At 67.5% G+C, this 112921-nt stretch carries 109 protein-coding genes, 5 tRNA genes and 2 pseudogenes (2 of these 116 cut by a window edge); 62 read left to right on the top strand and 54 right to left on the bottom strand.

Annotation, left to right across the window (positions count from 1 at the left end; all coding sequences use genetic code 11):
- Both AC1MEY_RS18610 and AC1MEY_RS18605 read right to left on the bottom strand, forming a co-directional pair.
- Nucleotides 1-1352: the 5' portion of an FGGY family carbohydrate kinase gene (locus AC1MEY_RS18610; protein WP_480226907.1), read on the bottom strand. Its footprint begins 70 nt before the window's first position; 1352 of the gene's 1422 nt are visible here — the first part of the coding sequence; the start codon lies at nucleotides 1350-1352; its stop codon lies off the left edge, out of view.
- On the bottom strand, nucleotides 1349-2167 hold the full coding sequence (locus tag AC1MEY_RS18605) for a DeoR/GlpR family DNA-binding transcription regulator (RefSeq protein ID WP_480226906.1): 819 nt from the start codon (nucleotides 2165-2167) through the stop codon (nucleotides 1349-1351). Before AC1MEY_RS18605 ends, AC1MEY_RS18610 begins: the two co-directional genes overlap by 4 nt.
- A gap of 123 nt (nucleotides 2168-2290) precedes the next feature.
- Here AC1MEY_RS18605 and AC1MEY_RS18600 point away from each other — a divergent pair, with 123 nt between their 5' ends.
- From AC1MEY_RS18600 to AC1MEY_RS18590, 3 genes are all read left to right on the top strand, one after another.
- Nucleotides 2291-2773, top strand: a complete 483-nt coding sequence (locus tag AC1MEY_RS18600) for an LppP/LprE family lipoprotein (protein WP_480226905.1) — start codon at nucleotides 2291-2293, stop codon at nucleotides 2771-2773.
- A gap of 39 nt (nucleotides 2774-2812) precedes the next feature.
- Nucleotides 2813-2971 (top strand): hypothetical protein, encoded by a 159-nt coding sequence (locus AC1MEY_RS18595; protein WP_480226904.1) that lies wholly within the window; start codon nucleotides 2813-2815, stop codon nucleotides 2969-2971.
- Nucleotides 2972-3046: 75 nt separating this feature from the next.
- A tRNA-Thr gene (locus AC1MEY_RS18590) sits at nucleotides 3047-3118 on the top strand.
- Nucleotides 3119-3147: 29 nt separating this feature from the next.
- Here the strand turns inward: AC1MEY_RS18590 and AC1MEY_RS18585 are convergent.
- On the bottom strand, nucleotides 3148-3969 hold the full coding sequence (locus AC1MEY_RS18585) for a hypothetical protein (protein ID WP_480226903.1): 822 nt from the start codon (nucleotides 3967-3969) through the stop codon (nucleotides 3148-3150).
- Nucleotides 3970-4107: 138 nt separating this feature from the next.
- On the opposite strand from AC1MEY_RS18585, the gene AC1MEY_RS18580 reads away from it, so the two are divergent.
- Complete coding sequence (locus tag AC1MEY_RS18580) at nucleotides 4108-4830, top strand: response regulator transcription factor (protein WP_480226902.1); 723 nt, start codon at nucleotides 4108-4110, stop codon at nucleotides 4828-4830.
- A 101-nt stretch (nucleotides 4831-4931) separates the two neighbouring features.
- The gene (locus tag AC1MEY_RS18575; protein ID WP_480226901.1) at nucleotides 4932-6365 is read left to right on the top strand and encodes a sensor histidine kinase; all 1434 of its coding nucleotides are present in this window, start codon (nucleotides 4932-4934) and stop codon (nucleotides 6363-6365) included.
- Nucleotides 6366-6376: 11 nt separating this feature from the next.
- On the opposite strand, the gene AC1MEY_RS18570 is transcribed toward AC1MEY_RS18575, so the two are convergent.
- The 10 genes from AC1MEY_RS18570 to AC1MEY_RS18525 all read right to left on the bottom strand — a co-directional run bounded on the left by AC1MEY_RS18570 (nucleotide 6377) and on the right by AC1MEY_RS18525 (nucleotide 14189).
- Entirely contained in the window at nucleotides 6377-6781 is a 405-nt protein-coding gene (locus tag AC1MEY_RS18570; RefSeq protein WP_480226900.1) for an HIT family protein, read from the bottom strand.
- A 27-nt stretch (nucleotides 6782-6808) separates the two neighbouring features.
- A complete protein-coding gene (locus tag AC1MEY_RS18565) occupies nucleotides 6809-7618 on the bottom strand; it encodes an SDR family NAD(P)-dependent oxidoreductase (RefSeq protein ID WP_480226899.1) in 810 nt (269 codons plus the stop codon).
- Between the two features lie 32 nt (nucleotides 7619-7650).
- The gene (locus AC1MEY_RS18560) at nucleotides 7651-8106 is read right to left on the bottom strand and encodes a nuclear transport factor 2 family protein (RefSeq protein WP_480226898.1); all 456 of its coding nucleotides are present in this window, start codon (nucleotides 8104-8106) and stop codon (nucleotides 7651-7653) included.
- A 4-nt stretch (nucleotides 8107-8110) separates the two neighbouring features.
- On the bottom strand, nucleotides 8111-9238 hold the full coding sequence (locus tag AC1MEY_RS18555) for an NDMA-dependent alcohol dehydrogenase (protein WP_480226897.1): 1128 nt from the start codon (nucleotides 9236-9238) through the stop codon (nucleotides 8111-8113).
- Nucleotides 9239-9330: 92 nt separating this feature from the next.
- Entirely contained in the window at nucleotides 9331-9870 is a 540-nt protein-coding gene (locus tag AC1MEY_RS18550) for a nuclear transport factor 2-like protein (protein ID WP_480226896.1), read from the bottom strand.
- Nucleotides 9871-9876: 6 nt separating this feature from the next.
- Nucleotides 9877-10083, bottom strand: coding sequence for a ferredoxin (locus tag AC1MEY_RS18545; RefSeq protein ID WP_480226895.1), 207 nt, complete (start codon nucleotides 10081-10083; stop codon nucleotides 9877-9879).
- Between the two features lie 5 nt (nucleotides 10084-10088).
- Nucleotides 10089-11447 carry a cytochrome P450 gene (locus tag AC1MEY_RS18540; protein WP_480226894.1) on the bottom strand — a complete coding sequence of 453 codons (1359 nt, stop codon included), beginning with the start codon at nucleotides 11445-11447 and terminating at the stop codon, nucleotides 10089-10091.
- Complete coding sequence (locus AC1MEY_RS18535; RefSeq protein ID WP_480226893.1) at nucleotides 11444-12271, bottom strand: SDR family oxidoreductase; 828 nt, start codon at nucleotides 12269-12271, stop codon at nucleotides 11444-11446. The genes AC1MEY_RS18540 and AC1MEY_RS18535 overlap by 4 nt, the downstream gene beginning before the upstream one ends.
- Nucleotides 12272-13543 (bottom strand): cytochrome P450, encoded by a 1272-nt coding sequence (locus AC1MEY_RS18530; protein WP_480226892.1) that lies wholly within the window; start codon nucleotides 13541-13543, stop codon nucleotides 12272-12274. It abuts the gene before it with no gap.
- A gap of 37 nt (nucleotides 13544-13580) precedes the next feature.
- Entirely contained in the window at nucleotides 13581-14189 is a 609-nt protein-coding gene (locus tag AC1MEY_RS18525; RefSeq protein ID WP_480226891.1) for a TetR/AcrR family transcriptional regulator, read from the bottom strand.
- Between the two features lie 185 nt (nucleotides 14190-14374).
- Between AC1MEY_RS18525 and AC1MEY_RS18520 the strand changes: the two genes are divergently transcribed.
- The 5 genes from AC1MEY_RS18520 to AC1MEY_RS18500 all read left to right on the top strand — a co-directional run bounded on the left by AC1MEY_RS18520 (nucleotide 14375) and on the right by AC1MEY_RS18500 (nucleotide 19190).
- Complete coding sequence (locus tag AC1MEY_RS18520) at nucleotides 14375-15844, top strand: aldehyde dehydrogenase (RefSeq protein ID WP_480226890.1); 1470 nt, start codon at nucleotides 14375-14377, stop codon at nucleotides 15842-15844.
- A gap of 82 nt (nucleotides 15845-15926) precedes the next feature.
- Nucleotides 15927-16682 carry an SDR family oxidoreductase gene (locus AC1MEY_RS18515; protein WP_480226889.1) on the top strand — a complete coding sequence of 252 codons (756 nt, stop codon included), beginning with the start codon at nucleotides 15927-15929 and terminating at the stop codon, nucleotides 16680-16682.
- Nucleotides 16679-17527, top strand: a complete 849-nt coding sequence (locus AC1MEY_RS18510) for an NAD(P)-dependent oxidoreductase (RefSeq protein ID WP_480226888.1) — start codon at nucleotides 16679-16681, stop codon at nucleotides 17525-17527. The genes AC1MEY_RS18515 and AC1MEY_RS18510 overlap by 4 nt, the downstream gene beginning before the upstream one ends.
- A 3-nt stretch (nucleotides 17528-17530) precedes the next feature.
- Nucleotides 17531-17974, top strand: a complete 444-nt coding sequence (locus AC1MEY_RS18505) for a carboxymuconolactone decarboxylase family protein (RefSeq protein ID WP_480226887.1) — start codon at nucleotides 17531-17533, stop codon at nucleotides 17972-17974.
- A complete protein-coding gene (locus AC1MEY_RS18500) occupies nucleotides 17964-19190 on the top strand; it encodes a hypothetical protein (RefSeq protein ID WP_480226886.1) in 1227 nt (408 codons plus the stop codon). The genes AC1MEY_RS18505 and AC1MEY_RS18500 overlap by 11 nt, the downstream gene beginning before the upstream one ends.
- A gap of 71 nt (nucleotides 19191-19261) precedes the next feature.
- Here the strand turns inward: AC1MEY_RS18500 and AC1MEY_RS18495 are convergent, their stop codons facing one another.
- A complete protein-coding gene (locus AC1MEY_RS18495; RefSeq protein ID WP_480226885.1) occupies nucleotides 19262-20998 on the bottom strand; it encodes an HNH endonuclease signature motif containing protein in 1737 nt (578 codons plus the stop codon).
- 693 nt (nucleotides 20999-21691) lie between these two features.
- On the opposite strand from AC1MEY_RS18495, the gene AC1MEY_RS18490 reads away from it, so the two are divergent.
- Nucleotides 21692-21952: a hypothetical protein gene (locus tag AC1MEY_RS18490; protein ID WP_480226884.1), complete on the top strand. Its 261-nt coding sequence runs from the start codon at nucleotides 21692-21694 to the stop codon at nucleotides 21950-21952.
- A gap of 3 nt (nucleotides 21953-21955) precedes the next feature.
- Here AC1MEY_RS18490 and AC1MEY_RS18485 read toward each other — a convergent pair whose 3' ends face one another.
- From AC1MEY_RS18485 to AC1MEY_RS18475, 3 genes are read right to left on the bottom strand one after another with little or no spacing between them, the layout of a single operon-like run.
- Nucleotides 21956-22891 (bottom strand): EspA/EspE family type VII secretion system effector, encoded by a 936-nt coding sequence (locus AC1MEY_RS18485; RefSeq protein ID WP_480226883.1) that lies wholly within the window; start codon nucleotides 22889-22891, stop codon nucleotides 21956-21958.
- 32 nt (nucleotides 22892-22923) lie between these two features.
- Entirely contained in the window at nucleotides 22924-23541 is a 618-nt protein-coding gene (locus tag AC1MEY_RS18480) for a TetR/AcrR family transcriptional regulator (protein ID WP_480226882.1), read from the bottom strand.
- Between the two features lie 39 nt (nucleotides 23542-23580).
- Nucleotides 23581-24810: a cytochrome P450 gene (locus AC1MEY_RS18475; RefSeq protein WP_480226881.1), complete on the bottom strand. Its 1230-nt coding sequence runs from the start codon at nucleotides 24808-24810 to the stop codon at nucleotides 23581-23583.
- A gap of 98 nt (nucleotides 24811-24908) precedes the next feature.
- Between AC1MEY_RS18475 and purD the strand changes: the two genes are divergently transcribed.
- Complete coding sequence (gene purD, locus AC1MEY_RS18470) at nucleotides 24909-26183, top strand: phosphoribosylamine--glycine ligase (RefSeq protein ID WP_480226880.1); 1275 nt, start codon at nucleotides 24909-24911, stop codon at nucleotides 26181-26183.
- Here purD and AC1MEY_RS18465 read toward each other — a convergent pair.
- Nucleotides 26180-27091 carry an alpha/beta hydrolase gene (locus tag AC1MEY_RS18465; protein WP_480231555.1) on the bottom strand — a complete coding sequence of 304 codons (912 nt, stop codon included), beginning with the start codon at nucleotides 27089-27091 and terminating at the stop codon, nucleotides 26180-26182. The two genes, purD and AC1MEY_RS18465, sit on opposite strands and share 4 nt — an antisense overlap.
- Before the next feature lie 129 nt (nucleotides 27092-27220).
- Between AC1MEY_RS18465 and AC1MEY_RS18460 the strand changes: the two genes are divergently transcribed.
- Nucleotides 27221-27844, top strand: coding sequence for a TetR/AcrR family transcriptional regulator (locus tag AC1MEY_RS18460; RefSeq protein WP_480226879.1), 624 nt, complete (start codon nucleotides 27221-27223; stop codon nucleotides 27842-27844).
- Between the two features lie 103 nt (nucleotides 27845-27947).
- The gene (locus AC1MEY_RS18455) at nucleotides 27948-29372 is read left to right on the top strand and encodes an APC family permease (protein WP_480226878.1); all 1425 of its coding nucleotides are present in this window, start codon (nucleotides 27948-27950) and stop codon (nucleotides 29370-29372) included.
- On the opposite strand, the gene relZ is transcribed toward AC1MEY_RS18455, so the two are convergent.
- Nucleotides 29338-31080, bottom strand: a complete 1743-nt coding sequence (gene relZ / locus AC1MEY_RS18450) for a bifunctional ribonuclease/(p)ppGpp synthase (protein WP_480226877.1) — start codon at nucleotides 31078-31080, stop codon at nucleotides 29338-29340. The two genes, AC1MEY_RS18455 and relZ, sit on opposite strands and share 35 nt — an antisense overlap.
- Before the next feature lie 58 nt (nucleotides 31081-31138).
- On the opposite strand from relZ, the gene purB reads away from it, so the two are divergent.
- Together purB and AC1MEY_RS18440 are read left to right on the top strand one after the other, a co-directional pair.
- Nucleotides 31139-32557: an adenylosuccinate lyase gene (gene purB, locus AC1MEY_RS18445; protein ID WP_480226876.1), complete on the top strand. Its 1419-nt coding sequence runs from the start codon at nucleotides 31139-31141 to the stop codon at nucleotides 32555-32557.
- A 2-nt stretch (nucleotides 32558-32559) separates the two neighbouring features.
- Nucleotides 32560-33741, top strand: a complete 1182-nt coding sequence (locus AC1MEY_RS18440) for a cytochrome P450 (RefSeq protein ID WP_480226875.1) — start codon at nucleotides 32560-32562, stop codon at nucleotides 33739-33741.
- Nucleotides 33742-33785: 44 nt separating this feature from the next.
- Here the strand turns inward: AC1MEY_RS18440 and AC1MEY_RS18435 are convergent, their stop codons facing one another.
- Both AC1MEY_RS18435 and AC1MEY_RS18430 read right to left on the bottom strand, forming a co-directional pair.
- Nucleotides 33786-34658, bottom strand: coding sequence for a DUF559 domain-containing protein (locus tag AC1MEY_RS18435; RefSeq protein WP_480226874.1), 873 nt, complete (start codon nucleotides 34656-34658; stop codon nucleotides 33786-33788).
- 95 nt (nucleotides 34659-34753) lie between these two features.
- Nucleotides 34754-35371, bottom strand: coding sequence for a hypothetical protein (locus AC1MEY_RS18430; RefSeq protein ID WP_480226873.1), 618 nt, complete (start codon nucleotides 35369-35371; stop codon nucleotides 34754-34756).
- 29 nt (nucleotides 35372-35400) lie between these two features.
- Here AC1MEY_RS18430 and AC1MEY_RS18425 point away from each other — a divergent pair, with 29 nt between their 5' ends.
- From AC1MEY_RS18425 to AC1MEY_RS18410, 4 genes are all read left to right on the top strand, one after another.
- A complete protein-coding gene (locus AC1MEY_RS18425; protein WP_480226872.1) occupies nucleotides 35401-36291 on the top strand; it encodes a phosphoribosylaminoimidazolesuccinocarboxamide synthase in 891 nt (296 codons plus the stop codon).
- Nucleotides 36288-38420 carry a S9 family peptidase gene (locus tag AC1MEY_RS18420; protein WP_480226871.1) on the top strand — a complete coding sequence of 711 codons (2133 nt, stop codon included), beginning with the start codon at nucleotides 36288-36290 and terminating at the stop codon, nucleotides 38418-38420. The genes AC1MEY_RS18425 and AC1MEY_RS18420 overlap by 4 nt, the downstream gene beginning before the upstream one ends.
- On the top strand, nucleotides 38417-38905 hold the full coding sequence (locus AC1MEY_RS18415; protein ID WP_480226870.1) for a glutathione peroxidase: 489 nt from the start codon (nucleotides 38417-38419) through the stop codon (nucleotides 38903-38905). Before AC1MEY_RS18420 ends, AC1MEY_RS18415 begins: the two co-directional genes overlap by 4 nt.
- 70 nt (nucleotides 38906-38975) lie before the next feature.
- Nucleotides 38976-39680: a DUF2334 domain-containing protein gene (locus AC1MEY_RS18410; RefSeq protein ID WP_480226869.1), complete on the top strand. Its 705-nt coding sequence runs from the start codon at nucleotides 38976-38978 to the stop codon at nucleotides 39678-39680.
- A 1-nt stretch (nucleotide 39681) separates the two neighbouring features.
- On the opposite strand, the gene AC1MEY_RS18405 is transcribed toward AC1MEY_RS18410, so the two are convergent.
- The gene (locus tag AC1MEY_RS18405) at nucleotides 39682-40287 is read right to left on the bottom strand and encodes a hypothetical protein (protein WP_480226868.1); all 606 of its coding nucleotides are present in this window, start codon (nucleotides 40285-40287) and stop codon (nucleotides 39682-39684) included.
- Nucleotides 40287-40937, bottom strand: coding sequence for an MBL fold metallo-hydrolase (locus AC1MEY_RS18400; RefSeq protein ID WP_480226867.1), 651 nt, complete (start codon nucleotides 40935-40937; stop codon nucleotides 40287-40289). Before AC1MEY_RS18400 ends, AC1MEY_RS18405 begins: the two co-directional genes overlap by 1 nt.
- A 60-nt stretch (nucleotides 40938-40997) precedes the next feature.
- On the opposite strand from AC1MEY_RS18400, the gene purS reads away from it, so the two are divergent.
- Together purS and purQ are read left to right on the top strand one after the other, a co-directional pair.
- On the top strand, nucleotides 40998-41237 hold the full coding sequence (gene purS / locus AC1MEY_RS18395) for a phosphoribosylformylglycinamidine synthase subunit PurS (protein ID WP_163795118.1): 240 nt from the start codon (nucleotides 40998-41000) through the stop codon (nucleotides 41235-41237).
- Entirely contained in the window at nucleotides 41234-41908 is a 675-nt protein-coding gene (purQ, locus tag AC1MEY_RS18390) for a phosphoribosylformylglycinamidine synthase subunit PurQ (RefSeq protein ID WP_480226866.1), read from the top strand. The genes purS and purQ overlap by 4 nt, the downstream gene beginning before the upstream one ends.
- Nucleotides 41909-41911: 3 nt before the next feature.
- Here purQ and AC1MEY_RS18385 read toward each other — a convergent pair whose 3' ends face one another.
- Entirely contained in the window at nucleotides 41912-42709 is a 798-nt protein-coding gene (locus tag AC1MEY_RS18385; RefSeq protein WP_480226865.1) for a family 1 encapsulin nanocompartment shell protein, read from the bottom strand.
- On the bottom strand, nucleotides 42709-43722 hold the full coding sequence (locus AC1MEY_RS18380; RefSeq protein WP_480226864.1) for a Dyp-type peroxidase: 1014 nt from the start codon (nucleotides 43720-43722) through the stop codon (nucleotides 42709-42711). Before AC1MEY_RS18380 ends, AC1MEY_RS18385 begins: the two co-directional genes overlap by 1 nt.
- Nucleotides 43723-43901: 179 nt before the next feature.
- Between AC1MEY_RS18380 and AC1MEY_RS18375 the strand changes: the two genes are divergently transcribed.
- From AC1MEY_RS18375 to AC1MEY_RS18365, 3 genes are all read left to right on the top strand, one after another.
- Nucleotides 43902-44762 carry a hypothetical protein gene (locus AC1MEY_RS18375; RefSeq protein WP_480226863.1) on the top strand — a complete coding sequence of 287 codons (861 nt, stop codon included), beginning with the start codon at nucleotides 43902-43904 and terminating at the stop codon, nucleotides 44760-44762.
- Nucleotides 44665-45399 (top strand): hypothetical protein, encoded by a 735-nt coding sequence (locus AC1MEY_RS18370; RefSeq protein ID WP_480226862.1) that lies wholly within the window; start codon nucleotides 44665-44667, stop codon nucleotides 45397-45399. Before AC1MEY_RS18375 ends, AC1MEY_RS18370 begins: the two co-directional genes overlap by 98 nt.
- Before the next feature lie 113 nt (nucleotides 45400-45512).
- Nucleotides 45513-46769 carry a M18 family aminopeptidase gene (locus AC1MEY_RS18365; RefSeq protein ID WP_480226861.1) on the top strand — a complete coding sequence of 419 codons (1257 nt, stop codon included), beginning with the start codon at nucleotides 45513-45515 and terminating at the stop codon, nucleotides 46767-46769.
- On the opposite strand, the gene AC1MEY_RS18360 is transcribed toward AC1MEY_RS18365, so the two are convergent.
- The gene (locus tag AC1MEY_RS18360; RefSeq protein WP_480226860.1) at nucleotides 46743-47696 is read right to left on the bottom strand and encodes a ribokinase; all 954 of its coding nucleotides are present in this window, start codon (nucleotides 47694-47696) and stop codon (nucleotides 46743-46745) included. The genes AC1MEY_RS18365 and AC1MEY_RS18360 overlap by 27 nt on opposite strands.
- A gap of 20 nt (nucleotides 47697-47716) precedes the next feature.
- Between AC1MEY_RS18360 and AC1MEY_RS18355 the strand changes: the two genes are divergently transcribed.
- The 4 genes from AC1MEY_RS18355 (at nucleotide 47717) to AC1MEY_RS18340 (ending at nucleotide 52794) form a co-directional block, all read left to right on the top strand.
- On the top strand, nucleotides 47717-48064 hold the full coding sequence (locus tag AC1MEY_RS18355; RefSeq protein WP_480226859.1) for a VOC family protein: 348 nt from the start codon (nucleotides 47717-47719) through the stop codon (nucleotides 48062-48064).
- A 91-nt stretch (nucleotides 48065-48155) separates the two neighbouring features.
- The gene (gene purL, locus AC1MEY_RS18350; protein ID WP_480226858.1) at nucleotides 48156-50462 is read left to right on the top strand and encodes a phosphoribosylformylglycinamidine synthase subunit PurL; all 2307 of its coding nucleotides are present in this window, start codon (nucleotides 48156-48158) and stop codon (nucleotides 50460-50462) included.
- Nucleotides 50459-52183 (top strand): alpha/beta hydrolase, encoded by a 1725-nt coding sequence (locus tag AC1MEY_RS18345; protein WP_480226857.1) that lies wholly within the window; start codon nucleotides 50459-50461, stop codon nucleotides 52181-52183. Before purL ends, AC1MEY_RS18345 begins: the two co-directional genes overlap by 4 nt.
- Nucleotides 52183-52794 carry an Rv0804 family intramembrane glutamic endopeptidase gene (locus AC1MEY_RS18340; protein ID WP_480226856.1) on the top strand — a complete coding sequence of 204 codons (612 nt, stop codon included), beginning with the start codon at nucleotides 52183-52185 and terminating at the stop codon, nucleotides 52792-52794. Before AC1MEY_RS18345 ends, AC1MEY_RS18340 begins: the two co-directional genes overlap by 1 nt.
- On the opposite strand, the gene AC1MEY_RS18335 is transcribed toward AC1MEY_RS18340, so the two are convergent.
- On the bottom strand, nucleotides 52791-53216 hold the full coding sequence (locus tag AC1MEY_RS18335) for a PPOX class F420-dependent oxidoreductase (protein WP_480226855.1): 426 nt from the start codon (nucleotides 53214-53216) through the stop codon (nucleotides 52791-52793). The two genes, AC1MEY_RS18340 and AC1MEY_RS18335, sit on opposite strands and share 4 nt — an antisense overlap.
- A 74-nt stretch (nucleotides 53217-53290) precedes the next feature.
- On the opposite strand from AC1MEY_RS18335, the gene AC1MEY_RS18330 reads away from it, so the two are divergent.
- Both AC1MEY_RS18330 and purF read left to right on the top strand, forming a co-directional pair.
- On the top strand, nucleotides 53291-53686 hold the full coding sequence (locus AC1MEY_RS18330; RefSeq protein ID WP_480226854.1) for a sterol carrier family protein: 396 nt from the start codon (nucleotides 53291-53293) through the stop codon (nucleotides 53684-53686).
- A 143-nt stretch (nucleotides 53687-53829) separates the two neighbouring features.
- Nucleotides 53830-55371 (top strand): amidophosphoribosyltransferase, encoded by a 1542-nt coding sequence (gene purF / locus AC1MEY_RS18325; RefSeq protein WP_480226853.1) that lies wholly within the window; start codon nucleotides 53830-53832, stop codon nucleotides 55369-55371.
- A gap of 12 nt (nucleotides 55372-55383) precedes the next feature.
- Here purF and AC1MEY_RS18320 read toward each other — a convergent pair whose 3' ends face one another.
- Together AC1MEY_RS18320 and AC1MEY_RS18315 are read right to left on the bottom strand one after the other, a co-directional pair.
- Complete coding sequence (locus AC1MEY_RS18320) at nucleotides 55384-56367, bottom strand: NAD(P)H-binding protein (protein WP_480226852.1); 984 nt, start codon at nucleotides 56365-56367, stop codon at nucleotides 55384-55386.
- A 55-nt stretch (nucleotides 56368-56422) separates the two neighbouring features.
- A complete protein-coding gene (locus AC1MEY_RS18315; RefSeq protein WP_480226851.1) occupies nucleotides 56423-56851 on the bottom strand; it encodes a cupin domain-containing protein in 429 nt (142 codons plus the stop codon).
- A 69-nt stretch (nucleotides 56852-56920) separates the two neighbouring features.
- Between AC1MEY_RS18315 and purM the strand changes: the two genes are divergently transcribed.
- Nucleotides 56921-58003, top strand: a complete 1083-nt coding sequence (gene purM, locus AC1MEY_RS18310; RefSeq protein ID WP_480226850.1) for a phosphoribosylformylglycinamidine cyclo-ligase — start codon at nucleotides 56921-56923, stop codon at nucleotides 58001-58003.
- Between the two features lie 46 nt (nucleotides 58004-58049).
- Here purM and AC1MEY_RS18305 read toward each other — a convergent pair whose 3' ends face one another.
- Nucleotides 58050-58238: a DUF3073 domain-containing protein gene (locus tag AC1MEY_RS18305; protein ID WP_480226849.1), complete on the bottom strand. Its 189-nt coding sequence runs from the start codon at nucleotides 58236-58238 to the stop codon at nucleotides 58050-58052.
- A 145-nt stretch (nucleotides 58239-58383) separates the two neighbouring features.
- On the bottom strand, nucleotides 58384-59460 hold the full coding sequence (gene ygfZ, locus AC1MEY_RS18300) for a CAF17-like 4Fe-4S cluster assembly/insertion protein YgfZ (RefSeq protein WP_480226848.1): 1077 nt from the start codon (nucleotides 59458-59460) through the stop codon (nucleotides 58384-58386).
- A gap of 40 nt (nucleotides 59461-59500) precedes the next feature.
- Here ygfZ and AC1MEY_RS18295 point away from each other — a divergent pair, with 40 nt between their 5' ends.
- Entirely contained in the window at nucleotides 59501-60346 is an 846-nt protein-coding gene (locus AC1MEY_RS18295; RefSeq protein WP_480226847.1) for an aminodeoxychorismate lyase, read from the top strand.
- Nucleotides 60347-60634: 288 nt separating this feature from the next.
- Entirely contained in the window at nucleotides 60635-61813 is a 1179-nt protein-coding gene (locus AC1MEY_RS18290; RefSeq protein ID WP_480226846.1) for an alpha/beta hydrolase family protein, read from the top strand.
- Nucleotides 61814-61817: 4 nt separating this feature from the next.
- Here AC1MEY_RS18290 and AC1MEY_RS18285 read toward each other — a convergent pair whose 3' ends face one another.
- The 8 genes from AC1MEY_RS18285 to lmeA form a co-directional block, all read right to left on the bottom strand.
- Nucleotides 61818-62069, bottom strand: coding sequence for a hypothetical protein (locus tag AC1MEY_RS18285; RefSeq protein ID WP_480226845.1), 252 nt, complete (start codon nucleotides 62067-62069; stop codon nucleotides 61818-61820).
- Entirely contained in the window at nucleotides 62069-62704 is a 636-nt protein-coding gene (locus tag AC1MEY_RS18280; protein WP_480231554.1) for a heme-binding beta-barrel domain-containing protein, read from the bottom strand. The genes AC1MEY_RS18285 and AC1MEY_RS18280 overlap by 1 nt, the downstream gene beginning before the upstream one ends.
- A gap of 250 nt (nucleotides 62705-62954) precedes the next feature.
- Entirely contained in the window at nucleotides 62955-63257 is a 303-nt protein-coding gene (locus tag AC1MEY_RS18275; RefSeq protein WP_070355064.1) for a DUF1416 domain-containing protein, read from the bottom strand.
- 1 nt (nucleotide 63258) lies between these two features.
- Nucleotides 63259-64092 carry a sulfurtransferase gene (locus AC1MEY_RS18270; RefSeq protein WP_480226844.1) on the bottom strand — a complete coding sequence of 278 codons (834 nt, stop codon included), beginning with the start codon at nucleotides 64090-64092 and terminating at the stop codon, nucleotides 63259-63261.
- Nucleotides 64093-64117: 25 nt separating this feature from the next.
- A complete protein-coding gene (locus AC1MEY_RS18265) occupies nucleotides 64118-64597 on the bottom strand; it encodes a DUF4395 domain-containing protein (protein ID WP_480226843.1) in 480 nt (159 codons plus the stop codon).
- Nucleotides 64598-64689: 92 nt separating this feature from the next.
- The gene (locus AC1MEY_RS18260; protein WP_480231553.1) at nucleotides 64690-64761 is read right to left on the bottom strand and encodes a putative leader peptide; all 72 of its coding nucleotides are present in this window, start codon (nucleotides 64759-64761) and stop codon (nucleotides 64690-64692) included.
- A 50-nt stretch (nucleotides 64762-64811) separates the two neighbouring features.
- Nucleotides 64812-65234: a thioredoxin family protein gene (locus AC1MEY_RS18255; RefSeq protein WP_480226842.1), complete on the bottom strand. Its 423-nt coding sequence runs from the start codon at nucleotides 65232-65234 to the stop codon at nucleotides 64812-64814.
- The gene (gene lmeA / locus AC1MEY_RS18250) at nucleotides 65231-66043 is read right to left on the bottom strand and encodes a mannan chain length control protein LmeA (RefSeq protein ID WP_480226841.1); all 813 of its coding nucleotides are present in this window, start codon (nucleotides 66041-66043) and stop codon (nucleotides 65231-65233) included. Before lmeA ends, AC1MEY_RS18255 begins: the two co-directional genes overlap by 4 nt.
- Nucleotides 66044-66212: 169 nt before the next feature.
- Here lmeA and AC1MEY_RS18245 point away from each other — a divergent pair, with 169 nt between their 5' ends.
- The 6 genes from AC1MEY_RS18245 to pstB all read left to right on the top strand — a co-directional run bounded on the left by AC1MEY_RS18245 (nucleotide 66213) and on the right by pstB (nucleotide 71916).
- On the top strand, nucleotides 66213-66995 hold the full coding sequence (locus AC1MEY_RS18245) for a winged helix-turn-helix transcriptional regulator (RefSeq protein ID WP_480231552.1): 783 nt from the start codon (nucleotides 66213-66215) through the stop codon (nucleotides 66993-66995).
- Complete coding sequence (mshD, locus tag AC1MEY_RS18240; RefSeq protein WP_480226840.1) at nucleotides 66992-67870, top strand: mycothiol synthase; 879 nt, start codon at nucleotides 66992-66994, stop codon at nucleotides 67868-67870. The genes AC1MEY_RS18245 and mshD overlap by 4 nt, the downstream gene beginning before the upstream one ends.
- A gap of 120 nt (nucleotides 67871-67990) precedes the next feature.
- A complete protein-coding gene (gene pstS / locus AC1MEY_RS18235) occupies nucleotides 67991-69115 on the top strand; it encodes a phosphate ABC transporter substrate-binding protein PstS (protein WP_480226839.1) in 1125 nt (374 codons plus the stop codon).
- A gap of 52 nt (nucleotides 69116-69167) precedes the next feature.
- Entirely contained in the window at nucleotides 69168-70223 is a 1056-nt protein-coding gene (pstC, locus tag AC1MEY_RS18230) for a phosphate ABC transporter permease subunit PstC (RefSeq protein ID WP_480226838.1), read from the top strand.
- On the top strand, nucleotides 70220-71134 hold the full coding sequence (pstA, locus tag AC1MEY_RS18225) for a phosphate ABC transporter permease PstA (protein WP_480226837.1): 915 nt from the start codon (nucleotides 70220-70222) through the stop codon (nucleotides 71132-71134). The genes pstC and pstA overlap by 4 nt, the downstream gene beginning before the upstream one ends.
- Before the next feature lie 8 nt (nucleotides 71135-71142).
- A complete protein-coding gene (gene pstB, locus AC1MEY_RS18220) occupies nucleotides 71143-71916 on the top strand; it encodes a phosphate ABC transporter ATP-binding protein PstB (RefSeq protein WP_480226836.1) in 774 nt (257 codons plus the stop codon).
- 89 nt (nucleotides 71917-72005) lie between these two features.
- Here pstB and AC1MEY_RS18215 read toward each other — a convergent pair whose 3' ends face one another.
- Complete coding sequence (locus AC1MEY_RS18215; protein WP_480226835.1) at nucleotides 72006-72980, bottom strand: quinone oxidoreductase family protein; 975 nt, start codon at nucleotides 72978-72980, stop codon at nucleotides 72006-72008.
- 81 nt (nucleotides 72981-73061) lie between these two features.
- On the opposite strand from AC1MEY_RS18215, the gene AC1MEY_RS18210 reads away from it, so the two are divergent.
- The gene (locus tag AC1MEY_RS18210) at nucleotides 73062-73619 is read left to right on the top strand and encodes a MarR family winged helix-turn-helix transcriptional regulator (RefSeq protein WP_480226834.1); all 558 of its coding nucleotides are present in this window, start codon (nucleotides 73062-73064) and stop codon (nucleotides 73617-73619) included.
- On the opposite strand, the gene phoU is transcribed toward AC1MEY_RS18210, so the two are convergent.
- The 4 genes from phoU to AC1MEY_RS18190 all read right to left on the bottom strand — a co-directional run bounded on the left by phoU (nucleotide 73573) and on the right by AC1MEY_RS18190 (nucleotide 78788).
- Nucleotides 73573-74241: a phosphate signaling complex protein PhoU gene (gene phoU / locus AC1MEY_RS18205; RefSeq protein WP_480226833.1), complete on the bottom strand. Its 669-nt coding sequence runs from the start codon at nucleotides 74239-74241 to the stop codon at nucleotides 73573-73575. The two genes, AC1MEY_RS18210 and phoU, sit on opposite strands and share 47 nt — an antisense overlap.
- A 76-nt stretch (nucleotides 74242-74317) precedes the next feature.
- Nucleotides 74318-76414, bottom strand: coding sequence for an LCP family protein (locus AC1MEY_RS18200; RefSeq protein WP_480226832.1), 2097 nt, complete (start codon nucleotides 76412-76414; stop codon nucleotides 74318-74320).
- Between the two features lie 206 nt (nucleotides 76415-76620).
- Nucleotides 76621-77706 carry a tRNA dihydrouridine synthase DusB gene (gene dusB, locus AC1MEY_RS18195; protein ID WP_480231551.1) on the bottom strand — a complete coding sequence of 362 codons (1086 nt, stop codon included), beginning with the start codon at nucleotides 77704-77706 and terminating at the stop codon, nucleotides 76621-76623.
- A gap of 80 nt (nucleotides 77707-77786) precedes the next feature.
- Complete coding sequence (locus tag AC1MEY_RS18190; RefSeq protein WP_480226831.1) at nucleotides 77787-78788, bottom strand: acyl-ACP desaturase; 1002 nt, start codon at nucleotides 78786-78788, stop codon at nucleotides 77787-77789.
- Between the two features lie 227 nt (nucleotides 78789-79015).
- Between AC1MEY_RS18190 and AC1MEY_RS18185 the strand changes: the two genes are divergently transcribed.
- Nucleotides 79016-79480: a hypothetical protein gene (locus AC1MEY_RS18185; protein ID WP_480226830.1), complete on the top strand. Its 465-nt coding sequence runs from the start codon at nucleotides 79016-79018 to the stop codon at nucleotides 79478-79480.
- 121 nt (nucleotides 79481-79601) lie between these two features.
- Nucleotides 79602-80021: a hypothetical protein gene (locus AC1MEY_RS18180; RefSeq protein WP_480226829.1), complete on the top strand. Its 420-nt coding sequence runs from the start codon at nucleotides 79602-79604 to the stop codon at nucleotides 80019-80021.
- A 9-nt stretch (nucleotides 80022-80030) separates the two neighbouring features.
- Here the strand turns inward: AC1MEY_RS18180 and AC1MEY_RS18175 are convergent, their stop codons facing one another.
- On the bottom strand, nucleotides 80031-80615 hold the full coding sequence (locus tag AC1MEY_RS18175) for a TetR/AcrR family transcriptional regulator (RefSeq protein ID WP_480226828.1): 585 nt from the start codon (nucleotides 80613-80615) through the stop codon (nucleotides 80031-80033).
- 71 nt (nucleotides 80616-80686) lie between these two features.
- Here AC1MEY_RS18175 and AC1MEY_RS18170 point away from each other — a divergent pair, with 71 nt between their 5' ends.
- From AC1MEY_RS18170 to AC1MEY_RS18160, 3 genes are read left to right on the top strand one after another with little or no spacing between them, the layout of a single operon-like run.
- A complete protein-coding gene (locus AC1MEY_RS18170) occupies nucleotides 80687-81685 on the top strand; it encodes an oxygenase MpaB family protein (RefSeq protein ID WP_480226827.1) in 999 nt (332 codons plus the stop codon).
- 32 nt (nucleotides 81686-81717) lie between these two features.
- Nucleotides 81718-82866, top strand: a complete 1149-nt coding sequence (locus tag AC1MEY_RS18165; RefSeq protein WP_480226826.1) for a serine/threonine-protein kinase — start codon at nucleotides 81718-81720, stop codon at nucleotides 82864-82866.
- Between the two features lie 42 nt (nucleotides 82867-82908).
- Complete coding sequence (locus AC1MEY_RS18160) at nucleotides 82909-83394, top strand: DUF2243 domain-containing protein (RefSeq protein ID WP_480226825.1); 486 nt, start codon at nucleotides 82909-82911, stop codon at nucleotides 83392-83394.
- Nucleotides 83395-83402: 8 nt separating this feature from the next.
- Here AC1MEY_RS18160 and AC1MEY_RS18155 read toward each other — a convergent pair.
- Nucleotides 83403-83478 (bottom strand) — tRNA-Lys (locus AC1MEY_RS18155).
- A 116-nt stretch (nucleotides 83479-83594) separates the two neighbouring features.
- On the opposite strand from AC1MEY_RS18155, the gene AC1MEY_RS18150 reads away from it, so the two are divergent.
- The 3 genes from AC1MEY_RS18150 (at nucleotide 83595) to AC1MEY_RS18140 (ending at nucleotide 83904) form a co-directional block, all read left to right on the top strand.
- Nucleotides 83595-83667: transfer RNA gene (locus AC1MEY_RS18150), tRNA-Glu, on the top strand.
- A gap of 47 nt (nucleotides 83668-83714) precedes the next feature.
- A tRNA-Asp gene (locus tag AC1MEY_RS18145) sits at nucleotides 83715-83791 on the top strand.
- Between the two features lie 39 nt (nucleotides 83792-83830).
- Nucleotides 83831-83904: transfer RNA gene (locus AC1MEY_RS18140), tRNA-Phe, on the top strand.
- 44 nt (nucleotides 83905-83948) lie between these two features.
- On the opposite strand, the pseudogene AC1MEY_RS18135 reads toward AC1MEY_RS18140, so the two are convergent.
- A pseudogene (locus AC1MEY_RS18135) lies at nucleotides 83949-84233 on the bottom strand (tyrosine-type recombinase/integrase); the annotation flags it as partial.
- A gap of 7 nt (nucleotides 84234-84240) precedes the next feature.
- Here AC1MEY_RS18135 and AC1MEY_RS18130 point away from each other — a divergent pair.
- Entirely contained in the window at nucleotides 84241-85074 is an 834-nt protein-coding gene (locus AC1MEY_RS18130; protein ID WP_480226824.1) for a phage/plasmid primase, P4 family, read from the top strand.
- A 697-nt stretch (nucleotides 85075-85771) separates the two neighbouring features.
- Here AC1MEY_RS18130 and AC1MEY_RS18125 read toward each other — a convergent pair.
- Complete coding sequence (locus AC1MEY_RS18125) at nucleotides 85772-86134, bottom strand: hypothetical protein (protein WP_480231741.1); 363 nt, start codon at nucleotides 86132-86134, stop codon at nucleotides 85772-85774.
- On the bottom strand, nucleotides 86088-86699 hold the full coding sequence (locus AC1MEY_RS18120; RefSeq protein ID WP_480226823.1) for a DUF6602 domain-containing protein: 612 nt from the start codon (nucleotides 86697-86699) through the stop codon (nucleotides 86088-86090). Before AC1MEY_RS18120 ends, AC1MEY_RS18125 begins: the two co-directional genes overlap by 47 nt.
- Nucleotides 86700-86950: 251 nt before the next feature.
- Between AC1MEY_RS18120 and drmD the strand changes: the two genes are divergently transcribed.
- The 9 genes and pseudogenes from drmD (at nucleotide 86951) to AC1MEY_RS18075 (ending at nucleotide 105839) form a co-directional block, all read left to right on the top strand.
- Complete coding sequence (drmD, locus tag AC1MEY_RS18115) at nucleotides 86951-90076, top strand: DISARM system SNF2-like helicase DrmD (RefSeq protein WP_480226822.1); 3126 nt, start codon at nucleotides 86951-86953, stop codon at nucleotides 90074-90076.
- Nucleotides 90077-90111: 35 nt separating this feature from the next.
- Complete coding sequence (locus tag AC1MEY_RS18110) at nucleotides 90112-94140, top strand: Eco57I restriction-modification methylase domain-containing protein (RefSeq protein ID WP_480226821.1); 4029 nt, start codon at nucleotides 90112-90114, stop codon at nucleotides 94138-94140.
- Nucleotides 94137-97853 carry a DISARM system helicase DrmA gene (drmA, locus tag AC1MEY_RS18105; protein ID WP_480226820.1) on the top strand — a complete coding sequence of 1239 codons (3717 nt, stop codon included), beginning with the start codon at nucleotides 94137-94139 and terminating at the stop codon, nucleotides 97851-97853. Before AC1MEY_RS18110 ends, drmA begins: the two co-directional genes overlap by 4 nt.
- A 26-nt stretch (nucleotides 97854-97879) precedes the next feature.
- Nucleotides 97880-99898 carry a DrmB family protein gene (gene drmB, locus AC1MEY_RS18100; RefSeq protein WP_480226819.1) on the top strand — a complete coding sequence of 673 codons (2019 nt, stop codon included), beginning with the start codon at nucleotides 97880-97882 and terminating at the stop codon, nucleotides 99896-99898.
- Complete coding sequence (drmC, locus tag AC1MEY_RS18095; protein ID WP_480226818.1) at nucleotides 99895-100593, top strand: DISARM system phospholipase D-like protein DrmC; 699 nt, start codon at nucleotides 99895-99897, stop codon at nucleotides 100591-100593. Before drmB ends, drmC begins: the two co-directional genes overlap by 4 nt.
- A 443-nt stretch (nucleotides 100594-101036) precedes the next feature.
- Nucleotides 101037-102395, top strand: coding sequence for an esterase/lipase family protein (locus AC1MEY_RS18090; RefSeq protein WP_480226817.1), 1359 nt, complete (start codon nucleotides 101037-101039; stop codon nucleotides 102393-102395).
- 1 nt (nucleotide 102396) lies between these two features.
- Entirely contained in the window at nucleotides 102397-104700 is a 2304-nt protein-coding gene (locus AC1MEY_RS18085) for a HEAT repeat domain-containing protein (RefSeq protein ID WP_480226816.1), read from the top strand.
- A 146-nt stretch (nucleotides 104701-104846) separates the two neighbouring features.
- Nucleotides 104847-105032: pseudogene (locus tag AC1MEY_RS18080) on the top strand (HNH endonuclease); the annotation flags it as partial.
- A gap of 93 nt (nucleotides 105033-105125) precedes the next feature.
- Entirely contained in the window at nucleotides 105126-105839 is a 714-nt protein-coding gene (locus AC1MEY_RS18075; protein ID WP_480231740.1) for a hypothetical protein, read from the top strand.
- Nucleotides 105840-106052: 213 nt separating this feature from the next.
- Here AC1MEY_RS18075 and AC1MEY_RS18070 read toward each other — a convergent pair whose 3' ends face one another.
- Both AC1MEY_RS18070 and AC1MEY_RS18065 read right to left on the bottom strand, forming a co-directional pair.
- Complete coding sequence (locus tag AC1MEY_RS18070) at nucleotides 106053-107408, bottom strand: hypothetical protein (protein ID WP_480226815.1); 1356 nt, start codon at nucleotides 107406-107408, stop codon at nucleotides 106053-106055.
- Between the two features lie 477 nt (nucleotides 107409-107885).
- Entirely contained in the window at nucleotides 107886-108059 is a 174-nt protein-coding gene (locus tag AC1MEY_RS18065; RefSeq protein WP_480226814.1) for a hypothetical protein, read from the bottom strand.
- A gap of 67 nt (nucleotides 108060-108126) precedes the next feature.
- On the opposite strand from AC1MEY_RS18065, the gene AC1MEY_RS18060 reads away from it, so the two are divergent.
- The 3 genes from AC1MEY_RS18060 to AC1MEY_RS18050 are packed head-to-tail and all read left to right on the top strand — an operon-like array spanning nucleotide 108127 to nucleotide 110937.
- A complete protein-coding gene (locus AC1MEY_RS18060; RefSeq protein WP_480226813.1) occupies nucleotides 108127-108699 on the top strand; it encodes a TetR/AcrR family transcriptional regulator in 573 nt (190 codons plus the stop codon).
- Nucleotides 108700-108717: 18 nt separating this feature from the next.
- Nucleotides 108718-109326 (top strand): TetR/AcrR family transcriptional regulator, encoded by a 609-nt coding sequence (locus AC1MEY_RS18055; RefSeq protein WP_480226812.1) that lies wholly within the window; start codon nucleotides 108718-108720, stop codon nucleotides 109324-109326.
- 48 nt (nucleotides 109327-109374) lie between these two features.
- The gene (locus AC1MEY_RS18050) at nucleotides 109375-110937 is read left to right on the top strand and encodes a phytoene desaturase family protein (RefSeq protein ID WP_480226811.1); all 1563 of its coding nucleotides are present in this window, start codon (nucleotides 109375-109377) and stop codon (nucleotides 110935-110937) included.
- A 3-nt stretch (nucleotides 110938-110940) separates the two neighbouring features.
- Here AC1MEY_RS18050 and AC1MEY_RS18045 read toward each other — a convergent pair whose 3' ends face one another.
- The 3 genes in view from AC1MEY_RS18045 to zwf are tightly spaced (at most 46 nt apart) and all read right to left on the bottom strand, a layout consistent with a single transcriptional unit that may run on beyond the window.
- The gene (locus AC1MEY_RS18045; protein WP_480226810.1) at nucleotides 110941-111882 is read right to left on the bottom strand and encodes a cation diffusion facilitator family transporter; all 942 of its coding nucleotides are present in this window, start codon (nucleotides 111880-111882) and stop codon (nucleotides 110941-110943) included.
- Between the two features lie 4 nt (nucleotides 111883-111886).
- On the bottom strand, nucleotides 111887-112240 hold the full coding sequence (locus AC1MEY_RS18040; RefSeq protein ID WP_480226809.1) for a UBP-type zinc finger domain-containing protein: 354 nt from the start codon (nucleotides 112238-112240) through the stop codon (nucleotides 111887-111889).
- 46 nt (nucleotides 112241-112286) lie between these two features.
- Nucleotides 112287-112921 carry the 3' end of a glucose-6-phosphate dehydrogenase gene (zwf, locus tag AC1MEY_RS18035; protein WP_480226808.1) on the bottom strand. It continues 919 nt past the right edge of the window, so the window shows 635 of its 1554 coding nt (coding positions 920-1554); its start codon lies off the right edge, out of view; the stop codon is at nucleotides 112287-112289.

The following is a 112921-nucleotide window of genomic DNA, read 5'->3' as shown; positions in this document are numbered from 1 at the left end:
GCATCCCAGACCGGCTCGTACGACGACGACGGCGACCAGGTCGCGACCACGTCGCGCAGTGCCGTGCCGGGGCGCAGGCTCAGGTCGGCGAGTGCTGCTGCGCCGAGCGCGGTGGCGTGCGGCGACGGGTAGACGTCGACGGGTATCTGCACGACGTCGGCGACGGCCTGCATCAGCGCGGTCGACCGGGTGAGACCGCCGTCGGCGCGCAACCGGGTCAGCGGTTCGGCGCCGTCTCCGACCGCCGTCACCAACTCGCCGATCTGTGCGGCGATGCCCTGCAGCAGGGCAAGCACCAGATGGCCGCGATCGCTGGACAGCGTCATGCCCGAGAACGCCGCGGTCGCACCGGCTTCCCACCACGGTGCGGCGAGTCCCGCGAGGGCGGGCACGCACAGCACGCCACCGCTGTCACCCGCTGCGACGGCGTCGAGGTCCTCCGCGCCGGAGATGACGCCGAGCGAGGCGAGCCAGCGGACCGCCGACGCCGCCGTGTACACCTGGCCGTCGACGCAGTACGTGTTCTCCCCGCCGACCCGCCAGGCGACCGACGTCGTCAGCCCCGAGTCCGACAGCATCGGGACGCCGCCGGTGTTGGCGAGCAGGAAGGCACCGGTGCCGAACGTGCACTTGGCCATCCCCGGCTCGATGCAGGACTCGGCGAGCAGGGCCGCCTGCTGGTCGACGACGATGCCGCCGACGGGTACCTCGGCGCCGAATGCCGACGTCGCGCCCACGACGGCGTCGTTGGCGGCGACGCGGGGGAGGGTCTCGCAGTCGAGTCCGAAGATGGCGAGAAGGTCTCGGCTCCAGTCGTTCTCGCCGAGGCCGAACACCAGCGACCGGCTGGCCGTCGTCACGTCGGTGACGAACTCGCCGGTCAGTCGATGCAGCAGCCAGGTATCCGACGTGGTCACCACGCCGTCGCGTTCCACGTTGCGACGCAGCCACGCCATCTTCGGCGCCGAGAAGTACGGATCGAGGACCAGGCCGGTCCGCGACGCCAGCTCCTCGGCGTGCTCGGACACTGCGGCACAGAGGGATTCGGCGCGCCGGTCCTGCCACACGATCGCCGGGGTGAGGGGCCGTCCGGTGTCCGGATCCCAGACCAGGACGGTCTCACCCTGGTTGGCCAGCGACATTACGTCGACGGGTCGGCCGGCCTGCGCGATGGCGGCGCGACCCGCCTCGAGTACGGAGTCGAGCAGTTCCTGGGGATCCTGCTCGACCCCGCCGCCGTCGAGGTACCGGGGGTGCACCGGCACCTCGGCCACGCCGCAGACCCCGCGCTCGGGGTCGACGACGATGGCCTTGGTGCCGGAGGTGCCCTGGTCGATGGCGAGCACCGTCATGTGTCGAGCCTTCCGAGCGGAGGGGTTTCGGCGGTTCGCGGGTCCGTAGCCGCCGACAGGACGACACCGCCTGACTCGCGGATGGCCGCCGCAACGGCTGGCGACGTGCACTCTTCGGTGATGAAACCGCTGACCGAGCCCAGGTCGCACACGCGGTGCGGCCCGATCCGTCCGAGCTTCGAGGAGTCGGCCAGGATGTAGCTCGCCGCGCTGTTGGCGATGATGGTGCGCCGGACGTCGACCTCGTCGAGGTGATAGTCCGTGAGGCCCGCGACGGCGTCGACGCCACCGGACCCGATGAACGCGACGTCCGGGTAGACGTCCGCGAAGAGCGAGCGCGCGTGGGCGTTGGAGCACGCCAGGTCGCCGCCGCGCACCCGGCCACCCGACACCAGCACGTCCACGTCGCGCCGGCCGGCGAGTTCGACGGCCACCAGGAGCGACGGGGTGATCACCGTGCCGCGGAACGACGCTGGGATGGCGCGGGCCACCTCAACGGCGGTGGTGCCGATGTCGATCGCCACGGTCTGGCCGGGTTCGAGCAGTGCAACGGCCACGCGTGCCAGCTGGGTCTTCGCCTGCTGGCGGATGACGGTGCGTTCGACGAAGGACGGCTCCTCGACGCTGCCGCGCCGCAGGATGCTGGCCGCACCCCCGTGCACCCGACGCAGAGCGCCGCGCTCCTCGAGCAGGGCGAGGTCGCGGCGCACCGTCTCGGCCGACACCCCGAGTCGGTTGACCAGTTCGTCGGTGCTGACGGTGTGTGCGCCGTTGACCAGACCGACGATGGCGTCGTGTCGGGCGACGGGGAGCATCAGGACACCTTCTGTGGATTGATGACCGTGGATGACTGCAATTGTGTGATGGTGACCGGCCGCCGTCAACCCGACCCGGTGCAGGGCGCGTAACGGTCGACGGCGGGCGACGACTATCAGGGCATGGGGATCAGAACCGGGTTGATGGTCGTTGCGCTGGCGTGCGGCGTGATCGTGCAGGTGCCACCGTCGGCCACGGCCGCGCCGGGGTGCGGGGTCGACCTCGCGGCACCCGAGATCGCCCGGGCCGTCCGCACGCTGCCTCCGTATCCGGGAACGGACTGGAGGTGGAGCGCCGAGTCCGTGCTCGGCAACTACGACCGCTGCGCGACGCTGTCCACGGCGCTCGTCTCGGTGGCGGGAGGAACGGGCAGCTCGCCTATCACGGCGCTGATGTTCCACGACGGCGAGTACCTCGGTACGGCGACCTACCAGGCGTACGGCTTCACGTCGCTCGATGCGGCCCGCACCACCGACGACACCGTCGTCCTGAACTACAAGACGCCGGGGGCGTGCAACGCGTGTGCGCCGGCGGCCGTCACCAGCGTGCGCTACCGGTGGCAGGACGACCACGTCGAGATGCTCGATCCGGCGCCGCCGTCCTGAGAGCGTTTAGCGAGGTGGGAAACCGGCGATCCGTGCCGCATGGATCAGCAGAGCACGCCGCCCGCCACGCCCAAGGACGCCACCGAGGCGACCGCGGAGCAGCGCGAACTGCAGGACGAACTGGATCATCAGAAGGGCGAGGATCCCGACGGACCGGGCCTGCAGCAGAGCAGGCATCAGGTCGCCGACGAGACCTAGGTTCCGGTCTTCGGGCCCCGAGGTCGACGCGCGGTGAGAAACGCCCGCGCTGCTACCCTTTTCACCGCGTCACCTGCCTCCCTAGCTCAGTGGTAGAGCAACGCTCTTGTAAAGCGTAGGTCGTCGGTTCAATCCCGACGGGGGGCTCCCGTCACGGCCGGGCGACCGGCCGGAACCTAGTCGTCGTGCTCGATGACGCGCTGCGAGGTCACCGGCCGCGGCATCGATCGGCGCCCCGACCGCCGGCCCGGCAGCGGGATGCGGTCGGCGATGGTGCTCAGCGGGTTGACCACCTGGCTGAGCGTGATGACGGCTTCGTGCAGGGCATCGATCGTCGGTGCGAGTGCTTCGAGGCCGGGCGCCAGCCGGTTGAGGGTGTCGGCGACGGTGGCCAGCTTGAGCAGCGGCCCGTCTTCGGCGGTGATCGTGTCGAGCAGCCCGCCCTCCGCGAGCAGCTTGTCGGCCACGCCGTCCTCGCGCAGCACCCGCTCGATGAGCCCGTCGTTGGCCAGCAGCTGGTCGGCGAGTCCGCCCGGGGCGATCACCCGGGACAGCGCCCCGTCGTCGGTGGTCATCCGATCCAGCAGGCCGCCCTCGGCGGTCACCTGGTCGACGAGGCCACCGGGTGCGAGCGCCCGGGACACGGCACCGGTGTCGGCGGTCAGCCGGTCCAGCAGGCCACCCTCGGCGGTCAGCTGGTCGACGATCCCGCCGGGTCGCAGCAACCGGTTGAGCGGGCCGTCCGGTGCGAGCGCCCGGCCCAGTGGTGCGTCGTCGTCCATCAGGCGGGCCAGGCGGTTGGCGCGGTCGACGGCCTCGTCGAGGCCCAGCATCTTTGCCATGGACGTCGTGCCGCCGATCGGGGCGGACGCCTCGGCCAGTCCCTGCTGCACGGACCTGATGGTGGCCCCGGCGATGCCGAGTCCTGCGTCGGCGACGGCCAGGCCCAGGCGGGCCGGGGCGGTGGCCAGGTCGAACACGGTTTTGCCGAAGCTCATGACACGAGTCTATGACCGTGGTCACAGACTCGTCACCGGGCCTTGGTCGCCGGACGGCAGCGTCAGCTGAGAAGATTCACAGGAAGCTCACAGTGCCTGTGCAGTCACCTTTACAGCAACACAGAGGACATTGAACCCATGGCAATGCCAGCACTCACACCCGAGTCCATCCCCGAAGCCAGGGTCCTCGTCGTCGACGACGAGACGAACATCGTCGAGTTGCTCTCGGTGAGCCTGAAGTTCCAGGGCTTCGAGGTGCACACGGCATCGAGCGGTCCTGCGGCGCTCGACAAGGCCCGCGAGATCAAGCCCGACGCGGTGATCCTCGACGTGATGATGCCCGGCATGGACGGCTTCGGCGTGCTGCGTCGCCTCCGCGCCGACGGCATCGACGCTCCGGCGCTGTTCCTCACCGCGCGAGACACGTTGCAGGACAAGATCACCGGGCTTACGCTGGGCGGTGACGACTACGTCACCAAGCCGTTCAGCCTCGAAGAGGTGGTGGCCCGGTTGCGCGTGATCCTCCGTCGCACGGGACGCGGCGTCGAGGAGGTGCGCACCGCCAGGCTGTCGTTCGCCGACATCGAACTCGACGAGGACACCCACGAGGTGTGGAAGGCCGGCGAGCCCGTGTCGCTGTCGCCGACCGAGTTCACGCTGCTGCGGTACTTCATCATCAACGCGGGAACCGTGCTGTCGAAGCCGAAGATCCTCGACCACGTGTGGCGCTACGACTTCGGCGGCGACGTCAACGTGGTGGAGTCGTACGTCTCCTACCTGCGGCGCAAGATCGACACCGGCGACAAGCGGCTGCTGCACACGTTGCGCGGGGTGGGTTACGTCCTCCGCGAGCCGCGGTGATGAGCGCTTGCGCGAAGAACGCGGGCACGGTGAGCGCCTGCGCGAAGAACGTGGAGCCATGATCGGTCCCGCGCTGGTCGCTCGGCGCTCACACTAGGGCCGTGGCGATTCAACACGGGCGGGGCGTTCCCCTGCGGGTCGGGTTGGTGGCGGCGACCCTCGTCCTGGTGACCTTCGGCCTGCTCGCGTCCGGCATCGCCGTGACGTCGATAATGCGGCACAGCTTGGTCAACCGGGTCGACCAGACGCTGCTCGACGCGTCCCGCGGCTGGGCGCAGGCTCCCCGCCGCATGCCGACCAACCCGCTCGAGGGACCGAACCCGGGCCGTCCGCCGACCGACTTCTACGTCCGCGGCATCGATCCCGACGGCCGGGTGTGGATGGCCGTCAACGACCGCGACGCCGAACCGTCCCTGCCCGACGACAACGACGTGGGTCCCGAGCCGGTGACCGTCGGGTCGATGAACGACTCGGGCGTCGAGTGGCGGGCGATGACCGTCCGCGGTCCGAGCGGCGAGCGGACGACGGTGGCGATCGACCTGTCCGAGGTGCAGTCGACGATGCGGGCGCTGGCCTGGTCGCAGGTCGGCATCGGCGCCGCGGTGCTGCTGGTGCTCGGGATCGCCGGCTACGCGGTGGTGCACCGGAGTCTGCGCCCGCTGGTGGAGGTGGAGCAGACCGCGGCGGCGATCGCGGCGGGCCAACTGGATCGGCGCGTTCCGCAGCGGGATCCGCGCACCGAGGTGGGCCGACTGTCGTTGGCGCTCAACGGGATGTTGGCGCAGATCCAACGCGCGGTTGCGTCGTCGGAGGCGTCGGCCGAACGCGCCCGCACCTCCGAGGACCGCATGCGCCGCTTCATCACCGACGCCAGCCACGAGCTGCGGACGCCGTTGACCACGATTCGCGGGTTCGCCGAGTTGTACCGCCAGGGCGCCGCGCGGGACATGGAGATGCTGATGAACCGCATCGAGAGCGAAGCGCGGCGGATGGGGCTCCTGGTGGAGGATCTGCTACTGCTGGCCCGGCTCGACGCGCAGCGCCCGCTCGAGCACAACCGCGTCGACCTGCTCGCACTCGCCAGCGACGCCGTCCACGACGCGCAATCCGTGGCGCCGAAGCGGTCGATCACGATGGAGGTCTTCGACGGACCCGGCACGCCCGAGGTGCTCGGTGACGAGGCGCGGCTGCGGCAGGTGCTCGGCAACCTGGTGGCCAACGCGCTGCAGCACACGCCGGATTCTGCGCAGATCTCGGTACGAGTGGGCACCGACGGCGACAACGCCGTGCTCGAGGTCTGCGACGAGGGACCGGGGATGAGCCGCGAGGACGCCCAGCGGGTGTTCGAGCGCTTCTATCGGACCGACTCGTCGCGCACCCGGACCAGCGGCGGTACGGGTCTGGGCCTGTCCATCGTCGACTCGCTCGTGTACGCGCACGGCGGGACCGTCAGCGTCACCACCGCGCCGGGGCAGGGGTGCCGTTTCCGGGTGTGCCTGCCGCGCATCGCGGAGGTGCCGGTTCCCGTCGCCTGAGGCGGCGGGGCTCAGTCGAGTTCGGCGAGCGCGGCCGTGATCTTAGCCTGCGCCTCGTCGAGCGACTCCGGCGACGGGTTGCGGTCGACCGAGGCGAATCCGAAGTCCGCGAGGTCGCGCGCGGGGAACACGTGGACGTGCAGGTGCGGCACCTCGAGGCCGGCGATGATGAGCCCGGACCTCTCGGTGTCGAACGCCTTCGACACTGCCTTGCCGATGCGCTGCGCCACCGCCATCACGCGGGCGAACGCCTCGGGTTCGACGTCCTGCCAGTTGTCGATCTCGGCGCGGGGCACCACCAGGGTGTGGCCGGGGGTCATCGGTTCGATCGTCAGGAATCCCACGACCGCGTCGTCCTCGTAGACGAAGCGGCCGGGGATCTCCCGGTTGATGATCTTGGTGAAGATGGACGCCATGGCCCGAGCCTAGCGGCGCGCGGGACGTCACGATCCGCGGATGAACCCGTCCAGCTCGTCGATGGTCCACGGTGGCTCGTCCACGTGTCCGCGGTAGGCGAGGAAGGCGGGCGTCGGCCGGTCGAACCGTCCGACGAAATTACCTGCGGCAATGAGGATCTGGCCCGTGACGTCGCGGGCGCGGTCGCTGACCAGGTAGGCGTAGGTGGGCGCGACGTATTCCGGGGGCGCGGCGTCCAGTGCGCCCTGTCTGCTGACGTCGTCGAGCAGGCCGCGGCGGTGCAGCGCCTCGATGTGCTGCTCGTAGTCGGAGCCGGTGGACAGCCGCGTCCTCGCGCCGGGGCACACCACGTTGGCCCGCACGCCGTGCTCGCGCAGCTCGGCGGCGATGGCGAGCGTCAAACCGTTCACCCCGCCCTTGCCTGCCGGGTAACCGGTGCCGCCGTAGTCCCCGAGGAAGGCGAACGAACTGGTGTTGACGATCGCGCCGCCGCCCTGGGCGACCATCCGCGGTGCGGCGGCTCGGCACGTCTCGAACGCCGTCAGCAGGTGGGCGTCGAGGAGGTCGCGGAACTGTGCGGACGTCACGTCCAGGATCGACGAGCCCGCGGGTTCCGCCGTGCCCGCGCAGTTCACCAGTGCGTCGATGGTGCCGAACTCCGCGACGCAGGTCTCGACGAGTGCGTCGGCGACCCCTGCGTCGGCGGGGGAGCCAGCGACCCCGACTGCGCCACCGCGGATCCGGGTGACCGCCTCGGCCACGGCGTCGCCGTCGCGGCCGTTGACCACGACGCCGTAGCCGAGTGTGCCGAGGAGTTCGGCGACGGCGAGTCCCACACCGCGGGACCCGCCGACGACGACTGCGCCGGTCAGCCGGCGTCCTGCTGGCCGAACGTCATCGCGTCCATGTTCCAGTAGCCGCGCAGGTTGGTGATCAAGCCCGCGCCGTTCACCCGGTAGGTGAACACCCCGCGGACGGTCGCGGTGAACCCGTTCGGAAACACGGTGTGCAGCACCAGGATGTAGGCGATCTCGGTCGGTGAACTCGACGGGAACGTCTCCTGGCACGTCACGGTGAGCGTGTTGGGGCCGATGTTGGCGTCGTAGAACGCCGCCAACGCCTCCTTGCCGCGCACCCCCGTGCCGTCCGGGTTGGTGACCGCCTCGCCGATCGGATCCTCGACCACGACGTCGTCGGCCATCAGGGCCAACCAGCCGTCGCGGTCACCCGATTGCACGCAGCGCCACGATGCCCGTGACGCTGCGACGACGGGGGAGTCGACGTCGGTGTCGGCCTGGGACTCGGTGTCGGTGGAGCCGGTCACGCGACTACCGGTCGGCGTCGGTGTAGCGGATGACACCGCGGATGTTGCGGCCCTCCAGCATGTCCGAGTAGCCGTCGTTGATCTGCTCGAGGGAGTACTCGCGCGTGATCATGTCGTCGAGGTTGAGCCTGCCCGCCTTGTACATCGACAGCAGCTGCGGGATGTCGAAGTGCGGGTTGCCGCCACCGAAGATGGTGCCCTGGATGCGCTTCTGCATCAGGGTCAGCATCGCCAGGTTCAGCGACACGTTGGTGTCGAGCAGGCTGCCGATGGCCGTGAGGACCGTCGTGCCGCCCTTCGCGGTGAGGTTGACGTACGTGTCGACGTCGCTGCCCTTCAGCTCACCGACGGTGACGATGACCTGCTTGGCCATCAGACCGTGGGTGGCCTCGGCGATGCCGGCGAACGCGGAGTCCGTGTCCGGATAGGCATGCGTGGCACCGAACTTCAGAGCCGCGTCGCGCTTCCACTCGACCGGCTCGATGACGAACAGGTGGCGGGCGCCGGCGTTGACCGCGCCCTGCACCGCCGACATGCCGACGCCGCCGACGCCGATCACCAGGACGTCGTCACCCGGGCGGATGTCGCCGGCCTTGACGGCCGAGCCGTAGCCCGTCGTCACGCCGCAGCCGACCAGGCAGGCCACCTCGAACGGGATCGACGGATCGATCTTCACGACCGAACTCTTGTGGACCACCATGTACGGGCTGAACGTGCCGAGCAGCGTCATCGGGAAGACCGGTTCGCCGTTGGCGGTGATGCGGTGGGTGCCGTCGGAGACCGCCTGGCCGCCGAGCAGGCCGGCGCCCAGGTCGCAGAGGTTGCGCAGACCGGCCTGACAGGACGGGCACTCGCCGCACGACGGGATGAACGACAGCACGACGTGATCGCCGACCGCGACGTTCTCCACGCCGGGTCCGATCTCGGTGACGATGCCCGCGCCCTCGTGGCCGCCGAGAACGGGGAAGCCGGCCATCGGGATGTCTCCGGTCACCAGGTGGTGGTCGGAATGGCACATGCCCGACGCTTCCATCTGGATCTTGACCTCGTCCTTGACGGGGTCGCCGATCTCGATCTCCTCGATCGACCACGGCTTGTTGAACTCCCAGATGAGAGCACCCTTTGTCTTCATTGGTACGTGCCTTCCGCTAGAGCCATCAAGGCCAGACTAGAACCTCTAGTTAAGTACGTCACAGCCACCCCAAGCAACTGCTTGGTGGATATTCACCAGATGGGAACCGGGCTGGTTCCGATCTTGTAGTAGCCCGGTAGCTGCTCGCCCGCCATGCTGCGTTCGATGCGCTTCTGCATGCCCTGGCTGAGGTCGCCGGACTCGATGAGGTTCATGAACATCTTCGAGACGTGACCGAAGTCGAAGAAGTCGCGCTGCCACTCGATCAACAGGTCGTCGTTCAACCGGAACCAGCTGCCGCCGATGCCGTAGATCTCGTCCTGGGTCCCGTCGCCCTTCTTAACGATCTGCTTCCAGAATCCGACGATCTCATTCTGCTTCTCGTCGACCAGCACCTTCTGGTACTCGTAGACCCAGTTGTCCAGGCCCTCCATCTCGAGGCCGAGCGCGACGTCGCGGATCTCGTCCTTGCCGACGCACATCACGTCTTCCTTGGGCCCGATGTTCCAGCCGTAGGTCGCGTCCTCGGTGTAGAACTCGGCGAGGTTCTTCCAGTCGCCGGCCGCCTCCGAGTCCCTGTTGGCCTGCAGCCAACGCTCGACCCAGTCGTCCAGTTGTTCGCGTGACGCCATTGTCGGTCAGTCCTTCTCTTCGATGGAAATCGCTTGGGTGGGGCACATCTCGATCGCCCGCTCGACGTCCTCGCGGACATCGTCGGGTGGCTCCGCGTCGAGGATCTCGACGACGCCGCGCTTGGGCACGGCGAACACGTCTGGGGCCTCCAGTTCGCACATCGCGTGGCCCTGGCACAGATCCTCGTCGAGGACGACGCGGTAGCAGCCCATGGAGGTCAGGCCCGTACGCGCTTGCGGTAGCGCACCTTGGCGGGCTGGGCGAGCTGCACGACCATCTTGGAGTGGTCGTTCCGATAGCTGTCGGCGGGCTGTGACATCTCGAACTCGTACTCGCGCAGCAACACCGAGAAGATCGCCTTGATCTGCATCTGGGCGAACGCGGCCCCGACGCAGCGGTGCTTGCCCGCGCCGAAGGGGATCCACGTCCAGCGATTGGCGAGATCCTCCTGCCGCGGCTTTTGATAGCGGTCCGGATCGAAGGCGTCGGGGTTCGGGAAGTCCTCGGCGATGCGATTGGAGATCGCCGGCGACGCGGCCACGAACTGCCCCTTGTGGATGGGATGTCCCGCGACCTCGAACTCGTCCTGCGCGACCCGCATCAGGATGATCAGCGGCGGATGCAGCCGCAACGTCTCCTTCAGCGAGTTGTCGAGCTTCGGGATCTGGCGCAGCGCATGGAAACTGACCTCCTGGCCGTCGGAGTACAGCTCGTCGAGTTCCTGCTGAACCTGGGCGTACACCTCGGGGTTGCGCAGCAGTTCGATCAGCGTCCACGACGAGGTGCCCGAGCTGGTGTGGTGGCCCGCGAACATCAGCGAGATGAACATGCCGGTGACCTCGTTGGCCGTGAAGCGCGACGTGCCCTCGTCGTCCTTGATCGAGACGAGCACGTCGAGCAGGTCGCGATCCTCCTTGCCCCTGGGCGGGTTCGCGATCCGCCCGTCCATGATCTCCTGCACGAGGTTGACGAGCTTCACGCGCGACTCGTCGCGGATGCGGAAGCTCTCGATGTCGAGATACGGGTCGACGTAGCAGAGCGGATCGGTCCCGCGCTCGAGCTGGTGGTAGTAGTGCGCGAACCGGCTGTCGAGCTGCTCGCGGAATTTGAGGCCGATGAGGCACGCCGTCGAGGTGTAGATGGTCAGTTCCGAGAAGAAGTCGAGCAGCTCGATCTCGCCCTCGTCGCCCCACCCGGCGATGATCTTCTTGACCTCGTTCTCGATGGTGGCGGCGTGGCCCTTCATCTGTTCACCGCGAAGTGCGGTGTTGTGCAACATCTCCGCGCGGCGCTCGGGGTCGGCGTCGAACACCACGCCCTCGCCGAAGATCGGCGTCATGAACGGGTAGGCCTCGGCCTGGTTCAGCTCGGCGTCGCTGGAGCGGAAGAAGAACTCGTTGGCCTCGGACCCGGACAGCATGACGACCTGCTTGTCGACCAACTGGAACCAACCGACGTCGCCGCACTCCTGCCGGATCCGGTTCATCAGGCCGATGGGGTCGGTACGGAACTCCTCGAGGTGTCCGTACTCCTCTTCGCCGCCCGAGACGCGCTGGACCTCTTTGGTCACGGTCATGACGACAAGTTCCCCTCATTCAGGACGAGCTTCTGCCGGTCCGCGGGATCGCTCGCCAACGGCGCCTCGGGCTGCAGTTCCATGTTCGCGATGAAGCCGCCGCGCGGCGTCTCGGCGACGAACGTGATCGCACGCGCGAGGTCGGCCGCGCGCAGGAAGTAGTCGTGCCGTGCCTGGCCCCACTTGGCCCAGTCCTCGAGCGCGGGTCCGATCAGCTCGGCCGGCAGGCTCCAGCCCATCGACGTCTTCGTCGGACCCGGATGCACGATGGACGCGCGGACGCCGGTGCCCTCGAGTTCCATCTGCAGGTTGTTGACCATGGCGACCAGCGCGGCCTTCGCCGCACCGTAGGCGCCCATGTGGGGGCGTTGCCGAAGCGCCACTTCGGATCCCACGAAGATGAGGTCGCCGCGCTGGCGTTCGAGCATGCCGGGCAGCACGGCGGTGGCGAGCCGGTTGGCGCCGACGAGGTGGATCTGCAGCTGGGAGTCGAACTCGTCGGTGCTGATCTCGGCGAGCTTGCCGAAGTAGGTGTCGCCGGCGCCGGCGACCATCACCTCGATCTCGCCGAGGGCGTCCTCGGCGCTTGCGATGAACGACTTGACCGAGTTGGGATCGGTGACGTCGAGGTGGAAGCCGACGGCCTCGCCGCCGTCGGCGTTGATCTTGCCGACGATGTCCTCGAGCTTCTCGACGCGGCGCGCTCCGAGTGCGACGGGGAAGCCGCGCGCGGCGAGTTCGATCGCGGTGGCCTCGCCGATGCCGGCGGATGCGCCGGCGACGATGGCGGGTCTGCGGTCGGGGAGTGGGGCGAAACGTGGCATCTATCGGGCCTTCACGGTCATGGGGAGGTGGGCGAAGCCGCGGACGTTGCTCGAGTGGACGCGTACCGAGTTGGCCTCGTCGACCTCGTAACCGCGGATGCGCTTGAAGAGTTCGGCCAGGGCCACGCGTGCCTCCATGCGCGCCAGGTGCGCGCCGAGGCAGAAGTGTGCTCCGCTGCCGAAACTCAGCAGCTTCGAACCGATCTCGCGACCGATGACGAAGTCGTCGGGCCGGTCGAACACCCGCTCGTCACGGTGCGCGGAACCCGGCAGCAGCAGGACGACGTCGCCGTCGGGGATCGTGGTGTCGTGCAGCGTCAGATCGCCGGCGACGGTGCGGGCGAGGATCTGGCTCGAGGTGTCGTAGCGCAGCGTCTCCTCGACCCACAGGGGGATGCGCTCGAGGTCGTCGTAGACCGGGGCGAGCTGGTCGGGGTTCTGATGACCCCAGAACGCCGCGTTGGCAAGCAGTTTGGTGGTGGTCTCGTTGCCGGCGATGACCATCAGGAACATGAAGCCGAGCACCTCGTCGTCGGTGAGACGGTCACCGTCGATCTCGGCCTCGAGCAGCGCGGTGGTGAGGTCGTCGGAGGGCTTCTTCCGCCGTTCGGCCACCATCTCCTGGTAGTAGACGATCAGGTTGAGCGACGCCTCGATCGCGGCGGGCGGCACGTCGGTGACGCCCTCGTCGCGGTGCATCACGCCATCGGCCCAGGCGCGGACCTGGTCCCGGTCGGGCACCGGCACACCCATCAGCTCGGAGATGACGTCCATCGGCAGCTTGCCCGCGAACTCCTCGACGTAGTCGACCGTGCCGTCGGCGGCCTTCTCCATCAGCGTGTCGAGGTGCTGCGTGGCGATCTGGGTGACGCGGGGCTCCAGTTCGCGGATGCGCCGCGGGGTGAACCCCTTCGACACCAGGGTGCGCAACCGCAGGTGCGACGGATCGTCCATGGCGAGGAACGACATGGTCTTGGCTGCGTGCGGGCCGCGCGACGCGGGATCCAGTGACACCCCGAACTTGTTCGACAGCGTCGTGCTGTTGCGGAATCCCTGGTGGACGTCGGCATGGCGGGACAGTGCCCAGAATCCGAGTTCGTCGTTGCGGTACAGCGGCGCGTCGTCGCGCAGCCGCCGGTAGTACGGGTACGGGTCTTCGTGGAAGTCGTAGTCGTAGGGGTCCAGCAGGACGTCGGGTGGACTTGTCGGGGTGGGAGATGTCGACGGTGAGCCCGGCGGCGCGGGCGATGTCGAGGACGTGCCGGTGGTCATGGGCGTTCTCCCGAACTCTGGATTTCGACTCGCCGGCTCACTGGTCGTCTCCGACGATGAGTGCGACCACGTAGCTGAGGCGGTCGGCGATCTGGTGGTAGGTGAAGGCGCCGCTGCCCGCGTTGACCAGCGCGCCGAAGAACGTCATCTCCAGCGCCGAGATCACCCGGGGATCGGCGTCCGGGCCGACGGCGGACCGGATGCGGCGGTGGATCTCGGCCCCGATGCGGTCGCGCACCTTGCGAACGGTGGGATCGGTACCGGTGAGCAGTGCGGTGGTGCAGGCGGCGGCCACCTCGGGCTCGTCGGCGACGGTGAGTGCCATGGCGCGCAGCGCCTGCTCGACCCGCGACGGCATGGGCTCGTTGACGTCGGTGAAGTACGGCACCTGCTTCATCAGGTCCAGGTAGACCTCGGCGATCAGGTGGTTCTTCGAGGAGAAGTAGGTGTACGCGGTGGCGGGAGCGACCTTGGCCCTCGCGGCGACGGCGCGCACGGTGAGGTCGGCGTAGGACGACTCCCGCAGCATCTCGATGCCCGCGGTGAGGACCTTGCGAAAGGTCTCCTCCTGGCGGCGGTTGCGCGGCGTCTCACCGGGTTCGGTGGTCGCCGCACCCGTCACTGCCACCACCGCATCGCTGGACACATGTCCAAGTTATCGGACGCGATCGGGGAATGGCAAGCCTCGACCCTGAACACGCACGTGGACAGTGGTTTACCTCTGGTTTGGCTGGTGTTCCAGGTGCCGGACCCTTGCCTCTTCGGTGGGCCTGCGGTTATGGTTCGACCGGGAACAGCCGGACAGCTGTCCAGAATCGGAGGCGAAGTCTGATGGCGTTACTGGGCGATCGCGAGAGTTGGCTGCTCATCGACGGGAAGCTGGTGGCCGCCGGCGGCGGCACGTTCGCCACCATCAATCCCGCCACCGAGGAGACGCTGGGCGTCGCGGCCGACGCCACGCCCGACGACATGGACGCCGCGATCGGCGCCGCCCGCCGCGCGTTCGACGACACGGAGTGGTCGACCGACGTCGCGCTGCGGGTGCGGTCGATCCGCCAGCTGCAGCAGGCGATGCGCGACCACACCGAGGAACTGCGCGCGCTGACCATCGCCGAGGTGGGCGCGCCACGGATGCTGACGTCGGCCGCGCAACTCGAGGGCCCGGTCGAGGACCTGAGCTTCTGCGCCGACACCGCCGAGTCCTACCAGTGGACCACCGATCTGGGCGTCGCCTCGCCGATGGGGATGAAGACCCACCGCACGATCGCCCGTGAGGCCATCGGCGTCGTCGGCGCCATCACGCCGTGGAACTTCCCGCATCAGATCAACCTGGCGAAGCTCGGGCCGGCGTTGGCGGCGGGCAACACCATCGTCCTCAAGCCGGCACCCGATACGCCCTGGGCAGCAGCCGTTCTCGGCGAATTGATCGCCGAGCACACCGACATCCCCGCCGGCGTAGTCAACATCGTCACCTCGAGCGACCATGGCGTCGGCGCGCTGCTGTCGACGGATCCCCGCGTCGACATGGTGTCGTTCACCGGATCGACCAACACCGGGCGCGCCGTGATGTCCGACGGGTCGGCGACGTTGAAGAAGGTGTTCCTCGAACTCGGCGGCAAGTCCGCCTTCCTGGTGCTCGACGACGCCGACCTCGGCGGCGCATGCGCAATGGCGGCGTTCACCGCGTCGATGCACGCCGGTCAGGGTTGCGCGATCACCACCAGGCTGGTGGTCCCGCGGGCGCGCTACGACGAGGCCGTCGAGGCGGCGGCCGGCACGATGGCGGGTCTCAAGCCCGGCGACCCGAACGACTCGGGCACGATCTGCGGCCCGGTGATCTCGGCGCGGCAGCGCGACCGCATCCAGGGATACCTCGACTCGGCGATCGCCGAGGGCGGGCGATTCGCCTGCGGCGGTGGCAGTCCCGCGGATCGCGACACCGGTTTCTTCATCGAGCCGACGGTGATCGCCGGACTCGACAACGACGCGAAGGTGGCCCGCGAGGAGATCTTCGGGCCGGTGCTGACGGTCATCGCGCACGACGGCGACGACGACGCGGTGCGGATCGCCAACGACTCACCGTTCGGCCTGTCCGGCACGGTGTTCTCCGGCGACGACGACCGTGCCCAGGCAGTCGCGAGGCGCCTGCGGGTCGGCACGGTCAACGTCAACGGCGGTGTCTGGTACTCCGCCGACATGCCCTTCGGTGGATACAAGCAGTCCGGCATCGGCCGGGAGATGGGCCTCGCCGGTTTCGAGGAGTACCTCGAGATCAAGGCGATCGCCACACTCGCGCGGTAGTTCGTCGGCGCCGAGTGTGCACTTACGTCACGCCAAACGCCGAGAAGCGTGTCTCGACAGGACACTCGGCGGAAAGGAAAACATGTACGGAGAGCAGTTCAAGGACAAGGTCGCGATCGTCACCGGTGCCGGCGGCGGCATCGGGCAGGCGTACGCGGAGGCGCTGGCCCGGGAGGGTGCCGCGGTCGTGGTCGCGGACATCAACGTCGAGGGCGCGCAGAAGGTGGCCGACGGCATCACCGGCGAGGGCGGCCGCGCGCTCGCGGTGCGGGTGGACGTCTCGGATCCCGACTCGGCGAAGGAGATGGCGGCCCAGGCGCTCGCGGAGTTCGAGGGCATCGACTACCTGGTCAACAACGCGGCGATCTTCGGCGGCATGAAGCTCGACTTCCTGATCACGGTGGACTGGGACTACTACAAGAAGTTCATGAGCGTGAACATGGACGGCGCGCTGGTGTGCACCAGGGCGGTGTACCGCAAGATGGCGAAGCGGGGCGGCGGAGCGATCGTCAACCAGTCGTCGACCGCGGCATGGCTGTACTCGAACTTCTACGGTCTGGCCAAGGTCGGCATCAACGGCCTGACGCAGCAGTTGGCGACCGAACTCGGCGGGCAGAACATTCGCGTCAACGCGATCGCACCCGGGCCGATCGACACCGAGGCCAACCGCACCACCACGCCGCAGGAGATGGTCGCCGACATCGTGAAGGGAATCCCCCTGTCGCGCATGGGTGAAGTGGACGACCTGACCGGTATGTGCCTCTTCCTGCTGTCGGATCAGGCCAAGTGGGTGACCGGGCAGATCTTCAACGTCGACGGCGGACAGATCATTAGATGACCGAGTTGAAGCTGGGGTACGTCGGGCTGGGCAACCAGGGCGCGCCGATGGCGAAACGCCTAGTCGAGTGGCCCGGTGGCCTCGTGGTGTTCGACGTCCGTGCGGAATCGATGGCACCGCTGGTGGAACTCGGCGCCACGGCGGCCGCCGGCCTCGCCGACGTCGCCGCCGCTGACGTCATCAGCGTCACCGTCCTCACCGACGCGCAGGTGCGCGACGTCGTCGCCGAGCTGGCCGACCACGCCTCGCCCGGTACCGTCATCGCGATCCACTCCACCATCGAGCCGGACACCGCAGCGGAACTCGCGGAGGCGTTGCGGCCGCGCGGGATCCACGTCGTCGACGCACCGGTCAGCGGCGGTGCGGGCGCGGCAGAGAAGGGTGAGCTGGCCGTCATGGTCGGCGCCGACGACGAGGCCTACGACCGGGTGAAGCCCGTCTTCAAGCAGTGGGCATCGATGGTCGTCCGTGCGGGTGAGCCCGGTGCGGGAACGCGGATGAAGTTGGCGCGCAACATGTTGACGTTCATCGGCTTCGCCGCCGCGTGCGAGGCGCAGAAGCTGGCGGAGGCTGCGGGCATCGACCTGCAGAAGCTCGGTCGGGTGGTGCGCCACAGCGATGCCCAGAGCGGCGGGCCGGGCGCGATCATGGTCCGTGACGACACGTCGCCCCTGGCGCCCGACCACTTCGTGTACGACATGTTCGTCCACACCCGTGGGCTGGCCGAGAAGGATCTGAAGCTGGCCCTGGGGTTGGGTGAGGCCACCGGTGTGGAGCTGCCGCTGGCACGAATTGCGTTGCGAGAACTGGCCGACGGCCTCGGCGTGCCGCACGAGAGGAGCTAGACGATGGACGAGTTGCGCCGCAAGGGCCTCGAGAAGATGAACGAGGTCTATTCGTGGGAGATGCCCAACATCGAGGGGGACGCGTACTTCGACCTCACCGTCGACCACCTCTTCGGCACCATCTGGACCCGACCGGGCCTGTCGATGCGCGACAAGCGGCTGATGACGCTGGCCGTGGTGACCGCGCTCGGTGAGCAGGGGCTCGCGGAGATCCAGGTGAACGCCGCGCTGGCCAACGGTGAGCTGACCGAGGATGAGCTGAAGGAGATGGCCATCTTCCTCACCCAGTACGTCGGCTTCCCGCGGGGCGCCGGCCTGAACGGGGTAGTGGGCAAGGTCGCCGGCAAGCGGAAGAAGGCGGCGGAGAAGGGTGCCGAGGAGGACAAGCGGGCGAACGTGAACTCGGCGGTCAAGATGAGTACGGGGAAGACGCTCGATGATGAGTAGGTATGCCGCGCTGTCGCGCGAGGAACTCGCCACCTTGGTCCCCGAGCTGTTGCTGATCGGCCAGTTGATCGACCGGTCGGGGATGGCGCACTGCATCAGCGCGTGGGGACGCGAGGAGATGCTGCAGATCGCGATCGAGGAGTGGGCGGCGTCCAGTCCGCTGTACACCAGGCGCATGCAGAGGGCGCTCAAGTACGAAGGCGTCGATATCTTCACCCTCTTCAAGGGCCTGCAGCTCGACATCGGTGCGCCGCCACAGTTCATGGACTTCCGCTACACCGTGCACGACCGGTGGCACGGTGAGTTCCATCTCGACCACTGTGGTGCGCTGCTCGACGTGGAGCCGATGGGCGAGGACTACGTCCACGGCATGTGCCACGACATCGAGGACCCGACGTTCGACGCGACCGCCTTGGCCACCAACCGCAAAGCGCAGGTGCGCCCGATCCATCGGCCGCCGCGGGTGCCGTCCGGCCGGAAACCGCACTGCGCGTGGACGGTGATCATCGACGAGTCCTACCCGGAGGTGCCGTTCATCCCGGCGATGGACGTCGTCGCCGCCAGCAATGCGCATGCGTGCGAACTGGATCCGATCGACCCCGACGACGAGGGGGCGGCCGACTACTCAGGCGAGCTCCTGGCCGACGTCGACTTCGGCGCGTTCTCGCACTCGGCGCTGGTCCGGATAGCCGACGAGGTGTGCCTCCAGATGCACCTGCTGGTGCTGTCGTTCACGCTCGCGGTGCGGACCCGCGCGAAGGACGACGTGGCGCTGGCGACATCGATTCGCTACAAGCAGCTGATCGGCATCGCGGGTGTTGCGGCCGAGCGCATCCATCGGGCGCTGTCGCTGCCGGGTGGTGTGGCGGGGGCGCTGCGGGTGTTGGAGTTGCATCCGCTGCTGAATCCGGCGGCGTACGTTTCGGCCGACGTCGACCCCGATTTCGTCCACGTCCGCCGCTCGCCGGCGTATGAGGACGGCTCCTGGATCTCGCTGGTGTCACCGGTTGCGGACCTGCCGCTGCAGGCCATCGTGCAGGCCGTCGATCCCCGTCTGCGGGCCGAGGTGTCCGGCACCGAGTCCGACTGGACGGTGCGCGTCATCGAGACGGATACGCCCGCCAAGGAATTGGGGGAGGTTGCGGTCACCAAGTTCAGTGGCGGCGCGACCTGGGTGTTCGAGGACAGGAAGTCGCTTCCGCTGACGGTGGTGTGAGTTTCGCGCCCGTCTGACTTTCGGGCGGCGCTGGCCGGCTGACTTTCGGGCGGCGCGGTGGCGCGGTGCGGCTAGGCCGCGGTGCCGGTGGGTGGTTCGGGCCTGCCGGGTTCGTGGGCGTCGTGGGTGGCTTCGGTTTCGGCGGGTTCGGGGTGGACGGGCGCTGGGTCGTCGGCGGTGCGGTCGTCGGGGGCCGGCGGAGTCTCCGGGGTCTGAGCGTCGAGCGTTTCGGCTTGCGCCGCTGCGCGTTTGCGGGCGGCGCGTTGGGCTTCGGCGGCGGCCCAGGCGGGGTCGACGGGCCACCAGGGGATGGGGGTGTCCTCGTCGGGGGGCGCGCTGTCGGCGGTGTCATGGTCGTCGGTGTCGTCGTCGGATGCGGTTGAGGTGTTGACGGGTTCATCCCCGATGACCCACCGCGTCCCGGCGTCGTCGGGGTGCCAGGCGTCCTCGGGTGGGGGTCGTAGTCGTTCGGGGTGGTGGTAGTCGTTGGTGCGTTTCTGACCGGTATCGAGCGTCGGTGGGGGGATCCACTCGACGTCGTGGGTGTCGGTGATGTGGGTGGTCCACCCGCCGGGGCCGACGGCGCGGTTGTCGGGGCCGCAGGCCAGGGCCAAATCGTCGACGTTGGTGTCCCCGCCGGCACTCCAGTCCTGGGTGGCGTGGTGGACCTGGCTGCCGTAGGCGGGGACGGTGCAGCCGGGTTTGGTGCAGCCTCCGTCGCGGGCGATCAACGCCAACCGCTGCGCCACCGACGCGGTACGCCGGGTGCGGAACAGGTCGAGGACGGAACCGGTGGCGTCGTCGAACACCGCCAGATAATTCGTCGCATCCTTCTGCGCGGCCATGTGCAGGACGTCGGCGACCGGGACGATGGTGCCGCCGCCGGTGACGCCGATCCCGGCCCGGGTTTCGAGGTCTTGCAGGGTGGTGCGGACGATGACGGTGGTGGGTAGGCCGTTGAGGTGCCCGAGGTCGCCCTTCTCCAGTGCCATCCGGCCGATGTATTCGAACGCGTCGTGGCGGCGTTGGGCGGGGGTGCGGAGGTCGCCGTCGATCTGCTGCTGGGTGGGGGTGCCCGAGGTGCAGGGGTGCTCGTCGGCGGGGTTGCACATTCCGGGGGCACTGAACCGGGCGTTGAGTACTTCCCACACCGCATAGGCCGCGGGGGTGAGGTCGCCGGTCATGCCGATGGTGGAGTCGTCGCGTTGTTTGGTGAACACGATGTTGCGACGCCGGGCGCGTTCGGCGTCGTCGGGGGCGGGGCCGTCCTGGTCGAGGAGGTACACGGTGCGCCGCGCCACGTCGTCGAGCGCGTCGGGGCCGGATCCGACGGCGTGGCGGACCCAATCGACTTCGACGCGGTCGCGGGTGGCGGTGTCGACCCAGCCGGGCAGGCGTTTGAGGTGTTTGCGGATCACCGCGACGTGCTCGGCGGTGATGAATCCGAGCCGTTGGGCGGCGGCGGTCGCCGGCAACTGCGGTGGCATGGGTGCCCCGGTCAGGGCTCGTCGGGGGGCGAGGAGGTCGGCGTCGGTGAGTCGGCGGTTGGCTTCGGTGGTGGAGATGCGGTACCGGGTCGTGAGGACGTCGCGCCAGGACTTCGCGCCCATCTCCGCCGGGGTGGATTGCGCCCTCAACTGGGCGAGGAGGCGGTGGTTCTGGGTGGGGAGTTGGCAGTGGTGGGTTTCCAGTTCGTCCATCACCTCGAGGAGTTCGGCCGGCGTGAGGGATTGGGTGTCGCAGGCGGCGAAGGTGGCGAAGGCGTCGCGCAGCGCGGTGAGCGCTTCACTGACCTCGCCAATCGACATACATCGAACATACGTTCGATTACTGATGATTTCAAGGGCTGGGGCCTGAGAAAATCTGAAGATTCGGCGACGCCGCAATTCCCATGAAAGCATTGTGACGCAATGACTTTCGCGGGGCCAATGAGGTCCTGCGCCGCCGCATCTGGTCCTGGGCGGACGGCTAGAAACGATGTGAATCTGGCTTCGATTGGCTGCTCAACTGAAGCGCCGCGAGCGTTTAGGGTTGGAGCCATGATCGCGCTGCGGAGTGTGGCTGCTGGGTTTGCTTTACTGCTTCCGCTTGCGGGGTGCGCGGCGGACGGTGGTACAGGCCTCGAAAGCTCCACTCCGGCAGCATCTGCGTCGAGTCGCCAGTCTTCGCCTTCACCCATTCGTGAACCGCAACTCGACCTGCCTCGTATCGCAGACGCAGCCGCGGCTCTTCCGTCTGGGTTTGAACTCGTTGGGCAGTCACCAGTCCCGCTAGACCTGATTGAACGATTGGTTGACTCGGTCTCTGCTGTGGTCTCCTATGGCAAACCCTTCGTAGTCGAGCCGCGTCTGTGTCGACCACTACTGAAACCCGTAGATGCCGTAGCGGGTGCCCACACAATTCGCTTCCGTGGGGACCGTGGGAAGGAAGAGCAGATCTCGGTCGGAGCCGTCGAACCAGTGACTGTGCCGCAGCCCATTCCGACCGCCGGGTGCGATGCGATGACGTTCCAGGTCGACGATGACGACCGCCCGTCGAAAGGCACCGTTGAGAGGCTTGGCGCCCCAGTCATCGCTGGGGCCACCACCATCGCATTGAAGGCGCAGGTGGATGGCTGGCCCATAGTGCTCTACTCGTACGCGGCAATACTGGACGAAGGCGGATACGTCGACGTCCAAACACGGTCGAGCCCAGACTTCGCCCCAGAACCGGCCCTCCCGAATCTCCTGGCGGCGTCCGTCGCTGCTGTTCGAGATCAGTAGGGATCAGTTGGGCGAACCTGCGTCAGGGTCGGGAATCGCGATGAGAGATCCCGGGTAGAGCGGCACCATTCCTGCCGGCGCGAGTTCCCCCTTCTCCAGTATCTGTGACTTGGCCATGTCCACCGGTACTTCTGGAGTCTTGGGAACGTACTCTGCTGCATCCGGATCCGGTATCCAGGCACCAGAATTAGGTACGAGCTCCATCATTCCTGAACTCGGCTGAATGGAGCCAGGTCCCAAATACACGATGTCCCGGTAATCCAACGGCGCCTCGGGTGGCGACTTCACCTCGCCTACCTGCGTCCGCGGGTAGTAGGCGCCAGGCCCGATCTCGTCGGTGTTCGCCGGTCCCAGAGGACCGTTGGACAGCTTGATGTCCTTGATGTCGAACGTGGTGTTGGGGACGGGCGGCTTCTTGTCGATGTGCTCGCCGGCCTTCCCCTCGCCGTCGTCATCGAGCATCTGATACTCGCCGCCCAGTTCCTTGATGCGGCCGGCGATCGTCGACAGCTGCCCGTTGGAACGGGTGAGGATCTCCTGGATCTCCGCGGAGCCCTTGCTGACGATCGGGAGGAGCATCCGCTCCCCAGCGGCGGTGTTGGGGACCTGGGCCGCGGCGTCGACGACCCACTGCCTCAGGGTGTCCAGTTCGCGCCTGCCCGCCGACACCACCGCGGACGATCGCGCGACCTCCTTGCCGAGCTGCTGGTCGAGGTCGGCCATCTTGCCGATCTTCCCGGCCTGCTTGCTGTTCTTGTTCGCATACGCGTCCGATGCGCCGCCGGTCCAACCCGATCCGGGTGCCGCCGACTGCACCTGTTCCTGCAGCTGCCGCAGCTGCGAACTCTGATCGAACTGCGACCCGTCTGCGGGCGCGCCCTGCCCGAACGTCTCGCGTGCCTGCGACCAGGTCGCCATGAAGGCGTTCAGTGCGCTCACCCGTACCGACCTCCCGTGCTCGTCGATCCAGTCTAATGCGGCGCGGTGGACCCCGGCTGCGGCAAAACGGCCCCCGCCACCCAGCGTCGCAGGTAGTCCCGCAGCGCCTGCCCGGTCCGCGGCGGGCGCCCGGGATCGATCACGAACGACTGGATGATCCGCAGCAAGTGCTCGGACAGCTCGTCGAGTTCGTCGTCGGTGAAACCATGTGCAGCCCAATCGACGTCGAACCGCCGGACCATCGCGTTCGCGAATCGAAGCGCCACGTCCGAGGTCACCGACTCGGTGTGGGCGTCGGCGCGGCCGGGAACCACGAGGAGGCCGATGTGCTTGTCCTTGGGCAGCCACTCGAGCGCGGTGACGATGGCCTCGGTGACCGCCGTCAACGGATCGGTCATGCCGCGCAGGTGGTCGGCCAGGCGTTCGAGGAAGTCGTCGGCGGCGTGCACGGCCGCGGCGACCAGCAGCGCGTCGGTGCTGGGGAAGTACCGGTACACCGTCTGACGGGTGACGCCCAGCGTCCGGGCGACGTCGGCGATGGAGATCTCGGCGCCGCGCTCGTCGATCGCCTTGCCCGCGGCAGCCAGGATGCGGGCGACGGCCTCGTCGTCGCTCGCGGGGGCCGCTCCGGCCCAGCCGTGGGTGCGCACCGGCAAATGGTACTCGGCGGTTCCCGTCTGGCCCCCGAGTCAGCCCTGGTAGGAGACCTCGAGGTTCTTGACGCCGTTGATCCAGCCCGACCGCAGGCGCTGCGGTTCAGCACGTTTCGCGATGTTCGGGAGCTGATCGGCGATCTCGTTGAAGATCAGTTTGATCTCCATGCGGGCCAGGTTGGCGCCGATGCAGAAGTGTGCGCCGTTACCGCCGAATGCCAGGTGCGGGTTGGGGTTACGCGTGATGTCGAATTCGAACGGCCGGTCGAAGACGTCCTCGTCGAAGTTCGCGGAGCTGTAGAACAGGCCGACGCGCTGGCCCTCCTCGACTGTGACGCCACCCAGTTCGACGTCGGTCAGCGCGGTGCGTTGGAAGCAGTGCACCGGCGTCGCCCATCGGATGATCTCGTCGACCGCGGAGGCCGGGCGCTCGCGCTTGAACAGCTCCCACTGGTCGGGGTTGTCGAAGAAGGCGTTCATGCCGTGGGTCATCGCGTTGCGCGTGGTCTCGTTGCCCGCCACGGCCAGCAGGATGACGAAGAACGCGAACTCGACGTCCCCCATGGCCTCGCCGTCGACGTCGGCCTGGATCAGGCGCGTGACGATGTCGTCGGCCGGGTTGCGCCTGCGCTCCTCGGCCATGTTGTACGCGTAGCCCATCAGCTCGGCGTTGGCCATCGTCGGATCCGAGTCGAAGTCGGGGTCGTCGGTGTTCATGATGCAGTTGGTCCAGTGGAACAGCTTCTGCCGGTCTCCCTCGGGGACGCCGATCAGATCGGCGATCGCCTGCAGCGGCAGGTTGGTCGCGATGTCGTCGACGAAGTTCCCGCCGTCCTTCTCGGCCGCGGCACGGACGATCTCCGTGGCCGCTGAGGCCAGCGTCTGCTCGAGCGTCGCCACCGCCCGCGGCGTGAACAGCCGCGACACGATCTTGCGCAGGCGGGTGTGCTCGGGGGCGTCGTGGTTGATGAGCAGCGCCTTGGTCAGGTCGAGCTGCTCGCTGGTGACGCCGTCGGGCAGGCGCATGACGGCGCCCTTGCGGTTGGTCGACCACAGATCGCCGTTCTTGGAGATCGACTTGATGTCCTCGTGCTTGGTGACGACCCAATAGCCGCCGTCGTCGAAGATCGACTCGTCCTGCGCGTTCCACCAGACGGGGGTGGTGCGGCGCAGCTCCGCGAACTCCGTGACGGGGATGCCCTTGAGGAGGACGTCGGGGTCGGTGAAGTCGTACCCGGCGGGCAACGGGTTCTGCATGGTCGTCATGGCGGCCACCTTTCGTGTGACGTGCGGCACGTTTCGCTCGACCATACACCGAAGCAATGAGTGTATGCCCACGGTCGAGGGGTCTAGGGTGGTCAACCGTGCACGTCCTCGTCATCGGATCAGGCGCCCGCGAACACGCCCTGCTACTGGCGCTGCGGCGCGACCCGGAGGTCACCGGCCTGGCGGTCGCACCGGGCAACGCCGGCACCGCCGCCGTGGCGGACCAGTACGAGGTCGACATCACCTCCAGCGAGGCCGTCGTCGGGCTCGCGAAGAAACTCGGCACCGACCTGGTGGTCGTCGGCCCCGAGGTGCCGCTCGTACTCGGCGTCGCCGACGCCGTGCGCGCTGCGGGCATCGCCTGCTTCGGCCCCACCAAGGACGCGGCCCGCATCGAGGGTTCCAAGGCGTTCGCCAAGGACGTCATGGATGCCGCCGGCGTCCGCACCGCCCGCAGCGAGATCGTCGACAACCCAGCACATCTCGACGCCGCCCTCGACCGGTTCGGCCCCGCCGCCGGCGATCGCGCATGGGTGGTCAAGGACGACGGGCTGGCCGCGGGCAAGGGCGTCGTCGTGAGCGACGACCGCGACGCCGCGCGCGCCCACGCCGCGAGCCTGCTCGACTCCGGACATCCGGTGCTCCTCGAATCCTTCCTCGACGGCCCCGAGGTGAGCCTGTTCTGCATCGTCGACGGCGAGACCGTCGTCGCGCTGCTGCCCGCGCAGGACTTCAAGCGCGTGGGCGACGGCGACAGCGGGCCCAACACCGGCGGCATGGGCGCCTACGCGCCGCTGCCGTGGCTGCCCGCCGGGACCGTCGAGCAGATCGTCGACGACGTCGTCACACCCGTTGCCGCAGAACTGGTCCGCCGCGGATCGTCGTTCTCCGGCCTGCTCTACGCGGGCCTGGCGATGACGTCGCGTGGTCCGGCCGTCGTGGAGTTCAACTGCCGGTTCGGCGACCCCGAGACGCAGTCGGTGCTCGCACTGCTCGAGACCCCACTGGGCCGGCTGCTGCTGGCCGCCGCCACCGGAACGCTCGCCGAGCAGCCGCCGCTGGTCTGGCGCGACGGCGCCGCGGTCACGGTGGTGCTGGCCGCCGAGAACTACCCCGGTAGGCCGCGGGTCGGCGACGCCATCACCGGCGCCGAGGCCGACGGCGTGCTGCACGCGGGCACGACGCGCCGCGACGACGGTGCGATCGTGTCGTCGGGGGGACGCGTGCTGTCGGTGGTCGGCACGGGTGCGGACCTGACCGCCGCCCGCGAGGCCGCCTACGCCCTTATCGGATCGATTCGCTTGCCCGGCGCGCACTTCCGCACCGACATCGGGCTCGCCGCGGCCGAGGGACGGCTCGCGCTCGACCGCTAGGTCACCAGCAGTGGCGCCAGCCAGGTGATCTCGGCCGGCAGCTGCGAACTCCAGAACGCGCCGTCGTGGCCGCCCGGCGAGAAGCCGCCCGCCGGCGGGGTCGGAAGTCCCGCGATGAACTGCCGGGTGGCCGACGCGAACGGGTCGGAGTTGCCGCAGTCGATCCGGATCGGGATCGAGCCGAGGTTCGGCAGGTCCCACACGCTGTTGGCCGCGAAGTCGTCGGCGCCGTCGAACGCTCCGGGGGCGGTAGCGCCGGACGACGTCCACAGCGCCGGACTCACCGCGCAGATCGCCGCCGTCCGCGCCGGACCGAGTCGCGAGCCGAGCAGCAGTGCGCCGTAGCCGCCCATCGACCACCCGAGGAAACCGACGCGCGAGGTGTCGAGACCCTGGCCGGCCAGCATCGGGATCAGCTCGTCGAGCACCATCGCGCCAGAGTCCTCGCCCGAGGCGCGGCGATGCCAGTAGCTCCCGCCACCGTCGACCGCGACGACCGCGAACGGCGGCAGGCCCGCCGCGACCGCCTGCGCGAGGCCCTGCTCCACGCCGCCCGCCATCACGGTCGCGGCATCGCTGCCCTTGCCGTGCAGCGCGATGACGGGACGCAGCGGCGCTGTCTGGCCGGGCGGACGCGCGATCGCCCAGTTGGTCGTGACACCGCCGCGCGCGGCGGAGGTGAACGACCCCGTGACGTAGGTGGGCGCGGCGCTCGCCGGCTCGAGCGGCGGGGGCGGTGCGAGCGGAGCCAACGGCGAGCCGACACCGGTCATCGACACGGGCGGACCGTCGACGGGCATCTGGTTCAGCGTCGACCCGACCGCATACGCACCGGCCGCCCCAAGGGCCGCACCGACACCAAGGCGGAAGACGGCGCGACGGCTCAATTCGGACATTGGGGCCACTATGCCAAAGGAGCCTGAGCATCTGGTCGGGGGCAGGGTAGCGACGGACGAAAAACGAAGTGAGCGACGGATTACTGCACGACGCCTGATGATTCGCCGAAACCGGTATGCCGCGACGCCGCGACTGGCAGCATGCAGAGCGTGACGGCAGCGGTCACCCCCAAGGGTGAGAGGCGGCGGTACGCGCTCGTCAGCGCGGCCGCCGATCTGCTGTGCGAAGGCGGTTTCGACGCCGTCCGGCACCGCGCCGTCGCCCGCCGCGCCGGCCTACCGCTCGCGTCGACCACCTACTACTTCTCGTCCCTCGACGACCTCATCGCCAAGGCCGTCGAACACGTCGGCAGCCGCGAACTCGAGATGCTGAACTTCCGCGTCGCGGGGCTGTCCCGCCGCCGCCGCGGCGCCGAGTCCACGGCCGACGTCCTGGTCGACCTGTTGGTCGGCGAGGGGCCCGGCAGCCGGGAATCCGAGGAACTGATCTCTCGCTACGAGCGCTACATCGCGTGCGCCCGGCAACCCGGGCTGCGCGACGTCCAGCGCCGCATGATGCAGCAGCGCGCCGATGCCGTCGTCGAGGTCGTCGAACGCTCCGGCCGCGCGGTCCGCGACGAACTCGTCACCGCACTGGTGTGCGCGGTCGACGGCGCCGTCGTCGCATCGCTGGTCGGCGTCGGTGACGGTCCCCGCGCCACCGCGCGCGCGACGCTCGTCGAGGTGATCGACGTCCTCGCGCCGTTCGACACCGCCGCGGTCTGAGGCCCGGCGCGACACGAACGGACCCGCTTTGGGCGATTGGCGCGCGCCACGGCCGGGGCTGACCCATGATGGTCTGACACAGCCGGCTGACAGAGAGGGCACGATGTCCGAGGCCCAAACGGTCGACAAGCAACCCGAACTCAAACGCGTGATGGGCCCCGGCCTGCTGCTGCTCTTCGTCGTGGGCGACATCCTCGGCACCGGCGTCTACGCGCTGGTCGGCGACGTCGCCGCCGAAGTCGGTGGCGCCGCCTGGGTTCCGTTCCTGGTGGCCTTCCTGGTCGCCACGGTCACGGCCTTCAGCTACCTCGAACTCGTCACCAAATACCCCCAGGCGGCGGGCGCAGCGCTCTACGCACACAAGGCATTCGGGGTCCAGTTCGTCACGTTCCTGGTGGCGTTCATCGTCATGTGCTCGGGCATCACCTCGGCGTCCACCGCCTCCCGGTTCTTCGCCGCGAACTTCTTCACGGCGTTCGACTTCGACTGGGGCAAGGCCGGAATCGTCGTCGTCGCACTGCTGTTCATGGCCCTCATCGCGGCCGTGAACCTGCGCGGCGTCGGCGAGAGCGTCAAGCTCAACGTCGTCCTGACGATCATCGAGATCACCGGTCTGCTGCTGGTGGTCGGGGTCGGGTTCTGGGCCTTCGGTGGCGGCGGTGCCGACGTCGACTTCGCCCGCGTCGTCGCCTTCGAGACCGCGCAGGACAAGAACGTCTTCCTGGCCGTCACCACCGCGACGTCCCTCGCGTTCTTCGCGATGGTCGGCTTCGAGGACTCGGTCAACATGGCCGAGGAGACCAAGGATCCCGTGCGGATCTTCCCCAAGGTCCTGCTGACCGGACTCGGCATCGCCGGCGTCGTCTACGTGGTGGTCGCCATCGTCGCGGTCGCGCTCGTCCCCGTCGGCGTGCTCGAGGCCAGCGACACCCCGCTGGTCGAGGTCGTCAAGGCCGGTGCGCCCGGCCTGCCGATCGAGACGATCCTGCCGTTCATCTCGATGTTCGCGGTGTCCAACACCGCGCTGATCAACATGCTGATGGCGAGCAGGCTCATCTACGGCATGTCGCGCCAGCACGTCCTCCCGCCGGTGCTCGGTGTGGTGCACCCCAAGAGCCGCGCGCCGTGGGTCGCGATCGCCTTCACCACGCTCATCGCGTTCGGCCTCATCTTCTACGTGACGGCGTTCGCGAACAGCAACGCGATAGCCGTGCTCGGCGGCACGACGTCACTGCTGCTGCTCGCCGTGTTCGCGATGGTCAACGTCGCCGTGCTGGTGCTGCGCCGCGACGTCCGTGCGACGGGCGGGCACTTCCGGACGCCGACCGCGCTGCCGGTCGTCGGCTTCCTGGCGTCGGCCTACCTGGTGCTGCCGTTCTCGGGCCGGCCCGCGCAGCAGTATCTGCTCGCCGGCATTCTCGTCGTCATCGGCATCGTGCTGTTCGTGCTCACCCACTTCATCAACAAGCAGCTGGGCATCCGCGGCGCGGGCATCAGTGATCCGACGAACCTGGGGGAGTCGCCGTAGCGTCGAGCCCCTCGCGGAGGCGCTCGAACCTGTTCTGCAGCAACTCCCGTCGGTGTTCGTTGCCCGCCAGGTCGATGAAGCGGTCCCGGAACACGGCGAGCAGCACGTCGTCGAGGCGGCGCACCGCACCCGCCGGGTAGCGGTATCCCATCGCCCGGTTCACGGCGTCCTCGTCGACGCCGTCGAGGATCTCGGTCAGCTCGTCGAGCGTCGTGATGCCGAGTTCCAGCAGCAGACCCGAGATCCAGCCGTAGTGATCGGTGCGCGACCACCCGGCGTCGGCGTAGCGGTTGCCCAGGTACGTGGCCAGCACCGGGGTGGCGATCCGGGGATCCGACGACGGCTCGTCGGTGTCGACCATCGTGACGCGCAGCCGCTCGCGGATCGCGGTGAACTCGCTGTCCGCCAACTCCAGCAGCCCCGCCGCCAGCGTGAACCGGCGATCCAGGTCCGGCGCGTGCTCGGCCGGGATCGACCCCTTGTAGCGGACGTCGTGCTCGAACTCCGCCCATGCGTGCTGCAGGACGGTCCGCACCTGGATCGACGCCGGCTGCTGCTCGCCCTCGACGCCCACCAGCAGGTGCCTGCTCGCGTACCCCCAGCGGCCCTCGCGGGCGGTCTCCAGACCCATGTCGCGATCGTCGAGCAGCGTCATCTCGTCGCCGAGCAGCGTCGCGACGGTCCCGACGTCCTCGCGCAGATAGGTGATCACCCGTAGCCCCACCTGGTCGGTGATCTCGTTGAGCGGGTCCACGAACATCGGCCGGTCGTCGACCGTGCGGACCGCCTTCGCCGCGAACGAGTCGACGCTCTTGGTCCTCGCCGTGATGCTCAGGTAGTTGATGCCCGCGTCGTCGAGCAGCGACGTCACCAGCCGCAGATAGTGGTCGGTCGCCAGGACCAGCGCCGGCCTGCGCGCCGCATACTCGGCGACGGCGTTGGGCGCGGTGTGCGGCTCGGACTTCTGCGCGCGCAGGTCCCCGGGCAGCGTGGGGGTGACCACGTATCCGGTCTCGGCGTCGCCGTAGACGGTGACGTCGTCGGGCCGGCGCACCGAGTACATCGCCACGTAGGCGCACAGGACGGCGTCGACGGGGTCCTCGACGCGGCGCAGCTCGCTCTTGCGGGTCGCCAGCTCGGCGGCGTCGCGGGCCCGCGTCCACTCGGCGTTGGCCGTCGCGACCATCGGGACGGCAGCGTCCTCCAGCCCCTCGATCAGGTCGATCAGCCGGAGCAGCTCCGAGCGGAGACGTTCCAGGTCGCGGCCCTTCTTGTCCTTGTACTTCAGCGTCCTGCCGAGCCGGAACAGCGCCACCGACGCGGCGTGCGGGTACACCTCGAGCGCCCGGCGGGGACCGTTGCCGAACGGGTCGAGATCCAGGTCGAGGGCGGTCGCCAGCCGTCCGCCGCGGGTGCCCTTCGCGAACTCGGGCTTGCCGGTGTTGGCCGGATGCGCGCCGGCCTGGAACGGCCGGAAGTCGCGGTTGAGCGCCGCCTCGCACGGGCGGTTGCCGGTCGGGTTGACCACGATGAGCGGCGCGTCGATGCCGACCACGCAGTCGCCCTCGACGTACGGCCTGATGGCGGCGAGGATGCTGGCGTCGTCGGTCTGCGCCGACATGTGGACCAGGGCGCCGTCGGAGTCCAGCACGGCGACGCCGGTGGGCTTCCGCTCGCCCCACGCCAGATCCAAGCCCACGAAGTACACGGCCCTAGCTTGCCTCAGGATGGAAGCGTCGACGCACGCGCCGTTAGGCTCTGTGTTCGTGACGATCCCGAATGTCCTGGCCAACCGTTATGCCAGCGAGGAGATGCGGGCGATCTGGTCCCCCGAGGCCAAGATCGTCGCCGAACGCCGGCTGTGGGTCGCCGTGCTGCGGGCGCAGGCCGAACTGGGCGTCGCGGTGCCCGACGGCGTCGTCGACGACTACGAGCGCGTCCTCGAGAACGTCGACCTCGCGTCGATCGCCGCCCGCGAGCGCGTCACCCGCCACGACGTCAAGGCCCGCATCGAGGAGTTCAACGCCCTCGCCGGCCACGAGCACGTGCACAAGGGCATGACCAGCCGCGACCTCACCGAAAACGTCGAGCAGCTGCAGATCCGCCGGTCGCTCGAGGTGGTGCACAGCCACGGCGTCGCCGTCGTCGCACGGCTCGCCGCGCGGGCCGCCGAGTACCGCGACCTGGTGATGGCGGGCCGCTCGCACAACGTCGCCGCGCAGGCCACCACCCTCGGCAAGCGGTTCGCGTCGGCCGCCGAGGAGACGATGCTCGCGCTGATCCGGCTCGCCGAGCTGATCGACCGCTACCCGCTGCGCGGCATCAAGGGGCCGATGGGCACCGCGCAGGACATGCTCGACCTGTTCGACGGCGACACCTCGCGGCTCGACGAACTCGAGCGCCGCGTCGCCGACTTCCTCGGCTTCTCGGTCGTCTTCACCAGCGTCGGGCAGGTGTACCCGCGATCGCTGGACCACGAGGTGGTGTCGGCGCTCGTGCAGTTCGGCGCAGGCCCGTCGTCGTTCGCGCACACGATCCGGCTGATGGCCGGCCACGAGCTGGTCACCGAGGGCTTCGCTCCCGGCCAGGTCGGCTCGTCGGCGATGCCGCACAAGATGAACACCCGGTCGTGCGAACGCGTCAACGGCCTGCAGGTGATCCTGCGCGGCTACGGCTCCATGGCCGCCGAACTCGCGGGCGCCCAGTGGAACGAGGGCGACGTGTTCTGCTCGGTGGTGCGACGGGTCGCACTGCCCGACGCGTTCTTCGCCGTCGACGGGCAGATCGAGACCTTCCTGACCGTGCTCGACGAGTTCGGCGCCTACCCCGCGGTGATCCAGCGCGAACTCGACCGCTACCTGCCGTTCCTCGCGACCACGCGGATCCTGATCGCCGCCGTGCGCGCCGGCGTGGGCCGCGAGGCCGCCCACGAGGTGATCAAAGAGCACGCCGTCGCGGTCGCACTCGCCATGCGCGAGAAGGGATCCGAGCCGGACCTGCTGGACCGCCTCGGCGCCGACCCGCGGCTGCCGCTCGACCGCGCCGCACTCGACGCCGCGCTGGCCGATCGCGCCGCATTCACCGGAGCCGCCGGCGCACAGGTCGATTCGGTGGTCGCCGCCGTCGAAGGACTGGTCGACCAGTTCCCCGAGGCGGCGCGGTACACCTCGGGCGACATCTTGTGAGCATGGCGGGGGTCGATCTCACCGACCTCGACGGGTTCGCGTCGGGGTTTCCGCACGAGATCTTCTCCCGCCACCGCGCGGAGGCGCCGGTCTACTGGCACGAGCCCACCGCGCACACGCCGGACGGGGAGGGCTTCTGGTCGGTCGCCACCCACGCCGAGGTGCTGGCGGTGCTGCGCGATCCGGAGACCTACTCGTCGGTGACCGGCGGCGAGCGACCCTACGGCGGCACCCTGCTGCAGGACCTCCCCATCGCGGGTCAGGTGCTCAACATGACGGACGACCCGCGGCACTCGCAGATCCGCCGGCTGGTGTCGTCGGGGCTGACGCCGCGGATGATCCGCCGGGTCGAGGACGACCTACGCGCCAGAACAAGGCGGCTGCTGGACTCCGTCGCCGCCGGTGAGCCGTTCGACTTCCTGGTCGACGTCGCGGCCGAACTGCCCATGCAGATGATCTGCATCCTGCTCGGCGTGCCGGAGTCCGAACGGCACTGGCTGTTCCACGCCATCGAGCCGCAATTCGACCTCGGCCGGACGGCCAGCGAGGACGCCGGCGCGCGGATGTACGCCTACGGCCAGGAGCTGATCGCCGCCAAGCGCCGCGAGCCCACCGACGACATGCTCTCGGTGGTGGCCAACGACCGGGACTGCGAGCTGACCGACCTCGAGCTGTACCTGTTCTTCAGCCTGCTGTTCAGCGCCGGCGCGGAGACCACCCGCAACGCGGTGGCCGGCGGGCTGCTGGCGCTGATCGAGAATCCTGCTCAGCTGGCTCTGCTCCGCGGGTCCTTGGACGGGCTGCGCGTCGCCGTCGAGGAGATGGTGCGCTGGACCTCGCCGTCGCCGTCCAAGCGCCGCACCGCCACCCGCGCGTGCACGCTCGGCGGCCAGACGATCGAGGCCGGCCGGAAGGTGCAGATCTGGGAGGGCTCGGCGAACCGCGACGCGGCCGTGTTCTCCGACGCCGACGTGTTCGACGTGACCCGAAAGCCCAACCCGCACCTCGGCTTCGGCCACGGCGTGCACTACTGTCTGGGCGCCAACCTCGCGCGCCTCGAGCTGCGCGTGCTGTTCGAGGAGCTGCTGTCGCGGTTCTCGTCGGCGACGCTGGTCTCGCCGGTGGAGTGGACGCGGAGCAATCGGCACACCGGGATGCGGCACATGGTGGTCGCGCTCAATTAGGCCTCGGGTGCGATTTGTGGAGTATTTCCGGCGCTGACCGCCGGTTAGTCTCCACGAATCGCGCGCCGGATCTCCGTCAGGACGCGGTCCGGGTACTCGGTGAGGTCCAGCCAGGTGAAGCGCAGCACCTGCCAGCGGAGCAAGACCAGTCGGTTCTGCCGAACTCGATCGTTCTGGAAGTCCGACGACGACGAGTGGTAGGCAAACCCATCGATCTCGATGGCCACTTTCTCGACGATGAAACCGACGTCCACGACGTAACCACCGACGGGGAGATTGGCCCTCCAGCCCGTGATGCCCGCGTCGTTCAGCAGGCGGATGAGGATTCGCTCCGCCTCGGATCTCGCGCCACCGTCCGCCGCTCTGAGCAGGCGGCGGGAGCGAGGGGCGCCGTGGCGGCCCGAGTTTCGCAGGTGCGCACGCCACAGGCGCGGCATGTCGGTGTGGTGCCGCTGCAGCCCGGTGTCCAAGAGCTTCGCTCCGCCGCCACGCCGCGCGGCCGCTTCGACGATCGTGAGGTCCAGCGACGTCACCCTCAGGCCGCGGCGCTCGATCACATCGAGGTTCCGAAGGTCACGACGTCGAAGCCGAGTGCCCGGGCGGTGGCAGAGCCGACGGTCGCGCGGCACGGTGACTTCGACCTGATCGGGGGCGAGCGTTGCGATGCCCAGCCACCATGCGGCAGCCAATCCGCTTGCGGTCGCTTCCCGGCCGTAGCTCCAGACGGCGACACGGACTCTGGCGGCATCGGTGTACTGGTGATCTTCGGCGAAGTAGACACCGTTGGTGCACCGTCGCCACCGCCCCGATCGGACCAGACGGTTGACGGCGTCTTGGCTGAGGCCGGCGGTGCGGGCGTGTGCCAGGGTGATGACGCCGTCGTGGTCTCTGAGGTAGTCGTCAAGGGCAAGTGGCACGTGAGCTTGGACGCGAGTGGTGGTCGGATCGGTTCCGTCCGCCGTGAGTTGTGGAGTTTCACCGGCGGTGAGCGCCGGAAATACTCCACAAATCGCTAGTTGCGGCGGGCTATCCCCGAGCTGCGCAGCTCCAGGTTGGCCAGGCCGCGGATGGCGATCGCGTCGTCGCGGCGCCAGGCGCCCACGGGGTCGATGCTGACCGCCGCGAGCTTGCCCAGCGGGCGGTTGGCCAGGGCGCGGAGCGCGAGCAGCTGCTCGCCGGCCGGGGTGGCCGCGAGCGTGATCGCCACCCACTTGCGGCGGAAGAACCGGATGCGCAGCAGCAGCCACGGCATCGCGACGAACAGGATGGGCGGGGCGGCGACCGCCAGCGCCAGCACCACCGCCAGCCAGGACGCCGTCGAATCGAGGCTCGCCCCCGCGCCCGCGATGTCGCGTGCGGCGTCGCTGGCCGCCCGCAGCGGCTTGGCCAGCGCGTCGCCCACCAGCGGGAAGTCGTCGGCGTTGTCGCCGGCGGAGTTGAGGTTGCCCGCGACGCCGTTGGCGCCGTCGTTGACCTGTCGGCCCACCTCGGCGATGGTCGCGACCGCCGAGTGCACGGCGAGGCCGACGAACACCCAGATGGCCGACCAGAACACCACCACGGCGTCGCTGATCAGCTGGACGAGCAGGCGACCCGGCGTGGTCGCGTACGGCACGTAGCGAGAACTCATGCCCTGATCCCAGCAGATAGTGTTGCCGAATGCGCCCAGCTCTGAGCGACTACGACCATCTGGCGAGCGGCAAGGTGCGCGAGCTGTACCACGTCGACGCCGATCACCTGCTGTTCGTGGCCAGCGATCGCATCTCCGCCTACGACTTCGTGCTCGACGGCGGCATCCCCGACAAGGGCCGCATCCTCACCGCGATGAGCGTGTTCTTCTTCGACCACCTGCAGGCCCCCAACCACCTCGCCGGCCCGCCCGACGACGAGCGCATCCCCGCCGAGGTGCTCGGCCGGGCGCTGGTGGTCCGCCGGCTGGAGATGCTGCCCGTCGAGTGCGTGGCGCGGGGATACCTGACCGGGTCGGGCATCATCGACTACCGCGCGACGGGCGAGGTGTGCGGCATCCCCCTGCCCGAGGGCCTGACCGAGGCGAGCAAGTTCGAAACGCCGCTGTTCACGCCGGCGTCGAAGGCCGACATCGGCGACCACGACGAGAACATCACCTTCGAGCGGGTCGTCGAACTGGTGGGCGCCGACCGCGCCGCCGAGCTGCGCGACCGCACCCTCGAGATCTACGCCCAGGCAGCCGAACACGCGCTGAGCAAGGGGATCATCATCGCCGACACCAAGTTCGAGTTCGGCGTCGACGCCAACGGCGAGCTGGTGCTGGCCGACGAGGTGTTCACCCCCGACTCCTCACGCTACTGGCGAGCGGACACCTACCAGGTGGGCGAGGTGCAGCCGAGCTTCGACAAGCAGTTCGTCCGCAACTGGCTGACGGGCCCCGAGTCCGGCTGGGACCGGCATGGCGACACTCCGCCGCCCCCGCTGCCCCCCGACATCGCCGAGGCCACCCGCGCGCGGTACATCGAAGCTTACGAACGCATTTCAGGACTCAAGTTCGACGATTGGATGACAGCTTCATGACCGGTACCCCACCGATCGCCAAGCGGGTGGAACACCGCCGGGAACACCACGGCGACGTCTTCGTCGACAACTACGAGTGGCTGCGCGACAAGTCCAACCCGGACGTGATCGCTTACCTCGAGGCGGAGAACGCCCACACCGAGCAATCGACTGCTCAGCTGGAGTCGCTGCGGCAGAAGATCTTCGACGAGATCAAGGCCCGCACCAAGGAGACCGACCTGTCGGTGCCCACCCGCCGCGGCGACTGGTGGTACTACGGCCGCAGCTTCGAGGGAAAGCAGTACGGCGTGCACTGCCGCTGCCCCGTCGCCGACCGGGACGACTGGACGCCGCCGCAGCTCGACGAGCACACCGAGATCCGCGGCGAGCAGGTGCTGCTCGACGAGAACGTCGAAGCCGACGGCCACGAGTTCTTCTCGATGGGCGCCGCCACGATCAGCATCGACGGGCACACGCTGGCGTACTCCGTCGACGTCCTCGGCGACGAGCGCTACACGCTGAAGTTCAAGGACCTGCGCACCGGCGACGTGTACGACGACGAGATCGCCGGGATCGGTGCCGGCGCCACCTGGGCCGCCGACAACCAGACGGTCTATTACGTCACCGTCGACGACGCGTGGCGCCCGGACACCATCTGGCGCCACCGGCTCGGCTCCGGCCAGCCGGGGGAGCGGGTGTACCACGAACCCGACGAGCGGTTCTTCATCGGCGTCGGCCGCTCGCGTAGCGACAAGTACCTGTTCATCGCCGCGGGCAGTTCGGTGACGTCGGAGATGCTGTACGCCGACGCCGCCGACCCGCAGGCGACGTTCACGCCGATCCTGCCGCGCCGCGAACTCGTCGAGTACTCGGCCGAACACGCCGTCGTCGGCGGCGAGGACCGCTTCCTCATACTGCACAACGACGGCGCCGTGAACTTCACCCTCGTCGACGCCCCGGTCAGCGATCCGACCGCCTTCCGGACGCTCATCGAGCACCGCGACGACGTCCGACTCGACGGGGTGGACGCGTTCGACGGGCTGCTGGTGGTGAGCTACCGCAGTGAGGCACTGCCCAAGATCCAGCTGTGGCCGATCCACGCGGACGGCACTTACGGCCACGCCGAGGACGTCACGTTCGAGACCGAGCTGACGTCGTCGGGCCTCGCGGGCAACCCGAACTGGTCGGCGCCGCTGCTGCGGGTGGCGACGACGTCGTTCGTGGTGCCGCTGCGCATCTACGACATCGAACTCGCGACCGGCGAACGAATCCTGTTGCGCGAGCAGCCGGTCCTCGGCGACTACCGTCCCGACGAGTACGTGGAGCGGCGAGACTGGGCCGTCGCGGAGGACGGTGCGCGGGTGCCGGTCTCGATCATCCACCGGGCGGGGCTGCAGTTCCCCGCGCCGGCGCTGATCTACGGCTACGGCGCCTACGAGTCCTGTGAGGACCCGAGGTTCTCCATCGCGCGACTCTCGCTGCTGGACCGCGGGATGGTGTTCGTGGTCGCGCACGTCCGCGGCGGCGGCGAACTCGGCAGGCCCTGGTACGAGGGCGGCAAGCTGCTGAACAAGAAGAACACCTTCACCGACTTCATCGCCGTCGCAAGGCATCTCGTCACCAGTGGACTCACACGGGAGGAGAACCTGGTGGCCCTCGGTGGCAGCGCGGGCGGTCTGCTGATGGGTGCTGTCGCGAACATGGCGCCCGACGCGTTCGCCGGGATCCTCGCGCAGGTGCCGTTCGTCGACGCGCTCACCACGATCCTCGACCCGTCGCTCCCGCTGACCGTCACCGAGTGGGACGAGTGGGGCAACCCGCTCGCCGACGAGGACGTCTACCGGTACATGAAGTCCTACTCGCCGTACGAGAACGTCGAGGCCAAGGCGTACCCGTCGATCCTCGCGATGACGTCGCTCAACGACACCCGCGTGTACTACGTCGAACCCGCGAAGTGGGTTGCGGCACTGCGCCACTCGAACGTGGAATCGGTCCTGCTCAAGACGGAGATGGTCGCCGGGCACGGCGGGATCAGCGGACGGTACGAGCGCTGGAAGGAGGCCGCGTTCCAGTACGCCTGGGTGCTGGCCACCGCGGACCCCGAGAACCATGGTGGCCTGCAGGACCCGGTGTTAGCGTCGACGTCGTGACTCTCAAGGACATCGCCCTCACCACGCTCGACGGCAAGGACACCACGCTGGCCGACCTGTCGAACGGCGCAACGCTGATCGTCAACGTCGCGTCCAAGTGCGGGCTGACACCGCAGTACACCGCGCTGGAGAAACTGGCCGAGGGCTACGCCGACCGCGGGCTGACCGTCGTCGGGGTGCCCTGCAACCAGTTCATGGGGCAGGAGCCCGGCAGTGCGGAGGAGATCCAGGAGTTCTGCTCCACCACCTACGGGGTGACGTTCCCGCTGCTGGCCAAGACCGACGTCAACGGCGCCGACCGCCACCCGCTGTACGACGAGCTGACCAGAGTCGCCGACGCCGAGGGTGAGGCGGGCGACATCCAGTGGAACTTCGAGAAGTTCCTCGTCGCCCCCGACGGCACCGTCGTCAACCGCTTCCGGCCGCGCACCGAGCCCGACGCCGTCGAGGTGATCAACGCCATCGAGGCCGTCGTGCCTCGCTGAACACTGAACGGTCATTTCCCGCGCACGTGTACGACACCCGTCGGACATCTCGCGTTGCGACACTTCGGGCGTGGCTGGAGAGCTGATCGTCTCGATATCCGGGATCAGGGACCGCACCATGGCCGACGTGGAGGAGTTCCGCGCCGAACTCGCTCGGCGTGACGTCCCCGCATCGTTCCTGGTTGCGCCGCGGCACAAGGGCGGCTACCGCCTGGACGAGGACGCCGCGACCGTCGACTGGCTGATCCGACGCCGCACCGCGGGTGACGCCATCGTGCTGCACGGCTACGACGAGGCGGCCACCAAGAAGCGCCGCAGCGAATTCGCCACGCTGCAGGCGCACGAGGCGAACCTGCGCCTGATGGGTGCCGACCGCGTGCTCGAGCACCTCGGGCTGCGCACGCGACTGTTCGCGGCGCCGGGCTGGACGGTGTCCCAGGGTGCGGTGACCGCGCTGCCCCGCAACGGCTTTCGACTGCTCGCCGGCGTCAACGGCGTCACCGACCTGGTCCGCGACTCGACGCAACGGGCACGCGTGCTCGGCATCGGCGAGGGATTCCTGACCGAGCCGTGGTGGTGCCGCACGCTGGTGCTGGCCGCCGACCGGACCGCCCGCCGGTCGGGCACCGTGCGCATCGCGGTGGCCGCGAACCACCTGAGCAGGCCCGGCCCGCGGCAGGCGGTGCTCGACGCCGTCGACCTCGCCGTCATGCACGGCTGCGTCCCCAGCGTGTACCGCTGGCAGCCCAGGGCCGCGCTGACCGACGCCGCCTGAGTCAGGGCAGATCGATCGTCGTCGTCACCGACACCAGCTGCGGTGTCGGCGGTGCCGACGAGAAGCCGAACCGCACCGGCGGCGCCAGCTCGGCCACACCGCCGAGGTCGACGTCGCCGAACCGGCCACGCACCACGGCGATGCGACGGGTCCGGCGCACCCCGTAGTACTCGCGGCGGCCGTTGCCCGCGCTGCCGGCGGTGTGGACGCCCGAGATCATCCGGGATGCAATGGGATCGATCATGCGCAGCCACAGTGGTGCGCGCGACAGGGGTGCGGGTACCAGCCTCAGCAGCCAGTCGAACGGCGCCGGTGCGCCGAGCGTGCCGGTGACGCGCAGGCCCGGGCCGGTCACGTCGAACCCGTCGTCGGAGTGCTCGACGGTCACCGCGCCGAGTTCGATCCGGTCGAAGGTGTATGTGGCGGAGACGAAGTCGGCGACCTCCTGGCTCGGGGCGAGCAGGGTGCGGACGCCGTCCGCGGTCTCCACCATGACGTCGGCGAAGCGGCCGAACGGGGACTGGAGCCACGACCCGACGACGAACCGGACGCCCGACCGCGTGCCGAAGCCCGCGATGTGGCCGGTGAAGACGACGCGTTCGGCCATCAGAAGGCGGTGCCCCGCTCCTCGTCGAGCACCTGGAAGTCGGTGTCGGTCATCTCCGACAGCCGGCCGTAGTAGATGCCGCGCGCCTCCTTGGCCACCACGGCCTGGTGGATCGGCACGGCGCGCGTCGGCGCGACGGCGCGGAGGTAGTCGACGGCCTCGGAGAGCTTCATCCACGGCGCCGCCGCCGGGGTGGCCAGTACGTCCACCGGCTCGCCCGGAGTGAACAACGCGTCGCCCGGATGCATGAGCCGTGCCGGGTGATCCCCGTCACCCACCAGGTAGGAGATGTTGTCGATGACGGGGATCTCGGGGTGGATCACGGCGTGCGTGCCGCCGACGCCGCGCACCGCGAGATGGCCGACGTCGAACGCGTCGCCCGCGTGCACGGCGGTCCAGGAGTCGCCGAGCTGGGCGGCCGTCATCGGGTCGGCGTACAGCTTGGCCTGCGGGTTCGCGTCGATCAGCCCCGGTAGACGCTCGACGTCGGCGTGGTCGGGGTGCTGGTGGGTGATCAGGATCGCCGACAGTCCGGTGATGCCCTCGAAGCCGTGCGAGAAGTTGCCCGGGTCGAACAGGACGGTGGTGTCGCCGGAACCGTCGGGGAAGCTGGCGAGCAGGCAGGAGTGGCCGAAATGCGTCAATTGCATCCCTCCATTGTGCCGCCGGTAGAGTCGAGACCGACCAATCTTCCTCAGAAGGAGCCGCCCGTGGCCCGGGTTGTAGTCCACGTCATGCCTAAGGCCGTGATCCTCGACCCGCAAGGGCAGGCGATCGTCGGCGCCCTCGGCCGTCTCGGCCACTCGGGGATCTCGGATGTCCGGCAGGGCAAGCGGTTCGAACTCGAAGTCGACGACACAGTCAGCGACGCCGCGCTCAACGAGATCGCCGAGTCCCTGCTCGCCAACACCGTCATCGAGGAGTTCTCGGTGCACCGGGAGTCGGAATGAGCACGCGCGTCGGAGTGATCACGTTCCCCGGGTCGCTCGACGACGTCGACGCCGCCCGCGCGGTGCGGCTCGCCGGTGCCGAGCCCGTCGACCTGTGGCACGCGGACGCCGACCTCAAGGGTGTCGACGCCGTCATCGTCCCGGGAGGGTTCTCCTACGGCGACTACCTGCGCTGCGGCGCCATCGCAAAGTTCGCGCCCGTGATGGGCGAGGTGATCGACGCCGCCGAGAAGGGGATGCCGGTCCTGGGCATCTGCAACGGTTTTCAGGTGCTGTGCGAGGCGGGTCTGCTGCCGGGCGCGCTGACCCGCAACGCCGGACTGCACTTCGTGTGCAAGGACATCTGGCTCGAGGTCGCGTCGAGCGAGTCCGCATGGTCCACCCGCTACGACGCCGGCGCCGACATCCTGGTGCCGCTGAAGTCGGGCGAGGGCCGCTACCAGGCGAGCGACGAGGTGCTCGACGAACTCGAGGGCGAGGGTCGCGTGGTGTTCCGCTACCGCGACAACCCCAACGGCTCCCAGCGCAACATCGCAGGCATCAGCTCGGCCAACGGCCGCGTCGTCGGCCTGATGCCGCACCCCGAGCACGCCACCGAGGCGCTGACCGGGCCGTCCGACGACGGACTCGGCATCTTCCTGTCCGCGCTCGACGCGGTGCTGACGGCCTGAGCCCTACGCAGTGAGCGCGACCGCGGCCTCGGCGGTGTAGTCGAGGAACGTCAACGTCTCCTGCAGGTACAGCTGGACGGTGTCGGCGTCGTGCGACAGGTAGCCGATCGAGACGTCGGTGCCGAGTCGGAGATCGAAGTCGCCGCCGCGGGTCGACACCACGAACGCCCCGTCGATCGCGGGCGCCCAGATGATGTCGCCGTCGACGAGCCGGTTGAGGTGCTCGCGGATCGGATAGCCGTGCGCCGTCGTCTCGCTCACCTTCGTGTAGACGTCGGCCGACAGCAGCACGCTGTACGGCCCGTCGACGCCCGCGAGCCGCAGCGCCGAGAGCGCCTGCGCGATCGCGTCGGGGATCTCGCGCGGGTCGTCCGGCAGCGCCACCGGCGCATTCGAGCTGCCCTTGCGGATCCCGTCGATCGCGGCGGCCGGGTAGCCCTCGAAGATCGCGCGGTCCTCCGCGAACGCCAGCCGCTTGGCGGCGTCCTTGACCGCGTCCCAGTCGGAGTCCTGCGCGCCGCGCTCGACGTCGTCGACGTCGACCCTGCCGACCGTGAACGGCACCCGCAGACGGACCATGGGCCGCGCCTCCCGCAGGTGCGCGACGACGCCGTCCCCCGGCGGGGCGACGTCGAGCAGATGCCCGGTGCCCACCGCCGCGGCGACCGGGCCACCGGGCTCGCTGACGTCGACGACACGCCGACCGGCGATGTGCCGCTTGAAGGTTCGCGTGGCCTCTTCCTCGATCTCGGCCCACGCCTCGTCGGTGATCGGCGCCAGTTCGCGATACAGGTTGTTCATCAGGGTCGTCCTTTCAGGCTGCCGATCGACAGCGAGCCGGCATACGCGGGAGTGGGTTCGGTTGCCGACGCGGCGGCACCGGGGAGATCGGGTGGGTCGTTCAGGAAGTCGGCCGTCGGGGTGAAGAACAGGGTCCCGGTGACGGCGGTCGAGAAGTCGAGGATGCGGTCGGTGTTGCCGGGCGGGTCGCCGATGAACATGTTGCGCAGCATCCGCTCGGTCACCGAGGCCGCTCGCGAGTACCCGATGTAGTAGGTGCCGAACTCGCCCTTGCCCACCTCGCCGAACGGCATGTTGTGCCGCAGGATCTTCAGCTCGTTGCCGTCCTCGTCCGTGATCACGTTGAGTGCCAGGTGCGAGTTGGGCGGCTTGACGTCGTCGGCCAACTCGATGTCGTCGAGCTTGGTGCGGCCGATCACGCGTTCCTGCTCCTCGACCGACAGCGACTTCCACGCGCCCATGTCGTGCAGGTAGCGCTGGACGTGGACGTAGCAGCCGCCCGTGAAGTCGGGGTCCTCGTCGCCGATCTGGGTGGCGCTCACCGCGAGCGGGCCGTCCGGGTTCTCGGTGCCGTCGACGAAACCCATGAGGTCGCGGTTGTCGAAGAACTTGAACCCGTGCACCTCGTCGATGACGGTGATCGCGCCGGCCATGGCCTCGACGATGTGATTGGCCAGCTCGAAGCAGACGTCGAGCGATTCGGCGCGGACGTGGAACAGCAGATCGCCCGGTGTCGACGGGGCGTGGTGGCGGGGGCCGGTCAGCTCGACGAACGGGTGGAGTTCGGCGGGCCGCGGTCCGGTGAACAGCCGGTCCCACGCATCGGAGCCGATCGACGCGACGACCGAGAGGTGCTTGGTCGGATCGCGAAACCCGATGGCGCGCACCAGCCCCGAGATGTCGCCGAGCGCGTCGTGCACCGTGGCCTCGCCGCCGTCGTCGATCGTGGCGACGATGAAGATCGCCGCCGGGGTCAGCGGCGCGAGCACCGGCTGTGCAACAAGATCAACCACACGTGGACAGTAGCGCGATGATCGGCCCGGACGCCGGTCGAGATCGAAAGATGGCGGCTAGCACCCAGCGGTGTCGTTGGTTCGGATAACTAACGGACTAGCGCGGAAATTGTCCGGGGTGAGACCGTGTCCGAAGGACTGACGGCGGGGGCTGACATGGACTGTGTGGCGGGGCGGCGATGACCCTGCGTGGGCTGATCGTCGCCGGCGGGGTGCTCTCGGGGGTGGTCGGGCTGGTGCTCGCGTTCGTCGTCGTGCTGGTGGTCGTCGATGGTGAGTACCTGCCGGCCATTCAAGGTGTGGCCCTCACGGCAGTGAGCCTCGGACTGGCCGGCGCGTCGGCCAAGTACGGGTCGAACGCGGTTCGGCCACGCGCCGAGGTCGACGGCCTCGGAACGACGGTCCGGCCGGATCGCCTGCTGGACGTATCACTGGGGATCGCCGTCTTGGGAATGGGCGTGAACGTCGCGTTCGCGTGGGTGTGGGCCACGACCTCGTCGGCTGACTGGCAGCGCGCCGTGCCGACGTGGCTCGTCGCGGGCGTGCGGATCACGGGCGTCCTGGTTGGCGTGCTGATCTGCTTGTCGCTGATGGGGTTCGTTCGTCGTCGTGCCAGCACGCATCTGCGCCTCACGCCGGCCGGTGTCGACGTGGGAAGGGGCCTGCGGACGAGATCGGCCGGTTGGGACCAGATCCGTGATGTCGTGTACGACCCCCCTCGCGGACGATGGGCGATCCGCGGGTCGCTCGCGGTGGCCGTCTCCGGCGAGGAGGCACTCCGCATCAGGACCGAGATGTTCACGTCGCATGGGGCTGCACTGCGAGACCTGGTGGACTTCTACTGGCGGCATCCGGATGCCCGCGATGAACTCGTCGACGGTCGCGCCGCAGAGCGCCTGCGTGATGACCCGGCTCATCGCGCGCACGGCGGGGTGGGGAGCGGTGACGTCGCGTGGTGTGGCGATCGCCGGCGGGGTGCTGGGGGGCGTCGTCGGCCTGTTCATGGCGGCCGGGACCGTGATCCTGATCGCCGGCGGTGAGTATCGCCTGGCGATCCAGTTCGTCGCGCTGACGGCATTCAACGTCGGATTCGCGACCGGGGCACTCAGATACGGATCGGACCGCGTTCGGCCACGCGTGCAGGTCGACGCCTCCGGAACGACCATCCGGCCCGACCGCCTGCTCGACATCTCGTTCGGGATCGGGTTACTCGGAGTGGTCGTCAACTTTGCCTACGTCCTCATCACCTGGCCGTACGGCGAGTGGTCTGCGATACCGGCGTGGCTGAGTGTTGCCCTGAGGCTCGTCGGCGTCGTATTGGCCATCGCGATGACCCCCCTGGTGTGGGGCTACGTCCGGTGGGGTGCGAGTACGTACCTCCGCCTGACACCAGACGGGGTCGAGCTGCCCCAGGGATGGCGAGTTCGATCGTCTCGCTGGGACGCGATCTGGGACGTCACCGACAAGCCTCCGCGCGCGCGGCGGCGGTCGCCGTCGTCGGTTGCGCTGGTGATCTCCGAGAAGAAGGCGCTGCGCATGTCGACGTCGCTGTTCACCGCGAACGGCGCGGTCCTCCGAGAGTTCCTCGACTTCTACTGGCGGTACCCGGTGGCGCGCGGCGAACTGGTCGACGGCACGGCCGCGCAGCGCCTCCAAGAAAGTCTGCTGACCCGCTGACCACCGCCGCCGAGCGTGCGTGAACTCCGGTTTCCGCGCGGCGTGTCGCCCGCAGACACGCACGCTCGCCGGTGGAGGTGACCCGCGAACGGGGGAGGCGCGAAGATGGGGGGATGGCAGCCAGTCCCGAGAGCCTCTGCGAGTTCATCGACGCGTCGCCGTCGCCGTTCCACGTGTGCGCCACGGTGGCGGCCCAACTGGTCGACGAGGGGTTCGTCGAACTCTCGGAAGCAGCGGCCTGGCCGGCGGACGGCGGGCGCTACTTCACGGTGCGGGCCGGCTCGCTGATCGCCTGGAAGACGGCCGGCGCTGGTGTCCCGTTCCGCATCGTCGGCGGCCACACCGACAGCCCGAACCTGCGCGTCAAGCAGCACCCGGACCGATACGGCACCGGCTGGCGCATCGTCGCCCTGCAGCCCTACGGCGGGGCGTGGCTCAACTCCTGGCTGGACCGCGACCTCGGGCTCAGCGGCCGGCTGTCGGTGCGCAACGGCAACACCGTCGACGATCTCCTGGTCCGCATCGACGACCCGCTGCTGCGAGTCCCGCAGCTCGCCATCCACCTCTCCGAGGACCGCAAGGGCGTCGAACTCAACCCGCAGCGCCACGTCAACGCGGTGTGGGGCGTGGGTGACGGCCCCGGCGACTTCCTCGGTCACGTCGCCGAGCGCGCCGGCGTCGACCCCGGCGACGTCCTCGCCGCCGACCTCATGACACACGACCTGACGCCGTCCCGACTGGTCGGCGCCGACGGTGACCTGGTGAGCGCGCCGCGCCTGGACAACCAGGGCACCTGCTACGCCGGACTCGAGGCCTTCCTCGCCGCCGAACCCGACGCCCACGTCCCGGTGCTGGTGCTGTTCGACCACGAGGAGGTGGGATCGACGTCGGATCACGGCGCGCAGTCCGACCTGCTGCTGACGACGCTCGAGCGGATCACGCTCGCGGCGGGCGGCACCCGCGAGGACTTCCTGCGGCGGCTGCCCGGATCGATGGTCGCGTCGGGCGACATGGCGCATGCCACCCACCCGAACTACCCGGAACGCCACGAGCCCGGACACCTGATCGAGGTGAACGCCGGACCGGTGCTCAAGGTCCAGCCGAACCTGCGCTACGCCACCGACGGGCGCACCGCGGCGGCGTTCGCGCTGGCGTGCGAGCAGGCCGGCGTGCCCCTGCAGCGCTACGAACACCGCGCCGACCTGCCGTGCGGCTCGACCATCGGGCCGATGACCGCCGCACGGACCGGCATCCCGACCGTCGACGTCGGCGCGGCGCAGCTCGCGATGCACTCCGCCCGCGAACTGATGGGTGCCGCGGACGTGGCGTCGTATTCGGCTGCGCTACAAGCCTTCCTGGCGCCCGAGTAGCCCCGACAGGTCCGGACGGCCGCCGAGTCGCCGCACGGTCGACGCTGCCGCCGCCGACGCCAACTCACCGGCGCGGCGCGGATCGTCGCCGCGGCGCAACGCCGTCACCAGCCCGGCCATGAACGCGTCGCCGGCACCGGTGCGGTCGACGACGGGGACGTCGGCGTGCGGGAACAGCGCGCTGTCGCCGTCCCACACCAGCAGGTCGCCCACCTCCGGCACGGCGAGCGCGACGAGGTCCGGTCCCCGGCCGAGCAGCTGCTCGGCGACCTTGGTCGCGTCGTCCACCGTCCGCACCGCGGTGCCCCCGATGAGTTCCGCCTCGGTCGCGTCGGCCCGCAGGACGTCGACCGACGCGAGCAGGCCGTCGAGGTCGTCGGTGTCCGGGGCGCCGTCGACCATCACCCGGGCGCCCAGCCGGGACGCGTGGCGCGCCGCGGCGAGCACCGTGGCCGCCGGCTGCTGGGACTGGATGCTGACCACGTCGGCGGTGCGGAACAGCGCCGAGCAGCGGTCCAGGTCGTCGATCGTGACCAGCGACGTGTCGGGGACGTCCTCGACGAGCAGTCGCGTCGCTCCGCCGTCGACGACGTCGAGCAGCAGCGCCGTGGGACCGCGCCGGGCGACACAGGACACGTCGATGCCGTCCCGCGTGGCCTGCCGCAGCAGCGCCGCGCCCTGGATGTCCTCGCCGACGACCCCGATCAGCGCCGTCGGCACCCCCAGCTGGGCCAGCCCCACCGCCTGGTTGGCCCCCTTGCCGCCCATCATCTCGCGACGCTCGCCACTGGAGGCCGTTCCACCGGCCGCAGGGAGTTCGTCGACGCGCATCACCAGATCGCGACCGATCTGTCCGATGACCACCACGCCCATGCCGCCGGTGTGCCCGCAACCCGGCCCGTCAATCCCGCGCCGGTGTGTCGGCACGATCGGTTAGCGTGCCGGACATGGCACTTGACATCGAGATGGTCACGTTCGACTGCGAGAACCCCGACACGCTCGCCGCCTGGTGGGCCGACGCCGTCGGCGGCGAGGTGAACGCCGTCGCCCCGGGTGAATTCGTCATGATCGCCCGGCCGAACGGCCCGACGCTCGGGTTCCAACGGGTGCCCGATCCGACGCCCGGCAAGAACAAGGTGCACCTGGACTTCCACGCCGCCGACCGGGAAGCCGAGGTCGCCCGGCTCGTCGCCGCGGGCGCCACCGATCTGGGTCGCAACAGCTTCGGCGCGGAGTTCGAGTGGGTGACCCTCGCCGACCCCGAGGGCAACGCGTTCTGCGTGGCGGGCCAGTAGCGGCGGGTGTGGCGGTGACGGGCGTCACCGCCGGGTGCACCGCGAACGGCCGTCGTTCGTTCGCGGGCCTCCGAACACCTAAACTGTCTTCGTGACGTCTGGGTTTGCCGAATCCGCCCCCGCAGTTGACACCGTTTCGCTCGCCTCGGCGAGCCCCGATCAGCCTCAGCCGTTCCGCGAACTAGGGCTCAAGGACGACGAGTACGACCGGATCCGCGAGATCCTGGGTCGCCGTCCGACCGACGCCGAACTCGCGATGTACTCGGTCATGTGGAGCGAGCACTGCTCGTACAAGTCGTCCAAGGTGCACCTGCGCTACTTCGGCGAGACCACCACCGAGGCGATGCGTTCCTCGATGCTCGCGGGCATCGGCGAGAACGCCGGTGTGGTCGACATCGGCGACGGCTGGGCCGTCACCTTCAAGGTGGAGTCGCACAACCATCCGTCCTACGTCGAGCCCTACCAGGGCGCGGCCACCGGCGTCGGCGGCATCGTCCGCGACATCATGGCGATGGGCGCCCGCCCCGTCGCGGTGATGGACCAGCTCCGGTTCGGCGCGGCCGACGCCCCCGACACCCGCCGGGTCCTCGACGGCGTGGTGCGCGGAGTCGGTGGATATGGAAACTCGTTGGGCCTGCCCAACATCGGCGGCGAGACCATCTTCGACCCGTGCTACGCGGGCAACCCGCTCGTCAACGCGCTGTGCGTCGGCGCCCTGCGCAAGGAAGACCTGCACCTGGCATTCGCCTCCGGTGCGGGCAACAAGATCATCCTGTTCGGTGCGCGGACCGGCCTGGACGGTATCGGCGGCGTCTCGGTGCTCGCGAGCGAGACCTTCGGTGGCGACGAGGGCGAGGGCCCGGGTCGCAAGAAGCTGCCCAGCGTCCAGGTGGGCGATCCGTTCATGGAGAAGGTGCTCATCGAGTGCTGCCTCGAGCTGTACGCGGCGGGCGTCGTGATCGGCATCCAGGATCTCGGTGGAGCTGGATTGTCCTGCGCCACTTCGGAACTCGCCGCAGCCGGCGATGGCGGCATGTCCATCGAGCTGGACAAGGTGGCCCTGCGCGCCAAGAACATGACGCCGGCCGAGATCCTGTCGAGCGAGTCTCAGGAACGCATGTGCGCCGTCGTCGCACCGGAGAACGTCGAGAAGTTCATGGCGGTGTGCCGGAAGTGGGAGGTGCTCGCCACCGTCATCGGCGAGGTCACCGACGGCGACCGCCTCGAGATCACCTGGCACGGCGAAACCGTCGTCGACGTCCCGCCGCGCACCGTCGCCCACGAGGGTCCGGTGTACGAGCGCCCGGTGGAGCGGCCCGCCAGCCAGGACCACCTCAACGCCGACACCAGCGCACACCTGCCGCGGCCCCGCACCGGCGAGGAACTGCGCGCGACGCTATTGGAACTGCTCGGCAGCCCGCACCTGTGCAGCCGCGCCTTCATCACCGAGCAGTACGACCGCTACGTGCGCGGCAACACCGTCCTCGCCGAGCACGCCGACGGCGGCGTGCTCCGCATCGACGAGAAGACCGGCCGCGGCATCGCGATCGCCACCGACGCGTCCGGCCGGTACACGAAGCTGGACCCGTACACCGGTGCGCAACTCGCGCTCGCCGAGGCGTACCGCAACGTCGCGGTCACCGGCGCGACGCCGGTCGCCGTCACCAACTGCCTCAACTTCGGTTCGCCGGAGGATCCGGGTGTGATGTGGCAGTTCAGCCAGGCCGTCCGTGGCCTCGCCGATGGCTGTGTGACGCTGGGCATCCCGGTCACCGGCGGCAACGTCAGCTTCTACAACCAGACCGGCACCACGCCGATCCACCCGACCCCCGTGGTCGGCGTGCTCGGCGTCCTCGACGACGTGGCGCGCCGCATCCCGACCGGCCTCGGCGTCGAACCGGGCGAGACGCTGATGCTGCTCGGCGACACCCGCGACGAGTTCGACGGGTCCGTCTGGGCGCAGGTCACCGCCGACCACCTCGGTGGACTGCCGCCCGCCGTCGACCTCGAGCGCGAGAAGTTGCTCTCCGAGGTGCTGGTGTCGGCGTCGCGCGACGGACTGGTGTCCGCCGCGCACGACCTCAGCGAGGGCGGCCTGATCCAGACCGTCGTGGAGGCCGCGCTCGCGGGTGAGACCGGCTGCCGGCTGATCCTGCCCGAGGATGCCGACCCGTTCACCGCGCTGTTCTCCGAGTCGTCGGGCCGCGTGCTCGTCGCGGTGCCGCGCACCGAGGAGAGCCGGTTCCGGGCGATGTGCGAGGCGCGCGGGCTGCCCGCCGAGCGGATCGGCGTGGTCGACGACGGCAGCGACGCCGTCGAGGTGCAGGGCCAGTTCACCGTCAGCCTGGACGAGTTGCGGCGCACGTCGGAGGGCGTGCTCCCCGAGCTCTTCGGGTGAGGCCCCCGGCCCACACCCGACACCCGCTTCTGGTCTGGGCCTGGGGCCTGCTCCGACTGGACTTCGTGGGCGTGCCCTTCGGCGCCCTGTTCTTCTGTCTGTCGCTGACCCCGTCCCTGCTGCCCCGGGACTGGCTCTTCCAGGGCCTGATCGGCGGCGTCAACGCCTCGATCGGGTACGCGATCGGCGTCCTGGTGGGCAAGTTCCTCCACCGCGTCGTGCTCCGGCACCGTCGGTGGTGGCCGCCACCGAGGCGGATCCTCAACCGCGTCAAGGTCGCCGTCGTCGTGCTGTCCGTCGGCGCCGCACTCCTGACGCTCGTACCGGCGTCGGCCTGGCAGCGGCAGGTGTCGGCGCTGATGGGCATCGAGGGTCCCGAGACCCCGGCCTACCTGCGCACCCTGATCGCGTCGGTGGCCGTCGGTGCGGTCTGCGTGGGGGTGTCGCGCATCGTGCTCGACGCCGCGAAGGTGTTGGCCCGCATGCTGATCCGGCGCTGGCACCTGCACCACGAGGTCGCGCTGTTCGTCGGTGCGTCCGTCGTGGTGGTGCTCCTGGTCCTGCTGGTGAACGGCGTGCTCTTCCGGGGGTTCCTCGCCGGTGCGAGCGCCGTCTTCCAGCCGCAGAACTCGACGACCCGCGACGGCGTGGCGCAACCCGAGGCACCCGAGAGATCGGGCAGCCCGGCGTCGTTCGCGCCGTGGGACACCCTCGGGTACCAGGGCCGCAACTTCGTCGCCACCGGTCCGGACGCCGACGAGCTGGTGCGGATCAACGGCAGGCCCGCCAAGGAGCCCATCCGGGTCTACGCGGGTCTGCAGACGGCGGACACCGACGCCGCGCGGATGGACGTCGTGGTCCGCGAACTGGAACGCACCGGCGCGTTCGACCGCGCGCTGCTGGTGGTCGTGCCCACCACGGGCACCGGCTGGGTGAATCCCGTTGCGGCACGGGCGATCGAGACGATGTACAACGGCGACACCGCACTGGTGGCCGTGCAGTACTCGTACCTGCCGAGCTGGATCTCGTTCCTCGGCGACCAGGACAAGTCCGTCGAATCCGGCCGCATGCTGATCGACGCCGTGCACGACCGGTGGGCCGAGTTGCCGCCGGACGGCAGACCCGAGCTGGTCCTGTACGGCGAGAGCCTGGGCTCGATGGCGGGGCAGGGCGCGTTCGGCTGGCTTCCCGACATCGCGGCGATGGACTTCTCGGCGGTGCTGTGGGTGGGGCCGCCGCACGAGAGTTCCCTGTGGAGCGGGCTGGTCGTGCGCCGCGACCCGGGCACCCGGGAGGTCGAGCCGCGTTACGACAACGGGCGCACGGTGCGCTTCACGCAGGCCGCCGACTCCGACGACATCGCCCGCATCGCCGCCGGCCCGTGGGACGGCACACGGGTGCTGTTCCTGCAGCACGCGTCGGACCCGATCGTCTGGTGGTCGCCCAATCTGCTGTTCTCCCGGCCGGATTGGCTCGTCGAACCGCCCGGGGCCGACCGCACCTCCTCGATGCGGTGGTACCCGATCGTCACGTTCTGGCAGGTGAGCGCCGACATGACCAACGCGTCCGGGGTGCCCGGCGGGCACGGGCACAACTACGGCGACTCGGTGCTCGACGGCTGGGCCGCCGTGATCGCGCCCGACGGCTGGACCGCCGAGGACACCGAACGCGTGCGGGTGTCGATCGAGCAGTCCCACACGCCCGACAACCCGGAGTACTGATGCACAGGCTTCGTGCGCTCGCCCTGGCAGCCGCCCTGCTGGCGTGGAGCGGCCTCGTCGCGCCGAGGATCCCGCCGCGGGCTCTGGCGGCGGTGCAGGCAGTCCTCGCCGCGGTGCTGGTGCGCGCGACCCGCGCACCGCTCGGCCTGACCCCGCCCACGCTGTGGCGCGGGCTGCGCTGGGGCACGCCGGTCGTGGGTGTCGTGGCTTCGGCGGTGGCCGGCTCGACGCTGGTGCCGGCCGTGCGCCGCGGCATGGCCGAAAGCGACGTGCCCGACGACGTCACCGAGTGGCTGCTCTACCGGATCCCGGTGGGGACCGTGTGGAGCGAGGAGGCCGCCTTCCGCGGCGCGCTCGGCGCCCTGACCGACGCGGCCTTCGGCAGGCGGTGGGGCCGGGTGCTGCAGGCCGCGACGTTCGGCGGCAAGCACGTCGCCGACGCGCGGTCGGCGGGCGACTCGGTGGTCGGAACGGTCGCCGTCACCGCGGTGGCGGGCTGGGCGTTCGGCTGGCTGCACGGTAGATCGGGCAGCCTCGCCGCCCCGATGCTCGCGCACCTGGCGATCAACGAGGCGGGCGCCGTCGCGGCGCTGTGGGTCAAGCGCCGCTAGACGTCGCGGGCGTCGGCCACCATCAGGTGCGGCTCGGTCTCGAGATCGTCGATGCCGAAGCCGATGATGCGCGTCGGCGTGATCCGGATGATCGCGGTGTCGAGTGCGTCGCCGTTGGGTTCGCTGCGCGCGGACTCGAGCCGGACCTGAGCAGCCGTCCCGCGGATCTCCAGGCAGCGCACCCGCCACGGGTCCCGCGAGGCGATGTCGTCGACCACGAACGCGACGGCCGGATGCACGCCGACGTTGCGGTACTTGCGGCTCGACGACATCTGGTACCCGTGCACGTCGATGGTGCCCAGGTCCTCGTTGAAGGTGAACCCGACCGGACTGTTCTGCGGTGTCCCATCGGGTTTGACGGTGGCGAGCCGGCCCAGGTCGGCGCGCCTCATGTACTCGACTTCGTGCGTTCTGAAGGACATGCCGCGACGGTAGGACCTGAATGCCACTTGAGGTCAAGCGTCGCGACGGGACCAACCCCTGGGAGACTCGACGCATGGCCCCCCGAAACGTCGCGGACCCCGCGAAGACCCGCGAGGCCGTCGCCGCACTGACCGGCTGGCTGCACGACGACACCGCGCCCGCACCCGAGCGCAGCGCGCTCGCCGAGGCCGTGCGATTGACGGCGCGCACCCTCGCCGCCACCGCCCCCGGCGCGAGCGTCGAGGTCCGCATCCCACCGTTCGTCGCCGTGCAGTGCATCGCCGGGCCGAAGCACACCCGCGGCACGCCGCCCAACGTCGTGGAGACCGACCCGCGCACCTGGCTGCTGCTCGCGACGGGACTGCAGACCGTGCCCGCGGCGATCGCGGCCGGGACGGTCCTGGCGTCGGGATCGCGGGCCGCCGAGATCGCCGCGTGGCTACCGCTGGTGGCGATCGAGAAGCCCTGAGCCACCCCGCGGGAATGCCGACACGCGTCGCCGTCGTTGGACACGCCGACCGACGACGTGACTTGCCCGACTGATTCGCGCTCCGGGCGGCCACAGACCGTAGACTGACGTCGTCACCCACAGCCCCAGGGAGCAGACTGATCGTGACCGCCGAGCAGCCCGCGCAGGACGAGAACGAACCCCGCGAGGAGTGTGGCGTCTTCGGCGTCTGGGCTCCTGGTGAAGACGTGGCAAAGCTCACGTACTACGGCCTCTATGCCCTGCAGCACAGGGGGCAGGAGGCTGCCGGCATCGCCGTGGCCGACGGCTCGCAGGTGCTGGTCTTCAAGGACCTCGGCCTCGTCAGTCAGGTCTTCGACGAGCAGACCCTCGCCGCCATGGAGGGCCACGTCGCGATCGGCCACTGCCGCTACTCGACCACCGGCTCGACCACGTGGGAGAACGCGCAGCCGGTGTTCCGCAACACCGCCGCGGGCACCGGTGTCGCACTCGGCCACAACGGCAATCTCGTCAACACCACCGAACTCGCGGCCAGGGCGCGCGACGCCGGCCTGATCAACACCCGCGGTGCGGCCGCCGCCACCACCGACTCGGACATCCTGGGCGCACTGCTCGCCCACGGTGCCGCCGACTCGACGCTGGAGCAGGCCGCGCTCGACCTCCTCCCGACCGTCCGCGGCGCGTTCTGCCTGACGTGGATGGACGAGAACACCCTCTACGCCGCGCGCGACCCGCACGGCGTCCGCCCGCTGTCGCTGGGCCGCCTCGACCGCGGCTGGGTCGTGGCGTCGGAGACCGCGGCGCTCGACATCGTGGGCGCATCGTTCGTCCGCGACATCGAACCCGGCGAGCTGCTGGCGATCGACGCCGACGGCGTGCGCTCCACCCGCTTCGCGAACCCGACGCCCAAGGGCTGCGTCTTCGAATACGTGTACCTGGCCCGGCCCGACAGCGTCATCGGTGGCCGGTCGGTCCATGCCACCCGCGTGGAGATCGGCCGCAGGCTCGCCGCCGAGAAGCCCGTCGAGGCCGACCTCGTGATCGGCGTCCCCGAGTCGGGTACGCCCGCCGCCGTCGGCTACGCGCAGGGCTCCGGCATCCCGTTCGGCCAGGGCCTGATGAAGAACGCCTACGTGGGCCGCACCTTCATCCAGCCGTCGCAGACCATCCGTCAGCTGGGCATCCGGCTGAAGCTCAACCCGCTCAAGGAAGTCATCCGCGGCAAGCGGCTGATCGTCGTCGACGACTCGATCGTCCGCGGCAACACGCAGCGCGCGCTGATCCGGATGCTGCGCGAGGCCGGTGCGCTCGAGGTGCACGTGCGGATAGCGTCGCCGCCGGTGCGCTGGCCCTGCTTCTACGGCATCGACTTCGCCACCCCCGCCGAGCTGATCGCCAACGCGTCGAGCAACAGCGCCGACGAGCAGGACATGCTCGACGGCGTCCGCCGCGCCATCGGCGCCGACAGCCTCGGCTACATCAGCCAGCAGGGCATGATCGCGGCCACCGAGCAGCCGGCGTCACGGCTGTGCTCGGCCTGCTTCGACGGCGACTACCCGATCGAACTGCCGGGTGAGACCGCGCTGGGCAAGAACGTGATCGAGCACATGCTGTCGACCGCCGCCCGCACCGGCATCCCGCTACAGACGGTCAACGACAACGCGTCGGCGCTGCGCAGGCCCTGACCCGGGCGCGTACTACGACGTCGGTGAGCTGAACCGCATGATGTGCCTGCGGCCGCGCTGGCCGGCTGTGCCGTCCTGGCGCAGCGCATCCCGCACGGCGTCCTCGTAGCCGGTGAGGCCGCCCGGCGGACGCGGGATCACGTCGTCGATGTCGTGCTCGTGCATGATCGCGTCGCACTCCAGCGAGTGGACCAGCGGCCGCGCCAGCCCGGCGGGAATCGGCGTCACGAGACCCACCCACAGGCTCGCGATGGTCGGCGTCAGGAACGGCACGCCCACGATGAGCCGCCTGCGCAGACCCGCCGCGTCGGCGTACACCTGCATCGCGTCGCCGTACTCGAGCACGTCGAGGGATCCGATGTCCCACGTGCGCGACTCCGGGACCGTCGCGGTGGCGGCCTCGACGAGGTAGTACAGCGCGTCGCCGATAGAGATGGGCTGGACCTTGTTGTGCACCCAGCGCGGCGCCGTCATCACCGGCAGGCGGTCGGTGAGGTGGCGGATCATCTCGAACGACGCCGACCCGGAGCCGATGACGATGCCGGCCTGCAGGACCAGCGTCTCGATGCCCGACGCGATCAGCTTGTCGCCGACGGTGGTGCGCGAGCGCAGGTGCTTGGAGAGGTCCGCGGCGTTCGGCGGGTGCAGACCCGACAGGTAGACGATCCGCGACACGCCCGCGGCCTTGGCGGCGAAGACGACGTTGTCGGCCGACCGGGCCTCCTCGCGCTCGAAGTCCGACGACGTGCCCATGGAGTGCACCAGGTAGTAGACGACGTCGACGTCGGCGAAGGCGGCGGTCAGGGAGTCCCTGTCGCTCAGGTCTCCCTTGGCCACCTCGACCTGGTCGTGCCAGGGCACCTCGTCGAGCTTCGACGGCGTCCGCGCCAGGGCGCGCACCGTGTGACCCTTCTCGAGGAGTTGCGGTACGAGAAGCCCGCCGATGTAGCCAGTAGCGCCCGTCACCAGGCAGCGGCGAGTTTCCGTGTCCGACACTCGTCCTCCATTCGTCGGGTAGGGATATGTCCGCTGGTCGACGAATTCAAACCGATTACTCGAAGGGGCATCCCGGGTTGGGCGCGTCGTTCGCCAGCGGCTGACCCGCCGGGACGATGTAGCCGACCCACAGCACCAGCGGATCCGGCCCGAGATTGCGGCCGACGTGGATGTATCCCGGTCCGGTCTCCTCGGTGATGGTGTCGCCCACCCCGTACACGCCGTCGACCGCGCAGTTCGCCGAGGAGTAGTGCGTGAGCGTCCCCTGGCGGATCACGCCGTACACCTGGCCGGGGTGCCAGTGCCAGCCCGTGGTGCCGCCCGGCGCGACGGTCAGCTCGCGCGTGACGTAGTGGACGCCGTCGACCGTCGACTCCGCCAGCGTGCGCGCCTCGACCCCGCTGTTCGGTGTGGCGGCGGCCGGCGCCGCCATCGGCAGCAGGGCCAGGGCGGCGACGAGTGCCGACGTGCGAATCCGGTTCATGGGTGCCGAGCGTGTCATACGGGCAGCGCGCGCACACCCGTGTCGGCGGGACCGGTAACCTTGCCCTCGATGACGAGCAAGGGTCGACCTGCCAACGAAGACAGCGCCTCATACGCGGCGGCAGGCGTTGACATCGAGGCGGGCGACCGAGCCGTCGAACTCTTCAAGCCACTCGCGCAGCGGGCCACCAGGCCCGAGGTACGGGGCGGCCTGGGTGGGTTCGCGGGCCTGTTCGCACTACGCAACGACTACCGGGAGCCGCTGCTGGCGTCGTCGACCGACGGCGTGGGCACCAAGCTGGCGATCGCGCAGGCGATGGACAAGCACGACACCGTCGGGCTGGACCTCGTCGCGATGGTCGTCGACGACCTGGTGGTGTGCGGCGCCGAGCCGCTGTTCCTGCAGGACTACATCGCCGTCGGCCGGACCGTGCCCGAACGCGTGGCCGAGATCGTGTCCGGCATCGCCAACGGCTGCGTCATCTCCGGATGCGCGCTGCTCGGCGGCGAGACGGCCGAACACCCCGGGCTGATGTCGCCCGACCACTACGACCTGTCGGCCACGGGCATCGGCGTCGTGGAGGCCGAGGACGTCCTCGGACCCGAACGGGTGCGGCCCGGCGACGTGGTGATCGCCATGGCATCGACCGGCCTGCACTCCAACGGCTACTCGCTGGCCCGCCGGGTGCTGCTCGAGATCGACCGGATGAGCCTCACCGGGCACGTCGAGGAGTTCGGCCGGACGCTGGGCGAGGAACTGCTCGAACCCACGCGCATCTACGCCAAGGACTGCTTGGCGCTGGCCAGCGAGACGCAGGTGCGCACGTTCTGCCACGTGACCGGCGGCGGACTCGCCGGCAACCTGGAGCGCGTCATCCCCAACGGTCTGACCGCCGAGATCGATCGCGGAACCTGGACGCCCGCACCGGTATTCGGCATGATCGGCCAGCGCGGCCGCGTCGAGCGCGCCGAGATGGACAAGACCTTCAACATGGGCGTCGGCATGGTGGCCGTCGTCGCGGCGGAGGACACCGACCGCGCGCTGGCCATCCTGACCGCCCGCCACGTGGACAGCTGGACCCTGGGCACGGTGTCGAAGAGTGCCAAGGGTGAGCCGCGTGCCCAACTCGTCGGGCAGCATCCGCGCTTCTGAGGGCGAGGGATCGATCCGGGGCGGTCAGCCCCGGGCGACGGTGGCGCTAGCGGCGCCAGTCGTCGTCGTCACTCCAGCGGTCGTCTACGGGTACGTCGCCGTTGAGGGTGTCCGGTTCGGGGGAGCCGGTGTTACCCAGTTCCTGCTGTAACCGTTGGAAATCGGTTTGTGGCGAGCTGTACTTGAGGTCGCGCGCGACCTTCGTCTGCTTCGCCTTCGCCCGGCCGCGGCCCATGGGGGACCCCCTTGCGCAATAACGGAGCGGCCCGAAATTCAGGCGGCTCCGATCTGAGTGTGTCTATCGTCCTGACAACACCTTACCGTGCGCAATCCTTCCGCGCTGGCAGGCCCGGTCCAGCGGTACCGCCGGGCCGCCGGCGTCAGCGGCCGCGGCCCCGCAGGCGATCCACGGCCAGCCGACCCGCGCCCACCTGGTCGCCGACGGGCAGCGTGTCGGCGTCGATCACGGCCGCGACCGTCACGTCGCCGCCGGTGGTCAGTGCGGTGTCGGCGGGCAGGCCGCGCTTGAGCAGTGCCAGCGCCACCGGGCCCTCGTCCACGTGGTCGACGACGGTGCCCAGCCGGCCGACGGCGCGTCCGCCGGCCAGCACCGGGTCGCCCGGCGACGGTCTGTCGCTGGACCCGTCGAGCTGCAGCAGGACCAGCATCCGCGGCGGTTTGCCCAGGTTGTGCACCCGCGCGACGGTCTCCTGGCCGCGGTAGCAACCCTTCTCCAGATGGACGGACCCGTCGCCGGGACCGCCGATCCACCCGATCTCGTGCGGGATGGTGCGCTCGTCGGTGTCGATGCCCAACCGCGCCCGGACCGCCGCGACCCGTCGTGCCTCGTAGGTCCACATCCCCGCAGGTCGGGCGCCCGCGGCGGACAGGCGCCGCACCCAGTCGGCCGCCTCCGCACGGGGGACGAGCAGGTCGACGTCGCCGTCGAAGGTGCGCCGCGCGAACCCATCCGCCAACGGGACGGCCCGCCACTGCAGCGGCAGCTCGTCGAGGCCCAGGACGCCGAGCACCCCGGGCGCGGCGGCACCCGGTCCGAGCAGCGACAGCACCGACAGATCGGCGGGCTCGACCACGACCTCGGACCAGAACACCATCTTGCGGAGGAACGCCAGCAGCGGCTCGCCGCGCCACGACTCGGTGTCGAGATACGTGACGCCGTCGAGATCGACCTGCAGCCAGTGATCTTCGACACGACCCTGCCCGTCGAGGCTGGCGTTCTCGGTGACGACACCGTTCTCGAGAGCGCTGACGTGCTGGCTGGAGATGGTGTGCAACCACGTCAACCGGTCCTTGCCGGTGAGGCGGAGCACGGCCCGGTGCGAGCGGTCCACCACGACCACGCCGTCGGCCGCGGCGCGTTGCTCGCCGAACGGGTCGCCGTAGTGCCACGTGGCGCCGGCGTCGGGACCTTCTTCGGGTGCGGGAACGGCGGACATGCCTCAACTGTACGAGCAGGCCGCACTATCATTCCCGGCCATGACGCCGCGTCGCGCCGCCGCACTCGTCGTGGGTCTGGACGGCGAGCCGATCGACCCCGACGCGGCGGTGCTGCACCCCGACGATCCGATCCTGGCGCGGGGCGACGGAGTCTTCGAGACGGTGCTCGTGCGGGACGGCCGGGCCTGCCTGCTGGACGCCCACCTACGGCGTCTCACCACCTCGGCGGCGACCACCGGACTGCCCGCGCCCGACGTCGGGCGACTGCGGACCGCGGTCGGCGTCGCCGTCGCGTCGTGGCCGGACGGCGAGGGGATGCTGCGCCTGCTGCACGGCCGGGCGAGGCAGGGGACCGTCACGTTCGTCGCGGTGTCCCCGGTGCCCGACCGGGTGGCCGTGGCCCGTCGTGACGGCGTGGCCGCGGTGACCGTCGACGCCGGCATCCGCGGCGTCGCGACGGCCTGGTCGACGGCGACCGTCAAGTCGCTGTCCTACGCGCCCTTCGCCGCCGCGCAACGGCACGCCATGGCCGTCGGCGCCCAGGACGCGGTGCTGCTCGACGCCGACGGCCACGTGCTCGAGGGCGCGCGGTCGACGGTCGTCGTGTCGCCCGGACCGGGTGTGCTTGTGAGCCCGCCGCTGGAGTGGCCGATCCTTCCCGGGACGACCGCGTCCGCGCTGTTCGACGTCGCACGGCAGCGGGGCTGGCGGTGCGACCACGCCGCGCTCCGAGTGGCCGATCTTGATGCGGCGCAAGGGGTCTGGCTGCTGTCAGCGGTGACACTCGCTGCGCGGGTGCACAAGCTGGACGAACGCCCGCTGCGCGCCGCCCCCGCCGCGGCCGAGGTGGCGTACCTGCTCGACGTCGCCGTCGCCACCGATTGAGCGGGAAGCGAAAACTCATTGTCGGCTCCCGACTTCGGGGGTAAGTTCGCTCGTACACAGGAAGGGAGGTGGTCCGACATCATTAGCGACATATGGACATGTGAGGTGGCTGCTAGCTAGCAGCACCGGGAGTCATTCCTGGCACGGAGCACTCGCTCCACGCGCAGATCGAGACGATCGCGTGCGCTGGCGAATTCCCAGCAGTCACCCGGCCCCCGAGCCCCTAGGCGGTCCGCCCAGGATTCCCGGCTCGGGGGTCGCTCCATGTCCCGGCCTAGGGTGTGTGCCATGCGCCGCACCTCGATCATCCTGGCGACCGTGCTCCTGGCGCTGTCGACGTTCCTCGCGCCCGCCGCTCGTGCGGCCGCCCCCGTGTGGTCGGGCCTCGACGCCACCGACTACGTCGGCGCCATCGGCGCACCCGGCACCCTCGTCGACACGGTGCCCCTCGACCCCGCCGTCACCCTGCCCGCCGCGGGACCCGCGTACCGGACCCTCTACGCGACGACCGACGCACGCAACCGGCCCGCCGTCAGCACCGCCGCGGTCTTCCTGCCCCGCGGCACCGCACCGAACGGCGGCTGGCCGGTGCTCGCCTGGGCCCACGGCACCGTCGGCCTCGGCGACGACTGCACCCCGTCCGCGCACCCCCGCAACGAGCGCGACGTCGCCTACCTCGGGCACTGGCTCGAGCAGGGCTACGCGGTCGTCGCGAGCGACTACACCGGGCTCGGCACCCCCGGCGTGATGGCCTACCTCGACACCGTCAGCACCGCCCACGGGATCGTCGACTCCGTGGTCGCCGCGCATCGCATGGCGTTGCCGCTGTCACCGAAGTGGGCCGTGGTGGGACAGTCGCAGGGCGGTGCGGGCGCCGTCGGCACAGCCCGGTACGCCACCGAGTTCAGTGCCGGGTCCGGGCTGGACTACCGGGGAGCGGTCGCCACCGGCACGCCCGCCTTCATCGAGGAGATCGTCGGCAAGGCGGGACCCGACATGATGCTGCCGCCCGAACTCGGGGCGGGCGCCAACGCGTACTCGGCCTACATCCTCGCGGCGTTCCGCGACGCCCGGCCGGACCTGGACGTCGACGGCGTCCTCTCGCCCGTCGGCCGCGACGCCGTCGGGCGTGCGGAGGTGCTCTGCTACCAGGATCTGAGCACCGAACTTGCCACGCAACGGCCCAACACGTTCTTCACCGCGCCGCTGGCGTCGGTGCCCGGCGCGGAGGCCGGGCTGGCCGCCTACATGGGCATCCCCACCAGCGGCTACGACCGGCCCGTGTTCCTGGGCGTCGGACTGCGGGACACCGACGTGCCGCCGTCGTCGTCGCTGCGCCTGGACGAGGAGATGCGCGCGAACGGCCAACCCGTCGAACTGCACGTCTACCCGGACGACGACCACAGCGGCACCGTGCTCGCATCGATCCGGGACTCCACGCCGTTCCTGGCGCGGGTGATGTCCTAGGCGGTCAGCCCGTGGGGCCGGGCGCCTTATCGGCGCACGCCTGCTGCGCGGTGGCCCACACCTGCGGGTCCACGCCGGGAGGTGCGCCGGGTCCGGCCGGCGGCGTCGAGACGCCGTGCTCGCTCAGACAGCTCGCGTACGAGCCGTGACCGGCGGCGGGTTCCGTGGTGGCCGGCTCGGGTTCCGCGGCCTGCGACGAGCATCCGGCCAGCAGGCCAGCCGCGAGCAGCATGCCGGCGAGGGGTGCGCGCCGCACTAGCCGACGTACCTGGCGAGGCGGGCCGACAGATGCGGGACGAGGCCACCGTCGGCGTCCACGCGCTCCTCGACGTAGGCGAGGTCCCCGCCCTCGACGATGCCGTAGAGCCGCTTGGCGCCACCGACCAGCACACCCGACTTGCTGCGGGCCAGCGCATCGGTGACCAGCTCCCAGGAGGCCTGGTTGAGCGGCCTGCCGTAGAACAGCTCGACGAAGCCTGCGGAGTTGGCGAGCATCAGCTCGATCGCCTGGGACTCGGAGGGATCGGCGGGATCGTTGACGAACCGCCAGAAGCCGGCCTCGCGGAGGTCCGGCCGCTCGTACTCGCCGTCCTCGGTGAGGCGCCAGGACCGCGACTCCCAGTTGAGGTAGTCGTTCCCGTCGTGCGAGACCACGATCTGCTGACCGAAGCGGTAGTCGCCGGTGCCGTCGTGGCCGGTGCCCTCGCCGCGCCACACGCCGACCAGCGGCAGCAGCGCCAGGAGGGCGTCGTTCAGGCTGACGCCCTCGCGCAGGTTGGCCGTGTCGGCCGGGCCCGGGAGGTCGTCGAAGCCCGGCACGTTGCGTACCGCGGTCTCCTTGGCACGCTCGGCCGCATCGGCGACGGCGCGGTCACCGGAGCGCGGTGGCACGGCACCCGAGGCGACACCGCTGTCGGCGGGGCCCTGGGCTGCGTCGTCGGACGTCACTCGTCGGTGATCAGTCGGTACACGGCGTACAGCGCGAACCACGTGATGACCACGACGGCCGCGACGAGCAACAACTCGAAGAACAGAATCACGGTTCTGAGTCTAGGACGTCGGGATCACCCGGCACGACCTGCGCCGCCCCACGGCCGTGCGTGATATCTCACTCGCACGCCGCGGGACGGGCACTGTCGGGTCAGGCGACCTTGACGTCGACCTCGTGGATGCCGGCGCCGGACGGCGCGACGGTCGCATCGCCGTTGCCGACCTTCGACAGCGCGCGCAGCGTCCAGGTGCCGGGCGCGGCGAAGAACCGGAAGTCGCCCGTGGCGGATGCCACGACCTCGGCGGTGAACTCGTCACTGCTGTCGAGCAGGCGCACGAACGCACCGCCGACGGTCTGTCCCGACCCGTCGACGACGCGGCCGGTGATCACCGTCTCCTTCTCGAGGTCGACGCCCGCGGGCAACGTCAGTCCTTGTTTCGGTGCAGAGCACATATCAGCTTCCCAACTCGATCGGGGCTCCCACGAGGGAGCCGTACTCGGTCCAACTACCGTCGTAGTTCTTGACGTTCTTGTGTCCCAACAGCTCCTGCAGCACGAACCAGGTGTGCGACGAGCGCTCACCGATGCGGCAGTAGGCGATGGTCAGCTTGTCGCCGTCGAGGCCGGCGTCGGCGTAGAGCTTCGCCAGGTCCTCGTCGGACTTGAAGGTGCCGTCCTCGTTGGCCGCCTTGCTCCACGGCACGCTGATCGCGGTCGGGATGTGGCCGGCGCGCTGGCTCTGCTCCTGCGGGAGGTGCGCCGGGGCGAGGATCTTGCCGGAGAACTCGTCGGGGGAGCGGACGTCGACGAGGTTCTTCTCACCGATCGCGGCGATGACCTCGTCGCGGAACGCGCGGATGTCGTTGTTGGGGGCCTTCGCCGAGTACGAGGTGGCGCTGCGGCTGGGCACCTCGGTGACCAGCGGGCGACCGTCGAGTTCCCACTTCTTGCGGCCACCGTCGAGCAGCTTGACGTTCTCGTGGCCGTACAGCTTGAAGTACCAGTAGGCGTACGCGGCGAACCAGTTGTTGTTGCCGCCGTACAGGATCACGGTGTCGTCATTGGCGACTCCCTTGTCCGACAGCAACTTCGAGAACTGCTGCTGATCGACGAAGTCGCGCTTCACCGGATCCTGAAGTTCGGTCTTCCAGTCGATCCGGACGGCGCCGGCGATGTGGCCGCCCTCGTAGGCGCTGGTGTCCTCGTCGACCTCGACGAAGACGGTGTTGGGGGCGTCGAGGTTGTTCTCGGCCCACTCGGTGGTGACCAGGACGTCGGAACGTGCCATGACGTGTTTCCTTTCGGGTGTGTGGCTATGCGGACGGTGAGGCGGGTGACGTGGTGACGGTCGTCCGGCGCAGGCGTGCGACGAGCGGGTAGAGCTGGCAGCCCAGGCAGATGCCGAAGGCGGCGTTGAGGAAGGCGGCGATCAGCGCGAACGCCGTGGCGACGAGGCCCACCGCGACCAGGCCGGTGGCGAATCCGACGGTGCCGACGACGGCGAACACGAAGCCGACGGCCTGGGCGAATTTCAGCGGAGCGACGGGCTCCTTCTCGGTGACCGGGCCCAGGCGGGGCGCCACGACCGCGGCGAACACCCGGCCGTAGGGGTGGCTGCGCGGTCCGCCGACCGCGCCGATCGCGAAGACGGCGGCCTGCAGACCGAGGATCACGGCAGCGGCGGCGGCGCTCACGGCCGAGACGCCCAACGCGACGATGACGACGGCCGTGGTCACCCACGCGGTGAAGCGGGGACCGCGAACGTCTACCTGATCGGTGTTCGGGTTCGGCACGAGAATGCTCCTTGAGATGCTGTCGTCATCGGGGGGTCGCGGACACGCCACTCCGGCGCTGCTCGGAGTGCGGCACGAAGGTGCGCGGCGACTCAGCAGCTACGACAACAACAGCGACAACCCGCGACGCGGCACAGATCTACTGCGCGGCGCTTGGTGAGCATCGGCTCGCGGCGGGTTGGCACGATCGACAGCCTACCCAACGACCCCATGCTCAAGCCAATAACGGTTCCAGAGCCGACCGCAGGTCAGCGGCCTTCGGCACGCCGTTGACCCGGAACTTGGGACGTCCGTCGGCGCCGAAAACGATGGTGGTCGGCAGTGACAGCACCGAGAGTCGCTTGGCGGCCTCGGGATTCTCGTCCATGTCGATCTCCACGTGCGACACCGCGGGCAACTCCGCGCACACCTGGTCGACGACGCGACGCACCGCGGCGCACGGGCCGCACCACGTCGCGGTGAAGTGCAGCACCGTCGGGCCCGTGGAGGACAGGCCCAGGTCGGAGGTGTCGACGTTGGCCGCCTTCTCCCCGTCCCGGATCATCCCCGACCGCAGGGTGATGAGCTTGCCGATCACGTACGCCACGCCCAACGCCGCGATGACGACCGCGACGACGACGATCACCGAGGCGCTCATGACTGGTCGAACCCGTCGAGGGCCAGGGTTACTCCCTCGGCGATGCCCTCGACGATGATGTCGGAGCCGCGGGCACCGCCGCTGGTCGGCGCGACGCCGAACGGCAACTTCATGCCGGGAATCGTAGTGGTGAAGGCCTTCAGTACGGCAGCCTTCTCGTCGTCGGGCACCTCCTGATCGGCGGTGTTCGGTCCGGTCAGGACGCCGGTCGGGGTGAGCAGGATGGTGTTGCGGTCTTCGCCGACGATCGTCAGGTCGACGGCGATGCTGACCCTCTCCTCGAACCCGCTCGCGGTGGGCGTGCCGGTGAACACCAGCCCGCGGCTGTCGGAGATGCCGGACTCCGTGGTGCCGCCGGTCGCGTCGTTGGTCTCCCGCGACGGCGCCTCCACCAGGAGGTCCTTGATGTTCATGTAGCGGCCCAGGTGGGTGGAGTCGACGATGATGCGGCTCTCGACCTTGCCGACCGGCAGTTCGGTGTCGGGGTCGACGAGCCAGGCGTCGCCGAGGTCGACGTCGTGCAGCGTCGCCTCCAGCGAGACCTTGCCCACGGTCGGGTTGTCGACGCCACCCGCGCGGACCTCCACCTCGCCGAAGCGGTGGTCGGCGGCCTGCGTGGCGAACGGGAACCCCAGAATGCCCACCCAGGGATCGAAGCCCAGGTCATTGGCGGTGCGGAGGCTGCGGGCCCATCGGTACTCGGCGTAGATGGCGCCCCCGAAGTCCGCGCCGATCGCGGCGACGACGAGTGACGTCACCACCGCGATGAGCCCGATCACCAGCCTGCGCACCCGGACATTCTCGCCCATCGCCCTCCGCGAGCGTCGTTCAGCGCGGCTAATCAGCAGGTAGCGCGCTATCGTTACCTGATCGTCGGCCGGTAACGGCCGCGTGTCAGCCATGAATCTGGGCTGTGACCGGACGTTCGTCGGAGTCGGTGTCGCCGTCGACGATGCCGGTGGCGGACCCGGGGGCATGATGGAGGACCCGTTGGACTTATTGCTACTGACCGTCGACCCGCAACCCGAGTCGGTCCTGCCCTCGCTCGCCCTGCTCGCCCACACCGTGCGCTCCGCGCCCACCGAGGTGTCGTCGCTGCTGGAGGCAGGTACGGCCGACGTCGCGATCGTCGACGCACGCACCGACCTCGCCGCCGCCCGTGGACTCTGCAGGCTGCTCGGCAGCACCGGGACGTCGGTCCCCGTCGTCGCCGTGGTCAACGAGGGCGGCCTGGTGGCCGTCAACACCGAATGGGGCCTCGACGAGATCCTGCTGCCCAGCACCGGGCCGGCCGAGATCGACGCCCGCCTCCGCCTGCTCGTGGGTCGCCGCGGCGGTGCGGCCGACAACGAGAGCGTCGGCAAGGTCAGCCTCGGTGAACTCGTCATCGACGAGGGCACCTACACCGCGCGGCTGCGCGGGCGCCCGCTCGACCTCACCTACAAGGAATTCGAGCTGCTGAAGTACCTCGCTCAGCACGCGGGCCGCGTGTTCACCCGCGCCCAGCTGCTGCAGGAGGTCTGGGGCTACGACTTCTTCGGCGGCACCCGCACCGTCGACGTGCACGTCCGGCGGCTGCGCGCCAAGCTCGGCCCCGAGTACGAATCGCTGATCGGCACCGTGCGCAACGTCGGCTACAAGGCCGTCCGCCCGGCGCGCGGCAGGCCGCCGGCACCCGGGGTGGAACTCGCCGATGACGACGACGACTATGCGACCGAGGACGACGTGTCCGGGGCGTACGTCGACCCGCTGCGCACGTGATCGAGTGGCGCACCGACCTCTCGGACGACGCCCAACGCCGCGTCCGCGAGATCGTCGCGACCGCGACCGCCGATGACGGCGTGGCGCCGGTGGGCGACGGCGTACTGCGCGAACTGCCGCTGAGCCGCACCCGCCACCTGCTGGCCGTCGACGGTGATCGGATCGTCGGCTACCTGAACCTGGCCCCGGCATCCGGGGACGCACCCGCGATGGCGGAGGCCGTCGTCGACCCGGCGGCGCGTCGACGCGGCATCGGCACCGATTTGATCCGCGCCGGCCTCGCCGAGGGCGGCGCCGGAACCCGCATCTGGGCACACGGCAACCTTCCGGCGGCCGAGGCCACCGCCGCATCGCTCGACCTCGAGAACGTCCGCGAGCTGTGGCAGATGCGGCGCTCGCTCGCCGGCCTGCCCGAGGTGACGGTGGCGCCCGGCGTCCGGCTGCGCACCTACGCCGGACCCGACGACGACGCCGAACTGCTGCGGGTCAACAACGCGGCCTTCTCCTGGCATCCGGAGCAGGGCGGCTGGACCGAGGCCGAGATCGCCGAGCGGCGGGCCGAGTCCTGGTTCGAGCCGGAGGGGTTGTTCCTGGCGTTCGACGTCGACTCGAAGGCGCTGCTGGGGTTCCATTGGACGAAGGTCCACTCCGGAGACCTGGGCGAGGTGTACGTGGTCGGCGTCGATCCCGGAGCCCAGGGGAGGGGCCTCGGCGCGACGCTGACGCTCGTCGGTCTACACCACCTGAGTGACCGGCTCGGGTCCTCCGGCACCGTGATGCTTTACGTCGAAGCAGATAACTCGCAGGCCGTGAAGACGTATCAACGGCTCGATTTCGACGTCTTCAGCGCGGACGTGGCGTACACCACGCGTTAGCCCCCTAGCTGTGAACTCGCTGAGGCTGTTCACCGCTCGTTCATCTCTGATCCCCGATCCGTCCATGACGGCCGCATACGTTGCCCGGGAGCCTGAACAAGACAACCGGAAGAGGGATCAGTGAAGGTCAATCGCATCAACAGGAGCGCAGGCGTGGCGTTGTCACTGACCGCCGCAACCGCCATGCTCCTGACGGCATGTGGCAGCGACAACAACGCGGGCACGTCGTCGAGCGCCTCGGGCAGCGCGTCGTCCTCGTCCGCCGACTGCGGTGGCAAGGCCTCCCTCACGGCCGAGGGATCGACCGCACAGCAGAACGCGATCGGCGAATTCAACAAGGTGTGGCAGCAGGTCTGCTCCGGCAAGAACCTGTCCTACAACCCGACCGGTTCCGGCGCGGGCCGCGAGCAGTTCATCGCCAAGCAGGTCGACTTCGCCGGATCCGATTCCGCGCTGAAGGACGACCAGGTCGCCGCCGCCGCCGAGCGTTGCGGTGGAAACCCGGCGTGGAACCTGCCGCTGGTGTTCGGTCCGGTCGCGATGGCCTACAACGTCGAGGGCGTCGACAAGCTCGTCGTCAACGGCGACGTGCTGGCCAAGATCTTCCAGGGCCAGGTCACCAAGTGGAACGACCCGGCGATCGCGGCGCTCAACTCGGGCACCACGCTGCCGGACACCAACATCACCCCGGTCTACCGCTCGGACTCCTCGGGCACGACCGACAACTTCCAGAAGTACCTGGCCGCCGCTGCTCCGCAGACGTGGACCAAGGGTGCGGGCAGCGAGTTCCAGGGCGGTGCGGGCGAAGGCGCGCAGAAGTCCTCGGGCGTCGTGCAGGCCGTGCAGGCCACCCCGGGTGCCATCGGCTACGTGGAGAAGGGCTTCGCCGAGCAGGCGCAGCTCCCCTTCGCGCAGATCGACAACGGCGGCGGCGCGGTGGAACTCACCGACGAGACCACCAAGACGGCGATCGACGCCGCCAAGTTCGCGGCCGAGGGCAACGACCTGACGCTGGACCTGAACTCGATCTACGGCACCAAGGACGCAGGCTCCTACCCGCTGGTGCTCGCCACCTACGAGATCGTCTGCTCCAAGGGCTACGACGCCGACACCGCAGCAGCGGTGAAGTCGTTCCTCACGGTCGCCGCCAACGAGGGACAGGCCAACCTGGGGCCGGCCGGCTACGTGCCGCTGCCGGACGCCTTCAAGGAGCGCCTGCTCACGTCCATCAATGCAATTGCCTAACCAGTCACCTAGCGCAACAGGACTATTGCGGTGAGGATGGGGTCCGGACCTAATGACCGATAGGGTCTCCGACGGGATGACAGTGACGACACCAGATCCAACCGGGTCGGGATCGGGCGAGGCACTTGCCGCGCCCCACCCCGAGCCGGACCCCATCTCCACCAACCCGAACAAGGGTGGCAAGGTCCGACTGGGCGACCGCGTCTTCCGCGGTCTCGCCGAGGGCTCCGGAATCCTGATCGTCGTCCTCATCGGCGCGATCGGCGTGTTCCTGCTCATGCGGGCCATCCCGGCGCTCACACGCAACGAGGTGAACTTCTTCACCTACGGCGGCAACTGGATCACCACCGACACGTCCGCGATGACGTTCGGCATCCTCGACCTGCTGCAGGTGACGGTGTTCGTGTCGGTGTTCGCGCTGATCCTCGCGATGCCGATCGCCCTGGGCATCGCGATCTTCCTCACCCAGTACTCGCCCAAGAAGCTCGCCGGTCCGCTCGCCTACATGGTCGACCTGCTGGCCGCGGTCCCCTCGATCGTCTACGGCGTGTGGGGGCTCTACGTTCTGGCCCCGGTGCTCAAGCCGGTTGCAGTCTTCCTCAACGAGAACCTGTCGTGGCTGTTCCTGTTCAAGACGGGCACGGCGTCGGTGGCGGGCGGCGGCACGATCTTCACCGCCGGCATCGTGCTCGCGGTGATGATCCTGCCGATCATCACGGCGGTGACGCGCGAGGTGTTCGTCCAGACGCCGCGCGGCATCATCGAGGCGGCGCTCGCGCTGGGGGCCACGCGCTGGGAGGTGGTGCGGACCACCGTGCTGCCCTTCGGCCTGTCCGGCTACATCAGCGGGTCGATGCTCGGCCTGGGCCGCGCGCTCGGCGAGACCATCGCCCTGTTGATCATCCTGCGCGGCACGCAGACCGCGTTCGGCTGGTCGCTGTTCGACGGCGGCTACACGTTCGCCAGCAAGATCGCCGCCACGGCAAGCGAGTTCAACGATCAGTACAAGGCGGGCGCGTACATCGCCGCCGGCTTGGTGCTGTTCATCCTCACGTTCGTGGTGAACTCGGCGGCACGCGCCGCGGTTGCCGGAAGGGGCGCCAAATGACCTCCACGCTGGACCGTCCGGTCAAGCAGCCCACCTTCCAGGGCGTCAGCGGACGCCGGAAGCTCACCAACAACCTGGCCACCGTGCTCGTCACGCTGTCGGTCCTGGTCGCCCTCGTCCCCCTGCTGTGGGTGCTGTATTCGGTTGTGACGAAGGGCATTGCGGCGCTCACCTCGCCGACGTGGTTCACCAACTCGCAGGGCGGCATGACCGCCTTCGCGCCCGGTGGCGGCGTCTACCACGCACTCGTGGGAACGCTGCTGCAGGGCGTGGTCTGCTCCATCATCTCGATCCCGATCGGCATCATGGTCGCGGTCTACCTGGTGGAGTACGGCGGCGGCACGCGGCTCGGCAAGATCACCACGTTCATGGTCGACATCCTCACCGGCGTCCCCTCGATCGTCGCGGCACTGTTCATCTACGCGCTGTGGGTGGCCACGCTGGGCTTCGAGCGGTCGGGCTTCGCGGTGTCGCTGGCCCTGGTGCTGCTGATGATCCCGGTGATCGTCCGCGCCACCGAGGAGATGCTGCGCATCGTCCCCATGGACCTGCGCGAGGCGAGTTACGCACTGGGCGTGCCGAAGTGGAAGACCATCTCCCGCATCGTCATTCCCACCGCACTCTCCGGCATCGTCACCGGCATCATGCTGGCGCTGGCTCGCGTGATGGGTGAGACAGCACCGCTGCTGATCCTGGTCGGCTACGCCCAGGCGATGAACTTCGACATGTTCGGCGGGTTCATGGGCTCGCTGCCCGGCATGATGTACGACCAGATCTCGGCGGGAGCGGGCGCCAACCCGGTGCCCACCGACCGGCTGTGGGGCGCTGCCCTCACGCTGATCCTGCTGATCGCCATCCTCAACATCGCGGCCCGGTTGGTCGCCAAGATCTTCGCCCCGAAGAAGGTATAGGAGTCACGATGGCCAAGCGCCTCGATCTCAAGGACGTCAACATCTACTACGGCGCGTTCCACGCCGTGGCTAACGTGGCGCTGTCGGTGCAGCCGCGCAGCGTGACCGCGTTCATCGGCCCGTCCGGCTGTGGCAAGTCGACGGTGCTGCGCACGCTCAACCGCATGCACGAGGTGATCCCGGGTGCGCGCGTCGAGGGTTCGGTGCTGCTCGACGGCGACGACATCTACGGTGCCGGTGTCGATCCGGTCGGCGTCCGCAAGACGATCGGCATGGTCTTCCAGCGCCCGAACCCGTTCCCCACCATGTCGATTCGCGACAACGTGGTGGCCGGCCTGAAGCTCCAGGGCGTTCGCGGCAAGGCGCTCGACGAGGTCGCCGAGCGGTCGCTGCGCGGCGCGAACCTGTGGAACGAGGTCAAGGACCGCCTCGACAAGCCCGGTGGCGGCCTGTCGGGTGGTCAGCAGCAGCGTCTGTGCATCGCGCGTGCGATCGCCGTGCAGCCCGACGTGCTGCTGATGGACGAACCGTGCTCGGCGCTCGACCCGATCTCGACGCTCGCCATCGAGGACCTGATCTCTGAGCTGAAGCAGGACTTCACCATCGTCATCGTCACGCACAACATGCAGCAGGCCGCGCGCGTGAGCGACCAGACGGCGTTCTTCAACCTCGAGGCCACCGGCAAGCCCGGCCAGCTCGTCGAGATCGACGACACCGAGAAGATCTTCTCCAACCCGACGCAGAAGGCCACCGAGGACTACATCTCGGGCCGCTTCGGCTAGCCATCTCTCCGCGCGGCTCCTTCCGCGAGCAGACGTCAACTCCCCTCAATCCGCGCGATTGAGGGGAGTTGACGTCTGCTCGCCGGGTGTCAGGGGGTGAGGACGACGCGGGTGCCCGACGGCTCGGCGGTAGTCCACACCGACTCGACGTCGCGCAGTGCGCGCGTGGCGGTCTCGAGGCGCAGTTCGCCCGAGGCGATCATGGCGAAGATGCGGGGGAGCGCCTCGCTGCGGGCGTCGGCCATCACCTCGGGCGGCACGCTGCCGATGCCCACGCCCGACAGCACGATGCCCGTGCCGCGGAGGATGCCCGCGGGCAGCTCGACGGGATCGCCTGCGATGGAACCGATCTGGACGAAGCGGGTGGCGTGGTAGTGCGCCGCGGGATGGCTGTCGGCAAGGGCGGTGAGGGTGGTGGCGGCGGGTGGGCCCCACAGGTAGTCGAGCACGGCGTCGAAGGGCCGTTCGGCGTGTAGCGCGCCGACGCGTGCGGCGAGGTCCTCGTCGCGCATGGAGATCGCCTCGTCCGCGCCGGCACTGCGCAGCCAGTCCAGGCGGGCGGAGTCGCGACCGGCGACCACCACGCGACCGGCGCCGAACACGTTCGTGGCCAGCTGCGCCGCCATCGCTCCGGTGACGCCGGTGGCGCCGAGGATCAGCACGTGGTCGCCCGGCTTCACGTTGGCCGCGAAGGAGAGCGCCGTCCACGCCGAGATGCCTGGGTTCGGTACGGCTGCGGCGGTCACGGAGTCGACGCCCTCGGGTACGTCGACGAGACCGGCGGTGCCGACGAGCGTCCGCTCGGCCATCATCCCGAACGGCGCCACCGAGTTGCCGTAGACGCGGCGGCCGTCGGCGAGGCGTGCGACGCCGTCGAAGCCCGGCACCGCGGGAAGGGGGATCTCCTTGCTGGCGTAGTGCTTTCCCGAGACGAGGGCGCGGGTGAGGTTGGTCAGCGCGGAAGCCTCGACGGTCGCGACGACGGCGCCGTCGCGTTCCTCGGGCTCGGCGAACTCGGCGTACACGGGGGTGGCGCCCCACTCCTCGACGACTGCTGCGTACACGACGGCCTCCATTGTTTCCACGTAGATGGTTTCTCCAGAAACAATGTACGGCGACACGACGGCGATGGCAAGATGGTTTCCATGAAAACCAAGTCGGCATTGGTGGCTGACATCAACGACCTGCTGGGGGCGGTGAAGGACAAGTTCGAGGACGACGAGGACGGCGACGCCGAGCGGGACTACATGGTGCAGCGCTGCCCGCCCCGTCTCGAGGGGGTCCTGCGATCGCTGCCCACCCCGGCCCTGCACCTGCTGGCCCACCTCGCCGACGGGACCACCGGCGTGGTGGGACTGGCGGCGCGCTCGGGGCAGCTCAAGGGCACCGTGTCGAAGCAGGTGCAGCGGCTGGTCGAGGCCGGCCTGGTGACCCGCACGCCGATCCCGGGCAACCGCAAGGAGATCGAACTGTCGCTGTCGGCGGACGGCGAACTGGTGGTGTCGGCGCACGCCGAGATGCACGAGGAGATGGCGGCGGGGGTCGGAGACTTCCTCGGCCGCTACGCCAACGCCGAACTCGAGGTGGTCGCCAGGGTGCTGCGCGACCTGCTCGCCACGCGACGGGTCGGCGTCCGACTCGAGGTCGACGCCGGCGTCAGAGCGGCGTCGGGACCTGGTCCTCGTCCGGAAGCGACCCGGTGACCTGGAAGATGACCCGACGGGCCACCTCGACCGCGTGGTCGGCGAAGCGCTCGTAGAAGCGGCTCAGCAGCGTCACGTCGACGGCGGCCGTCACGCCGTGCTTCCACTCGCGGTCCATCAGCACGTTGAACAGGTGGCGATGCAGGTCGTCCATCGCGTCGTCCTCTTCGCGGATCCGGGCGGCCTTCTCCGGATCGCGCGTGAGCAGCACCTCCTGGGCGCTGCCGCTGAGTTCGACTGCGACACGGCCCATCTCGGCGAAGTAGCCGTTCACCTCCTCCGGCAGCGCGTGCTGCGGGTGGCGACGGCGGGCGATCTTGGCGACGTGCAGGGCGAGCGCGCCCATGCGATCGATGTCGGCGACGATCTGGATGGCACTGACGATCGACCGGAGGTCACCGGCCACCGGCGCCTGCAGGGCCAGCAGCACGAACGCCGCCTCCTCCGCGCCGACGCTCAACGCGCTGATCTGGTCGTGGTCGGTGATGACCTGCTCGGCGAGGGCGAGGTCGGCCTGCAGCAGAGCCTGGGTCGACCGCTCCATCGCGACGCCCGCGAGGCGGCACATCTCCCCAAGCTGGTCGGACAGGGCAGCCAGCTGCTCGTGGTAGGCGGTACGCATGGACAAATCCTACGTTCTGAGCCGGGGAAAGGTCACGTCGTCGCAGGTGAACGGACAGTGAATGCCGTTCGTCGGCTCATCCCTCGCAGGACGTGTCCGCCGCGTTGGTGACACTCAGATCCTCCGGCAGGGCGGTGGGCTCGCTGCTGGCGCCCTTGAGCACCTGCACCTGGACCGTCGATCCGCTGGGCCGCGGCGGCTCCACCGTCGAGAAGTCGGAACCCAGGACCACGCGGATCTCGTCACCCATGCCCGAGACGCGCTCGATCGTGGGATTGGCGAACGACGAGGCGACCGTGGCCGCGGCCTCCTCGTTGCCCGCGGAGAAGAACACGGTGGTCGAGTCGAGCGGTCCGGGATAGTCGTCGGGTTCGACGGTGTTGAAGCCGTGCTCCTGCAGCTCGGTGGCGGCGGTGGTGGCGAGCCCGTTCTCGCCGGTCGAGTTGGACACCCGCACGGTGACCGCACCCGGATCGGTGGTGACGGCGTCGACCATCTCGCCGTGCGCGTCGGGGGCGGCGCTGGTCGGGGTTCCGGGCACCGGGGTGTTGTCGGCGGCCTTCTCCTCGGGCAACGGATCGTCGTTGATGATCGCGTCGAACAGGGCCCTCGTGTCGTCCATCCGCGGGACCTCGTTGCCATACTCGTCGGCGTATCCGACGGTCGGCACGGTCAGGAACGTGATGCGGCCCGCGTTGACGCCCTGCACCGACTGGCCGAGGTCGACGAGGTCCTTGGTGTCGATGTTGTCGACGTAGCTGTCCGCGATGAACATGTTCACCACGTTGTTCAGCTTGCTCAGCGAGAAGAAGGTGTCCTTCGAGATCAGTGAGCGCAGCAGCGACGACAGAAACAGCTGCTGGCGCTTGATGCGGCCGTAGTCGCCGTTGGTCTCGGTGGTGACCTGCCGCGCGCGCACGTACTGCAGCGCGGTGTGCCCGTCGATCAGCTGCCGGCCCGCAGTGGGCAGCACGGTGCCCAGCTCGTAGTCCTCCAGCGGGGTCGTACTGCAGACCTCGACGCCGCCCAATGCGTCGACCATCGTCTGGAAGCCGGAGAAGTCGACGGCCATGAACCGATTCACCGACAGTCCGGAGAGCTTCTGGATGACCTTCACCAGGCACTTCGGCCCGCCGACCGCATAGGCCGAGTTCAGCTTCGTCTCGGTGTAGACCTCTTCGAGGCCGTACATCGGCGATTCCTCGTCGGTGATGGGTCCGTAGACCCGGGTCTGCGGGTCCCACGGTTCGCATTCCTGCGGCGTGATCGACAGGTCGCGCGGGAAGGACACCGCGACGACGCGCTTCCGGTTGGCCGGGATGTTGACCAGCATGATCGTGTCGGACCGCGCGCCGGCCGCGTCGTCGGTGGTGCCCGCGCCGACGTCGCTGTTCACGCCGATGCGGCTGTCGGTGCCCACGATGAGGAAGTTCTCGTCGCCGAACTGCGCGTTGGGATCGAGGATGTCGCGCGAACCGGGGTCCAGCGCCGAGACCTTGTTGAGGCTGCGGTTCTTGCTCGACTGCCACTGCCATGCCGAGCCGGTCATCGCGAGCGCGCAGATGGCGATCAGCGCCGCGGCGACGCGGCCGATGATCATGGCGCGGTGTCGGGTCCGGTGGGTGCGCACCGCGGGCAGCACGGTGGTCTCGCCGACGCGCTCGGCATCGCCGGCCGGGAAGGTCTCCGCCGGGCGGGGCTCGCCCGACAGGACGGGGAGTTCGGAGGCGTGCGCGGGGAGTGCGGGGAAGACGTCGGTGTGGGGATCGGCCTCGCGGCGCACCGGCTCGGGTGCTGGCTCGGGATCCGACTCGGCGACCGGCTCGGGATCCGACTCGGCGACGGGTTCTGGTTCCGCTTCTGGCTCCGGCTCGGCGCGGGCACGGCGGCGGGGACGGTCCTCGCCCGTGGTGGCCGCGGGGGCGGCGCCGGTGACCTTCGCGATGAGGTCGGCGACGGTCACGCCGTCGACGTGACTCCCGGCCGACTCGACGTCGTCGTCGTCGGGATCCGGACGGCTACGCCGGCCCGTCGAGCGGCTCTGCGAAACAGTCGGCCTCTCCCACGGCGCGGCGCCTGGCCCTGGGCGCGGCGATCGGGTAAGCCATTGATTGTCGTCACCCGGCTCGTCCGACCGTCGGCGGCCAGGAGTGGCGTCTTCACCGTCACTCATGTCCAGCGGTCCTCCGACTCCGGCTACGCACGCGGAAATTCGATGATGTGCTTCTAGTCTTGTAGCAGCACGACGTGGGCTCCGCTACCCGGAACCGGTACTGACGAACCCACATCGTACTGAGAGATCCTGAGAACGAACCAGTCGGCGAACGTTGCGGTGCCGTCTCGGTGCAGTGTCGCAGGCATCTCGGTGATACCTCTCGGTCACCCTCCGGAGTGCATGACGTCGGCGCCGAACGGCACCGTGCAGTCGTTCGGGTCGTCGAGCCAGCCCTCGGGCAGCGACACGCTCGCCGCGGAACCCTGGCGTCCCCGAGGACCCTCCGCGGCCCGCGGGAACTGCACGTCGTGGTCGAGGCGGGCCAGCAGGTCGTCCAGTTCGGCGAGCGTCTTGACCAGCGCCAAACCGCGCCGCAGGTCGGCGCCCGCCGGGAAGCCGTGCAGATACCAGGCGACGTGCTTGCGGATGTCACGCATCGCCTTGTCCTCACCGAAGTGGTCGGTGAGAAGCTCGCCGTGCCGCCGGATGATGCCTGCCACCTCGCCGAGGGTGGGCGGCTCCTGCACGGGCCGGCCGCCGAACGCGGCGGACAGCTCGGCGAACATCCACGGCCGGCCGAGGCAGCCGCGACCGATGACGACTCCGTCACACCCGGTGGCCGCCATCATCGCAAGCGCGTCGTCGGCGTCGAAGATGTCGCCGTTGCCGAGCACGGGGATGGAGGTGACGTGCTGCTTGAGCGCGGCGATCTGCTCCCAGTCGGCCGTCCCGGAGTACCTCTGGGCGGCCGTGCGAGCGTGCAGTGCAACGGCGGCCGCGCCCTCCTCGGCGGCGATGCGGCCCGCGTCGAGATGGGTGTGGTGGGCGTCGTCGATGCCGATGCGGAACTTCACGGTGACGGGGATGTCGGTGCCCTCGGTCGCACGCACCGCGGCCGAGACGATCTGCCCGAACAGCGCGCGTTTATAGGGGAGGGCGGCACCGCCGCCGCGGCGCGTCACCTTGGGCACCGGGCAGCCGAAGTTCATGTCGATGTGGTCGGCCAGGCCCTCGTCGGCGATCATCTTCGCCGCGGCGTAGGTGTTGGCGGGGTCGACGGCGTACAGCTGCAGCGACCGCGGCGACTCCTCGGGCGCGAACGTCGTCATGTGCATCGTCACCGGATGCCGTTCGACGAGCGCGCGGGCGGTCACCATCTCGCACACGTAGAGGCCGCTGACGGTGCCCTCACGCGCCAACTCCAGTTCGCGGCACAGCGTCCGGAAGGCGACGTTGGTGACGCCTGCCATCGGCGCCAGCACGACGGGGCTGCGCAAGGCGAACGGCCCGATCTTGAGGGATCGGGCCGTGTCCGTGTCCGGGGGAGCGGTTACGACGACGATGATCCCACCAGCAGGTTCTTGCGCGCCTTCTTCTCGGCCACCTGACGCTCGCGCTCGAGGCGGCGCTGCTTGGCCGTCTCGAACTTCTGGCAGGCCTCTTCGAGTTCCTCGATCAGCTTGCCGAGGTCGTCACGCATCTCGGCGGCCTCGCCGGTGAAGTCCTCGCGCTCGAAGATGCGCCACTTGCGCAGCACGGGCATCACGACGTCGTCGAGGTGGATGCGGGGGTCGTAGACGCCGCCGACGGCGATCGTCACGGCGCGACGGCGGAACTCGGGCACCGTGTATCCGGGCATCTTGAAGTTGCGCAGCACGCGGTGCAGCGACTTCATCGCCTGGTTGGGGGCGATGTCCAGACCGGCGGCCGACACGTCGCGGTAGAAGATCATGTGCAGGTTCTCGTCGGCGGACACGCGACCGAGGAGCTGGTCGGCGATGGTCTCGTTGCATGCCTTGCCGGTGTTGCGATGCGAGACGCGCGTCGCGAGTTCCTGGAACGTCACGTAGATGACGGAGTCGAACAGGCTCTCGGCGAACATGTCGCCCTGCGCGTTCTGGCCGGGGCTGAAGCCGCGGGTGACCTGCTCGAGCCGGATGGTCTCGAGTTCGACGGGGTCGATGGCGCGGGTGACGATGAGGTAGTCGCGCAGGGCGATGCCGTGGCGGTTCTCCTCGGCGGTCCAGCGGTTGACCCACCAGCCCCAGGGGCCGTCCATGCTGAAGTTCATCGCGATCTCGCGGTGGTAGGACGGGAGGTTGTCCTCGGTCAGCAGGTTCTGCACCATCGCGGTCTGGGCGATGTCCGACAGCTTCGACTGCTCGGGGCTCCACTCCTGCCCGCCGAGCGCGTAGAAGTTCTTGCCGTCGGACCACGGGACGTAGTCGTGCGGATTCCAGTCCTTGCGCATCGAGAGGTGCCGATTGATGTTCTTCTCGACCACGGGCTCGAGTTCTCGCAGAAGATGCAGGTCGGTCAAGTCCATCGCCATGGGGCGTCGTCCTCCTCGCGTTCGGAACCTCGGATAAGTATCTGTACCCGTTGGTTGCAGTCAATATATCTGTGTCCCCCGGTGACATTCAAGTTCTGTTATCCGAGTGTGACGGGTGTGGCACAGCTAGCCTCGAAACGACACTTCACCCGGTAGCATTCGGGGCGGGTCACCCCCGCCCAGCAAAAGCGCAGCCCACCCCGGCGTGACGAAAGGTCGCAGCAGACGTGAAGAAGATCCTGATTCTCGGAGCCGGCGCCCTCGGAGCTGCCTCGGTGTCCATGGCGTTGCTGGGGACCGGCGTCGCCAGCGCCGACGATGCGGTCGTCGGCCAGACGTTCGCCGATGCGAAGGCCGCGCTCAGCCAGCAGGGTCTGTCCGCGCAGGTCTCCACCACGGTCGGGGACCGCAAGGACTGGGACGCGTGCATCGTCACCAGCGCCACCAAGGCGCCCGGCATCGACGGCTTCGGCGACCAGCGCAACGGCGTCATGAACGTCAACCTCAATTGCTACGCAAAGTACGGAACGGCGAACTGGCCCGGCTTCTCGCTGGCCAGCCCGGAAGGCCGCAAGATGTACGAGGCGGATCTGGCAGCAAAGAAGCAGCGCGAGGCCGAGCAGCTGGCTGCGCAGCAGCAGGCCGAGGCCGAGCAACTGGCCGCCGCGAACGCCCAGACCGGCGGCGAGTAAACGCCGGACCAACACCTGCTGAGAGGCCCTTCAGCTGCAGGTCTACTAGTCGTGCACGGTCGAACTAGCGGCGGTACGATCCCCGCGAGCAAGGCTGTTACGACTCGCAGATAGGGCTACCGTGAAGAAGCTCATCGTTATTGGTTCTGGCGCTGCATGCGCATTCGCGTTCTCCGCGGTGCTGGGCACCGGCATCGCCTCGGCGGACGACTACGCGGGGCAGTCGTACTCCGACGCATCGTCCGCGGCCAGTGACGCCGGTCAGACCGTCGTGGTGGCGGCGCGCGTCGGTGACAAGGTCAGCGAGGACGAGTGCCTGGTCACCCGTTCGCAGACCGCACCGTTCGCGAGTGCCAACGACGGCGCGCACGTCTCCGACACCGTGCAGTTCTACTTGAACTGCAACGCCGGGGTCGCGTCGGCGACGTCGCCGGGCAACTCTCAGGCCAGCGAGGTCGGCCGGGCCACCAAGGCCGCCGAGGAAGAGGCCGCCGCGCAGGAGGAGCAGGAACTCGCCGCGGCCAGCACGCCCGACGAGTAGGCCGGTCGCTCAGCCGGTCGTCGCCCGGCTGAGCAACATGTCGACGCAATAGTCGATGAATTGCTCCCTCGTCGCGCTTAGTCGCCCGTTGAGGTAGGCCGTGAACAGCGCGGTGAGGGCACCCACCAGTCCCGTGGCGACCATCGCCGCCACCGCGGTGTCGGTGATCCGGGTCAGCTTGCGCTGCAACAGGTCGATGAACGTCGGCATCCACTCCGCGCCGGAACGGGCGAGCACCGGTTCGCGCTCCGGGGCGATCAGCAGGACGCGGCCGCGGGCCGGGTCGTCGACCATGAGGGTCACGAACCGCTCGACGGCGTCGCGTGGCGTGGTCGACGACGTCAGCGCGGACATCGCCGTGCTGCACACGTCGTCGTAGACGGCACGGACGAATTCGTCGCGGTCGGTGAAGCTCTCGTAGAAGTAGCGCTCGGTGAGGCCGGCCTCGCGGCAGACGGCGCGCACCGTCAGCGCCGGCCCGGTCGGTCCCCCCAGCAACTGCACGCCCGCGGCGACGAGTTTGTCGCGCCGCAGCGCCGCGCGTTCCCGGAGTGGGACGCCGGACCACTGGCTCCGTCGTTGACCGGACGTCACATTCCTCCTAAGCTCTTCGTTGACAACGACTGTAGTCAGAATCTCCCGCCCGGCCGATGGAGAAGCCGCCAGTGACACAAGATACGTCCCCGACCTGCCCGGTCACCAGCGACGCGGCGGTCGCCGTGGGCTGCCCCGTCGCGCCGGGTGGCTACGCCGCGCCGCCGCTCGGGCCCGATTCGCTCACCTGGAAGTACTTCGGCGACTGGCGCGGCCTGCTTCAGGGCCCGTGGGCGGGGTCCATGCAGAACATGCACCCGCAGCTGGGCGCCGCCGTCGAGGAGCACTCGACGTTCTTCGTGGAGCGGTGGCAGCGGCTGCTGCGTTCGCTGTACCCGATCGGTGGCGTCGTGTTCGACGGCGACCAGGCGCCCCGCACCGGCGCCGAGGTCCGCGACTATCACGTGGACATCAAGGGCGTCGACGCCCAGGGGCGCCGCTACCACGCGCTGAACCCGGACGTCTTCTACTGGGCGCACTCCACGTTCTTCGTCGGCACCCTGATCGTCGCCGACCGGTTCTGCGGTGGCCTCACCGAGGCCGAGAAGCGGCAGCTGTTCGAGGAGCACAAGGCCTGGTACGCGTTGTACGGCATGAGCACCCGGCCCGTCCCGGACACCTGGGAGGACTTTCAGGAGTACTGGGACCACATGTGTCGCAACGTGCTGGAGAACAACTACGCCGCCCGCGCGGTGCTCGACCTCAGCGAGCTGCCCAAGCCGCCGTTCGCCCGGCAGCTGCCCACCTGGCTGTGGAACCTGCAGCGTCCGCTGGTCGCCACGTTCTTCGTGTGGTTCACCGTCGGTCTGTACGACCCGCCGGTGCGCGAGCTGATGGGCTACGACTGGTCGGCACGCGACGAGCGGCTGCACCGGCTGCTCGGCACGGCGGTCGGCAAGGTGTTCGCCCTGCTGCCCCGTCGCGCCCGCATGCATCCGCGCGCCCGCGCCGGATGGGACCGCGTCACCGGTCGCGCGCCCGCCGACGCACCGCTGCCGGAGACGCCGGCGCGAAACCTGCCGCCGCTCGAGCATCGCGGCAACCCGATGCACTACTGCCCCAACGTCTGAGGACGGCCACCCGCGCCACTAGCGTGGGACCGATGGCGGACCACGAACTCCTGGGCGGCCGATACGAACTCCGCGGCCTGCTCGGCCACGGCGGCATGGCCGAGGTGCACGCGGGCTGGGACGTCCGGCTGAATCGGCCCGTGGCCGTGAAACTGCTGCACCGCTCGCTGCTGCACGACCCCGACTCGCGCGCCCGCTTCGGCGTCGAGGCGACCGTGGCCGCGGCGACCAACCACCCGAACATCGTGACCGTGCACGACAGCGGCGAGCATCACGGCGTCCCGTACCTGGTCATGGAACAGCTGCCCGGTACGACGCTGGCCGAGTCGATCGCCCGCGGACCCATGCCGGTGCCCTACGTCCGGGCCGTGCTGGCCGACGTCCTCGCGGGCCTGGCCGCCGCTCACGCCGCCGGAATCCTGCACCGCGACGTCAAGCCCTCGAACGTGCTGTTCGGCGCGACGGGTGAGGCCAAGCTCGCCGACTTCGGCATCGCGAAGTCCACCGGCGCGGACATCACGCGCGTCGGTCAGGTGGTCGGCACCATGGCCTACCTGAGCCCGGACCGCATCTCCGGCAAGCCCGCCTCGCCCGCCGACGACCTGTACGCCGTCGGCGCGATGGGCTACGAGGCCCTCACCGGCACGATGGCGTTCCCGCAGCAGGACCCGGTGCTACTGCTGCGGGCGGTGGCCGAGCGCGACGTGCGCCCGCTGCGCGCGGCGCGGCCCGACGTCGACCCCGTGCTCGCGGGCGTGATCGACCGGGCGATGTCACCCGATGCCGCGGTGCGGTTCCCCAGCGCCGACGCGATGCGCAGCGCACTCGTCGCGATCCGGCCGCCCACGCGGGTGCTCTCCGCGCCCGTGCCGCCACCGCTCACGGGTGCCGTGCCCCCGCCACCTCCGCCCGACCGCCGCCGAAAGGCGCTGGCCGGCATCGCCGTTGCGGCCGCCGTCCTGCTGGCCCTGGTATTGGTGATCGTGGAGGCGACGTCGTCGGAGCCGGCGACCTCCGAGCCGACGACCACACCCACGACGTCGAGCACGCCGTCGACGACGACGGCCGTGCCCGTCTCGACGTCGTCCGCGGTGCTGGTGCCGCCGCCCGCGCCCGGGCCGCCGGGGGAGCGGGGGCGGGGTGCCGACCGGCCGAAGAAGCCGAAGAAGGGCGACGACTGACACGGCCCGTTTGACGGCCGCGTCACTGGGGATCCGCGCCGCATGGCGACCACCGCGAAGCGCTCCACGACCACGCCGTCCGCGGCGCCGGGCCTACTGCTGGGACTAGGCCTCGGCGGTCTCGTCGACGGCATCGTCCTGCACGAGATCCTGCAGTGGCATCACATCCTCAGCAGCGTGCCGGAACACCCCACCGACACCGTGGCGGGCCTGGAGGTCAACGTCCTGGCCGACGGCTTCTTCCACGTGGTGACCTGGCTGCTGGTGATGGCGGGCACCACCATGACGGTCGTGGCATGGCGCCAGGGGCGGCTCGCCCCCACGTGGCCGTTCCACGTCGGGCTGCTGCTGCTGGGGTGGGGGATCTTCAACGTGGTCGAGGGTGTCGTCGACCATCAGATCCTTCAGATCCACCACGTGCGGGACGATCTCGGCGGCCCGCCGGCGTGGGACCTCGGGTTCCTGGCCTTCGGGATCCTGCTGATCGTCGTCGGGTGGGCGCTGTACCGGCGGGGTGCGCGGAGGTGACGACACCTTGGTACCCCCACCCGGGCTCGAACCGGGGACCTGCGGATTAAAAGTCCGTAGCTCTACCAACTGAGCTATAGGGGCGCGGTACAGAAGGATACTTGGCCACCCTCGTTTGAGGATTTGGGTGTCGGTACCCTAAGCTATCGAAGCTCCCAACGTCACCGCGTTGTGGGCAACCCCGAAGAGATTCGGCTTTGGCCCCCATCGTTTAGCGGCCTAGGACGCCGCCCTTTCACGGCGGTAGCACGGGTTCGAATCCCGTTGGGGGTACGACGCGACGGTGGTGACACCGGAGCAGCAGTAACGCAGGAAAGCAAGGCCCTGTGGCGCAGTTGGTTAGCGCGCCGCCCTGTCACGGCGGAGGTCGCGGGTTCGAGTCCCGTCAGGGTCGCCATCATTGGCGAGGTACACCGGTGTGAGTCGGTGGCCTTCCGGCCAGGTAGCTCAGTTGGTACGAGCGTCCGCCTGAAAAGCGGAAGGTCGCCGGTTCGATCCCGGCCCTGGCCACTTCAGAGGTTGTTTTGGCGTCGCTACGTGAAGCGATTCGACGTTTATTCGATGTTTATACCCATTGCCTTGTCTAGCGCCGCAGCCACTTCGGTGTGCACGGTGCCCCGCGACATGTAGACATCCTGGGTCATGGACGGCCGCGCGTGGCCCAGCTGGTCCGCGCCTACGCGGGCCGACAGCCCGGAATCGTCGATCAGCGTGGCCACCGTTTTGCGGAACGAGTGCGACGACACGTCCGGCAAGCCGAGGGAGTCGCGTACCTCTCGCCACTGCTTGCCGAAGTTGTCCGGGTCGCGCAGAGAGTCCGACGATGACGGGAAAATTACCCCGACCGTGTTCGTCCTACCGTTCTTCTTCGGGCAGGGGAGCAACGGCAAGTCGGTTCTGTGCGAGGTTCTGCTCGGCGTGTTCGGCGGCGAGTATGCGATCACCGCACCAGCCAACTTTCTTATCGCAGGTCGCGACAAGCATGAGACAGAAATTGCCCGTTTGCGCGGTGCGCGTCTGGTCGTCTGCTCCGAGGTCAACAAGGGCGCTCAGTTCGATGAGCAGAAGACCAAGATGCTGACGGGCGGAGATCAGCTGTCGGGCAGGGGAATGCGGGAGAATTTCAGCGACTTCACGCCGTCTCACACGCTCATTCTGACGGGTAATCATAAGCCGACAATGTCCGGCGGGGGCACCTCATTTTGGCGTCGCCTCAGCTTGGTCCCGTTCCTTCACCAGGTCGCCGCGGAGGACCGAAAAGAAGGTCTGGCCGCCAAACTCGTCGCGGAGGAAGGGCCCGGGATTCTGGCGTGGATTGTCTCCGGTGCGGTCGACTATCTGAAGTCTCGTGACGCCCAGGAGCACGACAAGTTGAGGGTTCCTGCGAGCGTTAGGGAGGCGAGCGAGGCATACCGGGAAGACACGCAGGGCTCGGTGGAGCGATTCCTGAGCGACTGCTGCACTGTCGGGCGGGATCAGCGTCCGCAGCGTGCGGCGGCTGTCTACGCGTCATACCGCGCGTGGACGTTCGCGATGGGTGAGCAGCCGGTGTCTGACGCTCAGTTTGGGTTGGACGGCTCGTCCTACGGACTGGAGAAGGCGACCCGCAACAGTTCAGGGGCGCGGTACTACGTCACTGTTCACACCGACCGGCTTCCAGCAAATGAATGCGCGAGTTGATGTGCGCCGCCGTCCCAGCACTAGACCCAACATCAAACTCCCCAAGCGGGTGTTGGCCAGTGCAGGGTTAATGCTGGAGGCAAGTCGGAAGCTCCGCAGGCCGTGCTGGGTAGTGCTGGGTGTGCTGGTTTCTTTAACTCGATGGAATCCGTCAGGATTCTGAGTCAAAAACTGCAGGTGCGACCTCCGATAAAGGCTTGTGGCCGTCGCAGTGTGCCAACCCAGCACACCCAACGCTGCTTACACGCCGAATGAGCCACGCAGCAAAGACGCCACACCACGACTGAAAGGAATATCCATGATCTATCGAGACGCCGAAGTATCGGCGCACACCCAGCGGAAGCGCACATGCGGGGAGGCTGCGGCCGATGCCCGAGCTGTGCTCGCCCAGATCGAGAGCGGCGCCCTCGACGCGCTGCCTCTAGCGGTCCGCGACGGACTGCGCATCGATGCCGAGCGAGCCTTGCGTGACCCAGTCTTGGCATTTGTGGTCGAGGTGCGACCGGCGCGGCGCAGCAGTGGTCGCACGGTGGTTGTGGCCTGCCCGATATGCCGAAAGAGGCACATTCACGGCTGGCCGTTGCGTGACGCTGCACCGGGCTGGCGTGGCGCCCACTGCATTCGTGGTCGGTCCTACTACATCCCAGGTCCGCGGGAAAGGGCAGTTACCTGAATCGCGACGCTCACCTCGACGAGCTCAGCCGTCGAACGAAAGTCCGCCCCGTTCAGAAAATGCGCTGGAGTACAGCCCGGGCGAGATCAGCGGCTCCAGCGAACGTCCATACCCGACACCTCCGTTTCGGCCAGCTGTGCGGCTGCGTCGAAGCTGCTCCGAGATCAGACGGAGCGAATCGTCCCTAGCTGCCATCTTGGCCCACAGTGCTGCTACCAACGTGGCCACGGGGTGATGGAACAGATCTGCGTTGTCGTCGCTGGAGCACATCCACACGTCGAAATAGGTATGCGACTTCTCCGATTCCTTCTTCGAGACGTTTGCCTCGCGGAACCAGCAATCAAGGTCGGCGACGCACACCAAATCCAAGTTTTCGCGCGGGTGCACGGTTGCAGTCGTTGACTCCTCTAGAACGTCGAGTATTTTCATAAACAGGATTGATTGTTTTGGCGTGTCGATAGGAACTTGCGAGCACTCCGAAGATCAACGGCGAAAACAGTTCTCCCACAATATTTCCGGGTATCTGATTGACACCTCGACGCAGATTCGCAGCTTCGTCCGCGGCTGACGTTAGCTTTTTCTTCGTGAGTTCGCCCTTTACGCTAAAGGCAGCAACAACACCCGAAACAAGCACTTCTGACCGCTCTCGGAGCTGCCGCGGATAGGCGGGATGGTAAATGACGAGATCCGTCTCAGAGGAGAGACTTGAACTGCCGTCTGGACCGTCGAGAATTAGATACTTCCGTGTTCCGATCTCATATTCCGGTGGAAGCCAGCCGATGAGTAGCCTCCGCCAAAGCGACTCGTAGAGGTGACCACGCCGCTGTATGCTCCGTCCGCGGTGCTTCCTCGTCCCTACTGCGGCCGATTTGGCAACATCGTATTCGCGCTGGATGTCGCCGCCGACCCCCGCAAGCCACCGGTGATGGGGCTGATCCACTTGTCCGCTCATGTCCGTCATCGAAGCGCGTGTGCACGCGCTCGTCTAGTTGCCGCGTCCGTATCCGCGAGGGACCTCTAGGGCTGGCGCTACTTGCCGGGGGCGCGGAATGCCGGCGGGCGTCGAAGCGAGAGCAGCAGAGCGTGGTTTGCTCCATGCGCGGGGGACATCGCGCGGCCTCGCCGAAGGACCATCCGTGTCAGACGGTGGTGCGATAGTGTCCGCCTCGGATTGTTTGTTTAGAAACATTGGGGTGGGGCTTCTTGTCAGTTGCGATTTCGCCACCGGAACCTGGTCAGGTTGTGGAGGTCAGGGGTTCGACGTGGGCGGTCGCGAACGTACAGGCACAGGGGTTGCCACGCAGTCCAGCTGACGAGGCAACCGCTCAGCTCAACCACGTCGTCGACCTTCAGTCGCTCGATGAGGACCGGCTCGGAGAGCAGCTGTCGGTCATCTGGGAGCTTGAGGTCGGCCAGACCGTAACTCCCGCGCAGGGCCTTCCCGAGACGATCAATCCCGGGGGCTTCGACGACCCCGTGACGCTGGCAGGGTTCGTCGATGCCATGCGGTGGGGTGCAGTGACGTCAGCTGATCCGAATCGGTATCAGGCGCCGTTCTGGTCGGGCGCCGCAGTCGAGGCTTACCAGTTGGAGCCGCTACGAAGAGCGCTATCCAGCCCACGCGCCAACCTACTGCTGGCCGACGACGTCGGGTTGGGCAAGACCATCGAGGCGGGGTTGGTCCTCCAAGAACTCTTCCTACGCCATCGCGCGCGCACCGCGGTCGTCGTATGCCCGCCCAGCTTGTCGCTGAAATGGCAGGACGAGATGCGGGACAAGTTCGGTCTGCAGTTCACCATCGTCAATAGCGAGTTAATGGCCGAAGTGCGCCGCAGCCATGGGTTGCATGCAAATCCGTTCCTGCTCTACCCGCGGGTGATCGTCAGCATGGCGTGGCTGCCCAAGGTGCGCGCACAACGGCTTCTCCGTGATGTGTACGCGCAGACGTCCAGCCCCAAGTCCGGCAAGCGATACGCATTCGACGTGTTGATCGTGGACGAGGCTCACCACGTCGCCCCGTCGAGTCCGAGTGCGGTGGCCGGTGGTCGCGGGTACGCGGTGGACACTCAACGCACTGTTGCCGTTCGCCAGCTTGCAGACAGATGCGAACATCGCCTCTTCTTGAGCGCCACACCACACAACGGCCACCCCGAATCCTTCACCGCGCTCATGGAGATGATCGACCCGCGACGGTTCTCACGCGGTGCACTACTCGACTCGAACGCGCTCAAGGACGTGACGGTCCGCAGGCTCAAGAAAGACTTGAAGGGCAAGGGATTCAAGGATCGTCAGGTCAAGGCGCTCCAATTCACGCCCGACGACACCGAACAAGAGATGTTCTCGCTGCTCGACGAGATCGTTACGCGTAGCGCCAAACAGAACGGCACCAAGCCCGGGGGCGACATCGTGACGATGCTGCTGAAGAAGCGTTTCCTGTCCAGCCCTTTCGCATTCGGGATGACGCTCACCCACTACCTCAGTTCAAGAGCCGGCCGAGGCTTGTCGGACGACTACGACGACATTTTTGGAGAAGGCCAGGCCGATGAGGAAGAAGGTCTGTGGGAGCAGGATGAGGCCGAGCGTCTCCGTGAATCCAAGGGCTCGGATCCTTTAACCGCTGCCAAGCCGGGGGAGTTGGAGAAGCTCGCCGAGTGGGGGCTGAGTTACGAGAGTCGCCCAGACGCGCGGCTGGAAGCGCTCGTCGAGTTCTTGGAAGCAGTGTGCCGACCGGACGGTAAGCACTGGACGAATGAACGCGTCGTCGTGTTCACCGAATACGCCCACACGGTCGATTGGCTGCAACGCGTGCTCGCGCAGCGCGGATACTCGGATCGACTGGCGGTCATCCAGGGCTCGACGAAGAGCGAAGATCGTGAGTACATCCGCTCGCAGTTCACCGAGGATCCGGCGAAGGAAGCGGTCCGCCTCCTGCTCGCCACCGATGCAGCGGGTGAAGGAATCGATCTGCAGACGCATTGTCATCGACTCGTCAACTTCGACATCCCCTTCAACCCTTCGCGGCTTGAGCAGCGAATTGGCCGCATCGACCGGTACGGCCAGGCCGAGCGGCCCGAAGTCTTCCACTTCGTGCCGGACGCCTCAGCCTCGACTTACGCAGCCGATGCGGACTTCATGGCCAGGATCGCGAGGAAAGTGGCCTTGGTCGAACAGGACCTCGGATCGGTCAATCAGGTTATCGGCGACGAGATCCAAGAACATTTCGCTCGCCGAAAATCACCCAAACGCAAGACCATAGGCGTCGACGCCAACGAGGTGATCAACTCCGCCCTAGCGGGTGGGATGGAGTTGAACTCACGGCTCACTCAACTGGAACAGGGCTACGACGAGTCCCGCGCTGAGCTCCACTTAGAGCCCGGCAACCTGCGACGGGTGGTGGATACCGCGCTGCGAATCAATCACCAGTCGCCTCTTGTCCCCATCGGCGACGACCGCACTGATGCCGACGTCTTCGAGATACCAGTACTTACCTCCGGTTGGCAGGACGCTTTGAAGGGACTGGACACCCGTCTGCAACCAGGCCGGATCCGTCCAATCACCTTTGACGCCAACGCGATCGATGGGCGGAACGACCTGGTCTACGTCCACCTTGGCCATCCGATCGTGCAGAAGGCACAACGCTTGTTGAGACGGTCGCTATGGAGCGTTGACTCAACTCTGAACAGAGTGACCGCTGTGGTTGTCGACGATCTGTCGGAGTCGTTCGTAGCGGCCGTGACCAGAATGGTGTTGGTCGGCCGTGGTGGAGTGCGACTGCATGAGGATGTTTTCCTGGCGGGTGTCCGGTTGAAGGGGCGCCGGGCGATGGCCGAGTCGAAAGCTGAAGCAGCGCTGGAGCTAGCACTGGATGGCCAGAATTTGAAGTCAGCGAACAATCGGACGGTCACTGCCCTCTGCGCCACGTGGAACGAACCGGACGCGCCACTGCGGAAACGCTTAGAGGACTCGATGAAGGACCGGGCCGCACGCCGGCATGAGCTGGTCATGGAGCAGCTTGCAAGTCGGCAAAGCGCCGATACGCGCCGTGCGCACGAAATCTTCGCGGCGTTTCGCGCAAATCTTTCGGAATCGCTGAATCAGCTTCGTACGAAAGACGCTGAGGCGGAGGCGACGCTGTGGGGTGATGAGCAGCAAAAGCAGTGGCGCCGAGACATTGAGGCGATGGAGCGGCGGCTCGACGAGCTTGACGACGAGGAGTATCGCGAAGTTGTGGCGATCGCTGATCGCTATGCCGATGTGAAGCCTCATACAACTGCTGCGGCTGTGGTTTTCGCGTTGACGCATGACGACGCGGATGGGGGCTTGAAGTAGTGGTGATTTCGCCCCGCCGTCGGGTGGTTCCGAGTGTGGCTGATCTGCATCGACAGTGGTTGGAGTTGGTGGATACCGACGGGCCGTTCCTGGCGGTGTCTCCGTTGAAGCGTGTGTGGCCACAGGGAGTGCCGGCGTTGCCGGAGGATCGTCGGGAGGCACTGTCCCATGCGCGCAAGGATTTTGAGTCTGCGTGGGAGACGTTGGATCGCTCTGGGGGCGACGATGCTGCGGTCGAAGCGTATCGGTCGGCACGGGACAAATGGGTGGAGACCGTTTTACGCGATGTCGTGGGGTGGGCAGAGTCGTTGTCGTGGGGGCAGGTTCCAGGTGTGCAAGCGCAGTCGCCCAATCGCGCGGTGACTGTGACCGCGCAGGCAGCACTGTTGGGGACCGATGGCCTCGGTGCGTTGGTGCATTTGGTCGACCCGGTGGAATCGTTGCGGCAGACGCCGAATGGTTTGTGGGCGGCGACTCCCATCGATCGGATGGAAGCGCTGCTGCGTGACAACGGCTGTGCGATTGGCATTGTCACCGACGGCCGCTGGTGGGGTTTGGTGTGTGCCCGCGAAGGCAGCATGGTGGCCTCGGGCGTCGTTGATGCGCTGACATGGATCGAGGAGCCGCGGACTCGGGATGCCTTTCTCGCGGTCATCAGCCGTCAGTACATAGTGGGCGGAGATCCGGCCGAGCGGTTGCCGGTGCTGTTCGCAGAATCCGTCGCGGCAGCCGAAGAGATCACCGAGGCGCTTGGCGCCCAGGTGCGCCGCGCAGTGGAGTTGTTGGTGCAGTCCTTCTCCGAGTCAGCGGCCGACGCTACCCGACGTGGTGCACCGGATCCGTTGCCCGAGAACACGCATCAGGTATACGAAGCGGCTGTCACGGTGATGATGCGGATCGTGTTCTTGCTTTTCGCCGAAGAGCGCGGTCTGTTGCCTTCGGGGGAATTGTTCGCGCAGGGCTACGGCATCTCGGGCGAATTGGACCGGCTTCAATCTCGCGAGGTGGATGACGGCGAGGAGGCACTAGATGCCACGTCGCTGACGTGGCATCGACTGCTTGCCACTAGTCAGGCGCTATATCGAGGGGCGTCGTTCGAGAGCATGCGAATGCCCGCCTACGGCGGCTCCCTATTCGATCCTGCCCGTTTTGGCTTCATGACTGCGGCGAGTGAGCACGGCACGCTCACGCTCACAGTCTCAGATCGGGTGATGTTGCACGTGCTGCGATCAGTACAGCAGGCGGTTCTCAAAGGTGGTGAAGCGCGCCGTATCTCGTTCCGCGACATCGATGTCGAACAGATCGGCTACATCTACGAGGGTCTGCTCGGCTATACGGCCGTGACAGTCAGCGAAGCCTACATGGGGTTGCGCGGGACGTCGGGGGATGAGCCAGAGATCCCGCTATCAGTGCTGGAGAAAATGGCTTCCGAGGACATGGATCCGAAGAACCTTGCTGCCGCCATCCAGCGGTGGGTCGATCACGATCAGCCATCGGCCAAGCCCCAATCGACCGCGGCGATCACTAAGGCTGTTGGGGCCGTGGTGGAGCCAAACATCGTCAGTGGTCTGACGCAGGCTGTCGGTGGCGACGAAGGACTACGGGATCGGGCACTGCCGTGGCTGGGGCTGGTTCGGCTCGATCTTCGTGGGCGTCCGTTCGTAGTGCTCGGCGGTGGGCTAATGGTCAAGGAGACTCCCTCACGCAAGAACGCTGGTGCGCATTACACCCCGAAATCGCTTGCGGAGGACGTGGTTCTGTATGCACTGCAACCTCTGTGTTACTCGCCGGGGCCGTATCGCACTGCTGACGAGGTTGAATGGAAGCTGAGGTCCTCCGACGACATCCTGAGTTTGAAGGTCGCTGACATAGCATGCGGCTCCGGAGCATTTCTGGTCGCCGCGGCGAGATACCTCGCGGATCGCGTCGTAGAGGCTTGGACCTCCGAGGATCCAAGCAACAGTCACCGCGGGGATCTCAAAATGCGGGCTGTCCGCGAAGTGGTTGCCAACTGCCTCTACGGTGCCGACATCAACGACATGGCAGTCGAGATGTGCAAGCTTTCTCTATGGCTGGTCTCGTTAGACCGCGATCTGCCGTTCTCATTCGTAGACGACAAAATCTTCCACGGCAACTCGCTGCTGGGGCTGACGACCCTGGACCAGCTGCGCAAACTGCACATTGATCCTGCACGCGTGCCTGTGGGGGAGATGTTCGAGATCTTCGACGTTGACATTGACGCCACCATCCGCAAGGCCGTCGATCTACGCGAACGGCTTGCCACCCCGATCGACGACAACGATCCTGCCCGAAATAGCGCTGCAAAACGCCGTCAACTTAGCGAACTGCGCAGTGTGACGGCTGACCTTCGAACAATCGCCGATGGCGTGATCGGCGCCGGCCTACCACTAGGCGGCAAACCCGGCAAGGCCCTCGACGAGGTCTATGAGAACCTGCGCATCGCCGTCAAGGCTGCACACCCGCAGACCGGACAATCGGACTCCACTCACCTCAACACAATCATCGACAGCGGATTAAAGCCCACCGTTCCCACCGACTACAGTCGCTGGAAACCACTCCACTGGATTATCGAAGCTCCTGACGTCGCAGCCGATCACGCCGGATTTGACGCGATCATCGGCAACCCGCCCTTCCTCGGCGGCTCAAAGATCACCGGAGCGATGGGTGAGCCTGTGCGTGACTGGTGGATCCATCAGATCGCTAACTCTCAGCGCGGCAACGCCGACCTAGTTGCATACTTCTTCCGTCGCGCGTTCGAACTGCTCAATCAACATGGCAATCTTGGGCTGGTCGCAACAAACACCATCGCGCAAGGCGAGACGAAGCTCGTCGGTCTCGACGGACTTGTGACAAGAGGCTTCAGCATCGTCCGCGGGACCAAGAGCGCACCTTGGCCCGCCGCAGGAGCAAATCTTGAATACGCTGCTGTCTGGGGCACCTCTGCGAAGTTGCCGGATGGACTGCCTCGGGTCGTCGACGGAGCCGTGGTCGACCACATATCCACAATGCTGGAGGCATCCGCTCGGATTACGCTGAGCCCGGTTGCGCTGCCCGCGAATCGCGGCGTTGCCTATGAGGGCTGCAAGATAACTGGCAAGGGGTTCATAGTAAGCGAATCCGAAGCGCTCGAATGGATTGACACGTTCGCCCCGAATCGAGATGTGCTTTTCCCATTTCTGAATGGAGATGACCTATATTCGCGGGCCGATCTCTCGGCAAGTCGTTGGGTGATCGACTTTAATGATATGGACGAAGCCGCGGCGCGTAAGTATGCAGAGCCGTTCGCGCGAGTTATTCGAGATGTCCGCCCAGTGCGGATGGAAAACAACCGCAAGGTATACCGAGATTATTGGTGGAGATTTGCCGAACGCAGGCCAGCTATGAGGCAAGCGATTCGGGATTTAGATTCGGTGCTTGTGTTGACGAGGGTTAGCCGGACCGTCCTCCCTGTTCGTGTTCCAAATAATCAAGTACTGAGCGACAGTCTCACTGTTTTTGCGTTGAATTCTGCAAGCGATCTCGCTGTGCTGAGCTCCTCGGCTCATCAGTGTTGGGCTATTACCTACGCATCAAGTATGCGGACTGACCCGCGCTACACGCCTTCGGAATGCTTCGAAACATTCCCGAGGCCTGATCCGAATGACACTTTGGATCTTGTAGGTCAGAATCTCGATTCGTACAGGAGAGAAGTCATGCTGCGTCGAAGTATCGGTCTGACGAAACTCTACAAGCTCATTAATGATCCGCAGATCGCATCGGCGTCGGATGCCGACGTAGGGCGCATTCGCTCGACCCACGTCGAACTTGACGAGGCCGTAATGCACGCATACGGATGGTCGGACATTCCCCTTAGCCATGGCTTTCACACTTACCGGCAAATGGAGCGGTGGACGGTAAGCCCTGCGGCCAGGGTGGAGATTCTCGATCGGCTCTTGGAGGAAAACCATCGTCGCGCGGCTATCGAGGTGTCGTCAGAAACGTCGGAGCGGAGGGCCAAGAGGGCGGGGGCGGTATCGTCGACGGAAGGCACACTGTTCGGATGACCAACTCCCCGGAGATCGTAACGGGTCCGCAGGCGACTTATGACTTGCGCTACTCGCCTGACGGGACTTCGTTCACCGTCCGCCAAAATCTCGTTGACGTTCTAGAACGTGAACTTCTCGGGCCAATCCATGGTCCGGAGGAACTGCTGCCGTTCAGCCCCCGATCCCAGTACCTCGTCGGCTACATCGCCCCGGTCAAGTTGACCAACGCAACGTCTTCGGAGGAACAGACGGAGGAGACGACAGACCGGGGGAGTCTGGTCGAGGCGCGGGTAGATGAAGAGGCACTTGTAGAGGGCCGTGGCGTCCCAGCGTTTTCGGCAGACGCAGGTGAGGCCGATACTGAAGATGACGACACGGAGGATCGAGCACCGAAGCAAGGCTTGATGATCCCGTCGTCAATGGGTCTGCGATTTCAGGTCCCAGTCGATTTGGAGTCGTTCGTCGTTACAGCGACGTGGGGTACTTACGAGACCGTCGAGACGGACAAGGTCACGAAGGCCGGCCGGCCACTCAGAGACTTCCAACGGATTCCTGTTGAGGAATCGCGGGTCGTCCGAATCAGCGACCTGACGCAGGGCACGACAACGACCGTGCCTTTGCGGGAGTCAATAGGCCTACGCATTGACCTGTATGACGACCCGATGTTCGAGCGAGCACTAGTCGAGATTGCGTTGTGCAACGACCGTGAGACTCCCACGCCGATCCCGCTGGGAATGTGGATGTTCCAGACGAAGCTTCACGTAGACGCTGGCGGCGCAGACGTCTTTCTGCCCGTTCGCGATGTGCTCGAACAAGATTGGCCCGAGCACGACGACGAGCTGCGTCGCTTGAATTTGCAGTACCGTAATCGGCTGGAGTACGCGATCGGACGCACATGCTCGGTTGACTGGGCAGTGAAGAACGGGGCGCGGCGAGCGTCCGCGGTATGGACCACCTGGCTTCCTGTCGCCGAGACCCCACAAACCCGAGCTCGATCAGTCGAGACCGCCCTATTGGCAATGGATGGGCTTTCTAAGGCGAACCATGATGAGTTACGGACGGGACTGGAACCGCTCGTAACCGGCTACGACACTTGGATAGACAGCCAGGAAGTGACTGCCAGCGCGTTACCGGAACATCTCAGGGCCACTGCCGAGCCGGTGCTCTGGCAGGCGCGCCAAGCCCACTCCCGCCTGCAAGCAGGACTAAACCACCTCGCTACCGATGCAGAAGCGTTGCGCTGCTTTCACTTCATGAATCGGGTGATGCGAGACCAGCGGATCTCGACCCAAGTCGCAGCTGAACGAGCATCCGATCCCACCCTCTCGATTGAGGACGCCCAGGTGCGCGTCGCGGGCCGCGGCGATTCAGCGGCTTCATGGCGACCATTTCAGTTAGCGTTCATCCTGATGCAGCTTGGTGCGCTCACCGACCCGACGACACCCCGCCGCAGCGCCGACCACCAGGCCCGCGTGGAGCTCCTGTTCTTCCCCACCGGTGGCGGCAAGACCGAGGCTTACCTCGGCCTCGCGGCATATACGTTTGCGATCCGCCGTCGACAAGGTGTGCTTCCCTCCGCCGAGGGGCCGCTTGACGGCAACGACGGTGTCGCTGTGCTGATGCGATACACGCTCCGCCTGCTGACCTCTCAACAGTTTCAGCGCGCTACGGCGTTGATGTGCGCCGCGGAACTCGCTCGTCGAGCAGACGAGGCGATTTGGGGCACTGAGCCGTTTCGCATCGGCCTGTGGGTCGGCACGGATGTGAGTCCGAAGCGGTTCGAAGAAGCAGACGAGCAACTTACTCGGGCCAATGAATACGGTGCGCACCGCCTCACCGTGTTGCAGATCCAGCGATGCCCATGGTGCGGAACCCCAATTACGGCCGCTCATGTGAAGGCCGACGCAACGTTGCGCCGTGTCTTCGTTCACTGCGGTGACGAACTCGCGCGCTGCCCGTTCGCCAAAGGAGGTGCAGTCACAGAGGGCCTCCCCATCTTGACGGTCGACGAGGAGATCTACCGGCTAACACCGGCTTTCGTAATCGCGACCGTTGACAAATTCGCGCGCTTGGCTCGGGAAGGTGAGGCCGCGGCACTCTTTGGATACGTGGGCCAAAAATGCGGGCGCCACGGATATGTGCACCCTGACTACGCTGCGTGCAACATCTCGACGGCCCACCCGGCGACGAAAGGTCAACCCGCTGCGACCGTGCGCCCCGTCGACCGGCTGCGTCCGCCAGACCTGATCATTCAAGACGAACTGCACCTTATCACGGGCGCCCTCGGCACCTCGGTCGGCCTGTTCGAAGTTGCGGTCGAGACTTTGTCGTCATGGGAGACGCCCGACGGTACACCGGTGCGGCCGCTCATCGTCGCTTCGACCGCGACCGTCCGCAACGCCCAGGAGCAGGTGCGCGGTCTCTATGGCCGTCAGGTCGAGATCTTCCCGCCTCAAGTGCTCGATGTTGCCGACACCTACTTCTCGGAGGAGATACCCATTAGCCAGAAGTGGCCTGGCAGGCGGTATCTGGGAGTCAGCGCTCAAGGTGTTCGACTCTCAAGTGCGGAGATCCGGGTCGCTGAGGTTCTCCTCTCGGCAGGACAACTGCTGTTCGACCGCTGCAAAGCGGACGCAGACCCATACATGACCTTGGTCGGATACTTCAACGCAACACGCGAACTGGCCGGCATGACCCGCTACATGGCCGACGACGTGCAGAACCGCGTGAAGCGACCTCGCAAGGACTCAGGATTTCCCTCGCGGCTCGGGGCCTCTTACGGCCTGCTAAACATCGGCGAACTGACCTCGCGGATCGCATCGGCGGAGATCGGCCAGACCCTCGACCGCCTCGGTTTGGAGTTCGATCCCGATTACGACACGACCGAAGCGATGCGCACGCGCCTCGCCGATAAAGCAGCGGACAAGCGGGTTGCGGCGCGCAAGGAATCTCCCTTCGATGTCGTGCTCGCTACCTCGATGCTGCAAGTAGGTGTGGACGTGCAGCGCCTCGGTCTGATGCTCGTCGTCGGACAACCAAAGAACACCGCCGAATACATCCAGGCATCCTCCCGCGTTGGGCGCGATGCGACCGACCGACCCGGATTGGTTGTTGCACTCGGGAACTGGGCACGTCCGCGCGACCTCGCGCACTTCGAGCAGTTCCGTCACTATCACGAAACCTTCTATGCCCAAGTTGAAGCGCTATCGGTGACGCCGTACTCGCCGACGTCGCTGGCGCGCGGGATCGACGGCCTGCTCGTCAGCGTCGCAAGGGTCACTCAAGCGTTTCAGGCTGAAGGACTCTCCCCGGAGCGAAATGCCTGGAGAATCAAGGACAGTTTGCCCGCCGTTGCGCGCATCGTCGAACGGCTGAAGAAGCGCATTGCAGCCGCCTCGCTTGATGACGAAGCCACGAAGCGGGCGAGCGACTTGCTCGTGAACCGCATAGACCGCTGGTCCGAGCGCGCCAAGCGCGCAACTGAAATGAGCAAGACACTGGTGTACGAACGCACTGGTGAAGGCGACAAGTACATGTCGCTGATCATCAGCCCGGAAAACGCGAAGGCATCCGTTGGAAGTTCGGCCCAGGCGCCGTTCGTGATCGCCAATTCGATGCGCGAAGTGCAACCCGAGATCAACGTGTTGGTCAGTCCCATTCCCGAACGCCTCTTCTCCACGGCCCCGCAAGGCGCGCCTACATGGCAACTACCCGCCGGACTGGACGACTGATGACGGACACAGTTTCAGCAGACTCGATGCTTCACGACAGCACGGAACCGCTGGACCCACTCGCCGACGTCGACGAAGGCATCGCCAAGAACCGTGCCAAGGTCGGCTCTGCACGCCCGTCATCGCTTCTCTACACCTACGGGCCCGGCGCGATCATGGATCTGCCTGGCTTCGCTGTGATGCCGGCGGGTCTCGATGACTGGGAGCCGATCTGGAAGCGCCGCGAGCACGTGCCGACGATCGTCGAGCCACGTCTGCTCAAGGTGGTGCAACTGCACCTTGGTCCGCAGGTGGTCTCACTGCGCCCATACCCGTGGCAGCCAAAGCTCAGTTCGATGTCGAAGGAAGGCACCGATCTCGGAATCCCTGCGCGAGTGTTTCCCCAGTGGTTCCGCTGCACCGGATGCGACTATCTCGGGCCACTGCCGAGGTTCTCCTACATCAACACTCACCCCTACCGTCCTGACCTCGCACAGTTCACACACAAGAGCTGCCCCGGTCGGGGCAAAGCATCGGGTACTGCGCGGAAACGTGAGAGCCCGGCCGTGCCAGCTCAGCACCTGCTTACCTGCACCAACGGTCACCTTGACGAATTCCCCTACGCGCTATGGGTGCATCGCGGTGCCAAGTGCCAAAAGGCAGAGCTTCCTGACCTCAAGATGCGAGACGCCAACCTCGGGAAGAGTGTGGGCTCGACCATCATCTGCCAGTCATGCGCAAAGACCCGCGGAATGGCCGAGGCACAAGGAAGGATCGGACGCGAGAAGCTGCCGCAGAAATGCCGCGCGCGCCATCCACATCTGAACGCATTCGACCCGGAATGCGATGCCCGCCCCGCATTGATCATGATGGGCGCCTCGAACTTGTGGTTCGGGTCCACCCAATCGATCATCGTGATGCCGCGGTCAGAATCCGACAGAAGCGACTTCCTCGCAGACCGCTTGAAGGCTGAACTCGGTGTCGAACAGATCAAGCAATTCGCCGCCCAACTCGACGTGATCCGAGCCCTAGCCGGCGCCAAGAATGTTGACGTCGTCGGCATGTCAGACACTGATCTTGCGGCCGCCATCACAACGGTGCTAGAGCCTCCAGATTCGGACACTGAGCGACGGGACAAGCTCGAGAGGTGGGATCCCATAGACCTTCTCGTCCCGGAATGGCGATACTTGCAACAGCCAGCGCTATTTCCTCAACAGGCCAACACCACCGGGTTGATGGTCACGGAGATGCAGCGGGGGCCTGATCTTGCGAACGGCATTAGTCGCGTGGTCGCCGTGAACCAGATGAAGAAAGTCAATGCCTTCTTGGGGTTTACCCGCCTCGACGAACTCGACCGGGTCAACGACGTGGCGGGCCGACTCGTCAAGCTGACCCGCAACGGCAAGCCGGCTTGGGTGCCTGCCACCGAAGATCGCGGTGAAGGAATCTTCCTGCAACTCAACCTGTCCGAGGTCGATGCGTGGGAGTCGCTTGTTTACCAGACAGCGTTGTGGCAGGCGCATCGAGACGCGAATCGAAGAAATTTCCAGCGGCGATTCTCGGAGACGTCGAAGCAGATCGACCCGGACGAACGATTGCCAGCCCCTCGATACTGGCTATTGCACACGCTGTCTCACATCCTGATTCGCGAAATGGCGATGTCATGTGGCTACGGTGCGGCGAGCTTGTCGGAGCGTATCTATGGTTGGCCAGCGGCTGGGCAGCGAGAAGCGGCTGCTGGAGTGCTGATCTGCACGACGGCGTCCGACAGCGAGGGCACGCTCGGCGGATTGGTGGCACTGTCCGAGCAGACGAAGTTCCAAGGCCTCGTCACCTCGGCCCTTCGTCGCGCTTCGCGATGCTCCTCTGATCCGGTCTGCGCGATGCGTACGCCGTCAGATCCCGAGGATTTCCTTCATGGAGCAGCGTGTCACTGCTGCTCGTTCGCATCCGAAACCTCATGCGAACGAGCCAACCGGTTCCTCGATCGCCGGTTTCTCCTTACTCTTCCGACAGCCGGCGGTGACCCCGTTCCGGGGTTCTTCGGGAGTCCGGATGCTATATGAATCCGTTGGCGGAGCTCGGTGAATACCTATCAGCGGGTGAGGCTGAAGGGATCGCCGTTCTGCTCGATGTGGGTGAGCACCGTAGCCAAGCCGTTCACGCGGTGTCTGCGTCGCGGCGTCAGCGGGCGGCAGAGTTGCTAACCACCGCAGGTCTGGGCCATGCCGATCGCGAACGATCCGTCTCGGTCCTGCAGGCGATTGCTGGAGCTAAATCTGTTCATCGACAACTGATTCCAGTATGGACGATGCCGGGAAACGAAGCGAAGATCGGCCATCTGACCGGCGAATTCCACCGGCTCGTCGAAGGTGCACGGGTATCAGTGACGTGCGCCAGCTACAACTTCACCAACACATCCAACATGTGGGCCGTGCTGAAGGATGCATCCGATCGTGCGGGTGTCACAGTGTGCGTGTACGTCGACGCCGACAAAGGCGAACCGAACGCAATCAAGGTTCAATTGCCGCAGGCAACGGTCTACAAGTCAGCGCGACTTGTCGATGGTCAGCAGATAGTGAGTCACACCAAATTCATCGTCATCGATCACGAAATCGTTTTGCTCACAAGCGCGAACTTCTCCTGGAGCGCCGAGAACCGCAACATCGAGTTTGGACTGCTTGTCCAAGACGGCGGCCTGGCCGCGTCCATCGAGTCAACTATGGCAAGTAAACATGGGACGTTGTACGAGCTCGCCTGATCTCCGGCGCCATGCCGTTCTCCAGCCTGGATTTACGGGGTGGGGGGTGCCCCCCTTCTCGGCCGATCCCGCCTCTCGTGGCATAAGCGGCCTTCTCTCCCCAACGTTTTTCCCAGATGTACGCCTCAACCGACAAGGCGGGTGCCGCTAGCCGGCCAAGAAAGAAGCCATCGACGCGGTTGGTTGCAACGCCAGGCCAAGAGCGGCGTTGAGGAACCGACGCCATCACGCCGCTGGATCGGGCTTCGGCAAGGATCGCAAACCGAACCGCTACCTTTACCCCATGTCGCAGACTACTTTCGACAGCCGACCAGGCATCTGCAGATGCAAGTCTTGCGATCGGGCATACCTTCATGCCGTTCAACCGCGGCTAACGCTACGTCGACCTTCTCCATCGCGGCGCTCGCCATCATCGAGATGAAGCTGGCCACAACGTGGTGAATGTGCAGGATCAGCCGCAGTTTGAAGAGTTCCCCTTCAATGAAGCGCTACTAAACCTTCACCGCCACTTTGGCGATCGGATCGCCAAGCGGGTGATCGTGTTCGTCCATGGACTTGGCGGCAATGGCTACAACACATGGGAAAAACTCCCCCAATTTGTTTTCGACGACTCGTCGCGAGACCCGGTCGACGTAGCCCTCTTCGATTACTTCAGCGGCCACCGTCGCAGGGTCTTGGAACGTCCGACCTTGCCTGTGATCGCAGAGATACTCACCGAGCGACTACAGGACTTATCGAAACGCTATGACGAAGTCTTCGTCGTCGCCCACAGCATGGGCGGACTGATCTCGATCGATGCGCTGCGGAGTTACATCAGGCAACGTGAAGAAGAGCCCGGACTTCTTCGTGTGCTAGCCGGAGTCATCTTCATCGCGACACCCTTCAATGGCTCAAGGCTTGCCGACTACCCGATACTCCGCGAGCTGTTAAGCGAAAGCGAGCAGTTGGCCCCCAGCAGCGCCTACCAGCAAGACCTGCGCCAGTTCATCACTGACAACATCGATACGAAAAACCGAGTTGGACTCACTCCCGAGCAGTACAAGCTCCCATTGTGGGCGATCATCGGCGGCCTCGACCGAATCGTCGAGCGCTCAAGTTCGACCTTCGGTATAGACGAGTCCCAGATTCGGACAGCAGTCAATCGCGGTCACACAGGTGTTGTGAAGCCACAAGCATCAGATAGCCAGATCGTCACGTGGGTTAGGGAGATGGTCGATGAGATCTCATCACTTCGAACCACTATCCGCGACGCTGCGGCGCAGGCAACACGTGCGGCGCTGCGTAACGCGCCGGCACATCTTGTGCTAGTCGAACTGTTCCTAGAGGCGGACGCGAACGACTCTTGGCAACCGCTCTACGAGTACGTCGTTCAGTCGGCCGGTTCCGCACTGGTGCAAGTGGAGGACCGTTTCATTTCCGGTTCAAGGTTTCCGCCCAACGTGCTGATATCGGCGCACCGTTCGCATGACCTCATCGCACGGCGAACGATGACCAGGCTGAAGGTCGAAGAAATTCGCCGGCGCTATGACGACGGAGAATCGCATGCAAGAGCGATCACTGTAGGCCCAAATCGCGACCTATCTATGAAGGCTTTGACCGAGATGGCCCGAATGGAACACGAAGACAATCAACCGTTCCGCCTGACCTTTCGCTCGGCCGATAACGATCAACAATTAGCCCTCTGCCTTCGCCAGTTCTTGGGCGAAATCGTGACGAGACAACACAACGCTCTGTCTCAATACGACACATACCCATCAGCCGGACTGCCACTTCAAATCGCCATCGACCGAGAGGAGCCCTGACGTGAATCTCGCATGGCTCGTAGCCGTCATCGAACCCGACCTCCTCACTCGACGCGGTTATGCCGATGACGGCCCAAGTAAACCGAGCACTGAGTTAGCTAAAGCGATGCAGGGTCGAATTCACAATTCGCTGTTCGACGAGGCAATCGAGGACGTAGCGGTACAGGCCGTCTACAACGTCATAGGTGGCGACGACTCCGCCGTGGAGGTGCTCGTTGGAGCTCTATACACAGATGACGTCCGCCAAGACCTCGCAAAGCTCACGGCACTCACCTTAGTTGCGTGCGGCTTCCTGGCCGATCGCGACGATGTCCCAACGTGCGAACGCATCATCGACAACGCTCTCGGGCTGCTCAACGACGAATCCCCGTCTGGCGATCTATGCAAGATGCTGGTTCTGCAGCAGCGCGCGCTACGCAGCAACGACATCGGCGAGTCAGTAACGCCCTACTTGGACGAGGTGCGCAGACTAATCGAGCAAGTCGAGTTCGACTCGTCCTTTGACCTCGTCCTCCGGACCAACGCAGATGTCACTCCGAGGGCCGCGATCGAGAACATACTGAACGCTCTCCGATCGGCATCGGCTGGCTTCAGTCTAAGCTTGCCTGCTTTTGACATGGGGTACGTGACCTCCGACCTCGAAGACGACCAGCTCGGCCAGTATCGACGTTGGTTAGATGGCACCTTTAAGGCGAAAATGAGTCGCGCGATACCTACCAGCTACGGACCCGACCAGTATTTCGAGAATCTGCGGCTCGAGGTCATCGGACACCGCGAGGTGTACAGATCTCGTAGAGAACTCGCCACGATGCGCATCGTTCGCTTCATGCCGACATTGCCCGCAGCCGTTGCCGACGACGGTCTTCGTCTTCTTCGCCTGGCAGGAGCCGACGCTGAATTACGATTGCTCGTCGACGACTTAACCTTCGCTGGCCCGATGAGTGCCGTGCTAGCTGATGGACGCCGCATCGAATCAAAGCGGACGTCAAATCGTTCACTTCGAACAGGTGAGATGATCGTCCTCGCAGCAGCTTCGGAAATCATGGCGCCAGCGGAAGCTTTCAAAGCGCTCACTCGGGTGTTGTCGATTATTCGTCACGGAGGTCCCACTACTGCGCCACTGCACTGGCATGCCGACTTCTCCAAGGATGAAGATGCGTGGATCGCAGCCGCTGCCCTGGCAGGTGCAGCCGGAACTGCAGGTGAAATCGCACGAGAACTCTTGGGGTACGCAACTCGTGAGCGACTTGCCGACCAGGCTTTCGACTCAATGATCGCGAAGATCGTTCGCCGCATCGAATGGGTCGACGTCGACAACGACCTGAAGGAACTCTGGCTTGCTCTGGCAACGGCGCAAACTTCCGACGGGCGCACGACCGTCACAGGGGCAGCCATACGCAGTGCGCTGACCATAATTTCGGAGTTGCCGGAGGGCGTTGACGCCTCCTTAAACGATTTGGCTGAAAACATCAACCACTACCTCAGGACTGAAACGCCACTCCCAGAACACATACGCCAGTCAGCCCAACGTGCTGCGCTATCGGCCCTGGCCCGCGCTGAGAAGGACGCGGCAGCCGGAACCTACGCGGTGAGCACTGTGCAACCGGCGGAGATAATCGCAGTCCTCCTGTCTCAATCGCCAGATGAAGACGGATGGTCCGGTTTACTCAATTTTCTGGCCAACCCCCTTGTGGCTCGACGCGCAAAGTCACGCGCCCTCGATGTTCTTTTGAGCGAACAGCCCTCTCTACCAACTGAAATCGCATCAAGGTACGCCGAACGGCTTTCGTGGATTATCACCGCGACCGACAGATGGGCGTTCGATGATTCGTCCGCTGAGGCCGTGTTCGTCGAGGCTCTGGGCTTCGCCTACGCCTATGGACTTCTCGCCGAAGCGATAGCCGCTCAACATTTCCGAGCTCTCACATCGAGCCCCGATACACACAGACGCCGTCAAGCGGGACGGTATCTGTCCCTGCTCTCCTCAAGGTCGATGAAGGACTGGATGTTGCCCATGGTCCTGGCTCTGAGTAGCGATTCGGATCCGAAGGTTAGATTCGCGGTCACTCGGGCCCTCGGTGAGACTTGCCAGCGGCAGGATGTAGTCGGGGATGTGGCGATCGACCGGTTGAGCGACTTACTGCAGAGTGAAGGGATTTACGTCCCACTGAACACCCTCTCGCAACTTGGGCCAGCAGTGTTGAGGGTTCCACGGATTGACCGTATAGTCCGGCAGTTGCGAAATGACAGTCAGTCTTGGCGCGTGCGCAAGCGCGCCGCGGAGCTCATTATTGAGATCGGATAGGCACGCGGACCACAGGGTCTGCTTTCGGTCATAGTCCGCTAGCCTCGCCATCCGTCGGCCGTATTGACGATCGGCTCTTCGCTACGAGCGAGACCTTGCTGCACGCGCCCAATGCAAAGAACTGACCGTCGGAGAACAATCACGACATGGCGATCTCTAAGCGGCTCCGGTACGAAATCCTGCGGCGCGACAACTACACCTGCCGATACTGCGGACGCTCAACACCCGAGGTCAGTCTGACAATCGACCACGTCGTGCCAGAGTCCCTCGGCGGTTCGGACACTCCGCCCAATCTGGTCACAGCTTGCGCAGACTGCAACTCAGGCAAAACGTCGTCGATGCCGGATTCGCCTCTCGTAGCAGCTATAGCAGATGACGCAGCTCGATGGGCCGCGGCAATGCGGCAAGCGGTCGAAGAGAACCGCATGAATGACAACACCGTCGTACATGAGGCTGTTGTTAAGGCCTGGACCTCGTATCGGCGGAGTCGGGAGATCCCAACCGATTACCGGGAGACCATCGACCGGATCATTGCAGCAGGACTCCCGGCCGAAGACGTCGTCGCGATGGCACGGGTCGCTGACGCGAAGGCCAGCGTGCAGGATCGCTGGGCCTACTTCTGCGGGTGCTGTTGGAATCGGATCCGCAACCTCCAGGAACGCGCAAGTGAGATCTTCTCCACCGCTGTCGCAGAGACGCCGAGGACTGCCCAATTAGCGCCCGACTCCCAGCAAGCTGTCGACCAGACGGAGCTTCGCCGAGCCGCCACCAGATGGTTCAAACCCATTTGGTACGGCGAAGCGCGGGAAGCCGGATACACGCGGTGGGTCCAGGTCCATCCCGACGACCTCGAGGCTGCGCGAAGGGAAGCGGCGGACAAGAGTCCGGAGGAACTCGGCTACATTGACGCCGCAGGCCGTGTGCACCTCACCAACGCGCCTCGGCCGCCCGAGTGGATAGACACTGTCGCCGATCTCCTCGACAAGGGCCTGACGAAATCCGCTATCGCCGACAACGTGCGAGCCGCGATGGCTGCCCCCGTGGAGCATCAAGAGCGCTGGCAGCTCTTCGTCACGCTTTGTCTCAGGCAACTGAACCCGAATACCGCTGCGGTTACGCAACCTCGCGGCTCAAGCTAAAAGCCCCCGACCGTCGTTAACCGCTGTTATCCATGAGGTTCGGACTTGTGTTGGCCGTCGCTTGAAGATCGGCGAAACGCTTTGGCGTCGCTAATTTTTGCGTTATGTCGCGGCGAACAATCCCGTCCGCCAGGGTCGGCTGGCCTGTAGTTCACCGATGACAGGGATTCTGTCAACCGGCCGCCGTGGTCAATAATATTTCGCTGCGTCAATTCATCGGCGAATAAGTCTCCGGATCTCCGTTCGGGATTCCATCGGTTTCCAGCCTGGGCCGGTCGTCTCGATCTGCTTGTTGGGCAACAAGCGGTGGTGGGCGGCGCCTGGGAGCAACGCTGTGTCGAGTGGGTGGATTGCGTTCGGGTTATGAAACACGTCCATTCCTTCGAGCCAAGTTTCCGGGTGGCCTTCGGTGACTATCTGTTCGAACGAGATTGGGGTGGACGCGTGGGGGTTGGGATTCCAAGCGGTCCCGTACCGAACCAGGGTGATGTTGTCGTTGCCGAATCCAGCACCGACACCCATCCGGTTGAACTTGTTGAGGGTGCCGGCATTGTTGAAAAGGACTGCGCTGACGTTCTCGGTTTTTGGTAGTGAGAAGAATCCGGATGGCACCACCTTGGTGCCCCACCTGTGTTCAGTGATGACGGTGGCATCGATGATCAGTCGGTTGGCGTCGTCGCGCCGAGGTGTATGGGTCAGACCGTAGAGATAGCTCGGCAGCGCTGAAAAGCTATAGCCCATTGAGAGCGGCGCGTGAAAGTCCTGGATCGCGAGCACAAGCGGCTTCCCTGCTGCCGCTGGCATCGTCCAGTACTCCTTCTTGAGTTTGGCGTTCAGAGGTCCGGCGTATCGGATTGGAAGGTAGTTCTGCACATAAAAATCGAACTCCTCGCGGCTGCGCGGGATCAGCGGCTTGACGGGTCGCCCGTCAGCAGATGTGGTCGGCTGAATCGTCGTAGCCTCCATGGCCAACTCGCCATAGATCCCACGGGCTAACATGTCCGGTGCCGGCTTCGGACGTGAGACTTGTAGTCCGGCCTCGATCAGCGCAGCGAACAGGTAGAGCTCCCATACACGGGCGTCGAAGCCGTTGGTCTGAAACTGCTCCACGAAATTCCCGTCGACATCCTTGTACCAGCGCATCATCGCGCCAATGGTCGCTCTCGCGGCAGAGAAGTCGTCGCCGAAGGCCAGTCGACGGAAGCTCGGGTGAAGTTTCGCCTGTGGGACTCGGGGGGCGAAGAAGTCGACCGCCTTACCGACCTCGTCCCCCTGAATTCGCAGCTCATCTAGGTTCGGCAGCAGATCGGCCAGCTTGCTGTTCAGGCCGGCGACGGCCGAGTGACGCGATTCGAAGGGGCCCGTTACGGTTATCGCGCGAAAGCGTTCCAACCTGTCCCGCGCGAGGATCACCGTGTGAAATTCGCGATCTGTGTCTATAAACAACGTAGCGAGCGCCCTGCCGTCGTCGGACTCGAACCAGGCGAGCTCTTGGAGCGCCAACGCGGCTTCAGGCGACCGGCAATACGACGCAAGCGCGTCCCACCTTTTCAGGGAGATCTCGCGCATCGCCACCACCATTCGCTTTGACGAGTGTCCCGCTGAACAAATCCACAGCGTCCGCCCCTAGCGGTCCATGCGATCGTCTCGCGCAGGACGTCGAGGCTACGTGTGATCAGCATCGCTGCATGTTCGGCCGAACAGCAGTGGGACTCTAACAAGCCCCGGCATCACCCTGACGATAAGTTCCATCACCACGACCGTTACCGGCCAGGGCACTGCGCTCATCGCTTATTCGCCGCTTATGCCTGCGACACGCCGAAAACCAAGGCAAAGCGTTGAGAAGTCCCCTGCACTCAACCCGCTGTTCAAGCCCAGTAGTTGGCAATCACCGCGGCGTGTCGAGAACCTTCAACCTAAAAGCGGAAGGTCGCCGGTTCGATCCCGGCCCTGGCCACCACGAACGCAGCACGCGCGTCGGTGAAAGACGCATTCGGTAGCGGATCACTCGCAGTCTCCCGCCAGAACGCAACTCTCGACGAGTCGCTAGCGCTCGACGCGCCGGGTCGTCACCGGAAACGTCTGCTCCCCGATCGAGTCGGCGCACTCGCACCGCCGCCAGAACGTCCCGTCCCAGGGATCGTCGTACCAGCGGATCATCGTCGAACACCGCGCCACGTGGCTGCACTCGCCGGCCGTGCACCGGCGGCACTCGATCACGTCTCGGATCCTCCCACGCCACCGGAGCCCACTCCCGTCACTCGCGCGCCGGTAGCATTTCGCGATAGTGAACGACAGCTTCCGCCAACGTCTGTTCGACGCCCTCGAGGAGTCGATCGCCCAGGACGGCTACCCCAAGACGACCGTCGCGGACGTCGTGCGCCGGGCGCGGACGTCGCGGCGGACCTTCTACGAGCACTTCACCAGCAAGGACGACTGCTTCGTCGCGCTGCTGACCGAGGCCAACGCCGCCCAGATCCGGCAGATCACCGCCGCCGTCCGGCCCGACGGCCCGTGGGAGGCGCAGGTGCGTCAGGCCATCGAGGCGTGGGTGGCGTCGATGGAGTCGCGGCCCGCCCTGATGCTGAGCTGGATTCGCGACGTGCCCGCGCTGGGCACCACGGCCCGCCTGCTGCAGCGCGACGCCATCGAACACTTCGTCGAGATGGTCCAGGCGCTCGCGGGGTCGGCCGGCTTCCTGGCCGGTGGTGCCGGGCCCGTGTCACGACAGCGGATCATCATGCTGCTGGGCGGCTTACGCGAGCTGACGGCCATCACGGTCGAGGGCGGCGGGCGGATGAGCGACGTCACCGACGAGGCCGTCGACGCCGCGATCGCCCTCGTCGGGCCCAGGAACTGACGGGGGTACGTTACGGACATGGTCAGGCCCGCGCAGACCGCCCGCAGCGAGCGGACCCGCGACGCGCTGCGCCAGGCGGCCCTGGTGCGGTTCCTCGGCCAGGGCGTCGAGGCCACCTCCGCCGAGCAGATCGCCGCGGACGCCGGGGTGTCGCTGCGCACCTTCTACCGCCACTTCACGTCCAAGCACGACCTGTTGTTCGCCGACTACGACGCGGGCCTGCAGTGGTTCCGCGCGGCACTCTCCGAGCAGTCGGGGGAGGCGTCGCTGATCGACTCCGTGCACTCCGCGGTCATGGCGGCGCCCTACGACGTCGACGCGGTGGCCAGGATCGCCGAACTGCGCACCCAGGAACTCGACGCCGGCCGGATCGTCCGCCACGTGCGGCAGGTGGAGGGCGAGTTCGCCGAGGCCGTCGAGGAGTTCCTGATCCGCACCGACCAGACCGGTCCCGGCGCCGACGAACGGCTGCGGGTGACCGTGACCGCCCGGTGCGTCGCGGCGGCGGTGTTCGGCGCGATGGAGGTGTGGATGCTGGACCCCGACCGGTCGCTGCCCGAACTGGCGCGGCTGTGCAGGACCGCGCTCGAGTCGGTCGCGGAGGGGTTCGACACCGACCGTCGCTGATGTTTTGTCACAATTGACAAAACTCAGACCCCGTGCCAGCCTCGGCTGATGGCGGACTTCGACGCGATCGTCATCGGTGCCGGACACAACGGACTCACCGCGGCGACGCTGCTGCAGCGGGCGGGCATGCGCACGCTGTGCCTGGACGCCAAGCTGTACGCCGGGGGCATGGCCTCGACCGTCGAACTCTTCGACGGCTACCGGTTCGAGATCGCCGGCTCGGTCCAGATCCCGACGTCGGCGGTGGTGAGCCGCGAACTCGGCCTCGATCGGCTGCCCACCGTCGACCTCGACGTGATGTCGGTGTCGCTGCGCGGCGTCGGCGACGAGCCGCTGATCTACTACACCGATCCGGTCGCGCTGATGACCCATCTCGACCAGGTGCACGGCGCCGAGACCGTCATGGGGATGGCCGGCCTGATGGCCTGGTGTCAGGCGCCCACCCGGGCGCTCGGCCGCTTCGACGCGGGAGCGCCGCCGAAGACGCTCGACGAGATGTACGCCTGTGCCGGCAACGAATTCGAGCGATCGACCATCACGGACATGCTGTTCGGGTCGGTCACCGACGTCCTCGACCGCTACCTGCCCGACCGCGAGAAGCACGGCGCGCTCCGCGGCATGCTGGCCCTGCTGGCCGTCAACACCACCTACCGCGGGCCCGCGACCCCGGGCACCGCCGCAGCGCTCGCCTACGGGTTCGCCGTGCCCGACGAGAATGCGCTGCTGGTCAAGAAGCTCCGCGGCGGCATCGGCGCGCTCACGACGCACCTGTGCGACGAGTTCACCTCGCACGGCGGCGAGATACGACTGCGCAGCCGGGTCGACGAGATCCTGGTAACCGACGGCCGGGTCGGCGGCGTCCGGCTCGACGACGGATCGGTCATCTCGGCGCCCGTCGTCGTCTCCGGGATCGCCCCCGACCACACCGTCACCACGCTGATCGACCCCGCCGCCCTGCCCGCCGACGTCCGGGACCGGTTCGGCCGCGTCGACCATCGCGGCAGCTACCTGCAGATGCACTTCGCGCTCGACGGCATCCCCGAGTTCGACGCTCCCTACGAGGTGCTCAACGACCCCGCGATGCAGTCGAACATCGGTATCTTCAGCACCCCGGAGGAACTGCAGCAGCAGTGGGAGGACTGCCGCCGCGGCATCGTGCCCGCCGATCCCGCCATCGCGCTGCAGATCCCGTCGGTGCACGATCCGGGCCTCGCCCCGGCGGGTAAGCATGCGGCGTCGGCGTTCTCGCTGTGGTTCCCCATCCAGGAGGGCGAGTCGAGCTACGGCGACATGAAGGTCGAGATGGGCCGACGGGTGATCGAGAAGATCACCCGACTGGCGCCGGACTTCGCGTCGAAGATCATCCGGCACACCACCTTCACGCCCAAGCACATGGGCACGATGTTCGGCGCCCCGGGCGGCGACTACTGCCACGGCCTCATCCACCCGGACCAGATCGGCGTCAACCGTCCCGGGCCGAAGGGGTACGTCGATCAGCCCATTCCGGTGTCGGGCCTCTACCTGGGCAGCGCCGGCTGCCACGGCGGGCCGGGCATCACCTTCGTCCCCGGTTACAACGCGGCCCGGGCGGTACTGGCCGACGCGGGCTAGCCGCTAGGACGACACCGGGGTGTCGTCGGGCTCGGAGACCGTCAGCAGGGCCTCCGCCACGTAGGGGTCCTGCTCGAGGCGGTGCTCCAACTCGCGCAGCGTCTTGGCCACCGACGACTCGACGGCGTCGCCCTGGAGGTCGACGCTCGCGATCACGAACAACCGCTTGGGACCGATGAACTCGGGGCGCAGGAAGCGAACCTCGGCGACCTCGGGGAAGCCCCCGAGCCGGGCGACGAGCGCCTCGTGGATGCGCGGGGAGCCCGGCTCGCCGGTGAGGAACTGGCGGTTCCGGTCGATCAGGATCACCGCGACGACGCCCAGCAGGACGCCCACCAGGATCGAGCCCACCGCGTCCCAGACCGCCGACCCGGTCAGCTCGTGCAGCAGCAGGCCGAGGAACGCGATGACGATGCCGACCAGCGCCGCGCTGTCCTCGGCGAACACCGCCCGCACCGTGGGGTCCGACGTCGCGAGCGCGTAGTCCAGCACCTCGCTGTCGAAACTGGTTGCCTCCCTGCTTAGTTGACGGGTGGCCTGCAGCAGCGACGTCCCCTCCAGCACGAACGCGACGGCCAGCACCACGTACGCCAGCAGGTAGTTCTCCGACGTCGTCTCGGAACCGTGCAGCAGTTCGCTGACGCCGCGCCAGATCGACAGTGCCGCACCGACGACGAACAGTCCGACCGCGGCCAGCAGCGACCAGACGTAGGTCTCGCGGCCGTAGCCCAGCGGCCGCCGTGCGTCGGCGGCGCGGGTGCCGCGCCGGTTGGCGATGAGGAGGAACACCTCGTTGCCGGTGTCGGCCCACGAGTGTGCGGCCTCGGCGCTCATCGACGCCGACCCCGACACCATGGCGGCCACCGTCTTGGCGATCGCGATGACGAGGTTGGCGCCGAAGGCGACGATGACGGTGAGCGTGCTCTCACCACCGGCCTTCACCATGGCGTCAGTCGGTGCGGTTCTGCAGCCGCGCCATCCAGTCGCCCGGCACGCGGTCGTGCGGGCCCGGCACGGTCTGCGCCTGGGGATGGCTGTGCGGCGCCGCGAGTTCCGGACCGTCGTAGTACGCGTCGGTGGAGTAGTCCCAGAACCAGTCCTCGCCCGGCTCGAACGACTGGATGATCGGATGCCCCGAGGTGCGCCAGTGCGCGGCCGCGTGGCGCGACAGCGAGTCGTCGCAGCACCCGACGTGACCGCAGGACGCACATCGGCGCAAGTGGAACCACCAGCCGCCCGCGGCGTCGCAGTCGACGCATCCGGAGCCGCTCGGCGGGACGGTGGGATCGACCGCATCGCTCATGGGTCGAAGCCTAGCCGCGCCGCCGATGCACAGCCCGCCGGCGGGTCTACTTCTTCTCGCGCCACGCCCGCTCGAACGGCAACCGCCACGCGTTGGGGGCGACGAGCTGGTGGATGGCGTTGGGGCCCCACGTGCCGGGCTGGTACTGCTTGACCGGCGGCGGATCGTCGAGCAGCTGAACCGAACGCTCCCAGAGGGATTCGATGCCCTCGGCGGTGGTGAAGAGGGTGTGGTCACCCCGCATGGCGTCGAGGATCAGCCGCTCGTAGGCCTCCAGCACGTCGCCCACGTTGTCGGTCTCCTGCGTGGAGAACTGCATCGACATCTTGTCGAGCTTCATGCCGGGCCCCGGTCGCTTGCCGTAGAACGACAGCGACACCTTCGACGCGTCGGCGAGGTCGAACGTGAGGTGGTCGGGCCCCTGGGACCCGACGCCGGAGCCCGCCGGGAACATGGTGCGCGGCGCCTCCTTGAACGCGATCGAGATGATGCGCATGCCCTCGGCCAACTTCTTGCCGGTGCGCAGATAGATCGGCACCCCCGCCCAGCGCCAGTTGTCGATGCCCACCCGCAGCGCGATGAACGTCTCGGTGTCGGAGTCCCGGGCCACGCCGTCCTCGCTGCGGTAGCCGGCGTACTGGCCGCGGACCACGTCCGAGCACTGGATCGGCAGCATCGACC

Source organism: Mycobacterium sp. PTI7 (assembly GCF_056679845.1).
Note: the sequence above shows the minus strand (reverse complement) of the source record. Positions and strands in the feature narration are given on the sequence as shown.

Coding starts and splice junctions, on each gene's coding strand:
- AC1MEY_RS18605 (WP_480226906.1), bottom strand. CDS start 2,167: ATGCTCCCCGTCGCCCGACACGACGCCATCGTCGGTCTGGTCAACGGC.
- AC1MEY_RS18600 (WP_480226905.1), top strand. CDS start 2,291: ATGGGGATCAGAACCGGGTTGATGGTCGTTGCGCTGGCGTGCGGCGTG.
- AC1MEY_RS18595 (WP_480226904.1), top strand. CDS start 2,813: ATGGATCAGCAGAGCACGCCGCCCGCCACGCCCAAGGACGCCACCGAG.
- AC1MEY_RS18585 (WP_480226903.1), bottom strand. CDS start 3,969: ATGAGCTTCGGCAAAACCGTGTTCGACCTGGCCACCGCCCCGGCCCGC.
- AC1MEY_RS18580 (WP_480226902.1), top strand. CDS start 4,108: ATGGCAATGCCAGCACTCACACCCGAGTCCATCCCCGAAGCCAGGGTC.
- AC1MEY_RS18570 (WP_480226900.1), bottom strand. CDS start 6,781: ATGGCGTCCATCTTCACCAAGATCATCAACCGGGAGATCCCCGGCCGC.
- AC1MEY_RS18555 (WP_480226897.1), bottom strand. CDS start 9,238: ATGAAGACAAAGGGTGCTCTCATCTGGGAGTTCAACAAGCCGTGGTCG.
- AC1MEY_RS18550 (WP_480226896.1), bottom strand. CDS start 9,870: ATGGCGTCACGCGAACAACTGGACGACTGGGTCGAGCGTTGGCTGCAG.
- AC1MEY_RS18545 (WP_480226895.1), bottom strand. CDS start 10,083: ATGGGCTGCTACCGCGTCGTCCTCGACGAGGATCTGTGCCAGGGCCAC.
- AC1MEY_RS18540 (WP_480226894.1), bottom strand. CDS start 11,447: ATGACCGTGACCAAAGAGGTCCAGCGCGTCTCGGGCGGCGAAGAGGAG.
- AC1MEY_RS18535 (WP_480226893.1), bottom strand. CDS start 12,271: ATGCCACGTTTCGCCCCACTCCCCGACCGCAGACCCGCCATCGTCGCC.
- AC1MEY_RS18530 (WP_480226892.1), bottom strand. CDS start 13,543: ATGACCACCGGCACGTCCTCGACATCGCCCGCGCCGCCGGGCTCACCG.
- AC1MEY_RS18520 (WP_480226890.1), top strand. CDS start 14,375: ATGGCGTTACTGGGCGATCGCGAGAGTTGGCTGCTCATCGACGGGAAG.
- AC1MEY_RS18515 (WP_480226889.1), top strand. CDS start 15,927: ATGTACGGAGAGCAGTTCAAGGACAAGGTCGCGATCGTCACCGGTGCC.
- AC1MEY_RS18510 (WP_480226888.1), top strand. CDS start 16,679: ATGACCGAGTTGAAGCTGGGGTACGTCGGGCTGGGCAACCAGGGCGCG.
- AC1MEY_RS18505 (WP_480226887.1), top strand. CDS start 17,531: ATGGACGAGTTGCGCCGCAAGGGCCTCGAGAAGATGAACGAGGTCTAT.
- AC1MEY_RS18500 (WP_480226886.1), top strand. CDS start 17,964: ATGATGAGTAGGTATGCCGCGCTGTCGCGCGAGGAACTCGCCACCTTG.
- AC1MEY_RS18495 (WP_480226885.1), bottom strand. CDS start 20,998: ATGTCGATTGGCGAGGTCAGTGAAGCGCTCACCGCGCTGCGCGACGCC.
- AC1MEY_RS18490 (WP_480226884.1), top strand. CDS start 21,692: ATGACGTTCCAGGTCGACGATGACGACCGCCCGTCGAAAGGCACCGTT.
- AC1MEY_RS18475 (WP_480226881.1), bottom strand. CDS start 24,810: ATGACGACCATGCAGAACCCGTTGCCCGCCGGGTACGACTTCACCGAC.
- AC1MEY_RS18460 (WP_480226879.1), top strand. CDS start 27,221: ATGCAGAGCGTGACGGCAGCGGTCACCCCCAAGGGTGAGAGGCGGCGG.
- AC1MEY_RS18455 (WP_480226878.1), top strand. CDS start 27,948: ATGTCCGAGGCCCAAACGGTCGACAAGCAACCCGAACTCAAACGCGTG.
- AC1MEY_RS18440 (WP_480226875.1), top strand. CDS start 32,560: ATGGCGGGGGTCGATCTCACCGACCTCGACGGGTTCGCGTCGGGGTTT.
- AC1MEY_RS18430 (WP_480226873.1), bottom strand. CDS start 35,371: ATGAGTTCTCGCTACGTGCCGTACGCGACCACGCCGGGTCGCCTGCTC.
- AC1MEY_RS18425 (WP_480226872.1), top strand. CDS start 35,401: ATGCGCCCAGCTCTGAGCGACTACGACCATCTGGCGAGCGGCAAGGTG.
- AC1MEY_RS18420 (WP_480226871.1), top strand. CDS start 36,288: ATGACCGGTACCCCACCGATCGCCAAGCGGGTGGAACACCGCCGGGAA.
- AC1MEY_RS18405 (WP_480226868.1), bottom strand. CDS start 40,287: ATGGCCGAACGCGTCGTCTTCACCGGCCACATCGCGGGCTTCGGCACG.
- AC1MEY_RS18400 (WP_480226867.1), bottom strand. CDS start 40,937: ATGCAATTGACGCATTTCGGCCACTCCTGCCTGCTCGCCAGCTTCCCC.
- purQ (WP_480226866.1), top strand. CDS start 41,234: ATGAGCACGCGCGTCGGAGTGATCACGTTCCCCGGGTCGCTCGACGAC.
- AC1MEY_RS18385 (WP_480226865.1), bottom strand. CDS start 42,709: ATGAACAACCTGTATCGCGAACTGGCGCCGATCACCGACGAGGCGTGG.
- AC1MEY_RS18375 (WP_480226863.1), top strand. CDS start 43,902: ATGACCCTGCGTGGGCTGATCGTCGCCGGCGGGGTGCTCTCGGGGGTG.
- AC1MEY_RS18365 (WP_480226861.1), top strand. CDS start 45,513: ATGGCAGCCAGTCCCGAGAGCCTCTGCGAGTTCATCGACGCGTCGCCG.
- AC1MEY_RS18355 (WP_480226859.1), top strand. CDS start 47,717: ATGGCACTTGACATCGAGATGGTCACGTTCGACTGCGAGAACCCCGAC.
- AC1MEY_RS18340 (WP_480226856.1), top strand. CDS start 52,183: ATGCACAGGCTTCGTGCGCTCGCCCTGGCAGCCGCCCTGCTGGCGTGG.
- AC1MEY_RS18335 (WP_480226855.1), bottom strand. CDS start 53,216: ATGTCCTTCAGAACGCACGAAGTCGAGTACATGAGGCGCGCCGACCTG.
- AC1MEY_RS18330 (WP_480226854.1), top strand. CDS start 53,291: ATGGCCCCCCGAAACGTCGCGGACCCCGCGAAGACCCGCGAGGCCGTC.
- AC1MEY_RS18315 (WP_480226851.1), bottom strand. CDS start 56,851: ATGAACCGGATTCGCACGTCGGCACTCGTCGCCGCCCTGGCCCTGCTG.
- purM (WP_480226850.1), top strand. CDS start 56,921: ATGACGAGCAAGGGTCGACCTGCCAACGAAGACAGCGCCTCATACGCG.
- AC1MEY_RS18305 (WP_480226849.1), bottom strand. CDS start 58,238: ATGGGCCGCGGCCGGGCGAAGGCGAAGCAGACGAAGGTCGCGCGCGAC.
- ygfZ (WP_480226848.1), bottom strand. CDS start 59,460: ATGTCCGCCGTTCCCGCACCCGAAGAAGGTCCCGACGCCGGCGCCACG.
- AC1MEY_RS18295 (WP_480226847.1), top strand. CDS start 59,501: ATGACGCCGCGTCGCGCCGCCGCACTCGTCGTGGGTCTGGACGGCGAG.
- AC1MEY_RS18290 (WP_480226846.1), top strand. CDS start 60,635: ATGCGCCGCACCTCGATCATCCTGGCGACCGTGCTCCTGGCGCTGTCG.
- AC1MEY_RS18275 (WP_070355064.1), bottom strand. CDS start 63,257: ATGTGCTCTGCACCGAAACAAGGACTGACGTTGCCCGCGGGCGTCGAC.
- AC1MEY_RS18270 (WP_480226844.1), bottom strand. CDS start 64,092: ATGGCACGTTCCGACGTCCTGGTCACCACCGAGTGGGCCGAGAACAAC.
- AC1MEY_RS18255 (WP_480226842.1), bottom strand. CDS start 65,234: ATGAGCGCCTCGGTGATCGTCGTCGTCGCGGTCGTCATCGCGGCGTTG.
- lmeA (WP_480226841.1), bottom strand. CDS start 66,043: ATGGGCGAGAATGTCCGGGTGCGCAGGCTGGTGATCGGGCTCATCGCG.
- AC1MEY_RS18245 (WP_480231552.1), top strand. CDS start 66,213: ATGGAGGACCCGTTGGACTTATTGCTACTGACCGTCGACCCGCAACCC.
- pstC (WP_480226838.1), top strand. CDS start 69,168: ATGACCGATAGGGTCTCCGACGGGATGACAGTGACGACACCAGATCCA.
- pstA (WP_480226837.1), top strand. CDS start 70,220: ATGACCTCCACGCTGGACCGTCCGGTCAAGCAGCCCACCTTCCAGGGC.
- pstB (WP_480226836.1), top strand. CDS start 71,143: ATGGCCAAGCGCCTCGATCTCAAGGACGTCAACATCTACTACGGCGCG.
- AC1MEY_RS18210 (WP_480226834.1), top strand. CDS start 73,062: ATGAAAACCAAGTCGGCATTGGTGGCTGACATCAACGACCTGCTGGGG.
- phoU (WP_480226833.1), bottom strand. CDS start 74,241: ATGCGTACCGCCTACCACGAGCAGCTGGCTGCCCTGTCCGACCAGCTT.
- AC1MEY_RS18200 (WP_480226832.1), bottom strand. CDS start 76,414: ATGAGTGACGGTGAAGACGCCACTCCTGGCCGCCGACGGTCGGACGAG.
- dusB (WP_480231551.1), bottom strand. CDS start 77,706: ATGGCAGGCGTCACCAACGTCGCCTTCCGGACGCTGTGCCGCGAACTG.
- AC1MEY_RS18190 (WP_480226831.1), bottom strand. CDS start 78,788: ATGGCGATGGACTTGACCGACCTGCATCTTCTGCGAGAACTCGAGCCC.
- AC1MEY_RS18165 (WP_480226826.1), top strand. CDS start 81,718: ATGGCGGACCACGAACTCCTGGGCGGCCGATACGAACTCCGCGGCCTG.
- AC1MEY_RS18160 (WP_480226825.1), top strand. CDS start 82,909: ATGGCGACCACCGCGAAGCGCTCCACGACCACGCCGTCCGCGGCGCCG.
- AC1MEY_RS18120 (WP_480226823.1), bottom strand. CDS start 86,699: ATGAGCGGACAAGTGGATCAGCCCCATCACCGGTGGCTTGCGGGGGTC.
- drmA (WP_480226820.1), top strand. CDS start 94,137: ATGACCAACTCCCCGGAGATCGTAACGGGTCCGCAGGCGACTTATGAC.
- drmB (WP_480226819.1), top strand. CDS start 97,880: ATGCTTCACGACAGCACGGAACCGCTGGACCCACTCGCCGACGTCGAC.
- drmC (WP_480226818.1), top strand. CDS start 99,895: ATGAATCCGTTGGCGGAGCTCGGTGAATACCTATCAGCGGGTGAGGCT.
- AC1MEY_RS18075 (WP_480231740.1), top strand. CDS start 105,126: ATGAATGACAACACCGTCGTACATGAGGCTGTTGTTAAGGCCTGGACC.
- AC1MEY_RS18070 (WP_480226815.1), bottom strand. CDS start 107,408: ATGCGCGAGATCTCCCTGAAAAGGTGGGACGCGCTTGCGTCGTATTGC.
- AC1MEY_RS18055 (WP_480226812.1), top strand. CDS start 108,718: ATGGTCAGGCCCGCGCAGACCGCCCGCAGCGAGCGGACCCGCGACGCG.
- AC1MEY_RS18050 (WP_480226811.1), top strand. CDS start 109,375: ATGGCGGACTTCGACGCGATCGTCATCGGTGCCGGACACAACGGACTC.
- AC1MEY_RS18045 (WP_480226810.1), bottom strand. CDS start 111,882: ATGGTGAAGGCCGGTGGTGAGAGCACGCTCACCGTCATCGTCGCCTTC.
- AC1MEY_RS18040 (WP_480226809.1), bottom strand. CDS start 112,240: ATGAGCGATGCGGTCGATCCCACCGTCCCGCCGAGCGGCTCCGGATGC.